This window comes from Flavobacterium sp. C3NV (genome assembly GCF_046825355.2).
Lineage (GTDB): Bacteria > Bacteroidota > Bacteroidia > Flavobacteriales > Flavobacteriaceae > Flavobacterium.
The window spans coordinates 1-115,343 of sequence record NZ_JBKQBJ020000012.1 but is presented as its reverse complement, the minus strand read 5'-3'; the positions used below and the strand labels follow the sequence as shown (position 1 = coordinate 115,343).

The window sequence follows — 115,343 nt, the reverse complement described above, 5'->3', positions numbered from 1 at the left end:
TAAGCGCTGGTTATACAGCAAATGATAAAGAAGTGTACACTTATACTGGAGATGTTATCACTAAAATTGAAGATTTTGCAGAAGAAGGGAATATTAGTTCTATAAATGAACTTACGTATGAAAGTGGAAAATTAAAAACAGATGTATTAACTGAAATCGCGAGCGATAGAACCTATATTTCTAAAAGAGTATACACTTATAATACAAATGGAACAATATCTTTTGTGAATTATGCTGTTGACCCGACGACAAAAGTAGAAACAAAAAGCTCCGAAGGTATCTTAACTTATACAAATGGAAACCTAACGAAGAAAACAGAGGTTTTCGATTCATATTCGTATACTAAAACATATGAATATGATGCTAAAAATAATCCTTTTAAAAATATATTAGGATTTAATTTACTTATTGATCATGAAACTAGCGCTAGTTTAAATAATGTAACAAAACTAACAACTGTTTACACACGGGGAGAGGAAATTACAACTAATATTTTTAATAGTGTTTACGAATACGATGCAAAAGGATATCCTACAAAGCAAACTCAAACAGATGATTCTGATAGTGATGAAATAACAGAATATACATACTAGCCTTTGAATATTTAAAGATTGAATAAAAACCAAATACTTCTGTATTTGGTTTTTTTATTCGTGAAAATTGGTGAAATTCGTGTTTAAATAAAAAGCCATGCAATTCAGAACCCAAATACCAATTTCTAAAACCAATAATCCAATCGATTATAATTCGAAAGTGATCTCTCTTGGTTCCTGTTTTGCAGAAAATATGGCGGAGAAATTCGATTACTTTAAATTTCAAAACTCAACAAATCCGTTTGGGATTATTTTTAATCCAGTGTCGATCGAAAAAATAATTCAAAGAATAGTTAAGGAAGAATTTTATACAGAGAAAGATGTCTTCTTTTATAACGAGCGCTGGCATAGTTACGAAGTTCATTCTGATTTAAGTAATTCAGACCGACAAGAATTGCTGGAAACGTTGAATAAAGCTATTTCAGAAACCTATAAACACTTAAAAGAAGCCACGCACATTATCATTACGTACGGAACTTCCTGGATTTATAGAAATATAGAAAGTGATGAAATCGTAGCCAATTGCCATAAAGTGCCGCAAAAACAATTCTCAAAAGAATTATTGCCTGTTGAAGTAATTCAAAAAAGTATCCAGAATACAATAGATTTAATTCAGGTTTTAAACCCAAACATAAACTTCATTTTTACCGTTTCGCCTGTACGACATATCAAAGATGGTTTTGCAGAAAATCAATTAAGTAAATCACATTTGTTTGCGGGTCTTCATGAGGTTTTAAAAACTCATAACTCACAACTCATAACTCATAATTATTTCCCTTCTTACGAAATCATGATGGATGAACTTCGCGATTATCGTTTTTATACCGAGGATATGTTGCATCCTAATCAGGTAGCAATCGATTATATCTGGCATAAATTCAGTGAAAACTATATTTCAGAAGAGAGTATTTCGACCATGCAGGAAGTTTCAGAAATACAAAAAAGTCTCCGACACAGAAGCTTCAATCCGGATTCCGAACAACATCAGAAATTCTTAACTAAACTTCAACAGAAGATAAGCAGTATTCAGGAAAAATGGAAGCACATTAAGTTTTAAAGTTAACTTTTCTTTGTGTCTTAGCGCCTTCGTGGGATATTCAAAAGTAAGAAAATAATTATTTGTGAGTAAAATTCTAGAATAATTGAGCGTAATTATGTAAATTGTTAAAGTTTAAAATTCTCAATTTTGTAAACTGTATAAATACAGCTTTATAATAACGCAACTTTAATCTAATCGTGTTTTATTGACGTATGAATAAGAAACCCATTCATTTTCTTAAAAAAACACTACGTATACTTCTTTGGTGCGTGGTTTCTATCATTGCACTTTTATTACTTTTAATTGTTTTAATTCAGGTTCCGTCAATTCAAAATTATGCGAAGGACAAAGCGATTACCTATCTTCATAATAAGATTAAAACCAAAGTTTCATTAGATCATATTTCGATTAAATTCCCGAAAGATATAGTTTTGGAAGGTTTTTATTTTGAAGACCAAAAAAAAGATACTTTACTGGCAGGTAAACGTTTAGAGGTTGATGTCGATTTGTTTAAACTGGTAAGCAGCGAATTAGAAATCAATTCGGTTTCACTTGAAAATGTGAATGCGAATATTTCGAGAAATAAAGACGGTGTTTTCAATTTCGATTACATCATTAAAGCTTTCGAATCAAAAGAACCAAAGGTGGAAGATCCTGATGCTAAACCATTCAAGATATCAGTTGTAAAAGTGAATCTGGATAATGTGAAATTCAGTTTTAAAGATGATTTTTCGAAGAATGATGTCAAAGTTAATCTAACACATTTCGACACCAAATTCAAGGAATTCGATTTGGATAAAATGAATTTTGATATTCCGAACATTAAATTAGACGGATTAAAATTGGTTTTAGACCAGGATGCAGTTGAGAAAATTGCCGAAGTTTCGGTAGAAACCGTTGACACTATTTCGAAAAGAAAAGATTTCAATCTAAAACTAGGCAAAATCAGTTTGTCTAAAATTGACATTGCGTACGATAATAAAGATTCCAAATTAGATTCAGGAATAAAACTCGGTAATCTTGATTTATCGGTAAACAAAATAGATCTGAACGATCAGTTGTTGGATTTCGATACTTTCGAACTAAAAAATCTAAAAGGAAACCTGAGATTAGGTACAAAAGACAAACAGATAAAAACACCTAATTTAGATTCAACTGCGATTAAACAAGCAGGCTGGAAAGTAAAACTGAATGATATCGATATACAGGATGTCGCTTTCAAATTTGATGATATGCAATCGAAACCTGCTTTAAAAGGAATTGATTACAGTCATTTGGATTTGGATAAACTGAATTTTAAAGCAGAAAAATTATATTACGGAAACGATACTATTTCAGGAAATATAAAAGCTTTAACCGCAAACGATAAAAGCGGATTACAAATTCAGTCTTTAAAAACCAATTTCTTTTACGGACCTAAAAATGCGTATCTGAATGATTTGTATTTAAAAACGCCTCAAACTTTATTGCAAAACAAAGTTAAAGTAGCCTATTCTTCGATTGCAACGATTTCTAAAGATTTAGGAAATCTTTCTCTGGATGCGAATTTAAATCAGTCGAAAATTGGGTTCAAAGATATTTTGCTTTTCGTTCCTGATTTACAAAAAACAAATCCGTTTAAAAGTAATCCAAATGCAATTTTATATCTGAATACCCGCCTAAGCGGAAAAATAAAAGACCTTGATATTCCGCAATTCGAAATGAGCGGAATAGGAACGACAAAGGTTTCCCTTTCGGGGAAAATAAAAGGATTGCCGGATGCTCAAAAAGCCTATTATGATCTGGATATTAAGAAAGTATCAAGTACTGCAAAAGATATATATTCGTTTGTGCCAACTGGAACAATTCCTAAGAATATTCAGTTGCCTTCGCAATTAAATTTGCAGGGAAAATTTAAAGGTTCTGTTCAGAGTTTCAAAACAAATCTGGCATTAAACAGTAGTTTCGGAAATGCAAAAGTGGATGGTTTATTTGATCAGCGTGTTAAGAAAAAAGAGAAATACGATGCGACGGTTTATCTGTTAGATTTCGATTTAGGGCGATTAATCAAAAACGATTCGATTGGGAAAATTACGCTTAAAGCAAAAGTAAAAGGAAATGGTTTAGACCCAAAAACGGCTCGTGCCCAATTTGACGGATTGGTTCAGAAAGCTGTTTTTAATAGATATACTTATAAAGATTTAGCATTAAAAGGAAATATCGCAAACGGTTCATTCGACGTAAAATCAGGAATGAAAGATCCAAATTTAAATTTTGATTTGGTTGCGAGCGGAAATACACAAGATAAATATCCGTCAGTAAAATTAAAATTAAACCTTGATATTGCCGATTTAGAAAAGCTGAATCTTCATGCCGGACCAATGAAATTGAGAGGTAATGTAGATGCGGATATTGCCAACAGTAATCCTGATTTTCTTAACGGAAAAGTGTTTCTGTCGAACGTTCAGGTTTTGCAATCTGCAGAACCAATTGTTCTGGATTCTGTTCGCGTAATTGCTTTTGCTGATAATAATCGAAATAATATTAAGATATCTTCTCAGTTTTTAAAGGCTGAAGTTGACGGAAAATACAAACTGACAACACTTACGGCAGCGATAAAAAAATCATTGTCGAAATATATCGATTTGAAAAATCCGAAAGTAAACGGAGAATCAGATGAACAAAGATTGGCCTTTACTTTAAAAATAGATAATGACCCGATACTTTTTAAATTAGTTCCCAAATTAACCGGCTTAGAACCTATCAATATTACAGGAAAATACAATAACGTAACAGATTCATTAGAAGTAAAAGGTACTATCCCAAGAATTGTATATGCTGATAATACCATTTCTGACGGAAAAATAAATATCGAAGCCAAAGAAAATGCTTTAGAATATATGGTTTCTGTAGCAACGATCGAAAGCGGATCTTTAAAAATTCCGTTTACGAGTTTATCAGGAAAAGTCGAGAATAATCTTTTGACTTATGCACTTGAAGTAAAAGATGTAAAAGACAAACAACAGTATTTTATTGCCGGAGAATTTAAAACGGAAGATTCTAAAAATATCTTTAAAATCGATGCTGAAAACTTTATACTGAATTATGATAAATGGAATATCGATCCTGAAAATGTAATTGAGTTTGGAGGCAAAAGATTGTACATCAATAAATTTTATTTGGCCAATTCCGGAAACGAATTAAAAATACAATCTCAGGGAGAGCAGGATAATGCACCGTTAAAAGTTGAATTTGTAAACTTCAAAATTGAGACGATTATGAACATCGTCAAAAAAGATGAAATTTTAATGCAAGGTTTGATTAATGGTAATGCAGTGGTCGAAAATGTAATGACCAAACCCACTTTTACATCAGACTTGAAAATAGATCAATTTGCTTTTAAAGGTGAACCGGTTGGAGATATTACCGTAAAAGTAGACAATAAAACAGATAATTTACTGAATGCAAATGTAGCATTGACCGGAGAAGGAAACGAAGTAAACCTGACCGGAAATTACAAAATAGACGATGGAAATCTTGATTTTAATTTAGATTTGAATAAGTTGTATATCAAAAGTATCCAGGGCTTTACAATGGGTAATGTTACCGATGGAACGGGATATTTATCAGGAAATTTCAAGATTGTAGGCAATGCATCAAGTCCAAAAGTTTCAGGCGAATTAAATTTTAATGATACAGGATTTAGAATCACACAACTGAATTCATTTTTCAAAACAGATAAGGAAAAAATCACCTTTAATAATGATGTAATCACTTTTGATAAGTTCACACTTCAAGACGAAAACGACAACGAATTATCTGTAGACGGAACGATTCAGTCTCCGGATTTCAAAGTATATAACTTTGGTTTAGTGGTTACGGCAGACGATTTTAGAGCTATACATTCTAAAGAGGCCGATAATGATTTGTTTTATGGTGATATGTTTTTAGATACAAAACTAAATATTAAAGGAAATCTTGATAGCCCGGTTATCGATGGAACGATAAAAATTAATAAAGAAACCAATTTTACGGTTGTACTGCCGCAGTCAGATCCTTCAATCGCAGATCGTGAAGGAATTGTAGAGTTTGTCAACGAAGATAGTATGTATTTGAAACAGACCGTTGATTTGCAGAATAAACTCGATCAGTCTGAAGTAAAAGGAATGGATGTAAATGTGGCCATTTCAATTGATAAAGAAGCTGAACTGACTTTGCTTATTGATAAAGGCAACGGAGATTATTTAAAACTAAAAGGTGAAGCCGAATTGGTTGGAGGTATCGATAAATCAGGAAAAACTACTTTGACCGGTAAATATGAGTTCTCAGATGGGGCTTATGAAATGAATTTTAACGGAATACGAAGAAAATTTGATATCCAGAAAGGAAGCTATATTACCTGGAATGGCGAACCAACAATGGCAAATTTAAATATTACGGCAATTTATAAAGTAAATGCAGCGCCAATTGATTTATTAGGAAACCAGCTTGGAAACGATGATCAGGCCATCAGAAACAGATACAAGCAAAAGCTTCCGTTTCAGACTTTGCTGAAAATGAACGGAGAATTAATGAAACCGGATATCTCTTTTGGAATCGTGCTTCCTGATGGTAATTATGATGTTTCTTCGGATGTGGTAACCTTAACGCAGACTAAACTAAAACAACTGGAACAAGATCCTGCAGAACTAAATAAACAAGTTTTTGCCCTTTTATTATTAAACCGATTTGTAGGCGAGAATCCGTTTGCAAGTGAAAGCGGCGGTACGAATGCAGAATCTTTGGCCAGACAAAGTGTGAGTAAAATTCTTTCGCAGCAATTAAACAATCTTGCCGGAGAATTGATTACCGGATTTGAAGTCAATTTTGATTTAGAATCTACAGAAGATTACACATCGGGAACGATGCAAAACAGAACTGATTTGAATGTTGCTGTTTCTAAAAAACTGCTCGATGACAGATTGAAGGTCACCGTAGGAAGCAGTTTTGGTGTTGAAGGTGCGGAGCGTGCCAATGAAGAAAGCACCAATATTGCCGGAGACGTAGCCTTGGATTATCAGCTTACAAAAGATGGCCGTTATATGGTTCGTGCTTACCGAAAAAATCAATATCAGGTAGCAGTTGAAGGTCAGGTGGTTGAAACGGGTGTTGCTTTTATTATTACAATGAGTTACAATAAATTCAGAGAGCTTTTTCATCGTTCAGAAGAAGAAAAGCAAATGATAAAAGAAGAAAAAATCCGCAAAGAAAAAATAAAGCAAAAAGAGAAAGAAGAAAAAGAATTAAAAGAGAATCAAATTGAAGGCAATGAACAAAAAACATAAACATATAGAAAATTGGTATATAAAGTATTTTGTACTGTTTTGCCTGTTTTTTGTTTTAGGCTGCAGTAATACTAAATACTTGCCGGAAGGCGATTTGCTTTACACGGGAGCTTCTGTAACGGTGAAAGATTCTTTAATAAAGAAAAAAGAAAGAAAAGCACTCGAAACAGAATTAGAAGGTTTATTGCGCCCAAAACCCAACAAACAAATTTTAGGATTACGTCCAAAATTATGGATTTACAATCTGGCAGGTGAACCTAAAAAACAAAAAGGAACCAGATACTGGCTTCGTAATAAAGTAGGAGAGGCGCCTGTACTTTTTAGCAAAGTCGATTTAGATTATAATGCTTCTGTTCTAAGAAATTTTACCGAAAACCGAGGTTACTTTAAAACCCGTGTCAGTGCTGATTCTACTGTTCGAAATAAACGAGTTACGGCAGAATATACCGTTATACCCAAAAAACAATATATCATAAAAAGCGTGACTTTTCCTGATGATTCCCTGGCAATGTCAAGAATCATTGGAAGATCAAGCCGAAGAAGTTTGTTGAAAGTAGGAAAACCGTATGATTTGGATATTATAAAAGCCGAAAGAGAACGAATCGATGCAAGGCTTAAAGAGAAAGGGTATTTTTACTTTAACCCGGATTATCTTTTGGCTCAGGTCGACAGCAGCAAAGGCGATCATGAAGTAAAAATCAGGCTGGTAATAAAACCGGATACACCGCCAAAAGCACTTACAGCTTATAAGATTAATAAAATTTTTGTTTACCCTAATTATTCTCTTTCGAATGATAGTGCCGTTTACAGGAAAAAAAATATAACGCAATACAAAGATTTCACGATTATAGATACAACAGAGACTTTTAAACCAAGAGTTTACGATCGAACGATATATTTTAAAAAGGGAGATTTGTATAACAGAAAAGACCATAATTTAACCTTAAATCGTTTCGTAAACCTGGGAACTTTTAGTTTTGTAAAAAATGAATTTAAACCGTCGGATAGTATTCCAAAAACTTTAGATTCATATTACTATCTAACACTTTTGCCTAAAAAGTTTATTAGGGTTGAGGTTCTGGGAAAAACAAATTCAGCCAGTTATACCGGAACAGAACTGAATGTGAATTGGAATAACCGAAATTTACTTAAAGGCGCAGAACTATTTACTGTGTCTGTTTTTGGCGGTGCCGATTTCCAGCTTGGCGGTGTAAACAAAGGAAAGAACATCTATAAACTAGGAGCAGAAACAAGTTTAACCTGGCCTAGATTTGTAACGCCGTTTAATATCGAAGGAAACAGCGAGTTTGTACCAAGAACCAAAGTAGCTTTGCGATACGAGTATCAAAAAAGAACACAGTTGTATGCGCTTAATTCCTTTAATACCTCTTTTGGATATTTGTGGAAAGAAAACATCAGGAAAGAACATCAGCTAAATGTAATTGATGTAACCTACGTGAGTCCAAATCATGTTACGCCGGAATATTTAGCAGACATTAAAGATGATCCTGCGCTGGGAAAAGTAATTGAAAAACAGCTTATTTTTGGGCCAACTTATAGTTATACCTATACCAATACGATGCAAAAACGCCGAAAAAATACTTTCTATTTTAATGGTGAATTAGATTTGGCAGGAAACATTACAGGATTGGTTACAGGTGCAAATGTAAGAAAGAATGATACGATAAAAATTTTCGACGTTCCGTTTAGCCAATATGTAAAAATCAGATCAGATTTGAGGCATTATTTAAAACTGGGAAAAGAAAGCGAATTAGCCAGCAGATTAATTGTAGGCGCAGGAATTGCTTACGGAAACTCAAGGACGCTACCAACATCGAAACAATTTGTAGTAGGAGGAACCAATAGTATTAGAGCTTTTAGAGCCCGAACTTTAGGGCCGGGAAGTTATGTGATTCCGCCAACAGTAAACAACAATTATACACCAGACCAATCAGCAGATTTGAAACTGGAATTTAATACCGAATACAGAGCAAAGCTGTTTAGTATTGTAAGAGGAGCAGTTTTTATAGATGCTGGAAATATCTGGCTTTTACACGCCGATCCTGATAAACCAGGAGCCGAAATCTCAAAAGATTTTATGAAAGAAATTGCAATAGGTGCCGGAGCAGGTTTACGTTTCGATCTATCATTTTTAGTTCTAAGAACCGATTTTGCTTTTCCTCTTAGAAATCCAGCCCTTCCAGACGGTCAAAGATGGGTAATCGACGATATCAATTTCGGAAGCGGACCGTGGAGAAAAGACAACCTGATTTTAAATATCGCAATTGGATATCCGTTCTAGAGAAAGTTTGCCACGAATTGCACGAATTTACGGTAATACTTTGTGTATAATTTATTAATGGCGTGAATTTAAAATTCGTAAAATTGATTATTATGCGCAAACTATGAATTTGTGAAAATTTGTGAAATTCGTGGCGAAAAAACTTAGTAACGAAAAAAAACTTTTATCCTCTTAGAAAAAGAAGTAAATTGGTCTAATAAAATAATAGAATGCAAAATTTAATAAAGAGAATAATAGTTTTAGCTGCGCTCGTACTTGTAATAGTGTTGGGTTTCAAATATTGCGAGTTCAAAAAAGACGACGATTCTACTATCGATTATAATACTAATCTTATTCAGCAACAAATCCTAAATGTTGGGAAATTAGTAGTTACCGAAGGACATTTCTCAGAAGTCATCACCTACAAAAACCAACAAAAATACTTGATGGACATGGTTTCTTTTGAAAAGAAAGCGCTTGTGGTTGTAAATGCAAATGTTACCGTTGCCTACGATTTGCATAAAATGAAATACGATATCGACGAAAAAAACAAAACTATTACCATTCTAAATATCCCAAAAGAAGAAATAACCATCAATCCCGATATTCAGTTTTATGATGTAGAACAAAGTAAACTGAATCCTTTTACGGGAGAAGACTACAATAAAATCAACAAATCAGTAAAAGCAAATCTGGCCAAGAAAATCGAAAAATCGACCCTAAAAACCAACGCTCAAAACAGATTAATCAGCGAATTATCTAAGATTTTAATTCTAACCAATTCAATGGGTTGGGAATTACAATACGAAGGAAAAACAATCGAATCAGATAAAGATTTTAATGAAGATTTGAAATTGTGATTTGCCACGAAGGCGCTAAGACACAAAGTTTTTTTATAGATTATAAAGTGGCTAAATAAAGAATCTAGCAAAGACGCAAAGTCGCAAAGAAAAAAACTTAAAGTTAAAAACTTTGCGACTTTGCGTCTTTGCGAGATTAAAAAAAATCTGCGTTTATCAGTTTCAATCTTTAAAATCTGCGTGCAATAAATTAAACTGCTTTTTTATCGAAAATTAAATCCAATCCACCAGCAATTAAATGTGCGACTTCAGGACGTCTTTCCTTCAATTGAGATAAATAAACTATTACTTCATGTAAAAGAGGTGTTAAAGAATCCATTAAAAGTTCTGCAATCTCAACAGCTAATAGCCAATCATTTGGGTGATTATTTTTTAATTTATTAAATATTAATTGAAGTTCTGTTTTATTGCTATCATTATTTCGAATATTTCGAACTGTAGCATATAAAATTTCTAAATCATCACGTTCGTCCGTATGTTTGGCTTTAATAGTGGTTGTTTTTGGAACAGAATTAATCAAATCAAAACTATTCACATCGGCTGGACCGGAAAAAGCAGAAACCACTTTTTTACCAATTGCCATATCGTAATTTCCCCATTCAGGCTGAAACAAAATTGTTTCGCCATGCGTTACCGTACAATTTCTAAAACTAATCAGGATAATTTCTCCATGCAGGTTTCGTGATCCGGTTATAATTTCACCTTCAACAATAATATTACCTTCAAATTCCAGTTTTACAGTTTCATTTTCAACAATAGAATAAGCTTGTAAATCCTTCGGACTCATATCTTCAATCGCAAGATTAAAGCCTTTCAGTTTCCCAATCGGACTTCCAAAACCTTCCGGATGCGTCAAAGTTCCGTGACCCACCAATTCTTTTTCACGGTACGATAAAGCTGTTTTTCCTGTGGTTTGTATGTAAACCGGTTTTCCTTCCTCTTCCAGAACATTAGTAAAAACGCCCGAAATTTGCAAACCTGTACTCAACTCAATAGTTCCTAAAGCATTCGAATGAATCAGTTTCTGAATCCCCGAAAGACCTCCCGTACGTAAAGCCATTTTATTAGCAAACTCTTCCAAAATCAAACTTAAATAAGAAAAATTTGGCGTTACATAAAGTTGAGGTTGTAACTGCGTAATATCAAAATTTTGATTCGCAGCCGAGATATCATAAGGAATTTTCTTTACGTTATCTGTCATGCACCAGGCACTTTCACCAATCGACGAAAGTAATCCGGCGCCATATATTTTCGGGTTTTCAATCGTTCCAATCAAGCCATATTCAACTGTCCACCAATGCAGATTTCGAATCTGGGCCATTTCAGACAATTCTCCCATATTATTCTGTAAATCGGCAACTGCTTTTTCGGCTTCGTCTATTTTTTCTTGCGGTGTATCTTCAGCCTCTTTCAAAATAGAAAGCAAACGAATCGCTTCGTACATCTGATAATCTTTGTGTGATGAAATTGCCTTACAGCCAATCTCACCAAAACGTCTCAAATACTCAGCATATTCAGGATTCGCAATAATAGGAGCGTGGCCTGCACCTTCGTGAATAATATCCGGCGCAGGCGTATATTCAATATGTTCAAGCTGACGAATATCCGAGGCAATAACCAAAACGTTATAAGCCTGAAATTCCATAAAAGCATTGGGCGGAATAAACCCATCAACGGCAACAGCAGCCCAGCCAATTTCGGTCAGGATTCTGTTCATTCCGTACATACTCGGGATCGAATCAATTTCGATTCCCGTTTTGCGCAATCCGTCTAAATACGAACTATGCGCAACTTTCGATAAATAATCTACGTTTTTACGCATTACATAGCGCCAAACCGCTTGATTTATAGGAGTGTAATCGCTATAATCCTGAGGTTTAATAAATTGCTTTAAATGTTTAGGCAATCGCTCTAATAACGGGTTTGTTTCAATACTTGCATTCATTTCGAAAACGTTGTAGATTAGAATGTAAAATTACGAATTAAGACCGCTATTTTTTGCTATTCGTTACAATTTTTTTATTCGAAATGATTTATTATTGCGTTTTTCGTGAAGTTTATCTAAAGAGCCTGTGTAGTTTTTAGGAGCTGTTTCCTGCTATCCGCTATATCTTTTGTGCCTCCCGATAGCTATCGGGACCGCCACAAAAGGATGCCGCTTCTATCAGGGCTAGGGCTTTAGTTTTCAAAAGATATTATTTTTTGCGATAGTTTTTTTGTTATTACTTCGATTATTTGTTCGAAATAATCTATAATATTTTATGCGATTATTTTCGTAGTTGTTAATTGTGCTCTTAATTCATTTACATCTTTCAACGAAATTTTGTTTGTAGATATTCTCAATGTTTTAAGATGATGCATAGTTGAAATACTTTTAGGTAAATTTTCTAAAAGATTATTATCAACATCTAATTTTTTTAGTTTTTTTAGGCTAGAAATAGTTTCTGGAATTTCTGTTATGCTCTGGCAACTCCATAATTCTAATATCTCCAGGTTTTCAAGTTGATGGAGCTCATTAAATAAATTTTTAGCATCAAGTTGATTTTTCCAATTAGAGTTCAATTTAAGAGTTTTTAAAGATTTTAAATTCCCAATCCCTTTTTCTACTTTCTTTAGTTTGTTTATTCCCAGATCAATTTCTGTCAGTTTTGTTAAGTTATACAGTGAACTGGGGTATGATTTAAGTTTATTGTTGCTTGCAGAAAATTTTTGTAATTGTTTTAATAATGATATATTTTCCGGAATTTCTTTAATATCATTTTGGTCAATATTCAATTCTTTTAAATTACTACATTTAGAAAGGTTTTGAAAAATTTCCTCTAGTTTTAATTCAGTTGATTTGTTATCTAAAAATAATGCTTGCCAAAAGGAAATTTTCTTAAGATTGTTTAATTTTTCTATTTTTTCTGAAACAGTCGAAATTTTAGTATCAAACAATTCTAGCTCCTCCAGATTAGTAAGATCATAAATTAAATTTGGAATCTCTTTTATGTTTCCATTTATTGTGATTGATTTTAAAGAAGTTAAGCTTTTTATTTCCTCACTGATAACTTGTTTTTTCGAAATATAAATTGATATTTTTTTTAGGCTTTGGTTTGAGAAAAAAGATCTCGGTTGATTTTTTAATTTTTCACAACCTAAATAATTTAATTCTTTTAGTTTTGGAAGCTGAAAAACAAAATCAGGGATTTCAGTAATTTCAGTATAAGATACATCAAGTACTTCAAGCTGAAGACAATCTTTAATACTTTCAGGAATTTTAGTCAAAGAATATTGCTCCGATAAATTAATTCTTTTGATTGTTTCTTTTTCATTAAGAATCTTTTCCAATATTTTTTTCATAATAGATCTAGTCAATTTTTTAAATAAATTTTAATGATTCTCCGGATTCCTAAAATATTCAATTTTGTGACTGAACATATAGGCCATATTTGTGGCACGCATTTTAGCCTCTTCGGTTATTTGACCGGCAAATTGTGCATCGATTGTCGTATTAAAAATTGCAATCCAGCGGTCAAAATGCGTTTTATCAACAGGTAATTGTTTATGTGGCGGAAAAGGAGTTCCCGAATAAGCTCTTACATCAAATAAAATAGTCTGCCAGAATCCGTACATTTTTTGCAGATGAGGTTCCCAGCGATCTAGCAATTTGTCATTAAAGATAGGACCAATCAGCTCGTCTTTTCTAACATTTGCATAAAAGCTGTTCACCATTTGTTTAATGTCTTCTAAGTTCGAAATATCTTTAAGTGTCTCCATATTTTTAGTAATTATATAAACCGCAAAAATAAGCTATAACTCTAAGTTTATTCTATGAGATTTATCATTTGTGAAAATTTTATAACAGGATAGGATATTTACAAGATGATCTAAAAGGTTGATTTTGAGAAATTTATTTATGTAGTAAAAAGTAAAAGTAATGTTTTGTGGTTTTTTGTAGTGTAAATGATTGATTTTGAAATATTTGATAAAATAAAAGATAAGTTTTTGTTAAGGTAATTTTTACAAATGATGTGTATTTGTAAAGTCTCAGTTATATCGATTTCGTGAAAGATTGATGTAATTTAGATGCGTTTTAATAAAAATAATCATAATAAAATGACAGAAAATTAACTATCTAAAACCACAAAACTTTAAAAAAATGCACAAAACTACTCACAAACCTACAAATCGGGTAAAAGCAATTTTGACTCAGGTCATTATTATAATGCTTTTCGTTATTATCAAAACAAATGCTCAAACAGTAACACCTTTTATCACGTCAGGTGATCAGACGAGATTATTACAGCAGCAATCTACAGTAAGTTTCGGTACAAATTCTGGAACTAATCCTTCTACAATTACGATAAATGCCGGAACAACCTACCAAACCATGGACGGATTTGGTTATACCCTTACCGAAGGAAGCTGCGAAGTAATAAGCGCAATGGCAGCGACTCAGCAAAATCAATTATTAAATGATTTGTATAATCCTGTTACAGGCTTAAACGCCAGTGTAGTTCGTATTAGTATAGCGGCTTCTGATTTAAGCAGTTCTTCTTATAGTTATAACGAAACTTCAGGAGACGTTAATATGAATAATTTCAGTCTCAACGGACCAGATTTGACGTATTTAATACCCATTATAAAAAAGATTAAGCTGATCAATCCAAACATAAAAATATTAGCTACTCCGTGGTCAGCGCCACGCTGGATGAAAACTAATAATTCCTGGATTGGCGGAAGTTTACAAACACAATATTACGCCGCCTACGCGAGATATTTTGTAAAGTATTTTGCAGCAATGCAAGCACAGGGAATTTCTATTTGGGGAATCACACCTCAAAACGAACCAGAGAATCCGCATAACGAGCCAAGTATGTTAATGAATTCTACAGAACAAAAGAATTTTATTAACCAGCAACTTGGGCCTCAAATGGCTGCGGCAGGTTACGGAAACATAAAAATCATCGCTTTTGATCACAATTGCGACAATACAGCATATCCTATCGATGTTTTAAACAACAGCAGTTATGTTGATGGTGCAGCGTTTCATTTGTACTTAGGAAACATTTCGGCCATGTCAACGGTAAGAAATGCCACAAACAAAAACGTTTATTTTACAGAACAATATACAGGTTCAGGCGGAAGCTTTAGCGGAGATTTTGGCTGGCACATGCAAAACGTCGTGATTGGAAGTACCAATAACTGGTCAAAAACAGTTTTGGAATGGAATGCGGCCAATAATCCAAGTTTAGGCCCGCGTACCCCTGGAGGATGCAACAGTTGTTTAGGAGCTGTTACAGTCAATAATAGTACAAGTTATACTAAAAATGTGGCCTATTATATTATTGGTCAAATCTCAAAATTTGTAAAACCGGGCGCTGTAAGGATTTCATCTTCAAGTACAAGCGGTACAATTCAAACTGTCGGATTTAGAAATCCTGACGGGTCGATTGCACTTGTGGCCTATAATTCAGGATCAGCCAATACAATAAAAGTGGTTTCAGGATCATCAGCTTTTAATTATACAGTTCCCGCTTCATCAGCAGTAACTTTCAATTGGTCTGCAGGATCGCCACCATCTTCTTCTTTGCTGGGATATTACAATATAATCTCAAGAAACAGCAATAAAGGATTAGATGTTGCAGATAATTCGAGTACAAGCGGAGGACGCATTCAACAATATGATATTACCGGTGGAGGAGGAAGTAACCAACGCTGGAAATTTGTTCCTGACGGAAGCGGCAATTATTACATTATTGTAAAATCGACAGGATTGTATTTAGCACCTGAAAATAACAGTACTGCTGATGGAATAAAAGTACAGCAAAGAGCATTTTCGTCTTCAAATGAATTTAAATGGACAGTAAATAATCTTGGCGGAGGTTACTATAGTATTATTAACGTAAATAGCGGAAAATCATTGGATGTCGAAAGTGTTTCTACTGCAAACGGAGCCAATATTCAGGTTTGGGCATATACGGGAGGATTAAATCAGCAATGGCAATTGGTACAGGTTGAAGCTTCTGCAGCGAGAAAAGTTTCCGTAGAAGAAGAAGCCAATACCGTATCTGATTTTTCTCTTTATATCAATGTAACAAACAACTATTTAAAAATTAATACGCCAAATTCAGGTTCAGGACAAGTCGAAGTTTACAATGCTTCTGGTCAAAATGTTTTAAAAAGAAGCGTTGATTTTACCACTGGTTCTGAAGCCGAAATAGAAATTTCGCAATTACCAAAAGGTATTTATGTAGTTAAAGTTAACGATAGTAAAAGCACGTATTCTAAAAAAGTGATAAAGAAATAATTACCAATTTTGAATTTTAATTAGTGATTTTATTTTGGTTTGAAAAAGGCTGTCTGAATTTAAAATCAGACAGCCTTTTGTTTTATCCTATGAGTTGTGTAAACAAATCCTGATTGTCATTCAGGTATTGAAATTCGAAACCATTTTTGGTCATATTTAATTTAATAGCCATGATATCTTTTTTATTTTTTAATTCTAATCCAACAACGACAGAACCAACTTCACGACTGTTTTTCTTCGCAAACTGAAAATAAGTGATATCATCATCCGGGCCTAAAATGTTATTCACAAATTCTTTTAAAGCTCCCGGACGCTGCGGAAACTGAATCATAAAATAATGCATCAAACCTTCATAAAGTAAAGAACGCTCTTTTATTTCAGCGGTTCTTTCGATATCATTATTACTTCCGCTTACAACACAAACCACTGTTTTGCCTTTTATTTTATCTTTATAAAAATCTAAAGCAGCGATTGTTAATGCGCCTGCCGGTTCAACAACCATTGCCTCTTCATTATACAAACGTAAAATTGTCGTACATACTTTTCCTTCGGGAACCAGAATTATGTCTTCGAGATTGTATCGGCAAATTTCAAAAGTTTTGTCTCCAACTTGTTTTACAGCGGCACCGTCTACAAATTTATCAATCGTTTTTAAGGCTGTATTTTTGTTTTCTTCAATCGAGGTTTTCATCGAAGGAGCACCTTTGGGTTCAACCCCAATAATTTTAGTGTTCGGACTCAAATGCTTAAAAACTTCAGATAAACCAGAAGCCAGTCCGCCACCGCCAATTGGAACAAAAATATAATCTATTGGTTCTTTATAACTTTCCAGAATTTCTAAACCTACAGTTCCCTGACCGGCAATTACTTTTTCATCATCAAAAGGATGAATAAATATTTTATGATTTTGAATTGCATCTGCCGTGGCCGAAGCATAAGCATCATCAAAAGTATCTCCGGTTAGTACAATTTCTACAAATGATTTTCCAAACAACTGCACTTGTTTTACCTTTTGTTTCGGAGTTGTTTTTGGCATATAAATTTTGCCTTGTATTTGCAAAAGATTACAAGAATAGGCAACACCTTGCGCGTGATTTCCGGCACTGGCGCAAACAATTCCAGTTGCTTTTTCTTTTTCATTCAACGAAGAAATCTTGTTGTAAGCGCCTCTAATTTTGTACGACCGCACAATTTGTAAATCTTCCCGTTTCAGTAAAATAGTCGATTGAAACTCGTCTGAAAGATTCAAATTTTGAGTGAGTGGAGTAGCGGCAACTACATTTTCGAGTTGCTTTTTGGCAGCAAGTACTTCGTTAAATAAATTCATTTTGTTTTGTTTTTTGTTTTTGCCACAGATTAAATGATTTAAAAATATTTTAATCTATGATAATCTGGATCAACGCTAAATATTGTGGAGAAATATTAAAAAGGTAATACTACCTAATTATTTTTTACCGCAGAGAACACAATCCCGATAGCTATCGGGATTCGCAGAGTTCACTAAGATTAAGTTGTGTTTACACAATCTAAGTACACAAAGCTTTGTGAACTTTGTGTTTTTATTAAACTTAGCATATTTAAAAAACTTTGCGTTCTCCGTGGTAATTTTTTTCCCTATCCAAAGGTCTTAGAATTGATCTGATAATCTTTTAATCTGTGGCAAAAAAATCATTAAATAAAAAAACCTCCCGATTTGGGAGGTTTAATAAATTGTATTTTGTTTACTTATTTATATAATACCTCGCCATTAATGCTGAATTGCAATAATGTTAATAGAGATAATAATGATATTTAAGTTTTTCATTTCAGATAATTGAATGGCAAATGTATTAATTATTTTGCGAAATATTCAGCACTTTATTAGTTTTTGTAAAAAACTGAAAACCGTCACTGAAAACTGCGACTAAAAATTACTTTTTAACCGGAGGATATTGCGCTAAAACCTTAGATACAATTTCTTTTACTCTAGCATCTTTTTTGTCGATGTTTTTGGTTAAAGTTCCAATTCCTTCACCTTGCCAGATCATTTCTTTCTTTTTAGCATCGATTAAGTCAATGAATAAAGTTCCTTCTGTAGAAGTTGATACCGTAGTTTGGTTTCCTCCGTACATCATATAAGGATTCCATCCCCAACCCCAACCATAACCCCATCCGGCACTAAATTGGTTTACATTTACTTGTTCTCTTGATTTTGTAAAAATATTTACTAATAAATCAGGATTTTCGCTTTTTGTAAAACCTTTTGCCTGCATTTGTTCGTCTATGGCATGTAGGATACGTCTTTTATCCAAATCAGAAATTTCGACCTTATCAATTCCGGGCTTAAAAAAAGCGTAGGTCTTATACGGCGCGAAATCTACGTTTTTATCGTAATCAGAATATACACTTACCGTGCTGCATGAGGCTAGTATCAAAAGCAAAAAAACGGGTACTAATTTGAATGTTTTCATATGTTTAAAAATTTTAATGTTCTTTTTCTTTTTGTCAGGCTGAGCGCCCTTCGACTTCGCTCAGGGTGACAATTTATTAAAATAGATTTTCATCTACAATATTGGGTAAAGTTACCTTTAATAATGGCTGAACTTCCATCGCTCTTTTTATAGCAAAAATAGCTTCGTCATTTCGTGCCCAGCTTCGTCTTGAAATTCCGTTGTTAACATCCCAGAAAAGCATTGATGCTAAACGTTTTGAAGCCTCTTTAGAACCATCAAGAACCATACCAAAGCCACCATTTATAACCTCTCCCCAGCCAACTCCTCCGCCATTATGAATCGAAACCCAGGTTGCTCCCCTAAAGCTGTCACCAATCACGTTTTGAATCGCCATATCGGCCGTAAAACGAGAGCCGTCATAGATGTTAGAAGTCTCTCTGTAAGGAGAATCAGTTCCCGAAACATCGTGATGATCGCGTCCTAAAACAACAGTTCCAATTTCGCCTTTTGCAATAGCCTGATTAAAAGCTTCGGCAATTTTAATTCTACCTTCAGCGTCAGCGTATAAAATGCGCGCCTGAGAACCTACAACCAGTTTATTTTCCTGCGCTCCCTTGATCCATTTGATATTATCCTGCATTTGCTGCTGAATTTCATCTGGAGAAGTCTTTGCCAATTCTTCTAAAACCTGACTGGCGATATTATCTGTTTTTTGTAAATCTTCTGGTTTCCCGGAAGTACAAACCCATCTAAAAGGCCCAAATCCGTAATCAAAACACATTGGTCCCATAATATCCTGAACGTAACTTGGATACCTGAAATCGATATTATTTTCCGCCATTACATCTGCACCAGCACGGGAAGCTTCTAATAAAAAGGCATTTCCGTAATCGAAAAAGTAAGTTCCTTTTGCGGTATGTTTGTTAATTGCTTTCGCTTGACGACGTAAAGATTCCTGAACTTTTTCTTTGAATAAGTCCGGATTATTGGCCATCATTTCGTTGGCTTCTTCAAAAGAAATGCCAACCGGATAATAACCTCCAGCCCACGGATTATGAAGCGAAGTTTGATCTGAACCTAAATCAATTTTGATATTTTCTTTATCGAAACATTCCCAAACATCTACCACATTTCCTAAATAGGCAATCGAAACGACTTCTTTATTGGCTTTCGCCAAAGTGACTCTCTTTACCAATTCTTCAGTTGAAGTTACGATTTCATTAATCCAACCTTGTTCGTGGCGAATTTTGGTAATCTTCGGATTTACTTCGGCGCAGACCGTAATACAACCGGCAATGTTTCCGGCTTTAGGTTGTGCGCCAGACATTCCGCCAAGTCCTGAAGTTACAAATAAATTTCCTTCAGGATTAAGTTTTATTTTTCTAAAACCATTCAAAACCGTGATCGTAGTTCCGTGTACAATTCCTTGAGGACCAATATACATATAGCTTCCGGCGGTCATTTGTCCGTATTGCGAAACGCCTAAAGCATTCATTTTTTCCCAATCGTCGGGTTTAGAATAATTCGGGATCACCATTCCGTTGGTGACCACAACTCTTGGCGCTTCAGTATGAGAAGGAAATAATCCCATAGGATGTCCTGAATACATTGTCAACGTTTGCTCATCTGTCATTTCAGACAAATATTGCATTGTTAATAAATATTGCGCCCAGTTCTGGAAAACAGCTCCGTTTCCTCCATACGTAATTAATTCGTGTGGATGTTGCGCCACAGCATAATCCAGATTGTTCTGAATCATGTGCATAATGGCTTTTGCCTGCAATGATTTTCCAGGATATTCGTCAATTGGTCGCGCGTACATTCTATAATCCGGACGCAGGCGATACATATAGATACGACCGTATTTTTCTAATTCTTCTGAGAACTCTTTGATTAATTCGGCGTGATGTTTGGCTTCAAAATAACGCAATGCATTTTTTAAAGCCAGTTTTTTTTCTTCTGCCGAAAGAATATCTTTTCGTTTTGGCGCGTGGTTAATCGCTAAATCGTAATCTTTTTTTGGAGGAAGTATGGATGGAATTCCCTGTTTTATTTGTTCTTGAAAAGTCATTTTTTTTAGAGATACTAAGTTGCTAAGATTCTAAGACGCTAAGGTATTTTAGTTAGATTAACAACAGATTAATTTTTTATATTTTTTATATTTTTTACTATGTTGCTCCACTGGAGTTCAAATTTTAGATTTTAGATTGTTGATTTTAGATTTTTGTAAACGTAAAATTCAATATCTGAAATTATTATGCTTAATTATATCGCTCCGCTGGAGCTCAAAGCCATGATAATGTTTTATTCTATAAATATGCCACTCCTAACGGAGTTTTTTTAGCCTTGGAAAGGCGTAATATTTATAGAAAACAATATGCGTCATTTCATAAAAGCTCCAGAGGAGCGAAATATTAATTGATGCAATTGGAATTTGGAATTTAAAATTTGGAATTTATTTAAATTATCTACTTCCCAATATTGCCACATTTTCTAATTAAACTAAGGATAACGAATATCCGACCTGTGATACGATTTGTGGATCGTAATCTTAAATTTTCTTGAGCGAATATCCATATAAATATTTTAGATTTTAAATTGGAATTTGGAATTTAAAAATTTGGAATTTTAATTTATAAATAAACTTCCTCATTAACACAAAACGGCATTTTTTTATTTTCAAAAAGCGCTATTATATTTTGTGCGGCGCAAACTGCCATTGCATTTCTGGCTTCGTATGTTGCTGAACCAATATGAGGTAAAATACAACAATTGGACAATGATAATAACGGATTGTCTTTTTTCATAGGTTCCGGATTGGTCACGTCAAGTCCGGCACCCCAGATTATATTATTAGTCAGGGCATAAAACAAATCATCTTCATTATGAAATTTTCCTCTTGCCGTATTGATGAAAATAGCATTGGATTTCATTTTTGCAAAAGCATTTTTATTGAATAGTTCATTGTTTTCTTCGCTATAATTCGAATGAACACTTAAAACATCACTTTTAGAAAGTAAAGTTTCAAAATCTACATATTTGGCATCAAGTTCTTTTTCGGCATTTTCGTTTTGAGAACGATTATGGTAAATGATGTTCATTCCAAATGCGGCTTTACATTTTTGGGCCATTTCAAAACCAATTCTTCCCAGGCCAAATATCCCTAATGTTTTGCCGCACAGTTCCTGTCCTAAATTTTCTAAAGCATTAAAGCTTTCCCATTTTCCGTTTATAATTTTTTTATAATTATAAAATGATTTTCTGGCAACACTTTGCATCAATAGAAAAGCAATATCTGATGTGGCTCTGCTTAAAACATCCGGCGTATTGCCAACGGGAATTTTTCTTTTATTGGCCGACGGAATATTAACAGCATCAAACCCAACAGAAAATAAAGCGATTCCTTTTAAATTCGGGCATTGCTGAAAAAAATCTTCGTCCAGATTATTGGCTCCAACGTTTAGCAAAACATCATTTTCCTGACAGATTTTTATAAACTCATTTCTTGACAATACATTTTCTGTTGGATTTACGGTAATGTTGATGCCTTTTTCCTGAAGTAATAAAATGCCTGCTTCTGGTATATTTTTATTTATAAAAACCTTCATTTTGTATTGTTTTTTGATCTGTTGGGTAATTTGTAAAAAAAATTAAACACATAGAAACATATATTTTTATGCTTTAAAAGATTGCAAAAAAGAACTAGTTTCTTTCACATAGCTATGTGTATTTTGATAAAGTGAAACGCCTTTTTACATTTCTATTGGCTATGTTTCTATGTGTTAAAATAATTGCGTAATGTTATAACGGTTTATTTATTCGTCCTGTTTTTTTATCAAATCCATAAGGACAATGACGGCAACCACTTTTGCAGCAATAACCACGTTTTAAATGGTGTTTTTCGGTAAAACATTTATAACCTTCGGGCGTATAGTAAAAATCTTCGCCTTCGATTAGTTTATTTTCATTACTTTGCTCTTTCATAAATCTGCATAGGGTTGATGTTCTTTTCTTTTAAAATCAAATAAACGAATTTGATTATGATTTTAATGAAATCGAACATTTTTTATCTACAAATTTATAAATTTTACAGCGAATGTTTCTAATTGTTGCTAAATATTTAATTCCGAAAGGATATCGCGGAATGGCTGTATTTCCGTTTGTAATTGTAAAATATGATTTGGATAAAAATAATCCTGTTTTTGTCAATCATGAAAAAATTCATTTGCGACAACAATTAGAATTATTGATTTTACCTTTTTATATCTTTTATGTTTTAGAATATATAATCAGGCTCGTACAATACAAAAACAAAGATTTGGCTTATAGAAATATAAGTTTTGAAAGAGAAGCATATGCAAATGAAACGGATTTAGATTATTTAAAAAACCGATCTTTTTTTGGTTTTTTGAATTACATAACTTTAAAATAAAATAGATTTTGAATCAGGAAATTCATATCAGTTTTCCTAATCATATTTCGCTGAACATAAAAAGAGATGATCTCAACCATCCTTTTATTTCAGGGAATAAATTACGAAAATTAAAATACAATTTACTTCAGGCGAAAGCCGAAAATAAAACAACATTGGTAACTTTTGGCGGAGCTTTTTCGAATCATATTGCGGCGGTCGCGTATGCAGGAAAAGAGCAGGGTTTTAAAACAATTGGCGTTATTCGCGGAGACGAGCTTTTTGATAAAATTGAAGAAAACCCAACCTTGAAATTCGCTCAGGAAAACGGAATGCAATTTGAGTTTGTAACCCGCGAAGAGTATCGAAATAAAAGTGAAATTTCGTTTATCGAAAAACTAAAAGAGAAGTTTGGCGATTTTTATTTAGTGCCCGAAGGCGGAACAAATGAATTGGCGGTAAAAGGCTGCGAAGAGATTTTGACGGAAGAAGATTCCGTTTTTAATTACGTTTGTTGTGCAGTTGGAACGGGCGGAACAATCTCCGGATTGATCAATAGTGCCTTGCCAAATCAGAAAGTTTTAGGGTTTCCGGCGTTAAAAGGTGACTTTTTAACCAATGAAATTCGTATTTTTGCAAAACAAGATAACTGGAATTTGATTTCTGACTATCATTTTGGAGGTTATGGGAAGATAAATTTAGAATTAATTGAATTTATCAATACTTTTTTTGAAGAAACAAAAGTGCCTTTAGATCCAATTTATACAGGAAAGATGGTTTTTGGCGTTATAGATTTAATCCATAAAAACTATTTTCCTGAAGATTCAAAAATATTACTCCTTCATACCGGCGGATTGCAGGGAATAGAGGGGATGAATATAAAATTGAAACAGAAAAAATTACCAATACTTAAAAGCAATGGTTAAAAAAATAATAACATTCTTGATTCTTGCTACTTTAGTAAGTTGTTCGTCCAGTAAACCTGCTATTGCAACGACCAAAAAAGCAGCAGCAATACAGAGGCCAAGAGTGGCAGCTACCAAAAAGCAAACTCCTGTTAAGCCAATTGGTAAAAATTATCCTTCTACAAACAATACAACTGAGGTTATTCAATCTACTTCGAAAACAGTTGTAACAGGCGATTTAATCAATAATTATATTTTGCAGTTTAAAGATATTGCAATGGGCAATATGCAGAAATACGGTATTCCTGCCAGTATTATTTTGGCTCAGGGAATTTTAGAATCCGGTGCAGGAAGAGGTGATTTAGCATTAGAAGCAAACAATCATTTTGGAATAAAATGTCATAAAGACTGGTTGGGAGAAAGTGTTCGCCATGACGATGATTCAGCTCAGGAATGTTTTAGAAAATATCCCGAAGCAGCAGAATCTTACAGAGATCACGCTTTGTTTCTGGTAGGTAAAAAACGATATGAAACTTTATTTACTTACGAAAAAGACGATTACAAAGCCTGGGCAAAAGGTTTGAGAGCAGCTGGTTATGCTACAGATCCTAATTATCCGGACAAATTAATAAGTTATATCGAAAGATACAATCTGCATCAATATGACTGCCAGGTTACCGGAAGAAACTATAAGCCTTTTGAGAAATCAACTACGGTTAAAAATTCTTCAACTCCATCTAGAAGTTCATCAAATTCAAACTCGAACGATCCTAATTTATACGAAGTTCAAAAAGGAGATACCTTATACTCAATTTCAAAAAAATTCAATGTATTGGTTGATGACTTAAAACAAAAAAACAATCTTTCAGACAATGCCATTTCTATTGGGCAGCGATTGAAAGTGAAATAAGCTTTTAGTTTTCAGTGGCGGTTTTCAGTCTCAGTTTGAAAGTATTCAAAAATCTAAAATTCAAATTTTAAAATAGAGTTCGCAGTTTATAATCTAAAGTCAGAACTCTAAAATCTAAAATCTAAAAATGTTATATAAAAGAAGTAGTCAGCTTTTTGCTGAAGCAGAAAAAGTAATTCCGGGAGGAGTAAATTCACCAGTTAGAGCCTTTAAAGCCGTTGGGGGAACTCCTATTTTCGTAAAAAGTGCCAAAGGTGCGTATTTGTATGATGAGGACGGAAATAAATTAATAGATTATATCAACTCATGGGGACCAATGGTTTTAGGTCATGCATATCAACCCGTTGTGGATGCTGTGATCGAAAAAGCAAAGTTGGGAACTTCATTTGGAATGCCAACTGAATTGGAAACTCAAATCGCTGCTTTGGCGGTTGCTATGGTTCCGAATATAGATAAAATAAGATTTGTAAATTCAGGTACAGAAGCTTGTATGAGTGCAATTCGTCTGGCTCGCGGATTTACAAAAAGAGATAAAATCATCAAATTTGCAGGTTGCTACCATGGACATTCTGATTCATTTTTGATTCAGGCCGGAAGTGGAGCCGTAACTTTTGGATCACCAAATAGCCCTGGCGTTACAGAAGGAACTGCAAAAGATACTTTGTTAGCGAAATACAATGATTTAGAGAATGTAAAAACTTTAATCGAAGCTAATAAAGGCGAAATTGCAGCGATTATTATCGAAGCAGTTGCCGGAAATATGGGTTGTATTCCGCCACAAAAAGGTTTCTTAGAAGGATTAAGAGAATTGTGTACCGCAAACGGAATTTTATTAATTTTTGATGAGGTAATGACTGGTTTCCGTTTGGCTCGTGGTGGAGTTCAGGAGTTGTATAATATCAATGCTGATATTGTAACTTTTGGGAAAGTTATTGGTGGAGGTTTACCTGTTGGTGCTTTTGCTGCACGCGAAGAAATCATGAATTATCTTGCGCCACTTGGTCCGGTTTATCAGGCAGGAACATTATCAGGAAATCCTTTGGCAATGGCTGCAGGATTAGCAATGTTACAGGCACTTGATAATGATCGTGAAATTTTTACCCGTTTAGAAGAAAAAACAGCTTATCTGGAAGCAGGAATTGATAAAGTTCTAAAAGCGAATAACGTTGCTTTTACGATCAATAGAGTAGGTTCGATGATTTCTGTTCATTTTGATGCTAATCCGGTGGTTGATTTTCAAACCGCTGCAAAAGGAGATAACGAAACGTTTAAGAAATTCTTTCACGGTTTATTAAACGAAGGCGTCTACATTGCACCATCTGCATATGAAACCTGGTTTATTACAGATGCGCTGACTTACGAAGATTTAGACTTTACAATTAATGCGATCGATAAAGTTTCGAAAACATTTTAATACAAAAAAAAAGAGGCTCATTTTGAGCCTCTTTTTCGTTGATCAGGATTATTTTTTTCCTTTTCTGTGTTCTTTCATTTTGTCTTTACGCTCTTTCTGAATCGCTGTCCATTTTGTATATTGATCAGCATTCAAAATAGATTTCATTTTGGCATCAGTCGCTTTGTGATCTTCTTCCATTTGTTTTTTCATGGCTTTTTTCTCTGCTTCAGTTGGTGCTGCAGCGTTTTCTCCACGGCTCTTTTTCAGCATTTCCATTTTAGTACTTCTGTCAGATAAAAGTTGACCAACTTGTTTTTGCTGATCTGCATTTAGGTTTAAATCTGTAGTCAGTTTTTGCAAATGTGCCTGATCACGTTCTTGCGGAGATTTCATATCTCTGTGACCTTTATGATCTCCTTTACCTTTATGATCTTTTTTCAAAGCAGTCCATTTTGTGTATTGATCCGCATTTAAAATAGCTTTCATTTTAGTATCATTTGCCGCTCTTTCAGTTTCCATTTGTTTTTTAAAAGCTTCTCTCTCTGCAGCAGTTGGTTTTGTTTTGCGATCTTTATTGGCATCTTTAAACTTTTCTCCTTTAGCAGATCTTTCGGCTAATAATTGTTTTACTTGCGCTTGTTGTTTTGTATCTAAATTCAATTCAGAAGTTAACTTTTGCAAATGTTTCTCATTACGTTGTTCCGGAGTTAATTTTTCTCTTTGATCACGTGTAGCTTTCTGATTGATGTCTTGTGCAAAACTTACCATTCCAACGAACAATAAAGCTGCGATAAATAATTTTTTCATAATTCGTTTTTTTAAAGGTTTATATCGATTAGACTTCAAGAAGTTTGCTAGGTTTAATTAGATTGTAAGATTTGTCTTTTAATTAACACAAACTATTAATGAAAGCATAAAATAGTATCTAAAATAAAAAAGAGGCCATTAGGACCTCTTTTTGTAACTGTTATTAGTTGTTTTCTTTTTTGTATTCTCTCATTTTTTCTTTCGCCTGCTCTCTTTTTTCTTCCTGAATAGAAGTCCATTTTTTGTATTGGTCTGCATTTAAGATAGCTTTCATTTTTGCATCATTGGCGTCTTTTTCAGCTTTTAATTCAGTTTTAAAAGCTTCTCTTTCTGCAGCAGTAGGTTTCTCTTTTCGGTCTTTTCGTTCTGCTCTCAATTTTTCAGCTTTAGCACTTCGGTCCGCTAAAAGTTGTTTTACCTGAGCTTGCTGATTCGCGTCTAAATTTAATTCGGTAGTTATTTTTTTTAACTGTTTCTCATTACGTTGTTCCGGAGTTAGTCTTTCTCTTGGTTCACGATTAGGAGCCTGATCTGCTTCTTGTGCAAAACTTACTACTCCAACGAATAGCAAAGCTGCGATAAATAATTTTTTCATGATGTACGTTTTTTAATTGTTATAGTAATTAGACTTTATCAAATTGAATAGGTTTAATCTGATAATCAGAATTGTAGTTTATTTAACAAAACGAAAAAACGAATAATGATATTGTGTCTTGATGTGCAATGGCTTTTTAACTGTTTAATTATCGTGGATCATGCTATTTTACAAGAATAGGTTTTAAATTTGTTAGTGTATTAAAAATTTCAAAATAGAATTACCAGAATACAATATGGAAGAATTATTTAATAAGAAAAATAAAAACCGAGTTCTTAAAGCCGTAAACGGAGAAATGTCGTATCAAAAATTAAATGCTGCCGAATTGCATCAATTTGTACAGCATTGGAATTATGATGACGGAATCGAACCTTTTCTATGGATGATCAAACAAAAACATCTGGACAAAGGAACAGCGCTTTGTTTGTATTGGATGTTACAGCCGGATTATTTCTGTAAATTCAAAAATGAAGAAGACATAAAAGAAGATATTAATTATGAGAGTTATTCATTAATAAAAGAAATTGAAGAAAGATACATTTCCGTTTTTTATGAAGACGAGAATTTTTCTTTTGATCCTAAAGAGGAGTTCTTAAATGAAAATTCTAACACAAAATGTATTCCGGCAGAAATGCTGGAAAAATCACCAGGAACTGTTTTCGAACGAAAAGATATTGAGTTTGCTTTTTTAAGAAATCCCAACGAGAAAGAATTGAAAACAATCAATTTAAAGATTGCAGATGCTGTAAAAATCATTCAGATTTCAAATCCCGATTTTGTCTATGATAAAAGTGATGATGCCATTAATGCTATAATTGAAAGCGTTGAACATTGGAAAACAAAAGAATTAGGGAAGGTGAAAATTAAGAATCTCTCTTATTTATGGATGGATTGCATTCACAAAAAACACAACTGGAATTGGGTTATTTGGGATTGGGAAACCGGAAATAATATAGGAGTTACAAACGCTACAAAAGAATTAACGTGTTTGGCAGATACTATTATAAACCATACAATAGATGGATTTCAGAAATCTTCGATAATTTCAGATTTATATCAGGATTTGGCCGGAGTAAATAATTTTTATGATTTGAAAAAAGATCCGTACAGCGGAATTGGTTTGCTTTTTAGTACAGATCATTTAAAATTTAGAGAATAATAACTCACTCATGGCATTAAGAAAAATTACTGTTGAAGACAATGTCTACTTATATAAAACTGTCACAGGATTTGGAGGTAGCACAGAAATAGCAACATTTGCGATAACAATATTCTTAGAGAATTATAAGCAAACTCCATTGCAAATTAATTTTATTACATGGGAAGATGCTTATGCCGGAAATCCTTTAAGTACGGGAACGAAATTAACGAAATTATCTACTAAAGATGAAGAAGTTGTTAATTTAAACAGACCTAAATATATTAGAGAATTTATTTTATATGGTTTAAAAATGGGTTGGAATGGGCAAAATAAAGTAGAACCTATTGATGGTTTAAAAATATTGGTGAGTTTAGATTATGATGTTTCTCGTTTACACCCAAAAGACGGAATTATTATAGCGCATGGCAAAGAATATCCAAAATAAGTTGATTTTTTAGTATCAGAAATTTACTTCAGAATTAATTGCTTACTTTAGTAATACCAGAAGTTAAAACCCAAAACAAATGATTATGAGTTTAAATGCCACATCAAACAATAATAAAATTGCCTTTTTTTCGACACAGCCTTACGACAAATCTTTCTTTAATAAATACAATGAAGATTTTGGTTTTGAGTTGGATTTTTTCGAAACACAACTAAATCCTCAAACGGTAATTTTGATCGAAAATGCTACAATTGTTTGCGTTTTTGTAAACGATATTGTCAATGAAGCCGTGATTAAACAATTGGCAGAAAAGGGCGTGAAAATTATTGCGTTACGTTGTGCCGGCTTCAATAACGTCGATCTTGAAGCAGCAAAAAAATATAACATAAAAGTATGTCGCGTTCCGGCATATTCGCCTCAGGCAGTTGCAGAACATGCGATTGCGATGATTCTGACTTTAAACAGAAAAACTCATAAAGCCTACAATAGAGTTCGTGAACAAAACTTTTCCCTAAACGGATTATTAGGTTTTGACTTATTCGGAAAAACAATCGGAATCATTGGAACGGGAAATATCGGGAAAGCTTTTGCAAAAATCGCTTTAGGTTTTGGATGCAAAGTGCTCGCGTATGATATTGTTACAAATGATGAAATGATAAAAGACGGAGTGAAATTCGTTTCTCTTGAAGAAATCTTTAAATCGAGTGATATTATTTCGCTGCATTGCCCATTAAACGAACAAACCAAACATATCATTAATAAAAAGTCTATCGACGAAATGAAAGACAGCGTTATGATTATCAATACAAGTCGCGGCGCATTAATAGAAACTTCTTCTGTAATTGAAGGTTTAAAAGAAGGTAAAATTGGATATCTCGGAATCGATGTTTACGAACAGGAAGAAAAACTATTCTTCAGAGATCTTTCTGCTGATATTATTCAGGACGATGCGATTCAGCGTTTAATGAGTTTTCCGAATGTTTTGGTTACAGCGCATCAGGCCTTTTTTACCAACGAAGCTTTAACTCAGATTGCTTTGGTAACTTTTAATAATATAAAAGATTTATTGACTAATAATAATATTGAAAACAAAGCAGCTTTGCTGGTTTAGAAACGTAATCACAAGAATTAAAAAATAGTAAGTATGAAAAATAAAATTTTAGTGGCAGTTATGATTCTGGGAATGATTTCATGTCAAAACAAAGATAAAACCGACTCAAAAAGTATCATCAAAACAATTGCCGAAGATACCTTATCCAAAACCGTTGCCGGAACGGCCGATGTAAGCGATGCTCCTGCAAAAGATGATAAAGCGGTGGAATTGATTCGTAAGCAATTGAATATTCTATTAAAGACAGATCTTCCTGCAATGACAAAAGACGACAGATTCTTTTACTACGAAGCTTTCGATTTGAATAATGATAAAAAAGACGAATATTTCGTTGGTTTCTCTAATCCTTATTTCTGCGGAAGCGGAGGTTGTTCCGGTTACATCCTAAATAATGACGGAAGTTTAATCAATAAGTTTACCGTAACTGATTTCCCGATTCTGATAACCACTTCAGCATCTGAAAAGTTTTACGATCTTATATTCGAAACCGGTGGAAAATTTCATCTCATAAAAATGAAAAACGGCAAATACCCGTCAAACCCATCCGTTCAGGAAATTTGGAAAGGTGAAACTCCTAAAGAAAATACCAAAGTTTTAGATGTTCAGGGAAAGAAATTAGAGAAGTATTCGTTTTAATCAGATTATTATAAAAAAATCATTCCTTAGGAATGTATGCTCGGTAGAATTAAAATTGAAATATGGTTATACGTTCCGTAGGAACGTTTGATTAACGAAGCAGATGTTTTATTTCTGTAAAAAAACAGGTGTCCCTACAGGACACACCATACAAAAACAACATTTTTTTCTACCGATGAGATATTCCTAACGGAATATTTCTATTCGTTCTGAATCAATTCGACTTTTTTAAAGCAAGGTATATAAAATAAAACCTGTCGGGTTTATGATAGATTTTATTAATTTGTCTTAGAAAGATTTTTTATTAATTTATACACTGCCATAAGTAAACCAGCGCCAAAAAATAATATACCAGTGTAGCCAATAATTATTTTGATTAATTTATTTCCTCTTTTAAATTCTTCAGGGTATAGAATCAGAAACAAACAATTCAAAACAAATATTAAGCAGCCAAAAAACATAGCAATATTCGTTTTAAACGTGTTTGTATTCGTGTCAATTTTCTTCTCTTTAATAAGGTAATAAATGTAGCCTAAACCTCCGAAGAAAAGAATACAATTCAAATACTCAATTCTTTTTTTAACTACAACAGTCTCAGAAAAGTATTCTTTATTTATAAATGAATCAACCAATAAATACACACCCAATATTGTGAATAAAATAAATACTGTATAAAGAAAATAATTTTTGATTTTCGACATAATTGTTTCTAAGTCATTAAATTTAAATAAAAAACCCGACAAATTTTTAAAAATCTGTCGGGTTTGAATATTAATACAATTTTGGAATTTTAAAATTTACTCCACCAATTCCACAAATTTAAACTCACCTTCAACAGCCACTTTCGCCAAACCGTGTTTAGATAAGTTTTTCATAGAAGCATCCCATTTTTTACCGCTTAAATTAGCAGTAATTTTTAGTTGCTGAAGATCCATTTTGTTTTCATTTCCTTTCAATAAATCTACGATGAATTTCTCTTCATCAGATAATTCAATCTGAGCTTGTTTTTTCTCAGGACGCATTTGTGGGAACAATAAAACTTCCTGAATCGATGCGTTATTTGTTAAGTACATAATCAAACGGTCCATACCAATTCCCATTCCGGAAGTTGGAGGCATACCGTATTCTAATGCTCTTAAGAAATCCTCATCAATAACACCGTTTGCTTCATCATCACCTTTTTCAGCCAAACGCATTTGGTCTTCAAAACGCTCACGCTGATCAATTGGGTCATTTAGTTCAGAATATGCGTTTGCGATTTCTTTACCACAAACCATCAATTCAAAACGCTCAGTAAGTTCAGGATTGTCACGGTGCTCTTTACAAAGAGGCGACATTTCTTTAGGATAATCTGTGATGAAAGTTGGCTGAATATAATTTCCTTCGCATTTAGCGCCAAAAATCTCATCAATCAATTTTCCTTTACCCATTGTTTTATCCACGTCAATTCCCATTCCTCTGGCAGCGTCAAACAATTCCTCTTCCGTTTTACCAGAGATATCAAAACCGGTAAAATGTTTGATAGAATCTGTCATCGTAACGCGAGCATACGGCGCTTTAAAGTTAATTTGGTGTTCACCAAAAGTAACCTCGCTGGTTCCGTTTACTGCAATGGCACAATGCTCAAGCAAACCTTCAGCAAATTCCATCATCCAGTTGTAGTCTTTGTAGGCTACATATATTTCCATAGCGGTAAATTCAGGATTATGCGTTCTGTCCATACCTTCATTTCTAAAGTTTTTCGAGAATTCATAAACACCTTCAAAACCACCAACAATTAATCTTTTCAAATACAATTCGTTTGCAATACGCATGTAAAGCGGAATATCAAGCGAATTATGGTGCGTGATAAAAGGTCTCGCTGCAGCACCACCAGGAATCGATTGTAAAACCGGAGTTTCAACTTCAAGATATCCTGCATCGTTAAAATAACCACGCATTGCCGTATACAACTTCGTACGTTTGATAAAGTTTTCTTTTACTTGCGGATTCACAGTTAAATCCACATAACGCATTCTGTAACGTAACTCAGGATCATTAAAAGCATCGTGTACGTTTCCTTCTTCATCTACTTTTGGTAAAGGCAACGGACGTAATGTTTTACTCAAGAAAGTAAATCCGTCAACACGAATACATTGCGCGCCCACTTTTGTAGTAAACAATTCACCTTCAATACCAATAAAGTCACCTAAATCAGTTAATTTTTTAAATAGCGTATTGTATAAAGTTTTATCATCACCTTCACACAAAACATCGCGATTCACATACAATTGTATACGTCCTTCGCTATCCTGCAATTCAGCAAAACAAGCTTTACCCTGATCTCTAACACTCATTAAACGTCCGGCAACGATCACCTTCTTACCCTCTTCAAAAGATTCCTTCACCTGCTTCGAAGTATGATTTACAGGAAAAAGATTAGCCGGATAAGGATTGATTCCTAAGTTGCGTAAGTTTTGAAGTTTTTCTCTTCGGATGATTTCTTGTTCTGATAATGCCATTTTGTGCTCTTTTTTAAGTGTGCAAAGATAAAGAAAAGAATGTAGATTTCAGAATGCAGGTTTTAGATTTTTTGAAGCAGTAATTTATTGCATTTCAAAGACCTTTTGTCCCGCTATTCACTTGTATCTTTTTTGCCGAAAAAGCAAAAAAGGATACCGCTGCTATCGGGGCTATTTTAGAAGTTTTAGTTTTTAAAAGGCGTTTTAGGTAGTGCGTTTACACAATCTTTGTCATCCTCAGGAACGAAGGATCACACCAGGAACTCTACAAAGATTGGCGATTTAGTTTGCGGCACTTCTCGTGCGATCTTTCGTTCGGGATGACAAACTAAACGAATGAATAAACATTTCTGTAAAAATTAAACAAAAAAACCTCAGTATCTTAGCAACTCAGAATCTCAGAAACTTGCAAGAAAATGAAAATCATAAAAGCCTTTCTACTCTTAATTTTAGTCTCAAGCTGTCAAATCACAGAAACTATAAAAATAAACCCAGACGGAAGCGGAACTATTGAAGTTTTTCAATTACGCGACGAAAATAGTTATTTGCAATTAGGACGTCCTTATTCTGATTCTGAAAAATTTACAGATACAATATTCGTTTTTCAGGATTATATAACAAAGTATGCAGCAACGTTTGTAAAATTTAGTAAATCAGACCAGGCATTGTTTCAGGAACACGCCAATGTAAAAATGCATATTAAAGTTGATCCGGTTCAAATGGAAAATTTTAATGTAATTTCTTCTGACTTTAAAAAAATAGAAGAAATACCTAATCTTTATGAGAGCCTTAGTTTGGCAAGTTCTTTAAAAGAAAATTATCCGGTTTCAAAAGAATCTTTCAAAATAAAATATACTTTCGATGGTTCTACTTTCAAAAGAAATCTGGTAATTGTTGATCAGCAAAAGTTTGATAAGGACAAAAAAATGCTGGAAGAAAGAAAAAAAATGTATGCCAAGTATAAATTAGCGCAATCCTATACTTTAAAATATCATTTTCCAAGAGAAATAAAATCGGTCTCAAACGAAAAAGCAGTTATCAGTTCAGATAAAAAAACAATGACATTAGAATTTCAACTTTCAGATTGTTTACAAAATCCGGAAATAACGAATCTTGAAGTGGTTTTAGAGCAAAAAGACCTTCAATAGTTTTGTCTTAGTATCTTAGAACCTTAGTTTCTTAGAATCTTAAAAAATAAAATAGTCTTCGTATCTTTGATAAAAAATTAGCCATTATGAAATTATACAAGTTACTTAGTTTTTGTTTTGTATTAGCAACATTAACAAGCTGCACCTTAACCGAAAATATATATGTAAACGATAACGGAACCGGAAAATTTTCTGTAGATATGGATGGTTCATCTTTGATGGCGATGGCTGGTGACCAGCTTGGACCTGATGCCAAAAAGAATATAGATTCTACTTTTACTTTCAAGCAATTATTTGAAGAGAAAAAAGACAGTATTGCAAAACTGTCTCCGGAAGCCCAAAAAGAACTTAAAAAACTCGAAAATTTTGTAGTAAACACCAAAATGAATGGCGAGAAAAAAGAGTTTTTAATGACCATTTCAACTGATTTTAAAAATGTAAATGAGCTACAAGATGCTTTGCAATCTTTGAGCGCACTTCAAAAATTAGAAGGCGGAGCAAATGCTGCGTCACCATTGGGGAAAGGCTTAGGAGATAATAACAGTAAATTAAGCTATACATACGATGGCAAGAAATTTACACGTACAGCAGTAATCGATAAACAAAAATTAGCTGCAAAAGCGAAAGATTCTACCGCAGATATGTCTAAGATGATTTTTGCTTCTTCGACCTATATTATAAAGTATCATTTTCCTAAGAAAATAAAAAAAGTATCGAATCCAAATGCTTTGTTTAGCGAGGATCGAAAATCAATTACAATTCAATACCCTTTTACGGATTATATGGAGAATCCTGACAAACTTAACTTTGACGTAGAGTTTGAAAAATAATTAAAATGAATAAAAAAATTCAACTTCAGGATTTAGGAAGTAAAGATTATAAATCGACCTGGGAATATCAGGAAGAAATTTTTAAGGATATAGTCGACTTAAAAATCAAAAACCGAAGAGAAGAACTCGATTTGCCAACACCCAATTATTTACTTTTTGTAGAACATCCGCATGTGTATACTTTGGGTAAAAGCGGAGATCTTGAAAATCTTTTATTAAACGAAAAACAGCTCGAAGCAAAAGGAGCTACTTTTTATAAAATCAATCGTGGCGGCGATATTACCTATCACGGGCCGGGACAAATTGTAGGTTATCCGATATTAGATTTAGAAAATTTCTTTACAGATATTCATAAATATTTACGTTTTCTGGAAGAAGCTATAATCCTGACTTTAGAAGAATACGGCTTAAAATGCGGAAGAAGCGAAGGTGAAACTGGGGTTTGGCTTGATGCAGGAACTCCCTTTGCACGCAAGATTTGTGCGCTAGGCGTACGCGCTTCACGCTGGGTAACCATGCACGGATTTGCCTTAAATGTAAATGTTGATTTAGGATATTTTGACAATATTATTCCGTGTGGAATTCGCGGAAAAGGCGTTACTTCCTTACAAGTCGAACTTGGCGTAGAAAAAGTTGATGAAGCCGAAGTAAAAAGTAAAATCGTAAAACATTTGACCCAATTATTCGAAGCAGAATTTGTTTCGTAAATCTTAATTAACCGCAAAGTTCGCAAAGGGTTTTAGTGAAGTTTTTATTAAAAAAAAAACAAGTTCGCAAAGCTTTGTGCTCTCTGTGTTAATTACAACTACGAAACTTTCTAAAAATATAAATAGTATGAAAAATGCTGAAGAAAATAACAATTATAGAATTGCCGTTCCTTCAGCATTTGAAACTGTTTTTTCTCATTTTTATTTTGCCGAAAATAGAACGGCATTTCCCATAACAAAAACCTTATTGCCAAGTTTTCAAACCATTTTGGTTTTTAACTTTGGCACAAAATCATCTTTAAAATCGCAACAAAATACTTTTTTAGAAGTTGAAAAATGTATGGTTCTTGGCCCTATAAAACAAGCTTTCGATTATACTTTAGAGCCTAATTCAGAGATTTTGGTAGCCAATTTTAAAGAAGATGCTTTTTACAGATTCTTTGGCAATGCAATGTTTGATTCTTTGCCCATTCATCCTGACGCTTTAATTGATGAAAATTGCTTTACTCTTTTGTGGGAAGAACTTCAAAAACTTTCTGATACAAAAGAGCGTGTCGATTATATTTTAGATTTCTGCAAACCTTATTTAAAAGAACAAAACGAGATAACAACGCTTTTAACAGATTTTCAAAATCAAAATCTGAATCCCATAAAAGCAATTGCTTCGCAGATCAATCAAACCGAAAGAAATATTCAGCTCAATCAAAAGAAACTTTTTGGTTATACTATTAAAGAAGCGAATCGGTACGAGAGGTTTTTAAAAGCGGTAAATCAAATTCAGGAAAATATAATAAACAATTCTAAAACAGATTGGTTAACGATTGTTGACGAATGCGGTTATTACGATCAGAGTCAGCTCATTCATGACTTTAAATATTATATGAATATTTCGCCCACAAAATTCCTGAAATTTCAAAACGATATCTGCAGCTCAAAGTCAGGATAAATCAGATTTCGTTTTCTTACAATTGTACTTAAACCTTGCGTTCTACATTTGTCATGTTAATCTTTAAAAACAGACAACATGAAAAATTTAATTGTTTATGCACATCCCAATTCAGGTAGTTTAAATCATTTCTTCAAACAAACTGTACTCGAAAGCCTTCAGGAATCCGGAGAAGAAATTGCACTTCGTGATTTGAATGAGCTCAATTTTAATCCCGTACTTTCTTTAGAAGATATGAACGGACAAAGAATGGGAAAGGTTGCCGATGATGTTCAAACAGAACAAGACTTTATCACCTGGGCAGATCGTATTATTTTTATTTACCCCATTTGGTGGACAGGAATGCCGGCCATTATGAAAGGTTATATTGATCGCGTATTTAGTTACGGATTTGCCTACAGATACGATCAGGGCGTTCAAAAAGGTTTATTGACGGGAAAGAAAACAATCATTATTAATTCGCACGGAAAATCAAATGCAGAATATGAAGCAATGGGAATGGATAAAGCTTTGGCATTAACTTCGGATACGGGAGTTTTTACGTACTCCGGATTAGAAATCCAACAGCATTTTTATTTCGATAAAGCAGACAGAGCTTCGGCAGAAAGTATTTTGGACTGGGAAAATCAGATCAAAACTACTTTTAAGTTCATCGATAAAGAGTCTATTTTGGGATAAAAATTGATTTAAAAGTAATAATAATTGTAAAAAAGATAAAAGTAGTTTACTAAGAGCTAAGTTTTTGAATGTACCGTAAATTATAGGAAGTGTGGTTATTTATGAGTTTTTTATACTAAATTTGGTTTTATACTTTTAATAAAAGCTTTAGCTAACCTAATTTAATGACTTATGAGAAAAATCTACTTTATCTGTTTTATTTTTATGATTAATGGTCTTTTTGCTCAAAAGAAAGATAAATTAAATCCAATCGATGTTTATGAAAAAGCCTGGTCAGAACGCAAGAGCGATGTAAGGCTAAAAATAATTAAAACAATCTGGCTGGAGGAAAGTACTTTTGAGGATCCTTCTGCATCCATAAAAGGAACTGCTGCCTTAAACAATGTTATAAATGAATTTTATAAAAAATACCCGGATGCAGTATTTACCTCGGGACCAAAAGTGGTAAAAGACAATTATGTAAGCTGGGATTGGAAAATATTAGATGCAAAAAATAAGCTTATAATGGCCGGACGTGATTTTGCCCGACTCAACGGAAAAGGTCAGGTGAGTAAAATTATTGGTTTTTGGAATCCCGAAGCCACTTTGTCTGAGGCTGAAATTTTGAGTAATCTTGAAACAGAAAATTTTAAGATTGTAGCGCAATATTACGAAAGCCTTTTTAAAACCAGGGACTTTACGGCAATGGCACATTTAATAGAAGAAGGTGCAATTTATAATCAGGCCGAAGGGTTGCCTTATGGAGGAAAATTTACAGGTTTTAATGAATGGGTAAAAATGTATGCAAAATCTGCTGAATTTTTTGATTTAGAAATAGAAAAAGAGCCTGTTTATTTTAGCGATGCTACAAAAAATGAGGTAATTATTTATTTTACCATAAAGGCGAAAGCAAAAAAATCAGGTAAAACACTTTCGGTGCCAATCTCGGAACATTTCGATTTAAAAAACGGAAAAATTACAGCAATCAGACCTTTTTATTTTGATACCAAACAATTTGCAGAATTCCTGAAAAGTAAAAAATAATAGAAATCTAAATCTCTTAATAACAAAAAAGACTTATCAATTGCGATAAGTCTTTTTTGTTATTCAAAATTCAATTCGAGTTGATCCGGCAAAAGCCTAAAACTCATTCGGTGATATTTTGTCGTTCCATATTTTTTTATGGCTTCGCGATGTTCTTTGGTAGGATAACCTTTGTTTTGTTTCCAGTTGTACATCGGGAATTCTTCATGAATCTGATCCATGTATTCATCGCGATACGTTTTGGCCAAGACAGAAGCGGCGGCAATACTTAAAAATTTACCGTCACCTTTTATAATGCTTTGGTTCGGAATCGATTTTAGTAACTCAATTTCGGTCATAGAAAATTGTTTGCCAAAAGTGTTCTTTAGACCCAGTTTCGCATTCAAAGAACGATTACCGTCTACAATAATAAATTCAGGAATATGATGTAGTTTCAGGATACATTCCTGCATACCTTTCATTGAAGCGTTTAGAATATTAATTTCATCAATTTCATTGGGATGCAAATGCGTAACAGCAAAACAAAGTGCATGTTGTTCGATGATTGGTTTAAGAAAAACTCTCATCTTTTCAGACAATTGTTTACTGTCGTTTAAAAATTCATGCTCAAAATGGTTTGGTAAAATTACTGCAGCAGCCGTTACAGGACCGGCCAGACAACCTCGCCCAGCTTCGTCAGTTCCAGTTTCTAAATTAAATCCTGAGAAATTTTTTTCGAGCATTTCCTTTTTGTGTTTTAATTGGCAAATATTATAAAATTTTCTTTAAAAACATTCGTTCTCTTACTATTTGCCAAAGCAGTAGTATAAATTCAAGTGTTTTTTTATTTATACGTTTTTATCTTTTACCTTTGCCAGACAAATTTTGCCAAAATAATTCCATATAAAGCGATCAAATGAGAATATTCTTTTTTCTATACCTATTAGTTGTACCCACTTTATTGTTTTCTCAGGAAAAAAATACTTCTAAAAATAGTTTAGATATGAATACTAAATATTCAAGTATAACTGATACTATAAAAAAGAAAAAAGCAAAAATTGCAACAATAGATCAATACCAGATTATTACGCTGGAGCATGATACTACTTATGTTGATACTTCGTTAACCTTAAAAAGCGCCTATAAACAAAATAATCTTCGTAAAGATGATTTCGGACTTTTGTCTTTCGCAAATATAGGTCAGACTTATAATACTTTGCAATACAGCCTGACTAGTTTTTCGCCTTATCCGGAAATTGGTTTTAACGGAAAACACTTTAATTATCTTCAGGCAGATCAAATCAATTATTATTCTGCAGCAACACCTTTGACGGAGTTGTTTTTTAATACAACAATAAATAAAGGTCAGAACGTAGATTCATTTATTACATTAAATACATCAAAAAACCTTAATTTTTCTATCGCATACAGAGGTTTACGTTCAGAGGGAGATTATATAAACCAATTGGTAAGTGCAGGAAATTTTAGATTTACAACAAGTTACGCTACAACCGACAGAAGATATGCGATAAATGCACATTATACGTATCAGGATGTTTTAAACGAAGAAAATGGCGGAATTACAACGCCTGCAGATTTTGAAAGTGATAATCCGGATTATAAAAACCGTCAAAGATTGCAAGTGTATCTTACGGATGCGGAATCGTTTTTAAAAGGCCGACGTTTGTTTTTTGATCATGCTTTTAGAATAAATCCAACTGAGGGGAATAATAATTTATATGTAACGCATCAGTTTAATTACGAAAACAAGGCTTTCGAATACAAGCAGGCGACTGTTCTTTCAGCTGTTGGTACCAGATCAGTGCAACGATTTGGAGAATCGTATGTAACAAGTGGTATAAACGATCAAACCCATTACGAAAGATTGTACAATAAGGTAGGATTAGCTTATGAAAATTCTCTTTTAGGGAAATTTAATTTTTTTGTAGACGATTACAGGTCTAACTATAAATACGGAAGAGTCTTAGTAGATAAAGATGGAACAGTTATTCCGGATAATTTATTTTTGCAGATTAATAATGTAGGCGGACAATTCGAATATCAAAAAAACAAATGGAACGGACGTTTTTTATATTCAAGATCGATTACAGACCAGTCATTGTCTGATTTAGATGCAAAATTGAAATATGATTTTAATGATAAAATCCAGTTTGATTTTAGATACCGTAACATCAACAAATTGCCAAATAATAACTACAATTTGTACCAAAGTAGTTATGTGCAGTATAACTGGTCGAATAATTTTAAAAACGAGAAAATTAATTCGCTTAGTGCCGCTGTTAGCACGCCTTGGCTGAATGCAGAAGTTCAGTATACGGTTTTAAATGATCATTTGTATTTTGCAGATGTTTCTTCGCCAGCTCAAAAAGCTGTTAATACACAAATTATAAATCCGGCCCAGTACGGAAATGCGATTAATTATCTGGAGATAAAAGCAAGTCGTGAATTTAAATTTGGTCCTTTCGCTCTTGATAATACACTTTTATATCAAAAAGTAGATCAGTCAGATTTAGTTTTAAATGTACCGGATTTTGTAACAAGAAATACATTTTATTATTCAGGTTACTTTTTTAAGAAAGCACTGTATATGCAAACCGGAATCGTTTTTAATTATTTTACAAAGTATTACGGAAATGGTTACAACCCTGTTGTAGGTGAATTTTATGTTCAGAAAGACAAAGAAATTGGAGGTTATCCATTATTCGATCTTTTCCTAAATGCCAGAATTCGCCAAACCCGATTTTATGTAAAAGCAGAGCACATCAATGCTCTTTTTTCTAAAAGCGATTATTATTCAGCACCTAATAATCCTTATCGTGATTTTGTGATACGATTTGGTTTAGTTTGGAATTTCTTCCAATAGCATTAGGTATTTATTATATTAAAAATCAAATATTAAATTAAATAGAAATGGACTTTTCAAATAACATTTTAGAAACAATTGGTAATACACCATTGGTAAAACTCAACAAAATTGTTGCTGAAATTGATGCGTTAGTATTGGCAAAAGTCGAAACTTTTAATCCCGGAAATTCTGTAAAAGACAGAATGGCCGTAAAAATGGTTGAAGATGCAGAGGCAGATGGCCGATTAAAACCAGGAGGAACTATTATTGAAGGAACTTCTGGAAATACCGGAATGGGATTGGCGCTTGTAGCGATCATTAAAGGATATAAACTGATTTGTGTAATATCTGACAAACAGTCTAAAGAAAAAATGGATATTTTGCGTGCTGTGGGAGCCAAAGTAGTAGTTTGCCCTACAGATGTTGAGCCAACGGATCCAAGATCTTATTATTCTGTTTCAAAACGTCTGGCCGAAGAAACGCCAAATTCATGGTATGTAAATCAGTACGATAATATGTCAAACTCTTTGGCACATTACGAACAAACGGGACCGGAAATCTGGAAACAAACTGATGGGAAAATCACTCATTTTGTGGTTGGAGTAGGAACAGGAGGAACTATCTCAGGTGTTGGAAAATACTTAAAAGAGCAAAATCCAAATATTAAAATTTGGGGAATCGATACTTATGGTTCTGTTTTTAAAAAATACCATGAAACCGGAATTTTCGACGAAAACGAAATTTACTCTTATATTACCGAAGGAATTGGAGAAGACATTTTGCCTAAAAATGTTGACTTCTCTTTAATAGACGGATTTACAAAAGTAACCGATAAAGATGCAGCGGTTTATACCAGAAAAATTGCTCTTGAAGAAGCTATTTTTGTTGGGAATTCTGCAGGAGCTTGTATAAAAGGATTGTTACAGCTTAAAGAACACTTTAAGCCAGAAGATGTGGTTGTGGTATTGTTTCACGATTCAGGAAGCCGTTACGTAGGTAAAATGTTTAATGACGACTGGATGCGCGAACGTGGTTTCTTAGAAGAAAACATTACAAAGGCCGAAGACGTAATTAAAGATCATATTGATAAAGAATTAATCGTAGTTCGTACAGAGGAATTGGTTTCTCACGCGATCGAACGTATGCGTAAATACAAAATCTCGCAGATTCCTGTTGTAGATATTACTGGTTTTGTGGGTTCTGTTGATGAAACAGATTTGTTTAGAAGTTATGTTGCAGATAAAAACGTAGCCGAAAAACCAATCAAGGAAGTAATGGGAAAACCTTTCCCAATTGTAAAATTAGGAACACCAATCGAAGAAGTTTCTAAATTATTTACCAAAGAAAATGATGCTGTTTTGGTGGATTTAGGAAATGGTAATCATCATATTATTACGAAATATGATATCATTGGATCTATAAAATAATACGATTTTAATAATTCATAAATCCATAAATCTAGTTTTGAAATTAGGTTTATGGATTTTTTAGCTTAATACATTCGAAAATGACTTTTACCGCGATAGATTTTGAAACTGCTACAGGACATCATCCGTGCTCTGTTGGAATCGTTACTGTAGAGAACGGAATAATTACAGATGAGTTCGTTACCCTTATTAAACCTCCTAAAAATGAGTACAATCCGTTTACGATTCGTGTACATGGAATTTATCCAAGAGATACTGTAAATGCCAAAACTTTTGTGCAGGTTTATCCTGAGATCGAAAAAAGATTAAAGAATAGAGTAGTGGTCGCGCACAACGAAAGTTTTGACCGTAATGTTTTAATGAAATCGATGGCGCTTTATGGTTTGTTTTACGAAGATTTGAACATAGCAGAGAAGTGGGAATGCACCGTAAAGATTTATAAAGCAAAAGGTTTCAAGCCTACTAAACTAAGTGATTGCTGTCGCCAAATGAAAATTCAGCTTAATCATCACGAAGCATTATCTGATGCAAGAGCTTGTGCTAAGTTGTATATGTTGAGATAAAAATAAATATTTTGTAAGATTAATATTATTTTAATTAATTTTAGACTTTTTATAAACCAAAGTAAAAGTCTAAAAAATGAAAGAAGATTTTCTTCATTATCTCTGGAAATTCAAGAAGTTCGATACTTTGAATTTACAAACTACCCAGAATGAACCAATCACGATTATAAAAACCGGAGATTACTTAGAACTTGCCGGTCCGGATTTTTTTAATGCCCAAATTACCATAGGAAATCAAAAATGGGCAGGAAATGTAGAGATTCATTTAAAATCTTCAGATTGGTATGTTCATGGTCATGAAAAAGATGCAGCTTACGAAAATGTAATCTTACATGTAGTTTGGGAACATGACACAGAAATATTTGGTAAAGGCAATAGAGAAATTCCTGTTTTGATTCTGCAAGATTATGTTTCATCGGAAATTTTATCCAATTATAATTCTTTAGTAGCGCCTAAAACCTGGATATTTTGCGAAAAAGATATTACGAAAATTGACGATTTTATATTAAAAAACTGGCAGGAAAGATTGTTCTTTGATCGTTTAGAGCGCAAATCAAAATTTATTTACGATTTATTAGAAGAAACAAATCAGGATTGGGAAGGGGTTTTATTTTCCTTGCTAGCAAAGAATTTTGGTTTAAATACAAACGGCAATACTTTTTTGCAAATTGCGAAATCCATTCCTTTTTCCATTATCCGTAAAGAAAGCTTTGAAGTGGAAAACCTCGAAGCATTACTTTTAGGTACTTCCGGTTTATTAGATGATAATAAAGAAGATATTTATTTTACAGATCTAAAATTAAGGTATTATTATTTGCTTAATAAATACCAATTAGAAAAGCGTCATATCGATTCGGTCCAGTTTTTCAAACATCGTCCGGATAATTTTCCAACAATCAGGCTTTCGCAATTGGCTAATTTGTATCACAAACACCAAAACTTATTTTCGAAAATAATAGTTCTAAATTCCGTACAAAGCGTTTATGATTTATTGAATGTTTCGGCAAGTGTATATTGGAGTAACCATTATCAGTTTGATAAAGAAAGTGTAAAGAAGCCTAAATCTTTATCGAAATCTTTTCTGGATTTGATTATTATAAACACCATAATTCCTATTCAGTTTGCGTATTCCAATATAAGAGGTGAATCTATTGCAGAAGAATTAATAGCATTTATGAATGAAGTTACCCCTGAAAAAAATGCTATAATTGATAAATTTAAATCTTTTAGGGTTTCTGCTAAAAACGCTTTTGAAACACAAACCTTGTTAGAACTTAAAAATGAATATTGCAATCAGAAATCATGTCTAAGATGTGCATTAGGAATTGAGCTGCTAAAGAATAATTAGAGAATTAGAAAATGTGTCAATGAGATAATTTTGTACTTTTGTTACTTGCATATATAATTTCATCCTGAGCGAATGCGAAGGATAAAATCTAAAATCTAAAATCTAAAATCTAAAATCTAAAATCTAAAATCTAAAATCTAAAATCTAAAATCTAAAATCTAAATATGTCAGCAATTTTAAAACTCAAATTCTTTTTCGAAAAATATGGTTTTCATGTTTCTTCAAGATTGGCCGATAAATTGGGTATGCGCGTAACGAGTGTGAGATTGTTTTTTATCTATATTTCGTTTGTTACTGCAGGTTTAGGATTTGGAGTTTATCTTACTTTGGCATTCTGGATTCGCCTAAAAGATTTAATTCGTGCTAAAAGAACATCAGTCTTCGATTTATAAGACTATTTAAAACATAAAAAAAGGATCATAAAGTTATTTACTCTATGATCCTTTTTTATATCTCTTTAGGGAATTATTTTCCCGGATTGTTCAGTTTACTGTTTTTCTTACCATAAACAAAGTAAATTACTACTCCTAATGCCATCCAGACTACAAGTCTCACCCAGCTTTCGTTAGGTAATGAATACATCAAAGCCAGGCAAATTACGATACCTGCGATAGGCACAAATGGTACTAAAGGTGTTCTGAAAGATCTTGGAGCATCTGGCATTCTTTTACGCATCACCATTACACCAATACAAACAAGTACAAAGGCTAATAATGTTCCAATACTTACCATGTGTCCTAAATCGCTTACCGGAACCAGTCCAGCAAATAAACTTACAAATACTAGGAAGAAAAGGTTAGTTTTCCACGGAGTACGAAATTTAGAGTGAATAGAACTGAAGAATGGAGGTAATAAACCATCTTTACTCATAGTATAAAATACACGGCTTTGGCCCAAAAGCATTACTAATATTACAGAAGTATACCCCGCTAAAATAGCTACAATTAAACCTGTTTGTAAAAAGTCATAACCTGTTTTAGCAAAAGCAGTTGCAGCAGGTTTAGCATCACCGGCAAATTCTTTATAATTAACAAGACCTGTCATTACGTGAGCAAAAAATACATATAATAAGGTACATATAACAAGCGATCCTAAAATACCAATTGGCATTCCTTTTTGCGGATTTTTAGCTTCCTGAGCAGCTGTAGAAACAGCATCAAAACCAATGAAAGCAAAAAATACAGTTCCTGCACCAGCAGCAATTCCTGACCATCCAAATTCACCAAAAACACCAGTGTTAGCCGGGATATAAGGTGTGTAGTTTGCAGTGTCAATAAAACTCCATCCTAAAATGATGAAAACAAGAACTACAGCAACTTTTACAACCACTAAAAAGTTGTTTAAAGACGCAGATTCTTTTGTTCCTCTTATTAATAATAACGATAACATAGATACAATAAAAATCGCCGGTAAATTTACAATACCGCCTTCGATCACTGTACCGTCGCTAAGTTTAAGAGTTTCCCATGGCGAACATATAAATTGATGAGGGAGGTGAATTCCGTATTTGTTTAGTAATTCTAATAAGTAACGCGACCAACTTACCCCGACGGTTGCGGCTCCCAAAGCGTATTCTAAAACTAAATCCCAACCAATAATCCAAGCCATAAATTCTCCCATTGTAGCATAAGAGTATGTATATGCGCTACCAGCAACCGGAATCATAGAAGCAAATTCTGCATAACAAAGTCCGGCAAAAGCACATCCAACGGCTGCTAAAACAAAAGAAAGAGTAACTGCTGGTCCTGCGTGTTCTGCTGCAGCAATTCCTGTTAACGAGAATAATCCGGCTCCAATAATGGCTCCAACTCCAAGTGCAACGAGAGACCGTGAAGATAGAGTTCTTTTTAAGCCTTTTTCAGATTCGGAAGCTTCGTCAAGCAATACCGAAAGTGGTTTAGTTTTCCAAATAGACATATTATAATATTGGTTTATTGTTATTAAGTTCCAAATGTATTGTTTTTTGTAAAAAATAAAAACAATTATCTCTTTTTAAGTTATAAAATATTAAATTTTTTGATAAAACCTCCGTTGATTATTCTTTAACTACTGGGATTCATTAAATTAATTGGGCTTTATTAGTGAAAAATGTAATTTTAAAAATAATGATATTTTTAATATAATTCTTGTTAAATTAATCGTTTTTCACTTAATTTACAGGATTTATTAGAAATGAGTAATTTTAGTCGCCATGAATTTTAGTCCATTTGCAAACTATTTTAGGTTTACAAAACAGCAGCGTACAGGAATTTTTTTACTTTTCATTATTATAATGATTTTACAGACAATTTATTTTTTTGTCGATTTTAGTTTACCCGAAAAATCTTTTCCGGAAAAAGAACAATGGCTGTCTTTGCAAACCGGGATTGATTCTATGAAGCTCGCCAAATTCAGTGAAAAGCCAAAAGTATATTCTTTCAATCCTAATTTTATTACAGACTATAAAGGATATAAACTAGGAATGTCGGTTGAGGAGATAGATCGTTTGCTGGCTTTTCGCAGAGAAAATAAATACGTCAGTTCGGCAAAAGAGTTTCAGGAAGTAACCAAAGTTTCCGATTCTTTATTAAACGCAATGGCTCCGCTTTTTAAATTTCCGGATTGGACTCAAAACAAAACGAATTTTAGAACAGAAAGAAAAGAATTTGTTCAAAAGGAGGGTTTTAAAAAAGAAAATTTCAAAAAAGAAAAAATTATAGTTTTAGATATCAATCAGGCGACCCAAGAAGATTTGATCAAAATTTATGGTATTGGCGAAGCTTTATCAGCAAGAATATTAAAACAAAAAGAAATTTTAGGCTGTTTTGTTTCTATGGAACAAATGAATGATGTTTGGGGACTTTCGCCAGAAGTTATCAGTGAACTCAACAATCATTTTAAAGTAGTAATACCTTCTTCTTTTAAAAAGATCGCCATAAACGATGCGTCTTTAAAAGAATTATCGCAGTTCTCCTATTTTAAATATGCCTTGGCAAAACAAATTGTAACTTATAGAAGTATGAACGGAAATATTAATAATATTGAGGATTTATCAAAAATTAAAGGTTTTCCTGTTGAAAAAGCAAAAATAATTAGTTTATATTTGGAGTTCTAAAACAAAAGCAGCTTACAATGAATTTTGAATATAACGAAACGCAGTCGATGATTGCTCAGTCTATAAAAGATTTTGCCGAAAAAAATATCAGACCTAATATTATGGAATGGGATGAGGCTCAAATTTTTCCGGTTGACCTATTTAAAAAATTAGGCGAAATGGGATTTATGGGGGTTTTAGTGCCCGAAGAGTACGGAGGATCTGGATTGGGATATCATGAATATATTACAGTTGTAGAGGAAATTTCAAAAGTAGATCCTTCAATTGGTTTATCGGTTGCCGCGCATAATTCATTATGTACCAATCATATTTTGACTTTTGGAAACGAAGAACAAAAGAAAAAATGGTTGCCAAAATTAGCAACAGCAGAACATATAGGAGCCTGGGGATTAACAGAACACAATACGGGTTCTGATGCAGGTGGAATGAATACAACAGCTGTTAAGGACGGAGATGAATGGATTGTAAACGGAGCTAAAAACTTTATAACGCACGCAATCTCTGGAGATATCGCAGTTGTAATTGTACGTACCGGAGAAAAAGGAGATTCTAAAGGAATGACCGCTTTTGTTTTCGAAAAAGGAATGAAAGGATTCACTTCGGGAAAAAAAGAAAATAAATTAGGAATGCGTGCCAGCGAAACTGCAGAATTGGTTTTTGATGGTTGTCGTGTTCCGGATGCTAATAGATTAGGAGAAATAGGGCAGGGATTTGTTCAGGCCATGAAAATATTAGATGGAGGTCGTATTTCAATCGGAGCTTTGTCTTTAGGAATTGCCAAAGGTGCTTACGAAGCAGCATTGAAATACTCTAAAGAAAGACATCAGTTTGGTCAGCCTATTAGCAGTTTTCAGGGAATTTCATTTAAACTGGCCGATATGGCAACAGAGATTGAAGCTTCAGAATTATTATTGCATAAAGCTGCATTCTTAAAACAACAGCACAAACCCGTTACGACACTTGGTGCAATGGCAAAAATGTATGCGTCAGAAGCCTGTGTGAAAATTGCAAACGAAGCTGTTCAAATTCATGGAGGCTACGGTTACACAAAAGATTATCCTGTAGAGAAATTCTATCGTGATTCAAAACTATGTACTATAGGAGAAGGAACTACCGAAATTCAAAAGTTAGTTATTTCGAGAAATTTGCTAAAAGAATAAAGAATAAAGAATAAAGAATAAAGAATAAAGAATAAAGAATAAAGAATAAAGAATAAAGAATAAAGAATAAAGAGTATTATTATTGGCTCTTTTTAGGGATCGATTTTTGGAGAAATCTATTCTCTTTTTTCTATGTTCTATTTTCTTTTAAAATAATTTAGAATTCATAACCCATAATTCATAATTAATACATACTTTTGCACCCTTAACGAGAGGAGGTGTCAATATTATGTTAATTATACCAATTAAAGACGGAGAAAATATCGATAGAGCATTAAAGCGCTATAAAAGAAAATTTGATAAAACAGGAACTGTTCGTCAACTAAGAGCACGTACTGCTTTTATTAAGCCTTCTGTTATCAAAAGAGCACAAATTCAAAAAGCTGCTTACATCCAAAACATGAGAGATGGTTTAGAGAGTTAGTATTAGCTTTTCAAAAATAATTACCGTTAGTTATCAAAATTTTGATACTAACGGTTTTTTTATGCTTAATTTTGAGATAAATAATATTCTTTATATAAGTAGAATATGGGTTTGTGTAAATGAAAAGTGTGTATTCCTATGAAATCAAATAAAGAAGCATTTCGCGATTATCTTCAATTAGAGAAAAAATATTCCCCACATACAGTCAATGCTTATTTGAATGATATTTTATTTTTTGAAACATTCAATAAAGAGCATTTTGAGCAGGAAAATATCGAACAGGTTAATTACGGTCAAATCAGGAGTTGGATAGTTTCGCTTGTAGATGATGGTATTTCTAATGTATCTGTCAATCGAAAAATGTCTTCTTTAAAAGCATTTTATAAATTCCTTTTAAAAACAAAACAAATAGAGGTGAGTCCAATGCTGAAACATAAAGCATTAAAAACGCCAAAAATTGTTCAGATTCCATTTTCTGAAAAAGAACTGACAGATTTAATGCAGCAGGTTGGAAATCCTTCCGGATTTGAAGAAGTAAGAGATAAGTTGATCGTAGATCTTTTTTATACTACCGGAATGCGTAGGGCAGAGCTAATACATTTAATGAAGTACAATGTCGATTTGTCTTCAAATGTAATTAAGGTTCTTGGAAAGCGAAATAAAGAACGTATTATTCCGGTTTTGCCAATAATTACGGAGCAGTTTAATTTGTATTTGCAGGAAAGAGCTTCGGTGGAGAACATCATTGATGAAGATTATTTTTTTATTTCGTTAAAAGGGTTAAAATTGAGTGAATCTTTTGTGTATCGATTAATAAATTCATACTTTAGTAAAGTCTCTGAAAAGGTAAAAAAGAGTCCGCATGTGCTTAGGCATACATTTGCAACTCACTTGCTAAATAACGGAGCAGATTTAAATTCAGTTAAAGAGTTATTAGGACATTCAAGTTTGGCATCTACACAAGTTTATACTCATAATAGTTTAGCAGAGCTTAAAAAGGTGTATGGTGATGCGCATCCAAGAAATAAATAATGATTCTTAAAATGTTTAACCCTAAAATTTGTATTATGAAGGTAGATGTTCATGCAGTTAACTTTACTGTTGACAGAAAATTAGTGGATTTTATTCAGGAAAGAATGGATAAATTAGAAAAATATTACGATCGAGTAGTTTCGGCTGACATTTTTTTAAAGGTTGAAAGAACGAGTGATAAGGAGAATAAGGTAGTAGAGATTAAGATTAATGTCCCGGGAGATGATTTTTTGGTTAAAAAACAATGTAAAACGTTTGAAGAAGCGGTAGAGCTTTCGGCAGAATCTCTAGAACGTGTATTGGTGAAAAGGAAAGAAAAAATAAGAGCACACATATAATTGAAAATTTTTTTTAAAAAATGTTTTGATTAAAAGATAAAATAGCTACATTTGCAGTCCGTTAGAAATAGCGGACTTTTTTATTGATATTGCCAGCGTAGCTCAGTTGGCTAGAGCAGCTGATTTGTAATCAGCAGGTCGTGGGTTCGAGTCCCTCCGCCGGCTCTAAAATATTTCAAATGCGATTTGAAATTTGTTCTTTAAAATTATGGAATAAAACAAATTTAGGTTTCTTAATTTGGTTTTAGAGTAATCTAAAATCTTAAGTCAAAAATCTAAGATTGTCTGGGGAGATACTCAAGCGGCCAACGAGGGCAGACTGTAAATCTGCTGTGTGAACTTCGCAGGTTCGAATCCTGCTCTCCCCACAAAAAGAAGTTAAGATTTCAGAGCGTAGATTTGAGATTGTAGATTGAAAAATCTAAGATCTAAAATCAAAAATCTAAAATTAGAACTCTCTGCCGACTTAGCTCAGAGGTAGAGTGCTTCCTTGGTAAGGAAGAGGTCACGGGTTCAATTCCCGTAGTTGGCTCAAGTAAGTAGGAAATTGAAAATTAATATATAACTAAGATTAAAAATTAAGTAAAATGGCAAAGGAGAATTTTAATCGTTCCAAACCGCACTTAAACATAGGTACAATTGGACACGTGGATCATGGAAAAACTACATTAACTGCAGCAATTACAAAAGTATTGTCTGATGCTGGTTACTGTCAAGCAAAATCGTTTGATCAAATCGATAACGCTCCAGAGGAGAAAGAAAGAGGTATTACTATTAATACATCACACGTAGAGTATGAAACAGCTAACCGTCACTACGCTCACGTTGACTGTCCAGGTCACGCGGATTACGTAAAGAACATGGTTACTGGTGCTGCTCAAATGGACGGAGCTATCTTAGTAGTTGCTGCTACAGATGGTCCAATGCCGCAAACTCGTGAGCACATCCTTTTAGGTCGTCAGGTAGGTATTCCAAGAATCGTTGTTTTCATGAACAAAGTGGATATGGTTGATGATGCTGAATTGTTAGAGCTTGTTGAGATGGAAATCAGAGATTTATTATCTTTCTACGAATATGATGGAGATAATGGTCCTGTAGTTCAAGGTTCTGCTTTAGGAGGATTGAATAATGATCCTGCTTGGGTACCAAAAATCATTGAATTAATGGAAGCTGTTGATGCTTGGATCGAAGAGCCAGTGCGTGACGTAGCTAAACCATTCTTGATGCCGGTTGAAGATGTATTTACAATTACTGGTCGTGGAACTGTTGCTACAGGTCGTATCGAAACAGGTATTGCTAATACAGGAGATCCAGTTGAAATCATTGGTATGGGAGCTGATAAATTAACTTCTACTATTACAGGAGTTGAGATGTTCCGTAAAATCCTTGATAGAGGTGAAGCTGGAGATAACGTAGGTTTATTGTTAAGAGGTATTGATAAAGAATCTATCAAAAGAGGAATGGTTATCATTAAGCCAGGATCAGTAAAACCACACGCTACTTTCAAAGCTGAGGTTTATATCTTGAAAAAAGAAGAAGGTGGACGTCATACTCCATTCCATAATAACTACCGTCCACAGTTCTACGTACGTACAACTGACGTAACAGGAGTTATTACTTTACCAGAAGGAGTAGAGATGGTAATGCCAGGAGATAACTTGACTATCAATGTTGCTTTATTAAGCCCAATCGCAATGAGCGTAGGTTTACGTTTCGCTATCCGTGAAGGTGGTAGAACAGTAGGTGCAGGTCAGGTAACTGAAATCGTAGGATAATCCTATAAAATTTATAAAAAGCCAGTTGATTTTCATAACTGAAATCACTGGCTTTTAATTACGGGCGTAGTTCAAGGGTAGAATAGCGGTCTCCAAAACCGTTGATGGGGGTTCGAATCCCTCCGCCCGTGCAATAAAAAATATATCAAATGACAAAAGTTACGAATTATTTATCAGAGGCTTTCGAAGAGTTAAAGTCAAATGTTACTTGGCCTGCTTGGGCTGAGGTTCAAAAATTGACAATTGTTGTGGCTGTATTTTCGGTTTTATTCGCCTTGGCAACATGGGGAGTAGACGAATTTTTTGCAAAAGCTTTGGCTGGATTTTTTAACTGGTTAAAAGGATAATTTTTTTGTGATGGCAGATAATAATGTGAAAAAATGGTACGTAGTTAGAGCTGTAAGCGGACAGGAAAACAAAGTCAAAGCTTATATCGAAACTGAGATTGCCAGACTAGGTATGGGTGATTATGTTTCCCAAGTTTTAGTACCTACAGAAAAAGTAGTTACTGTAAAAGAAGGAAAGAAAATGTCTAAGGATAAAGTTTATTTCCCTGGATATGTTATGATCGAAGCCAATTTGGTTGGTGAGATACCTCATATTATTAAGTCTATTACTAGTGTAATTGGATTTTTAGGTGAGATCAAAGGTGGAGAACCTGTTCCTTTGAGACTTTCTGAAGTAAATAGAATGTTAGGTAAAGTAGATGAGTTAGCTGTGAATACAGATACTCGTGCTATTCCTTTCAACTTAGGCGAAACTGTTAAGGTGATCGATGGTCCATTTAATGGCTTCAACGGAACAGTTGAAAAAATCAATGAAGAAAAGCGTAAACTTGAAGTAATGGTGAAAATTTTCGGAAGAAAAACTCCATTAGAATTAAGTTTTATGCAAGTTGAAAAAGTATAATTTTTGTTACATCTATAATAACCACCATAATCGCTTCCAATGATTAGGGTGTTAAATTTTTTAAAAAATGGCTAAAGAAATTAGTAAGGTAGTTAAACTACAAGTTAAGGGAGGTGCTGCGAATCCGTCGCCACCGGTTGGACCTGCTTTAGGAGCTGCTGGGGTTAATATCATGGAGTTCTGTAAGCAGTTCAATGCTAGAACACAAGATAAACCTGGCAAAATATGCCCAGTACAAATTACTGTGTATAAAGACAAATCATTTGATTTTGTTGTTAAGACTCCTCCAGCTGCTGTCCAATTATTGGAAGCTGCAAAGCTAAAGTCTGGATCAGGTGAACCAAATCGTAAAAAAGTAGCTAGTGTTACTTGGGACGTTATCAAAGCTATTGCTGAAGATAAAATGGTAGATTTAAATGCATTCACAATCGAATCTGCAATGAGCATGATCGCTGGAACTGCTAGATCTATGGGTATAACTGTATCAGGAGATGCTCCTTTTTAATTAAGAGAAAGAAATGGCAAAATTAACAAAAAAGCAAAAAGAGGCTGCTTCAAAAATTGAAAAGAACAAACTATACTCTTTAAAAGATGCAGCTGCATTAATTAAAGTTATAGCTTCTGCAAAATTTGATGAGTCTGTTGATATCGCAGTTCGTTTGGGTGTAGATCCAAGAAAAGCGAATCAAATGGTTAGAGGTGTAGTTACATTACCTCACGGAACAGGTAAAGACGTTAAAGTATTAGCATTGGTTACTCCAGATAAAGAAGCGGAAGCTAAAGAAGCTGGGGCTGATTATGTAGGTCTTGACGATTATTTACAAAAAATTAAAGATGGTTGGACAGATGTTGATGTGATCATCACTATGCCAGCTGTTATGGGTAAATTAGGTCCATTAGGTCGTATTTTAGGACCTAGAGGTTTAATGCCAAACCCTAAAACAGGTACTGTAACTATGGATGTTGCAAAAGCTGTTGCAGAGGTTAAAGCTGGTAAAATTGACTTTAAAGTTGATAAAACTGGTATCGTACATGCAGGAATTGGTAAAGTTTCTTTTGGAGCTGAGCAAATTTATGACAATGCACACGAAATTATTCAAACATTAATCAAACTTAAACCAACTGCTGCTAAAGGTACCTACATTAAAGGTATTCACCTTACAAGCACTATGAGTCCTGCAATTGCATTGGACCCTAAAGCAGTATAATTGGTAGTTAATAATTTTTAGTATGACTAGAGAAGAAAAATCAATCGCGATTGAAGATTTAACTGCACAGTTAGCTGGTACAAATATTATTTATGTATCTGATATTTCTGGATTAAACGCAGAAACTACTTCAAGCTTGAGAAGAGCTTGCTTTAAAGCAGGTATAAAATTAGAGGTTGTAAAAAACACTTTGCTTGCAAAAGCAATGGAAGCTTCTGCTAATGACTATGGTGATTTACCTTCAGTATTGACTGGTAATAGTGCTATCTTCATTTCAGATGTTGCAAATGCACCTGGAAAAATAATTAAAGATTTCAGAAAAAAATCAGCTAAACCTGTATTAAAAGGAGCTTATATTAACTCTGAAATTTACATTGGAGATGATCAATTAGATGCATTAGCAACTATCAAATCTAAAGAAGAACTTCTTGGAGAACTTATTGGATTATTGCAATCACCAGCACAAAGAATTATTTCTGCTTTACAAAACAAATTCGCTGGTAGCGAAGAAGAAGCTGAAGCATAATAATTCGTACGAGGAATTTAATTTCCTGGTAGCTTAATTAGCGCACAATAAATAAATTATATTTTACAAATCATTTTAAACGATAGAAAAAATGGCAGATTTGAAACAATTCGCAGAACAATTAGTTAACTTAACAGTTAAAGAAGTTAACGAATTAGCAACAATATTAAAAGACGAGTATGGTATCGAGCCTGCTGCTGCAGCTGTAGTAGTTGCTGCTGGTGGTGGAGAAGGTGCTGCTGAAGAAGCACAAACTGAATTTACAGTTGTATTAAAAGAAGCTGGTGCTTCTAAATTAGCAGTTGTAAAATTAGTTAAAGAACTTACAGGTTTAGGTTTGAAAGAAGCTAAAGATGTAGTTGACGGTGCTCCAAGTAACGTTAAAGAAGGTGTTTCTAAAGAAGAGGCTGAAGGTCTTAAAAAATCATTAGAAGAAGCTGGAGCTGTAGTTGAGCTTAAATAATTCAACTCAGTTTTAAGAACTAGGTTTAGGTCTTGAGTGAACGCTCAATGGCCTAAACCATTTTTCGTATAATAAAATAGATCAAGTTTTATTATCAAATAGTTTAAAATACGAAAAAGTTTTTGATCAATACGAAGAAAAAAAATTGAGCCAAATTTTACTGGTTTATTTTTAAAGATGTATTGATTACAATAAGAAAGTATAGATTAAACAGTGTGTGTTTACACAAAAAATTACTTTTTTTTAATCAAAATTTTGTCCATTGATGATAACAAATCAGACTGAAAGATTGAATTTTGCCTCTACAAAAAATATTCCTGACTATCCGGATTTTCTGGACGTTCAGGTTAAATCTTTTAAAGATTTTTTTCAATTAGAAACTAAATCTGATGAAAGAGGCAACGAAGGGTTATACAACACCTTCATGGAAAACTTCCCAATTACAGATACAAGAAACAACTTTGTATTGGAATTCCTAGATTACTTTGTAGATCCGCCACGTTATACAATTCAAGAATGTATAGAGAGAGGTCTTACTTATAGTGTGCCTTTAAAAGCCAGGTTAAAACTATACTGTACAGATCCGGAACACGAAGATTTTGAAACTATTGTACAAGATGTTTACCTTGGAACAATACCTTATATGACTCCAAGCGGTACTTTTGTTATCAACGGTGCTGAGCGTGTAGTAGTATCTCAACTACACCGTTCTCCAGGGGTTTTCTTTGGTCAATCATTCCACGCAAATGGAACAAAACTTTATTCTGCCAGAGTAATTCCTTTTAAAGGTTCTTGGATAGAATTTTCTACAGATATCAACAGCGTAATGTATGCTTATATCGACAGAAAGAAAAAATTACCGGTTACAACTTTATTCCGTGCAATTGGATTCGAAAGAGATAAGGATATCCTTGAGATCTTCGACCTTGCTGAAGAAATTAAAGTTTCTAAAACAGGTATTAAAAAATATATTGGAAGAAGACTTGCTGCACGTGTATTGAACACTTGGCACGAGGATTTCGTTGATGAAGATACCGGTGAGGTAGTTTCTATCGAGCGTAACGAAATCATCCTTGATAGAGATACTATTATCGACAAAGATAATGTTGAAGAAATCATTGATTCTAACGTAAAATCTATTTTGTTACACAAAGAGGATAATAACCAAGCAGATTATGCTATTATCCACAACACGTTACAAAAAGATCCAACAAACTCTGAAAAAGAAGCTGTTGAGCATATCTACAGACAATTGCGTAATGCAGAACCGCCTGATGAAGAAACTGCTCGTGGTATTATAGATAAATTGTTCTTCTCTGATCAACGTTATAACTTAGGTGAAGTTGGTCGTTACAGAATGAACAAAAAACTTGGTTTGGATATCCCAATGGAAAAGCAAGTGCTTACCAAAGAAGATATCATTACCATTGTAAAATATTTGATCGAATTGATCAACTCTAAAGCAGAGATTGATGATATTGATCACTTATCAAACCGTCGTGTTAGAACAGTTGGAGAACAATTGTCTCAACAATTCGGTGTTGGTTTAGCACGTATGGCAAGAACTATTCGTGAGAGAATGAACGTTAGAGATAACGAGGTGTTTACACCAATCGATTTGATTAATGCTAAAACATTATCATCGGTTATCAACTCTTTCTTTGGTACGAACCAGCTATCTCAATTTATGGACCAAACGAATCCATTAGCTGAGATTACGCACAAAAGAAGACTTTCTGCCCTTGGACCTGGTGGACTTTCGAGAGAGAGAGCTGGTTTTGAGGTTCGTGACGTTCACTATACACACTATGGTCGTTTATGTCCGATTGAAACTCCAGAGGGACCAAACATTGGTTTGATTTCATCTCTTGGTGTTTATGCAAAAGTTAACGGGATGGGATTCATCGAAACTCCTTACCGTAAAGTTACAGATGGTGTAGTTGATTTAGAAAGTACACCTATCTATTTAAGTGCTGAAGAAGAAGAGGGAAAAATGATTGCTCAGGCAAACATTGAAATGGATGCTACTGGTAAAATCACAGCAACAAATGTTATTGCTCGTGAGGAAGGTGACTTCCCGGTTGTTGAGCCTTCTGCAGTGCATTATACAGACGTTGCACCTAACCAGATTGCTTCGATTTCGGCTTCATTGATTCCTTTCCTGGAACATGATGATGCGAATAGAGCCTTGATGGGATCTAACATGATGCGTCAGGCGGTTCCTTTGATCCGTCCGGAAGCACCAATTGTTGGTACTGGTTTAGAGCGTCAGGTAGCTTCAGATTCTAGAGTATTGATTAATGCTGAAGGAGATGGAACTGTAGAGTATGTTGATGCTAACATCATTACTATCAAATACGACCGTACTGAAGAAGAAAGAATGGTAAGTTTTGATGCTGATGAAAAAACATACAACTTAATTAAATTTAGAAAAACCAATCAAGGAACAAGTATCAACTTGAAACCAATCGTAAGAAAAGGTGACAGAGTGATTCTTGGACAAGTGTTATCAGAAGGATATGCTACTCAAAATGGTGAATTAGCTTTAGGTAGAAACTTAAAAGTTGCGTTCATGCCATGGAAAGGGTATAACTTTGAGGATGCGATTGTAATTTCTGAAAAAGTAGTTCGTGATGATATTTTTACTTCTATCCACGTTGATGATTACTCATTAGAGGTTAGAGATACTAAGTTAGGAAATGAAGAGTTAACAAACGATATTCCTAACGTTTCTGAAGAAGCTACTAAAGATTTAGATGAAAACGGTATGATCAGAATTGGAGCAGAGGTTAAACCTGGCGACATTTTGATCGGAAAAATTACACCAAAAGGAGAATCAGATCCTACTCCGGAAGAGAAATTGCTTCGTGCAATCTTCGGGGATAAAGCAGGAGATGTAAAAGATGCTTCATTAAAAGCTTCTCCATCTTTACACGGTGTAGTTCTTGACAAAAAATTATTTGCAAGAGCCGTAAAAGATAAACGTAAACGTACTCAGGATAAAGATGCTTTAGGCGCTTTAGAAATGGAGTTTGAAACTAAATTTGTTGAATTAAAAGACAGATTGGTTGAAAAATTATTCCTGATCGTGAACGGAAAAACATCTCAGGGTGTAATGAATGATTTGGGTGAAGAAGTTTTACCAAAAGGTAAAAAATATACTCAAAAAATGCTTTACGCAGTAGAGGATTTTGCTCACTTAAGCAAAGGTCAATGGGTTGCTGATGATGCTACTAATAAAATGGTTAATGATTTAATTCATAACTATAAAATTAAGCTGAACGACTTACAAGGATCTTTAAGAAGAGAAAAATTCACTATTACAGTTGGGGATGAATTACCATCTGGAATCTTGAAATTAGCGAAAATTTATATCGCTAAAAAACGTAAACTGAAAGTAGGGGATAAAATGGCAGGACGTCACGGTAACAAAGGTATTGTTGCAAGAATCGTTCGTCATGAAGATATGCCTTTCCTTGAAGACGGAACACCGGTAGATATCGTATTGAATCCACTTGGGGTACCTTCACGTATGAACATTGGTCAGATTTATGAAACTGTTCTTGGATGGGCTGGGATGAACTTGGGTAGAAAATTTGCTACTCCAATTTTTGACGGTGCTTCTTTAGATCAAATTAATGAATTAACTGATGAAGCTGGAGTACCACGTTTCGGACATACACATCTTTATGATGGTGGTACTGGAGAGCGTTTCCATCAAGCTGCAACTGTGGGTGTAATTTACATGCTTAAATTAGGACACATGGTTGATGATAAGATGCACGCACGTTCTATCGGACCATACTCGTTGATCACTCAACAACCACTTGGAGGTAAAGCTCAATTTGGAGGTCAGCGTTTTGGAGAGATGGAGGTTTGGGCACTTGAGGCTTATGGAGCATCAAGTACACTTCGTGAAATCTTAACAGTTAAATCGGATGACGTTATTGGTAGAGCTAAAACTTACGAAGCTATCGTTAAGGGTGAGTCTATGCCAGAACCAGGATTGCCAGAATCATTCAATGTATTAATGCATGAATTGAAAGGTCTTGGACTTGACATTCGTTTAGAAGAATAAATAAAATTTTCAGTTGCAGTCTCAGTATTCAGTTCAACACTGAAAGCTGAGACTGAAACTGTTTATGAAAATAAAAGTTTTTAGGATTTATACCCGTAACCCGTTCCGATTTTTTATTTAAACCTGAAAAGTTTTATAATTAGCACTTCAAAATTGACGTTTGAAGTTTAGAGAAGTAATCCGTGGTAGCGACTTAATAATTTACGATGAGTAGAATTAAGTTAAAATCAATTTTTTAATTGCAGATAAATCAATAGTAAAAACTATGATGAATAATAGAAATAATAATAAAGATAAAAATCCAGTTAAAAGATTCAACAAAATCTCAATTGGATTGGCTTCACCTGAATCTATCTTGAAAGAATCAAGAGGAGAGGTTTTGAAACCAGAAACTATCAACTATAGAACGCACAAACCAGAACGTGACGGACTTTTCTGTGAAAGAATCTTCGGACCTGTTAAGGATTTTGAGTGTGCTTGTGGTAAATATAAAAGAATTCGTTACAAAGGTATCATTTGCGACCGTTGTGGTGTTGAAGTTACTGAGAAAAAAGTACGTCGTGACAGAGTAGGACACATCAACCTTGTTGTGCCAATTGCTCATATCTGGTACTTCCGTTCTCTTCCAAACAAAATTGGTTATATCCTTGGTCTTCCATCTAAGAAATTAGATATGATCATTTACTACGAAAGATATGTAGTAATTCAGGCTGGTATTGCTAAAAATGCAGATGGAGAATCATTACAAAGATTAGATTTCTTAACTGAAGAAGAATATTTGAATATCTTAGATACTCTTCCGCAAGAAAACCAATATTTAGATGACATGGATCCTAATAAATTTGTTGCCAAAATGGGAGCAGAATGTATTATGGATTTATTAGCTCGTATCGACTTAGATGAGTTGTCTTACCAATTGAGACACAGCGCTAATAACGAAACATCTAAACAACGTAAAACTGAAGCTTTAAAAAGATTACAAGTTGTTGAGTCTTTCCGTGAGTCTAACTTAAATCGCGAGAACCGTCCTGAGTGGATGATTATGAAAGTGGTTCCAGTTATTCCACCAGAATTACGTCCGCTTGTGCCACTTGATGGAGGTCGTTTTGCAACTTCAGATTTGAATGATTTATACCGTCGTGTAATCATCCGTAACAACCGTTTGAAAAGATTAATGGAGATTAAAGCTCCTGAAGTTATCTTAAGAAACGAAAAACGTATGTTACAAGAATCTGTAGATTCATTATTTGATAACACTCGTAAAGCTTCTGCTGTTAAAACAGAATCTAACAGACCATTAAAGTCATTATCTGATTCCTTAAAAGGTAAGCAAGGACGTTTCCGTCAAAACTTACTTGGAAAACGTGTGGATTATTCTGCTCGTTCGGTAATTGTTGTTGGTCCTGAATTAAAATTATTTGAATGTGGATTGCCAAAAGATATGGCATCTGAGTTATACAAACCTTTCGTTATCCGTAAATTGATTGAAAGAGGTATTGTTAAAACAGTAAAATCTGCTAAGAAAATTATAGACAAAAAAGAGCCTGTAGTTTGGGATATCCTTGAAAATGTAATTAAAGGTCACCCAGTATTACTTAACCGTGCTCCTACGTTACACAGACTTGGTATTCAGGCTTTCCAACCAAAATTAATTGAAGGAAAAGCGATCCAGTTACACCCATTAGTATGTACGGCTTTCAACGCCGATTTTGATGGGGATCAGATGGCGGTTCACTTACCATTAGGACCAGAGGCTATTTTAGAGGCACAATTATTAATGTTGGCTTCTCACAATATCCTTAACCCTGCAAATGGTGCGCCAATTACTGTACCTTCTCAGGATATGGTCTTGGGTCTATATTATATGACCAAAGAACGTATCTCTACACCAGAACATGTAATTTTAGGTCAAGACTTAACTTTCTATTCTGCTGAAGAAGTAAATATTGCACTAAACGAAGGAAGATTAGAATTGAATGCTCGTGTAAGAATTAGAGCAAAAGATTTTAACGAAGCTGGAGAATTAGTATACAAAATTATCCAAACAACTGCAGGACGTGTATTATTTAATGAAGTAGTACCTGAAGCAGCTGGATATATCAATGATGTATTGACTAAGAAAAACCTTAGAGATATTATTGGACACATTTTAAGTGTGACTAATGTACCTACTACTGCTGCTTTCTTGGACAATATGAAAGATATGGGGTATAAATTCGCATTTAGAGGAGGTTTATCATTCTCTTTAGGTGATATTAGAATTCCGGAACAAAAAACAAAATTAATTGCAGATGCCAGAGAACAAGTTGAAGGTATTTCTGTGAATTATAACATGGGGCTTATCACCAATAACGAGCGTTACAACCAAGTTATTGACGTATGGACTTCTGCAAATGCTCAGTTAACAGAATTAGCAATGAAAAATATTAGAGAAGACCAACAAGGTTTCAACTCTGTATATATGATGCTTGACTCTGGGGCGAGGGGGTCTAAGGAACAGATTCGTCAGTTAACTGGTATGCGTGGTTTGATGGCTAAGCCTAAAAAATCTACTGCCGGTGGTGGTGAGATTATTGAAAACCCGATTCTTTCTAACTTTAAGGAAGGTCTTTCGATCCTTGAGTACTTTATCTCTACTCACGGTGCTCGTAAAGGACTTGCGGATACGGCTCTTAAAACTGCCGATGCCGGATACTTGACAAGAAGGCTTCATGACGTATCACAAGATGTTATTGTAAACATCGAAGATTGTGGTACTCTTAGAGGTGTTGAAGTTTCTGCTTTGAAGAAAAATGAGGAAATTGTTGAATCTTTAGGAGAAAGAATTTTAGGACGTGTTGCATTGCAAGATGTTATTAATCCTCTTACTAATGAAGTTCTGGTTGAATCTGGACAACAAATTACTGAAGCAATCATGAGAGTTATTGAAGCTTCTCCGATTGAAAGAGTAGAAGTGAGATCTCCATTAACTTGTGAGGCTTTAAAAGGTATTTGTGCGAAATGTTACGGTAGAAACTTAGCTACTGGTAAGATGACACAAAGAGGTGAAGCTGTCGGAGTTATTGCAGCTCAGTCTATTGGAGAGCCAGGTACACAGTTAACACTTCGTACGTTCCACGTTGGAGGGGTTGCCGGAGGTATTTCTGAAGAGTCTAGTATTGTTACAAGATTCAACGGTAGACTTGAGATTGAAGATTTAAAAACTGTAAAAGGTGAGGATAGTGAAGGTAATGCGGTAGATATCGTAGTATCACGTTCAACTGAATTAAAATTAGTTGATGAGAAAACTGGAATCGTTTTAAATACACACAATATTCCTTACGGATCTAGTATTTTCGTGAAGGACGGTGAAGTAGTTACTAAAGGATCTGTGATCTGTAAGTGGGATCCATATAATGGTGTAATTGTTTCTGAATTTACTGGTAAGATCGCTTACGAGGATTTAGAGCAAGGACAATCGTTCATGGTGGAGATCGATGAGCAAACAGGATTCCAGGAAAAAGTAATTTCTGAGGCCAGAAATAAAAAATTAATTCCAACTTTATTAGTTTACGGTAAAGAAGGTGAATTGATTCGTTCGTATAACTTACCAGTAGGAGCCCACCTTATGGTTGAGAATGGAGAGAAAATTAAAGCAGGTAAAGTATTAGTAAAAATTCCACGTCGTTCTTCTAAAGCAGGAGATATTACAGGAGGTTTACCAAGAATTACTGAGTTGCTTGAGGCTCGTAACCCTTCAAACCCAGCGGTTGTTTCTGAAATTGACGGTGTTGTATCTTTTGGAAAAATCAAAAGAGGTAACCGTGAAATTGTTATCGAATCTAAATTTGGTGAGATTAAAAAGTATTTAGTTAAACTTTCTAGCCAAATCTTAGTACAGGAAAATGACTTCGTAAGAGCGGGAGTACCATTGTCTGACGGTGCAATTACACCAGATGATATTTTAAGAATTCAAGGTCCGGCTGCTGTTCAACAGTACTTGGTAAATGAAATTCAGGAGGTATACCGTTTACAAGGGGTAAAAATTAATGACAAGCACTTTGAGGTAGTTATTCGTCAAATGATGCGTAAAGTAAGAGTTCAGGATCCGGGAGATACATTATTCTTAGAAGATCAATTAATTCACACTAAAGATTTCATCGTTCAAAACGATAAATTATACGGTATGAAAGTAGTTGAAGATTCTGGAGACTCTGCGGTATTGAAACCAGGTCAGATTATTTCTCCTCGTGATTTACGTGATGAAAATTCATTGTTAAAACGAAATGATAAAAATCTAGTTGTAGCTAGAGACGTAATTACTGCAACTGCAACGCCAGTTTTACAAGGTATTACAAGAGCTTCGCTACAAACTAAATCATTCATCTCTGCTGCTTCTTTCCAGGAAACAACAAAAGTACTTAACGAAGCTGCTGTAGCTGGTAAAGTAGATGATTTAGAAGGATTAAAAGAAAATGTAATTGTTGGACACAGAATTCCTGCAGGAACTGGTATGAGAGAATACGATAATACTATCGTTGGATCTAAAGACGATTACAATGAAATGATGGCTAATAAAGAAGAGTATATCTATTAAATTAGGAAACTATGAGTAATTCGAACCAACAAGAACAAATTAACATTGAGTTAGACGAAACTGTCGCAGAAGGAATTTATTCTAATCTGGCAATTATCAACCACTCATCATCAGAATTTGTTTTAGATTTTGTGAGCATTATGCCTGGTATTCCTAAAGCCAAAGTAAAGTCAAGAATTGTCTTGACACCACAACATGCTAAAAGATTATTAAAAGCAATTGGAGAAAACATTCATCGATTTGAAAGCGCTCATGGCGAAATCAAAGAGACTGAACAAGCACCAATACCGCTTAATTTTGGTCCGGCAGGACAAGCATAAAGTACTAAAGCCCCATTTTTTAAATGGGGCTTTTTTATTTCAATTAAAATAAATGCATTTCAACCGATTTAGTTTTACTTTCGTCGACTAAATTTCTTATTTATGATTTCTTATCATAAATTGGTTTCTCCTAATAAAATGGGATTAATTTGTTGGATATAATAAACTATTAAGGTTGCATTAATTCAAATTAAAAAAAAGCGCTAATGATACATTAGCGCTTTTTTTATGCTTTTTTGTGTCTTTTTTATTGAGGAATAATTCAGGATTGAAAATTATTTTGCTTTCGTCCCAACCTTTTTACGAAAAATGTACTCTATATAAGTAAATAAGCATCTTCGAAAAGATCTTAACTTAATAAAGTACATTATGAAAAAGAAATTCACCTTAGAGATAGCAAGCCCTTGTTCTGAAAATTTTAATAAAATGATTCCCAATGCAACCGGATCATTTTGTAATTCATGTGCGAAAAATGTAATCGATTTAAGTAAAAAATCGAATGCTGAAGTGGCTAAATTTATTGCAGAAACTAAAGATCAAAATATCTGTGCCCGTTTGAAAGTAACACAATTAGATCACGAGTTTGAATACAATGAGACTTCTAAAATTAATAATCTGAAATATGCAGCAATTGCGGCCTCACTTTTATTAGCTTCAAATGTGTCCGGACAGGAAAAAACACCTGTTAAAACTGAAGTAAATTGCCCAAAACCAAGCAAACATTTAATGGGTAAAGTTGCCTATAATCATACTTCCAGGCATGAACTGGTAATCGCTGTTAAAGGAAAATTATTGAATGCTACAACAAATAAACCATTTTCCCGTAAAATGTATCCAAATTTAGAACTTAGAATTAATGATTCTGAAAATGCATTTAGAATAAATTCTAAAACAGGAGAATTTTGTATTCCTGTAAAAGTTTTAAAAAGCAACAAAAGTCTTATAGTTACAATTACTGGCGATGATTATTATCTTTCAAAAGAAATACCTTTTGCAATAGAGTCCGTTAAGAATAATGTTTTGGTACAAGATATAATTGTAGGAGAAGGAGAACTTGCTAAAATTATGATTGCCGGAGGATTAGGGATCAATTATAAGTAACAGTTTAGAATTATATCTTAATATAAAAGGCTGTCTAAAGTAATTTAGACAGCCTTTATATGTTTTTCTTTAAAAAAATTAATCAAATTCTGAAGTGAAGAATAACTTCACAGTTGGATATTTATTTTGAGTCATTTGAATTGTAAAGTCAGAATCGGCTAAGAAAACTAACTGACCGTATTTATCATGAGCTAAGAATTTCTGTTTAATACGTTTGAATTCTTTAAATTCATCATTTTTAGCATCATCAGGTTTTACCCAACACGCTTTATGAACAGGGAAGTTTTCGTAAGTACATTTTGCACCGTATTCATGCTCCAAACGATACTGGATAACCTCGTATTGAAGTGCTCCAACAGTTCCAATTACTTTACGGTTGTTCATTTCTAAAGTAAATAACTGTGCGACACCTTCATCCATCAACTGATCGATACCTTTGTCCAGTTGTTTGGCTTTCATAGGATCAGCATTATTGATGTATCTAAAGTGTTCCGGAGAGAAACTCGGAATTCCTTTGAAACTCATGATTTCACCTTCAGTCAAAGTATCACCAATTTTAAAGTTTCCTGTATCGTGTAAACCTACGATGTCTCCTGGATACGAAATATCGACGATTTCTTTTTTCTCAGCAAAAAAGGCATTCGGGCTGGAGAATTTTAAATTTTTCTTTTGGCGAACGTGGTAATAAGGTTTATTTCTTTCGAAAGTTCCTGAAACAATTTTTATAAAAGCCAAACGGTCTCTGTGTTTAGGATCCATATTCGCATGGATTTTAAAAACAAAACCGGTCATTTTTTCTTCAGTAGGATCTACCAAACGAGTTTCAGAATCTTTTGGTCTTGGAGACGGAGCGATGGTTACGAAACAATCTAACAATTCGCGAACTCCAAAATTATTTAAAGCTGAACCAAAAAATACAGGCTGTAATTTTCCGTCTAAATAATCCTGACGATCAAATTTTGGATATACTTCGTCAATTAACTCTAATTCTTCACGTAATCTGTCAGCTGGTTTAGCACCAATAATTTTTTCTAATTCAGGGCTTTGAACATCAGAGAAGGCGATAGTTTCTTCGATATTTTTACGGCTGTCTCCACTAAAAAGGTTAATGTTTTGCTCCCATAAATTATAAATTCCCTGAAAGTCATAACCCATACCAATAGGAAAACTCAAAGGAGTAACCGTAAGTCCAAGTTTTTGTTCTACTTCATCCATTAAGTCAAAAGCATCTTTTCCTTCACGGTCTAATTTATTGATGAAAACAATCATCGGGATATTCCTCATTCTACAAACTGCGACTAATTTTTCAGTTTGTTCCTCAACCCCTTTTGCAACGTCGATTACAACGATAACACTGTCAACAGCAGTTAAAGTTCTAAAAGTATCTTCAGCAAAATCCTTGTGTCCCGGAGTATCAAGAATGTTGATTTTTTTTTCTTTATAATTAAAAGCAAGTACAGATGTCGAAACCGAAATACCTCTTTGGCGTTCGATTTCCATGAAATCACTCGTTGCTCCTTTTTTAATTTTATTGTTTTTTACAGCTCCTGCTTCCTGAATGGCCCCTCCAAATAACAATAACTTCTCTGTTAAAGTTGTTTTACCGGCATCGGGATGCGATATAATTCCAAATGTTCTTCTGCGTTGTATTTCTTTTAAAAAGCTCATATTTCGTATAAATAGGTTGCAAAAGTACTATTAATTACGGCTTAATAAAAATATTCACTTCTTAAATTAGGAACTCTTTTATTTTATTAAAGCGAAGTTGTAAGCAAAAAATAAGGCTGTCTTTTTAGAACAGCCTTAGAATTATTAATTTTAAAATTATTGGTTAAGCGACCAAACAGAATATCCTTTTGGCGGACATTGAATTTTTACCCATTTATCAGCCTGTGTTGTTGGATACCAGGTCGATGCTCCTGTGAAATCTTTAATCTGTGCATTTGCCCAATTGGTCTGAATCCATCGTTCTTGCCAGGAGTTAGAGTTATTGATGTAAACGACTAATCCAGGGTTTCCGTTGTACCCATTTCTTCTGGCAACATATTCATCATCATCAGCATATAAAATCGAAGTTGTACCTGTAGCTTTGTTGTTGTGAATCCAGATCAGATTGTTTAATTTGTTTTTATCCAGCCATTCTTCATAATCTCTGTAGAATATTGTTGGATATCCTTCATGTGTTAGAATATAAGAATACGCTAGTAATTTGTTCGAAATTTCATCTGTATCGTGATTGGTAACAAACGTAACAGCTTTGTATGGATTTCTTTTCCACATCATGTCGTCGTTTAATAACGCAAGATTATTTCCGTCGAATGCATCATTCATTTTATAGTAACACGCAAAATCAAAAACAGAACTATTGGCATTATTGGCCCAGTCATTTAATACGTTTACATTCGAATCCCATAATTCCCCAACAGAAAAGCCGCCTACATTAGCATTCCAGGAGTTAACAACCCAGGCACCAAATCCTTTGACGTAGTCAAATCTCCAGCCGTCAAATTTCATTGTATTTTTATAGTATTTACCAACACCGTCTGCTCTTAACCACAACCAATTTTGAACATTTGGAGCCGCATGGCATAAATCGGGAAAACCTCCAAAAGAACCTTCGTCGTTATTACCGTAGCTATTTTTGTAAAAATCATTGTAAGTACGTGGGAATTTTCCAGAAGCTACTCCGGTAAAATTAGTCCAGGTATTCGTTCCTGTAAACGGATTCGCTTCAGATTGTCCGCCACTATTATGATTAATCACAATATCAGCATATACCTTTATATTTTCGGCATGTGCATTGGTAATTAAACTTACGAGTTCGTTTTTTGAACCAAAACGGGTTTCTACAGAACCATTTTGGTTATAATCTCCAAAATCAAAATAATCTGTTGGATCGTATCCCATAGAAAAAGCCCCATTTTGAGCCTTAGAAGCTGGGGGAAGCCAAATAGATCCAATTCCTGCATTACCCCAGGCAGCTACTTTACCGCTTACGGTATTCCACCAGTTTCCTCCCGCAGGTACATCCCAATAAAAAGCCTGCATCATAACGCCACCTCCGGGATTGTCAACATACTTTCCTGTTGATGAATTAGAAGTTCCTGTACTAAAAGGCTTTCCGTCGTGATGCGTAACATTAATGATTTCAAATTGTTGACTTTCCGCTCTTGAGTCTGTTTCGTTGGTTTCATTTTGCGAACAGGAATAAAAGAATGCGGTTGCTACTGCAAGCAAATAAATCTTTAGAATAGGTTTTTTCATAATAAGATTTGGTTTTAGGTTAGATAATAAAGTTTTGTAATTTGATATTTATTAGAGGTTTTGCGATGTGTATTCGTAATTTTTGCACTCAATAATTATCAATTATTCATCTAAAGTATATGTTTTTTGATTCGGTTTGTTTTTATAAGAAAATAGTTATACTACGAAAACGTTGTAGTATTAATAACTTTTTTTATTTCATCAAAAGTTACTTCTTTTAAATTGGTGTAAAATAGTTCTTAAATCGGTCTTTGTGAGTGTTGTGGTAAGGATTACCACCTTTTTTTAAAGAGATTAATCTCATGGAAACAGTTGTTCTATATGAAATTCAGCTATCATCCATATAATTTTTTGTTAATAGTATAGCCGATAGTTGTATTATGTAATTGAATTGTTATTTTTGTTCGTTATAAGTTAAAAAGAACTAGATCTTAATTATTTAGTATTTTCAGTACAATAATATCCGGGAAATACATTTAAAGTGATTGTGGTTTAAAACGAAATTCTAAAGCAAGATCTTTACATTCAAATTAAATTTAAAATAATGTTATTAAAAAAATTACAGTTAAAAACAATTGATTACAAATTAGTGTTGACAATGTGTTTTTTATTTTTTTTCAACTCAATCATTTCGGCTCAGGAAATTATTAAAGATACTGTGATCCAGAAACCAGTTCAACTAACTGGACAAAAGCAAAAAATTGACGGTATTATAGCCAATGTGGGAGATTACATTGTTTTAGATTCAGATATTGATAAAGCATATTTAGAAATTAGTGCTCAGGGAGGTTCTATAAAAGATATTACAAGATGCCAGATGCTTGGTAAACTTTTAGAAGATAAATTGTACGCACACCAGGCGATTCAGGATAGTATCGTAGTAAGTGATGCAGAAATAAGAGGCATGATGGATGATCGATTGAATTATATGATTCAACAGGTAGGAGATATCAATAAAGTAGTTGCTTATTACAAAAAAAATTCGGTAGAGGAGTTCAAAACTTATTTTTCGGATATCTTAAAGGAGCAAAAATTAGCTTCTGAAATGACGAAGAAAATTGTCGACGCAGTAGAAATTACACCTGAAGAAGTTCGTAATTTCTTTAAGAAAATACCAAAAGAGGAATTGCCAACTTTTGGAGCTGAGATGGAAGTAGCTCAAATCGTTGTAGAACCAAAAGTTTCTGCAGAGGATGAGCAAAAGGTAAAAGACAGATTAAATGCCATAAGAAAAGATGTTCTTGAAGGATCTAGTTTTGCAACAAAAGCAGTTTTGTATTCGCAAGATCCCGGATCTTCACCAAATGGAGGGTTTTATAAAATGACCAGAAAAACTCCATTCGTAAAAGAATTTAAAGATGTTGCTTTTAGTTTAGGAGAAGGGGAAGTTTCAGAACCTTTTAAAACTACTTTTGGGTATCATATTATTATGGTAGACAAAATAAAAGGACAAGAAGTTGAATTACGTCATATTTTAATTGCACCTACAGTTTCTGAGACAGCTTTGAAAGATGCTAAGGAAAGAATTGCGAATATCAGAGCTAAAATAGAAAACAAAGAAATTACTTTTGCTGAAGCTGCCAGAACAGAATCTGACGAAAAAGAAACAAGAGCAAACGGTGGAACATTGATTAATCCTAATACTCAGGATACACGTTTTGAGTTGACTAAAATGGATCCAACTTTATACAGCCAGGTTTCTAACCTGAAGGATAATGAAATTTCTCAGCCAATTTTAAATACAGACGATAAAGGTAAGAAGACATACAAGTTAATTACTATCACTAATAGAATTGATGCACACACTGCTGATTATGCGAAAGATTATACTAAGATTAAAGAATTAGCATTGAAAGAAAAACAAATCACAACAATCTCAAAGTGGTTTGATACTAAAATAAAAGATACTTATATCAAAATTATTGGAGAGTACAGAGATTGTAACTTTGTATACAACTGGTTGAAAAAATAAGTTTTATTAAATAAATAAAAAGAGTTAGTTTTATGAATTCATAAAGCTAACTCTTTTCAATTTTAAAAATATATCTAAATGTCTGACGTAGCAGCAATTCATAATTTAGTTCAGAAACGAAATGAATTAAAAACCGAAATAGCAAAAATCATTGTAGGCCAGGATGAAGTTGTAGACCAAATTTTACTTTGTATTTTCTCAGGAGGACACGCACTTTTGATAGGTGTTCCGGGATTGGCAAAAACGTTAATGATCAATACTTTGGCGCAAGCCTTAGGATTAGATTTTAAAAGAATTCAGTTTACGCCTGATTTAATGCCGTCTGATATTTTAGGAAGTGAAATTCTGGATGAAAACAGACAGTTTAAATTTATAAAAGGACCCATCTTCTCGAATATTATTTTGGCAGATGAGATTAATAGAACGCCACCAAAAACGCAGGCTGCTTTACTTGAAGCCATGCAGGAACGTTCGGTTACCATTGCCGGACAAAACTATAAATTAGATTTGCCTTATTTTGTATTGGCAACGCAAAACCCAATTGAGCAGGAGGGAACTTATCCTTTGCCGGAAGCACAATTAGACCGTTTTATGTTTGCTATTAAATTAGAATACCCAACTTTTGAAGAAGAAGTTCAGGTAGTAAAACGTACAACTTCTGATGCTAAAACAACCATTAATCCTTTGTTTACGGCTCAGGAAATTATCGATTTCCAACATTTGATTCGTCGAATTCCTGTAGCAGATAATGTGATTGAATATGCTGTAACTTTGGTAAGCAAAACACGTCCGGATAATGCTTTGTCGAATGATTTTGTAAAGAATTACCTGGATTGGGGAGCAGGACCAAGAGCGTCTCAAAACTTGATTTTGGCTGCAAAAGCCCACGCGGCTTTTAATGGGAAATTCTCACCGGATATTGAAGATGTAAAAGCAGTTGCAACCGGAATTTTGCGACACAGAATTATTAAAAACTACAAAGCAGATGCGGAAGGAATAACCGAAGAAGTTATCATCCAGAAGTTGATGTAAAATATATAAAAGCCTGATATTAAAAAAATATCAGGCTTTTTTTTGTCTATTTTGGAATTCTGGTTTCGTTGATTAATCGAACAGATTTATTTTGAAAAAGTTTTATTAGAAGTACTTCTGCAAGTGAAGTATATTTTTTATTGTCACACTCGTACCACCAATAAGAGTGATATTGAATGTTACTTTTCTCCATTCGAACAAAACATATTTCTTCGTTGTTTTTTTTGATCACTTTCGATTCGATAATTTTATACCCAGTTCCTGTCCAGCAAACCAAAGGATTGTGCGACGGAGTTTTAATATAGATAAGTTTTTCAGGAGTTACAATTTTAAAAACTTCAGGGCTTATCCAGATTCCTTTTTTAAGATTATAAGTTGTATTTAAATTTTCGAGCAAATTATGTTTCAATTCTTTTTTGATTTCTAAGCTGGTTACGAGTACAATTGAAAATGCTATTGTAATAAGAAAGAAGGTAAATTTATTAGAATTTGAATGGAGTGTTTCTTCCTGATTAGGTTTAAAAAAACGAATGAAGAATAACATTGGTATAATTTGATAAAATGCAAAACAAAGTAAACCAATAGTGTAATGTAAAGCATTCTCTTCGGTACAATTAAATAAAATTAAAGTCACGATTCTGAAATAATTCGAAATGATATTGAATAAAATCACCATAAAACAAAACAGGAAGATTTGTTTGACATTGAAATATTTCTGTTGTTTTCGTTCTTCCAGAGTCAATAAAAAAGCTCCAACAAGCAAACCGGTTTTAAACATCGACAATCCCATACATGCCGTATCTATAGTGATTTTCGCATTGTTGATATAAAAATTAACACCTTCGATCTTTGTTATGGGGATGAAATCTTTTAAAGTGAGATATACGCCGTAACAAAGAGTTTGTTTGATTTCTACTGTCAAATAATCAAAAAAAGTGCTGAAAACAGATGAGAATAATAAAATACAGATAAAGGCGATGAATGAAAATTTTCTGGTAAGACTGTAATATAAAAAGCAGGCTAGCAGTGCTAAAGCTAAAAAATGCAAAGATTTGGTATGCAAACGAAAGCTTATAAATTCTAATACAAAAATTAAAACTAAAAGAGGGTAGTTCATATTAAATGAAGTTTTTCTACCCCCAATTAGAAACAATACGATTGAAAATACAATTCCGAAGAGATTACTATCAAGCCCGGACATCACTATATTCGAGTTCATAGCTAGTAAACAAGCCAAAATCAATAGGGCAATTGCGTTTTTGTATTGAAATATAAAATTCATTAGATAGTTTGCTTTTTGTTTTTTCTGTAATAGAAGAAAAGTATTGTAGATCCCAGAATAATTAATAACCATTCGTGTGGTTCAGGAACAGCGCCATCGTTGTTTATAGAGGCATTTCCTAGTGTATCAACGTTTTTCTCAATTCCGTTATTTTTGTAATCTTCATCAGTTTCAAGAACAATTAGAGAAGATATTGGTGTTACAATATTGGCATCTTTAGCTAGATCTACATATTTATTATAAAAAAGGGAATCATTTTTAATTTTGATTTCTTCTTCGCGCAATTCGTCAACCGAAACCACTGTAACGCTAGCAGTATCTTGAGAAATAAGCTCATTTTTATAATGTGACAAATAACTATTTTGAATTTTGACTTGTTCGTTTAATACTTTTCCAAAAGCATACATTCTGTAAATATGATTTGGTCCATTGGTTTTAGTAACGCTGGTTTGTGGAATTTCGTGAATTGCAATATTTGCAGGTTCTATATTGACCGTGTTAGTCGCTGTTTTAAATAGAATAAATTGATTTTTATTAATGAGTTCTAAGCTGTTTTTTAAACTAGTTTGAAAGTAATCTACATATTTTTGCTCCTTGACAGTCTGCCAGAACGGATTAATATCAGATGAAATATTAATTACTTTTAAATTTCTCTCTTTTGTTCCGGTTCTTATTTTCTTTAAATAACGGGAATCTTCAAGTTCTTCAAAATTAGTAGAAAACGTACCGCATTTTGTAATGATTAAGCTGTTTGGAGTCATTTTATAAAGAGGCAATAAAGAATAGTGCAGATCTTCAAATTCTAATTCGATAGCTTTAAAATTGTCTTTATCGATTGATTTCTTTTCTCCGTTTATAATAACAAACAAATTCTTTTTATTTAAGTCCACAAAAGATTCGATCTGTTTAGTCGTCCAGCTGCTGTTTAGGTCTAATATAATTTCTGAAGGTGTAAACGGAATAGCTGTTTTCTGAATTTCCGTGACTTCATAAACTTTATTTTTCCATGCAAATGAATTTGATTGCAAAGGTTGAGTCAAAGGCATAGTAGCTTCCCAATTGTCTAATCCTTTTGATTGATTGATGTAGTAGTTCTTATTTAGTTCAAAATCTTTACTGGTTTCTATTTTTGTATTTCCAACGGTCTGGATTCTTGATATCGTTTCGGCATTCGAAATATTTGGGCCTTTTATAGAAAGACTCTGGTATTTCATTTGATTGTCTTCAACTTTTAAAGGAGTTGTAAAACCACATTTAAAGGTGCGTGGCGTTTTATAATTAATCGGGAAAACCCTAACAACCACTTTATTTCCTTCTTTCCATTGCATTAAAGAAGGATCGCGGTATTCTACACCAACAATTTGTTTATAAGCTGCTTTCGCTTTTTCTTTCGTAGTCAAAACTCCTTTTCTTTCGATTCCGTTTACCCATAATGATAACGATGTTGCAACAGAACCTTCCGGTAATTGAAAAGAATAAATAGCCTCCTTGTTGTTTCTCCCGGATTCTTGCTCGCAGGCAATTTTCATTGTGATTTCAGTATAAGCCAAACGCGTTTCCGGATAAATTTTTACATCTTCTTTAATGCTTTTGGTAAATAAATCGTCGCCACTCCATAATTGTTCTTCGGTTTCTAATCGTTTGTCAAAGTTTGATTTTAGAATGTTTATTTTATCGTCGTTGTCCAGAGTTAGGTCTTCACAAAACAAATAGGCAATAGATATGAACGGATTATTAATTTTACGCTCATTAAATTGTTTGCTGCCAAAGGAATTAAAAGAGCTAAAAGAAAATATATCGTGAAGCGGAATATAGACAATGTCTTTTTTTAATAGAATTTCATTAAAAAAATTAGGTTTTAAATTCTGTGAAACTGAGATGTAATAAGGCAGTTCATTGTTTTGATCAAATGAATTGATTCTGGCCGATTGAGTTATTTTTCTGCTTTCAATATTTAATCCTACAGTAAAGACAATCATGCTAATTAATACCACTAAAAAACCTCCGCTAAAAGAAACAGCATAAATTTTATTGTTACTGAGATATCGAATAATTGTGATTGTATGGATAATGATAACAAGTGCCGGTACCAAGCCATAGAAACCTACTCCTAAAGCTATAAGTCCCATAAAAGAGAATGGCATAATTGGAATCAGGTAAAGCGCAAAATATAAGATGATTGAAAACGATACGCCATTTATGAAAAAAGCGATAGATGTATTTCCCTTTTCATCTGAATTTCTGTAAATAAAAAAATTAGAGAGACAAAAAGCCAGAGTGGTTAAATAAACCCATACAGGGAGATCCTGAAAAACAGGAATAAATGTATTTAAGCTAAAGCAGCCAATAAACCAGTTTAGGATCAGGAAAGGAGCTAAGTGAATGTACGTTTGCCTTTTTCTAAGAATTAAGAAGGAAACTCCAACTCCATATACAAATTCGAATATGAGACTTAGTAAATCAATTGATTCATAATTACGCCAATAATGTTCTTTAGAGAGAAGAGCGATAATAAGGAAAATGCTGCTAAACAGCGTTACAATTAAACTAATTACTACTCCGGTTTTTTGAGTGTAAGATTCTAAAATATCTAATTTGTGTTTCATAGTTATATTTATTTAAAAGTACTTTGAATTGCAAAGCTATTAAATAATTTGAATTACAAGTTTTTTTATTTGGATTTTTTTTTGAAAGTGGAGGAAAGTTTAATCTTAGAATTGATTTTTTAAAATGCAGAAGAAAAAGCGGTATAAAAGAGCAACTATAACGTTATAATTTCTTATTTAGAACCGTTCTTCGCTAAAACAGAGGTAAAATCTGACTTCATTTATAACAGCAAATTCCGACTTTGTTAAAGAAAAGATTTTAAAATATCAATAATTTATTTTTTCCATTCAAAATTGATATTTTGACAAAAACAAGCAGTCAAAATCGTTTTTTAGCAATAATAATTTTTGAAAAGGCGACTTCTATTATATTTTTTTTAATTGTCGGCTTTAATACCTAAATTTGCGTACAAAAAAAATAAAATACCTAGAAAAGACTTTTATTATGAATATTTATCAGGATTACATCCAAGAAATTGAAGAACGAAAAGGTCAAGGGCTTAACCCGAAACCAATTGATGGCGCTGAATTATTAGGCGAAATCATTGAACAAATTAAAGATTTGAATAACGAGTACAGACAAGATTCTCTGAACTTTTTTATTTATAATGTTGTACCAGGTACTACTAGTGCAGCCGGTACGAAAGCTAAGTTTTTGAAGGAAATTATTTTGGGTCAATCCGAAGTAAAAGAAATAACACCTGATTTTGCTTTTGAGTTATTATCACACATGAAAGGCGGACCTTCGATTGAAGTGTTGTTGGATTTAGCACTTGGTGATCATACTTCCATTGCAAAACAAGCAGGAGATGTTCTTAAGACTCAAGTTTATCTTTATGAGGCAGACACAGACCGTCTTAAAGAAGCATTTAAAAATGGTAATCCAATTGCTCTTGAAATTCTTAAAAGTTACGCACAGGCAGAGTTTTTTACTTCACTGCCAGAAGTAGTAGAAGAAATTAAAGTAGTTACTTATATCGCTGGTGAAGGAGATATTTCGACAGATTTACTTTCTCCGGGTAATCAGGCGCACTCACGTTCTGACCGTGAACTTCACGGTAAATGTATGATTACGCCTCAGGCACAAGAAGAAATCAAAGCATTACAGGCAAAACACCCTGACGCAAGCGTTATGTTGATTGCTGAAAAAGGTACAATGGGTGTAGGTTCGTCAAGAATGTCAGGTGTAAACAACGTGGCACTTTGGACAGGTAAACAAGCAAGCCTGTATGTTCCATTTATTAATATTGCTCCAATCGTTGCAGGAACAAATGGTATTTCTCCAATTTTCCTAACAACTGTAGATGTTACTGGTGGTATTGGTTTAGATCTTAAAAACTGGGTAAAAAAGCTGGATGCAGAAGGTAATATTATTCGTAATGAGAATAATGAGCCAATTCTTGAAGAAGCATACTCTGTTGCTACAGGAACTGTACTTACAATAAATACAAAAACAAAAAAACTATACAACGGTGATCAGGAATTGATAGACATTTCTAAGGCATTTACGCCTCAGAAAATGGAATTTATCAAAGCTGGAGGATCTTACGCTATTGTATTTGGTAAAAAACTTCAAACATTAGCAGCGAAAGTTTTAGATATCGAAGCTCCTCTTGTATTTGCTCCATCAAAAGAAATTTCAGTTGAAGGGCAAGGACTTACAGCAGTTGAGAAAATCTTCAACAGAAATGCTGTTGGTATCACTGCGGGTAAAGTTTTACACGCCGGATCAGATGTTCGTGTAGAAGTTAATATCGTAGGTTCTCAGGATACGACTGGTCTTATGACTGCTCAGGAATTAGAATCTATGGCTGCTACAGTAATTTCGCCAATCGTTGATGGTGCATACCAATCAGGTTGTCATACAGCTTCAGTTTGGGATAAAAAAGCGCAGGCAAACATTCCAAAATTGATGAAATTCATGAACGATTTCGGTTTAATCACAGCTCGTGATCCAAAAGGTGTTTATCATGCAATGACAGATGTAATTCATAAAGTACTTAACGATATTACAATTGATGAGTGGGCTATCATTATTGGTGGTGACTCTCATACAAGAATGTCAAAAGGTGTTGCTTTTGGTGCTGACTCAGGAACAGTTGCTCTTGCATTGGCTACTGGAGAAGCTTCAATGCCAATTCCGGAATCTGTAAAAGTGACGTTCAAAGGAGAGATGAAAGACTACATGGACTTCCGTGACGTAGTGCATTCAACACAAGCTCAAATGCTTAAAAAGTTTGGAGGAGAAAATGTTTTCCAGGGAAGAATTATCGAGGTTCATCTAGGAACTCTTACTGCTGACCAGGCCTTTACATTTACAGACTGGACTGCAGAGATGAAAGCAAAAGCTTCTATCTGTATTTCTGAAGATGATACCTTAATCGAATCATTGGAGATTGCAAAAAGCAGAATCCAGATCATGATCGACAAAGGTATGGACAATCAGAAACAAGTTCTTCAGGGATTGATCAATAAAGCAGATAAGAGAATTTCAGAGATCAAATCAGCTGAAAAGCCAGCGTTGACTCCAGATGCAAATGCAAAATATTATGCTGAAGTTGTTGTAGATCTTGATCAGATTATCGAACCAATGATTGCAGATCCAGACGTGAATAACGTTGATGTTTCTAAAAGATATACGCACGATACTATCAGACCTTTATCTTTCTATGGTGGAGTGAAAAAAGTAGATCTTGGATTTATAGGATCTTGTATGGTTCACAAAGGAGATATGAAGATTTTGGCTCAAATGCTTAAAAATATAGAAGATCTACACGGTAAAGTGGAGTTCAAAGCGCCTCTTGTGGTAGCGCCTCCTACTTACAACATTGTAGATGAACTTAAAGCCGAAGGTGACTGGGAAGTTTTACAAAAATATTCTGGTTTCGAATTCAACGATAATGCACCTAAAGGAGCAGCACGTACTGAATATGAGAACATGTTATACTTAGAACGTCCGGGATGTAACCTTTGTATGGGTAACCAGGAAAAAGCGGCAAAAGGGGATACTGTAATGGCAACTTCAACACGTCTTTTCCAGGGAAGAGTAGTAGAAGATACTGAAGGTAAAAAAGGAGAGTCTTTACTTTCTTCTACACCGGTAGTAGTTTTATCTACAATTTTAGGAAGAACTCCTACACTTGCTGAATATACAGCAGCAGTAGATGGTATTAGCCTGACAAGATTTGCACCTTCTCATAAATTGCTGGTAATGTAATTTACGATTAGTTATAATCATTATATATAAAAAGCCCGAGTTGATAAACTCGGGCTTTTTCTTTTCTGGCTCCTCTATTTTTTGTAACTTGTCATGTTCAAAATAAAAAAACAAAAACAATTATACTTATGGCTTTTGATATTGAAATGATAAAAAAAGTGTATGAGAACATGCCGGATCGTGTTGATAAAGCACGCGAGATTGTTGGTCGTCCACTTACATTAACAGAGAAAATTTTATACAATCACCTTTGGGACGGAAATCCAACGAAGGCTTTTGGCAGAGGAGTAGATTATGTTGATTTTGCACCGGATCGTGTAGCATGTCAGGATGCAACTGCTCAAATGGCATTATTGCAATTTATGCACGCTGGTAAGCCTAAAGTAGCAGTGCCTACAACAGTGCATTGCGATCACTTGATTCAGGCAAAAGTAGATGCAGCAACCGATTTGGCCAGAGCAAAAACACAAAGCAACGAAGTTTTCGATTTCTTGTCGTCAGTTTCTAACAAATACGGAATTGGTTTCTGGAAACCGGGAGCAGGAATTATTCATCAGGTAGTACTAGAAAATTATGCTTTCCCGGGCGGAATGATGATTGGTACCGATTCGCACACTGTAAATGCAGGTGGTTTAGGAATGGTAGCCATTGGTGTTGGTGGAGCAGATGCTGTAGACGTTATGTCCGGTATGGCTTGGGAACTTAAATTCCCTAAATTAATTGGAGTAAAACTAACCGGTAAATTATCAGGTTGGACAGCTCCTAAAGATGTTATCCTTAAAGTTGCCGGTATTCTTACTGTAAAAGGTGGTACTGGTGCAATCGTTGAATATTTTGGAGAAGGAGCAACTTCTATGTCATGTACCGGTAAAGGTACTATTTGTAACATGGGAGCAGAGATTGGAGCTACAACTTCAACTTTTGGATATGATGATTCTATGAGTCGTTACCTTCGTTCTACAAACAGAGCAGATGTTGCAGATGCTGCAGATAAAATAGCTCCTTACTTAACAGGAGATGCAGAAGTATATGCTAACCCGGAAGAATATTTTGATCAGGTTATCGAAATCAACTTAACAGAATTAGAGCCACACTTAAACGGTCCTTTTACACCGGATTTAGCGACTCCAATTTCTAAAATGAAAGAAACAGCGATCAAAAACAACTGGCCATTACAAATTCAGGTAGGTTTAATTGGTTCTTGTACCAACTCTTCTTACGAAGATATCTCACGTGCAGCTTCTCTGGCAAGACAAGTAAGTGCTAAAAACTTAAAAACTAAATCTCAATTCACAATTACTCCAGGATCTGAAGTAGTTCGTTATACCATCGAAAGAGACGGATTTATCGATACTTTCGAAAAAATTGGAGCAACTGTTTTTGCTAATGCCTGCGGACCGTGTATTGGTATGTGGGATAGAGACGGAGCAGAGAAAGAAGAAAGAAATACTATTGTGCACTCTTTCAACCGTAACTTCTCAAAACGTGCAGATGGTAACCCAAATACGTTAGCCTTCGTAGGTTCTCCAGAGTTGGTAACCGCTATGGCTATCGCAGGAGATCTTGGTTTCAATCCATTAACAGATACTTTGATCAACGAAGACGGAGAAGAAGTAATGCTTGAAGCGCCAACAGGAGACGAATTGCCTCCAAAAGGATTTGATGTTAAAGATCCGGGATTCCAGGTTCCGGCAGAAGACGGTTCAGGAGTTCAGGTTGTGGTAAGTCCAACATCTGAGCGTTTACAATTATTAGCTCCGTTTGATGCCTGGGATGGTAAAAATATTACTGGAGCAAAATTATTGATCAAAGCATTCGGAAAATGTACTACAGATCATATCTCTATGGCTGGACCATGGTTACGTTTCCGCGGACACTTGGATAATATTTCAAATAATATGCTGATTGGTGCCGTAAATGCATTCAACCAAAAAACAAACTCTGTTAAAAATCAATTAACAGGTACTTACGATGCAGTTCCTGCTGTAGCTCGTGCATACAAAGCCGCTGGCGTTCCGTCTATCGTTGTAGGAGATCACAATTATGGCGAAGGTTCATCTCGTGAGCATGCTGCTATGGAGCCACGTTTCTTAGGAGTTAAAGCGGTATTGGTAAAATCTTTTGCCCGTATCCATGAAACAAACCTTAAAAAACAAGGTCTTTTAGGATTAACATTCGCAAACGAAGCCGATTACGATAAAATTCAGGAAGACGATACTATCAATTTTACTGATTTAACTGAGTTCGCTCCGGGAAAACCATTAACATTAGAGTTCGTTCATGCCAATGGTACAAAAGATATCATCCTGGCAAACCATACTTATAACGCAGGTCAGATTGGCTGGTTCGTTGCGGGTTCAGCATTAAACTTAATCGCTGCCGGAAAAGCTTAATCGTTAAGATTCAATTATACTAAAAACGCTCTGTGAAAACAGGGCGTTTTTTATTAGGAGCTATTTCCAGCTATCCGCTATATTCCCGATAAACAAAAACTACGGCTAAAAAGCCTTGTTTTTCTAAATCGGGAGATGCCGCTTCTATCTGGGCTAGGGCACTCGTTTTTATCAGAAGATTTTCTTTCTTAGTGTGACTTTAGATCTTTCGATATAATTTCATATTCAAAATAAAAAATAATCTATCCGTTATTTTTAGTGACGCGTACTTCTTGTTATAAAGTCTTAGTTCTGGTAGGTTTGGTAATTTCAAATTCATTTACATCAATACTAAATACTTTCGAAGAAGGTAATTTCGAGTAGCTATTGTCAACACGTCCACCTAAAATGTATAATTTATCATTGTAATAATGCATGGCTGAATATTTCAGAGGTAATCCAATTTCATATTCTTTTAATTGTTTTGTTTTTAGATCAAAAACATACATTTTTTGATCCTCAAAAAAATAAATAATATTTTCATGATAAGTTACAGCAGGCCTTTCTAATGGTGAGAATAATTCTCCTTCATTTTGCCATTTTTCCGTTGCTAAATCAAAAGATTCTATTTGTGAGATTGGCTTTCCGTTGTTGCCGCCGATAAGATAAATTTTATCATCGACCAGAGCGCCTGTAGTTTCTTTTGCTATTGGCATATGAGCAAGTTCGTACCAATAACCTGACGAAATGTTGTATAAATGTACTTTATCGGTAAAATCCTTGACACCACTTTCGGTCGATTTTACAGAACCGCCCATTACAATAATATTATCTTTATAAGTAAATGAAGCAAAATCAGCAGCCCGATGCGGATTTGTATGATCAGTTTTAATGGTCTGTTTTTCCAAATCTAAAACTTCAATTTGATCTTGCAGGTATTCCCAGCTGCTTATTTTGTTTACAAACATTTTTTTTCCGCCTACGATATAAACCAAATTGTTGTAAAAATGAATGTTGTGATATGCCCTGTTTTGAAGTTTTAATTTCGAAAATTCCCATGTATCAGTTTTGATGTCATATATACAAAGGTCTTGTTTGTAATGTCGTTTAGCCGAAATATATTGCTCTTCGCTTAAAAATTTCACCATATCCATATCAGCTTTTTCTGCTCGTGCTTTTTCGAGTTGGTTGATTTCAGGATAAGCATCTCCGCCACTAACATAAATTTTGTCATCTTGCAGAAGAGAGCCAAATGAGAATATAAGATGTTTTAAAGAAGTCAATTGGGTAAATGAAAGTTTAGATTGTAGTTTTTGATCCGCAGGAATAATTACGTCTGACAAATTTTCAATATTTTCTTCAAGCGAAACTATGAAGCTTTGCTTAGCCAGATAACTTAAAGAAATTCTTGTAGTAACGTAACCAATATGAGAGAATTCTAATACCTCGTCGTCGTTAAATTTTGATAAAAGTTTTAAAGAAAATTTTCCGTTTTCATCTTTGTTCCCACTTTGCTTGATAATGCCAGGATATTGGTGTTTTCAAGTGGAAGATTAGTGCTTTTCGAAACTATTGTTCCGTTTATATTTTGGGCAATAGATAATAAAGGAAAAAGGATGAAAATTAAAAGTAGTTTTTTCACACTGTTTTCAAATTAAGGTTAGTTTTTGGTAAAGAAAGTCAATTGCTATTCTAAAAATATTCGCACAATTTTTATGCCGAGAGTTCAATTTGAAAGAAAAATTAGTTTATAATTTTTATGAACTATCGACAAAAGAATATTTTGAAATAAGAAGTTTGTTCCATTATAATTGGCTTTTATTAAAAATAAATACACATTTTATAAAAGACCTGATTTCAAAGAGTTGGAGCAATTTTTATCTTGACAAGATTAATTCTGGGTAAATTTGTTGTTAAAAAACGTGTATCTTTTACATTAAAAGGGTAAATTCGCTTTTTACATAATATATTTACATTTTTCTAGTTTATATTATTCAGGCGAAAAGTTATATTATTTAAACTTAAAGAAGTATTCATTAAACTTTAATAGGTATGGTTGTTAGATTAATTATAGTGTTGTTTTTTTTCAGTGTTGGTGTTTTTTCTCAGGAAAAGTTTATCAAGCACAAAATATCCAAAGGAGAAAACTTATCTGTAATTGCTAAAAAATATGGTGTAAAAACTAAAGATATTGAAGAAGCCAATCCTGACGCTCCTAAAGTTTTAAAATTGAATTCGGTGCTCTTAATTCCGAATACGAATAAAAAGGTTACTACAAAAAAAACTGAAATAGTTGCCAATACAACTCCCGCGACAACTTCAAATTCAGTTCAGCACGAAGTACAGGAAAAAGAAAATCTTTGGGTAATTTCAAAAAAATACAATGTTTCTGTTGATGATTTAAAAAAAGCAAATCCGTCGCTTGAAAGCGAAGATTTAAAAATAGGACAGAAACTTACTATTCCGTCTAATGCTGTTGTAGCGACTGAAAAGAATACAAAGAAAAATCAGAACATAGAAAAGCCGGAAATAATTCCTTCAACAGACGTAGAAGTTGTTGTTGAGGTAAAACCAAAAGAAACAAAATATCTGATTGCCAAAAAATACGGAATAACAGTTGCAGAATTAGAGAAGCAAAATCCATTTATCAAAGGAAAACTGCCGGTAGGTTATCTTCTTAAAATTAGAACTTCAAAAGAAAAAGCAAATCAGGAAGTAAAAGATGCTGTTATTGCATCTCAAACTCAAATCGCTGAAAAAACTGCCACAACTTTAGAAAATAAAGGTAAAACGAGTGAAGTAAAGCCGGAAATTGTATCCGACAAAAATGCCGAAATTGTAGTTGAGGTAAAGCCAAACGAAACAAAATATACCATTGCCAAGAAATACGGGATAACCGTTGCAGAACTGGAAAGACAAAATCCATTTATCAAAGGAAAGCTGCCAGTAGGTTATCTTCTGAAAATTAAAACTTCAAAAGAAAAAGCCAATCAGGAAATAAAAGATACTGCTATTGCATCTCAAACTCAGATTGCTGAAAACCCTGTTCTTACTTCAGATAATAAGATTAAAACTGATGAAGCAAAGCCGGAAATTACACCTGCGCAAAATGTTGAAGTAGTGGTTGAGGTTCAGCCAAAAGAAACAAAATATGCCATTGCAAAGAAATACGGAATAACTGTTGCCGAATTAGAAAGGCAGAATCCATTTATCAAAGGAAAATTGCCTGTAGGTTATATGCTGAAGATTAATACGTCAAAAGAAAAGGCCGATGCGGCATCTTCAATAACAACCCCACAAAGTAATGATGGTTTATCAGGCACTTCACAAGTCGCAGATAATTCAGCAGTTGAAAAAGATACGACTACAGTATTCAGGGTTAGTAATCATTCTGATTTAGTAAATCAATTGGTGGTGAATGCAACCGAAAACATAGGAACTCGTTACCGGTCGGGCGGAACCACAAAAGCTGGTTTTGATTGTTCAGGATTAATGATTTGTACGTTTAATAATTTTGATATAAAATTACCAAGAAGTTCTATTGAACAATCTCGTGTTGGTTTTAAAGTGGGTACAGAGGAAGCTCAAAAAGGAGATTTAATTTTCTTTAGAACCAACGGAAGACGACAAATCAATCATGTCGGAATGGTGGTTGAAGTAGCCGATGGAGAAATTAAATTTGTACATTCCTCAACTCATGGCGGTGTAATAATTTCTTCGACAAAAGAACCTTATTATCAAAGAACCTTTACTCAGGTAAATCGTATTTTGCAATAAAGTAAAATTTTCAGGTAAATTTTCTTTTAAATTCCTCAATCGGAAAAGGTTTATTCAAAAATCCTGTTACATTATCATTTTTACTAATGTGTTCAAGTTCATCAGGATCTAAGGTAGATGAAAGGACGTAAATTTGAATTTCTTTCCTGATCTCTTTATTTAGTTTCTCAAAAGCATCCAGGAATTCAAACCCATTCATTATTGGCATTTGTATGTCTAATAAAATAATGAGTGATTGATTCTTTTTTTGGGTTGTAAGCCACTCAATCCCCTCTTTACCATTATTCGCAATTACAATTTGGTCAATCTCCAGTACTTTTTTTAATAATTGCGTAATAACAAGCTGATCGATCAAATTGTCCTCAATGATCAGAAATATAGGTTTAGGCTGCATATTAGTTGGGTATTGTTACAACGAATTTGCTTCCAACAGTACTTTCAGAAAAAACCGAAATATTCCCTTGTATGTTTTCTACAGCCTCTTTTACAATGTAAAGTCCTAATCCCGAACCTTTGTTCTTATTAGTGCCAAAGTACATTTCAAAAATATTATCCTTAAATTCTTCTTTAATCCCAATTCCGTTGTCTGTTACTTCTATTTTATTGTAGCCATCATCGAAATACGTTTTTACACTAATAAACATTTCCTGTTTGTTGACATCGGCATATTTTATTGCGTTTGAAAGTAAATTCGAAATAATGATTTTTAAGCGTAATCCATCACTCTGGATCTGATCTACTAATAATTCCTGGGTAAAAGTGATTCGATTAGCATTTTCGATATGCATTAATTGTGAGATCGCTTCATTCAATAATTCCTGTAAACTTACAGGCTCCATCACGACTTGTTTTCGCTTATTTTTAGAGTAATCGATAATATCAATTATAAATTGATCCTGTTTCATCAGGCTTTTATGCATAAGTCCTAAATAGGTCTTAATTTGGTCAATATCATCTTCTAGTTGGGTAATTTCAATCAAACCTTTTAATGATGTAATAGGCGATCTCAAATCATGTGATGCACTATAAACAAATCGGTCTAATTCACGATTTACGATAATTAGATTTTCGTTTTTAATCTCAATCTCTTTTTTAGAAACCAGCAATCGTTTTACCATTATAGAATAATAAGAGCATACGCTTAGCACAATAATTAAGATAAATACAATATTGGTAATGATCAAAAGGCTTTTTATTTTACGTGTTCCTTCGCCTAAAGTATTCGAGAAGTTGCGTTCGTTAATTGTAAGTTTATCACTGATCGAACTAATTCGGTTTAAGAAATTTTTCTGGCTGGCGGGAGTTAAAAGATTATATTTTATCTGAGCATTTATTTCGTGACCCACGATAAATAATTTGAAAATGAGTTCATCACCCTTTCCCCATTCGTCAATAGCTTTGGCTAAAAAAGATACTTGCTGAAAATTGACAAATAACCAAACAAGATCGTCTAGATCGTCTTTATGATTTCGCCCAATTAAAAATCCTTTTCGGGCGACTTTATTATCGCCCACTTTTAAAAGTGTTTTTCGGGCAATGCCATCACCTTGAGGAACTTCTAACTCTTCTAAATATAATTTCCATTGGTTTTCGTCTTTGGTATAAAGATAGGTGATGAGGTGTCTGGAAGCATCTTTTTGACCTTTAGAGTAATGCGACTCTCCATTGACATACGCTCTGTTGGCAGACAAAATTTTGATGGTAAAAAAATTGATACAAATAAGTAAGGCACAGGAAACAAATACAATTATGAGAAGAATAAAAACATTAGGAAAACGTATGTTTTTAAAAAACGGATTCTTAGACATAATTTTCAAATTAGTAGGTTAGTGGCCTTATAAAAGTCTTTTGTTTTTGTTTTATTCTTCAACATTCATAATCGTTTGGGATCGACTATCTTTGTTTTTTGAAAAATGAACAATTGTTAATGAAATGTTTACGTTTATCAATCAATTATCATTTTTATAAATTTAATAAAAAAAGAATATAGTTTTACAAATAAGCTTTTTTTTCTTGTTAAATTTATTTTTAAAATTGTTTTTTAATGTAATTTATTGATTTTGTGTAGCTTGTTGTCCTTTTTAATAATTTTGGCGGAGTATTGCAGATTGTAATAAGGAAAGATTGATTTAGAAATGAAAAAATTGCAGAAGTAAATAAATTCTTAGAATAAGTACTTGTTTTGTTTAACTATTTATTCCTTTTTATTCTATTTCATGCCAAAAATGTCCGCAGCCATTTTTACATTCTGTACTTCTTCTTTCAGTGTCGGTTACTTTAAAAATCCAAAGTAATGAAGTTATAATTTTTATATTTTCGTTTTCAGGAAGTGCTGCTAATTTATAAAAAGCAATTCGTGTTGGGAACCTTTTTAAAAGTACAATAGGGGTATAGGTTGGTTTTAAAGGAATTGTATTCAGGGCATTTTGATACGTTTCTGTATTGTAATGCGTTTTTTCAGGAATAGCGTTGAATATACAATTTGTTAAAGTTGTAAAAAGTCCTTTGAAATCATATTCCGGGTCTTCTAATAAAAGCTGTATGCCAAGATTAAAATCTATTTTATCTTGGGCAACCTTATTGATTATTTCTTCTGCTGTAGACATTTGGTACATAAAGACATTTTTGTTCAATTATTAGAGATCTTTTGTAGAATTGAATTTTAATTATGGTTTGTAACTAAGAGTAAAAATAAGAATTAAAAGAAGAATAATTAATTTCATTTTTTTTGATTTAGTTAATTAGAGTAATGTTTTGGTTTATCTTCTTCTTGGGGCACTTCGCGTATGTGGAGCGACATAAGTTCCATTTTTTCGTGTATAGCCTTTTACGTTAACAGTTCCTCCTGATGAAGCTTTTGTTGAGGATTTAGTATAACTACTGTTTGAAGAATTGCTTCTATTTGAATTATTATTATCTGAATTGCTGGAAAATATCGGATTGCTATATCTAGGATTTATTGCCCATCCTTTAAAATTTCGCCATTTTAATTTTCTTGCTTTTTTATCACTTCTATTGATGTATGCACCAGATCCTTTTGGAATTATGGTAACTGATTCTTTCTCGTTTTTTGAAGTGAAAATTGTAGTGTCTTCATCAATGTTTACAAAATAATAATTGGTAGCACAGGAATTAAGAATAAGTAATAACAGGATCAGTGATAATTTTTTCATTGTTATGTAATTTAATATAGAATTGCAAGTATTAGATACTCTTATTGTATGCCAAATGTAACCAGATGAGAAAGTATTATTTTATGGAAATCCGTAAACGAGAATGTTGAGCTAAAATTTCTTATGAAAACAGAATTTGCGTGAGGGATAGAGGCGGTATCTCCCGATTTAGAAAAACAAGGCTTTTTAGCCGTAGTTTTTGTTAAGCGGGAATTTAGCCGAAAGCCCGACCCGAAGGGACACGCCCAAATTATTTTAGATTTTAGATTGTTGGATTTTGGAATTTAGATTTTAGAATTTGACAATTTTAGGTTTAAAAAGCTATTCTCATTTAGTAATATGATCTTTCATAATAAGGCTTTTAATAAGAATCTAAAATCAACAATCTAAAATCTAAAATTTCAGAAAAAAGTATATCTTTAACCAACCCAAAAAACCAAAAACGATGCAAGAAAACGACCAGGAAAATTTTAAAAGAGAACTCGGATTATTAGACGGAACCATGCTTGTGGTAGGGTCTATGATAGGATCTGGAATATTTATCGTGAGTGCCGATATTGCCAGACAAGTAGGTTCTGCGGGATGGCTAACACTGATTTGGCTCATCTCAGGATTGATTACTATTATTGCCGCTGTGAGTTATGGCGAGTTGAGTGCGATGTTTCCAAAAGCGGGCGGACAATACGTTTACCTGAAAGAAGCGTATAACAAGCTAATTGCCTTTTTGTATGGCTGGAGTTTTTTTGCAGTAATTCAGACTGGGACTATAGCTGCTGTAGGTGTGGCTTTCTCTAAGTTTGCATCGTATCTGTATGAACCTTTTAGTGACGAAAATATCTTGTATGAATTAGGTTCTTTTAAACTTAATGCTGCTCAGATTGTTTCGATCCTGACGATTGTTTTACTAACTTTTATTAATAGCCGTGGTGTTAAAAACGGAAAAATTCTGCAAACGGTTCTAACGATTATCAAAATTTTATCTTTGTTGGGTTTGATCGTTTTCGGACTAACATTGGCCGCGAAAGCTTCGGTTTGGGATGCCAACTGGGCAGATGCATGGACAACACGTTCGTTTAATAAAGATACCGGTTCGTGGCTGCCAATTAGCGGAACGGCTCTGATTAGCGGAATTTCGGCTGCGATGGTTGGGTCTTTATTTTCTAGTGATGCCTGGAATGGTGTAACGTTTATTGCGGGAGAAATTAAAAACCCGAAACGTAACGTTGGTTTCAGTTTATTTTTAGGAACTTTTATTGTGACCATTATTTATGTTTTGACCAATTTGATGTATTTGGCAGTGATTCCGTTAGACGAAATTGCAACAGCAAAATCTGATAGGGTAGCGGTTGTGGCTTCACAATATATCTTTGGTAATATAGGAACATTGATTATTGCGATCATGATTATGATTTCGACTTTTGCGTGTAACAACGGATTAATCATGGCGGGTGCGAGAGTATATTATACAATGGCAACAGATGGTTTGTTCTTTAAAAAAGCAGCTGTTCTAAATAAATTCAGTGTACCATCATGGGCTTTATGGGCGCAATGTATTTGGGCTTCGGCTTTGTGTCTTACAGGGAAATACGGAGATTTGTTAGATTTTGTCATCATCATTGTTTTGATTTTTTACATCTTAACTATATACGGAATCTTTATTTTACGTAAAAAAATGCCAGATGTAGAAAGACCTTATAAAGCTTTTGGATATCCGTTTCTGCCTTTATTGTACATCGTGATTGCAGCGGCAATTTGTATTTCGTTATTAATCACAAAATTCTCGACTTGTGGTTGGGGAGTTTTGATAATGCTAACAGGTATTCCTGTATATTACTTGACGAAACCAAAAGGAGAGTAAGAAGGGACAAAGGTTCAGAGGAACAAAGGTTCAAAGTTTAATTTTGCCCACGGGTTTTACGGATTAAACGGGTTTACGCAGGTTTTTTTTTACTTTAATTAATTTGCTTCAAATATAAAATGCCTTGTTTTAGCAAGGTATTTTTTGTGCTCTATTTTGAACAATAAAAAATCCGTGTAAACCCGTTTAATCCGTAAAATCCGTGGGCTAAAAAAAAAAGACACTACCAATTTGCCAAAGCAAAAATGTAGTGTCTTAAATGTAAATAATCTAATGAATGTTAGTGGCGATTATGCCATTTCAGTCTCAAGAGAAGATTTTATAGATGAATTAATAATAGACAAAGTAAGCGGATCTGATTCTCCGGAGAAGAAAGCTTCCAGTACTTCCTGGAATACAGGATTTGTATTTTCTACCAAAGAAAAAAGCGTCATAGAAGAACGTAATTTACGCGCATCCAGATCTCCTAAAATTCCGTCAGCTGATTTTCTTCTAAAAGTCAAAAATAGCTCAGAGATTTCTATAAGATGTTTTCCAAGAATGGGATGTTCAAGGAATTCAGTTGCTTCTTTTAGATCGTTAATGGCGTAATAATTCGCAGTATCACTCTTGCCCAATCCTTTAATCTGAGGAAAAATAAACCACATCCAGTGTGTTTCTTTTTTACCTTTTTTGATTTCAGAAAGAGCAGTAAGATAAAGTTTGTTTTGCGCATCTAAAAAACGCAATAAATCATTGTTTGAATAAGCCATTGTGGTAATGTATATATAAAAAAAGGTTGCAAAAATAGTAAAAAAGATAGGTTCTGCCTAATAAAAGGTTCATGTACTGAGTATTTTAACTTTTAGAGGAGGAATTTTCCTCGTCGTTTTGGAATGAAAAAAAACTCATTTTGAGCGATTTATAATCATTCACTTCGATTGGTTCTTCTAAAGGTTAAATTTATTCTGGGCAATACATTTTTGGCTGTTTTAGGAACATGATGCTGCCAAAAACTATTGGTTGTTCCTGCCATTAATAAAAAGGATCCGTGATGCAAAGGAATCTCTATTTGCGGAATCTCTTTTCTAAATTTATGACGCAGTTTGAACATTCTGGTTTCGCCAAAAGTGACAGAAGCAATAACCGGGTTTGGCCCTGTATTGTGCTCTTTGTCGCTGTGCCAGCCAACGCCATCATTTCCGTCTCGGTATAAATTGAGGAGAAGACTATTAAAATCAAGTTGGGTTTCTTTTTCGACCCTTCCTCTGATAGTCAATAATTCATAAGTCCAGTCAGGTCCGTTTTGGTCTGCACCGGGATTATCCTTGTCTTCATACCAGGAAATCATTCGGGGAACAGTATAGGTTTTATCATAAATTTCCATTTCATATTCTCTCCATTTGGTCTTGTGGAGTATTCTTTCGTAAAAGCGATCAGATTCTTCTTTAGTGAAAAAATTATCGATCAAAATAAGTTCTGCATCCGGCAGGTCAAATACTTTTTTTCCTGCCAGACCAGTGGCAAATAATTCGGTATCGCTAAATAGTGTCATTGTTTGGTTATTTTGTGTCAATTTCAATCCATACCGGAGCATGGTCGCTTGTTTTTTCCCATCCCCGCACATGGCGGTCAACTCCTCCGGAAATTAGTTTTTTTGCTAATTGCGGACTTAGTAAAAAATGATCAATTCTAAGACCTGCGTCCCGCTCGTAAGCTTTTCTGAAATAATCCCAAAAGGTGTAAATTTTCTCATTAGGATATAAGGTTCGAATCGCATCTGTCCATCCCTGAGAAACAATATCCTTGAAAGCTTTTCTGACTTCGGGTAAAAAGAGTGCATCATTTACCCATTTTTCAGGTTTATAAACATCCACTTCTGTTGGCATCACATTGTAATCTCCAACCAATATTACCGGAACTTTTAAGCTCAAAAGCGTTGCTGCACGATCAGCCAGACGATCAAACCATTTTAGTTTATATTCTAATTTTGGCCCCGGGGCAGGATTTCCGTTTGGCAGATAAAGACAGGCAATTACAATTCCGTTTATCAAAGCTTCGATATACCGACTCTGAACATCTTCGTCGTCTCCCGGAAGAACGCGCGTTACTTCGTCAATCTCCATATTACGCGCCAGAATCGCCACGCCATTCCATTGTTTTTGTCCGTGCCAAATTGCATTGTAACCGGCATCATTAATTGCTTTAACAGGGAAATTATCCTGTTGCGCTTTTAATTCCTGAAGGCATACAATATCCGGAGTAGTTTCTTCAAGCCATTTCAATAAAACATTCAATCGTCCGTTGACTCCGTTTACGTTATAAGTTGCTATTTTCATAGTAGATTTAATTTAGTTGTATCATTAAATTTACAGCTTTTTGCGCCTTTATATTTACACAACTTCCTATTCTTATTTCAGAAACTGTTTGTTAAAGAATACTTTACGCGGATTTTTTTCTGCGTAAGCAAAAATCAATTGCACAATATATTGATTGCTTTTATAAGGCGTAGCATAATTTTTTACTTCTGATGGATCAGTAATCGCAACATCTAGCGGAATATATCCCATACCATAAAAATGACCATTTTCGATCCAGATACAACTGCGTTCTTGTGATGTTCTTCCTTTTTCTATAATTGCAAAAGTGGGTCTGTTACCCAATAAAAACTCAATAGCATTGTCGACTTGCTCATTGTGAATTGAAACTTCCGGCAAATCTGTTATATCACTGTTTTTAAATATTTCTCCGTCTTCAGGTCTTAAATATTTGCAAAACCTATAATCAATCTCAAATTGTTCTGCCAGGCTTCGCAATGTATTTGTTCCTTCGTGTATACTGCTGAAATGCTCAATGCATGACTGAAATTTATTAAGTTTCCCAATTGCCAGATATTTGTATCCGTTGCGGGCTTCATATTGATAAAGTCCGTATTTAGGTTCAAAACGTTTTAAAGCCCTGTTGTAAGTTGGCCAAAGATGTTTGATTTCAGTACATTCTAAAAGCAGCGCCATTAATTCGTTGCCACAGACTTCAAAGGAAATAGAATGTATGTCCCTTAAGAAATGCTGTCTTTGCGGGTTAATCTTATGACCACTAAAATGTGAAGCTACGCGTTTTTTTAGGTTGATGGCTTTTCCAACATAAATTACCTTTTTGACTTCATTATAAAAATAATAGACACCGGGTTTTTCGGGTAAATTATTAAAATCGTCAGGCGGAAGATTAGGTGGTAAACGCTGATCTTGTGATGTCGCTTTGATCATTTTTTCGATATGACCTTCATCGTCCCATTCGAGCAATCGCGAAAATAATATAGCCGTAGCATCTGCATCACCGCCGGCACGATGTCGGTTTTCTAAAGATATATCCAGTGAATTGCAGAGATTCCCTAAACTATAAGATCCTAAACCGGGTCTGATTTTTCTAGCTGCGCGAACGGTACATAACTTTCTGGCTGTCCATTTAAAACCTGCTTGTTCGAGTTGATGGCGAACGAACGAATAATCAAAGTTGACATTATGGGCAACGAAAACACGATCAGTAAGCATTTCCAGCACTTTATCTGAAATATCATCGAAGATTGGCGCATTAGCTACCATTTCATTATTGATTCCAGTTAAGGCAAAAATCGAAATCGGGATTTCTTTTTCAGGATTCACAAGCGTTTCATAACGATCAATCACGTTTTCTCCGTCATGAATGATGATCGCAATTTCTGTAATGCGGCTGCCACTGGCGTTTCCACCGGTGGTTTCGATATCTACTATGGCGTATTCTTGCTTTTTCATCTCTTTAATATAACGTAATTTCTTCTTGTGTCGTTTAAATGTTTAACACATAGAAACATAGGTTTAATTTTTAAATATAAGATCCTTTTATAAAATCATGATTTTCTCACATAGCTATGTGTATTTAGACAAGTGAAACGCCTTTTTTATTATTTTAAAACTATGTTTCTATGTGTTTAAAAAATTATGTTCAACGATTTTTAGTTTTGAAATTTCATTCGGTGTCGGGGTAAATTAATTTCATGTCCTTGCGGATAAGGTTCCCGATGCGTAGGACTCACATCTTCCTTGATTAAACGCTGTGTTTTATATTGATCTTTAGCATCCATATAACGCGGATCAGGAATAAAAGGCATTTTTGCCATTTTGGTAATCGTGATCGTCGGGAAATGATAATCGACCTCGACAGTTCCTAAAAGCAGGTAACAACCTCCGCCCTGAAAAGGAAATTGTGCCAGACAATCCGGAAAATGAGCCGTATCAAAATAAGTACCTTCATGATCGATCCAGGTTCCGAAATACATATTGCCTTTTTTAGTGGGAACTTGTTTTCTGGAAATCAGATACGCCAGCATACGGACTTGTTTTTTATGATGAATCACTAAATCTTTGGCCATAATATCGCCGCGATGTTTGGTTTGAAGCAAATCAAAAACGGTACAGGATACGGGGAAACTCAGTAATTCGATTTCATCAAAAGCATCTTCATATAAAGAACGTTCTAAAGTTGGGAGCTTATACTCTTTTACAGGTTCCTGCAGCAGCATCAAACTTCGGTTTTCGGGTTTGAAATTGTTTAAAAGTAAACTGGCAACAACCAAAAGCTGGTTTTTGGTTTTTCCCGTAAAACGAAAAGCATCTATAAAAATCAGGATTTTCATGCTCTCAATCCCAATTGGAATGCGATTGATGAAATCTTCTAAAGAAAGAAAATCTCCATTTTTCTCCCGATCCGATTCTATTAAATGAGCCGTTTTAGATTCTAAACTCTGTAAATGCATAAAGCCGAGATAAATATCAGTTCCGTACACCGTAGTCTGGTATTCGCTTTTATTGACACACGGGTTATGAATTGTTCCGCCAGACATTCGGGCTTCGTGTATATAGACTTCGGTTCTGTAAAAACCACCCTGATTGTTGATTACCGCTGTCATAAATTCTACAGGATAATTGATCTTGAGATACAAACTCTGATAACTCTCAACAGCATAAGAAGCCGAGTGCGCTTTGCAAAACGAAAATCCTGCAAAGGATTCAATCTGGCGGTAAATTTCCTGACTAAGCGCTTCAGGATGTCCTTTCTCAGCACAACAGGCAAAAAAGTTATCTTTTACTTTTTGTAAAGCCTCCATAGAACGGCCTTTTCCGGACATGGCGCGACGCAGGATATCACCATCAGGAGCGGGCAGTCCTCCGTAATGTTGTGCAATTTTAATCACATCTTCCTGATACACCATAATCCCGTAGGTTTCACCAAGATGTTCCTTAAAAACCTCATGAAAATATTGAAACTGATCCGGATTATTATGACGAAAAATATATTCTTTCATCATTCCGGATTGTGCTACTCCTGGACGAATAATAGAAGAAGCTGCTACCAGAATTTTATAATTATCACAATTCAATCGGCGTAATAAACCGCGCATCGCCGGGCTTTCGATATAAAAACAGCCAATAGTTTTGCCTTGTGCCAAATGAACATTACAAACTACTTCATCTTTAGAGATCGAAGTGTCACGAATGTTGACTTTGATTCCTCGGTTTTTCTCAATTAGTTTTACGCTGTCATCAATATGACCAATCCCACGCTGACTCAGAATATCGAATTTATCAAAACCAATTTCTTCAGCAATATGCATATCGAAAAGTACAATAGGAAATCCTTTCGGAGGCATTTCAAGCGGCGTATAATCCGTAATTGGTTCTTCAGAAATTATAATTCCGCAAGCGTGCATACTACGCTGATTTGGATATTTATTCATCATCAGGCTGTATTCCTGAACCAGTTTTACGATAGAATTGGTTTCGTGTAAGGCCATAGGATTTTTGGCGAGCATGTCTAATTCTTCTTTTGGAAGACCAAACACTTTGCCGACTTCCCTAAAAATAGAACGGTGTTTGAATTCGACATTGGTTCCGCAAAAAGCAACATGGTCTTTTCCATATTTTTCGAAGATATATTCTAAAATGGTATTACGCTCTTTCCAGCTCCAATCAATATCAAAATCAGGCGGACTTTTTCGATTTAAGTTTAAAAAACGTTCAAAATACAGATCGAGTTCGATTGGACAGATATCGGTAATTCCGAGACAATAAGCTATAATACTGTTGGCTCCACTGCCTCGGCCAATGTGCATAAATCCCTGACTGTTGCTGTATCTGACAATGTCCCACGTGATTAAAAAATAACCGCTGAATTGTAATTCATCAATAACTTTTAGTTCTTTTTCTACACGTTTTCGAGCAATTGTGTTTTCTTTTTCATAACGCCATTCAAAACCTTTTTCGGCCAATTCTGTTAGTTTTTTGAGATCACTCTCGCGACTTCCAGTAAAGAATTTTTTATTTCTTTTAATTGAAAAATCATATTGAAAATCACAAGAATCGATTATTCTTTGCGTGTTGGCAATGATTTCAGGATAACTTTCATAAAATGGTAAAAGCGATTCTGGCGGGAGCATTTTCTCAGAAGTTTTACAATAATCAGTTTCTGTAAGTCTCGATAAAATGATATTAGTGTCAATGGCACGCAGAATTTTATGCAGATTAAATTCTCTTTTATTGCTAAAAGTCACTGATTGTAACACCACCATTTTGGCTATTTTGTTTTTATGTTCCGAAGTAAGAAGTCTTAAAACTTCATCCGGACGAATTCCGATAAACTCATTTTCACGAAGAAATTCAGGAGTATTTTCTAAAGTATAAATCACAAAAACCGAATCAAATTCCGGAGCAATCAATGGCAAAGATTCTCCGCTGAAATTATGATCCGTCAAAAAACGATTCATTTCGCCAAGTCCGCTGGCATTTTTGGCTAAGCCGATATATCGAAATTCATGATTAGATCGAAATTCCATTCCCACAAGAGGTTTAATTCCAACTTTATCACAGGCTCTCATAAAATCGTAAATTCCGGTAACGGTATTAATATCAGTAAGTGCCATAGCTTTTATACCATACAAAACGGCTTGCTCAACGAGTTGATCGAGAGGAATTGTGCCGTAACGCAGAGAATGAAAAGAATGACAATTGAGATACATGATTTATTTGATACGTTTTAAAATTTCATCTTTATTATTAGGCTTAAAAGAAGCTCCGGCGCAACGCATAACAGCATCAAAACCATAACGGCTTTTCATTTTATCCATCGCGGCATATAGTGATAACATTTCCTCGGTATCTTCAAAAAGATTAATTTGATATGTTCCCCGAACCAATCCGCTAAAGCGAATACCAATCAGGCGCAATCGCATTCGGCGCTGATATACTTTTTCAAATAATTCCATCACATTTTTGGTCAGGATATGATCTGCTGAAGTATAAGCTATTTTACATTGTTTGGTTTCGGTATCAAAATTGGCGTAACGAATTTTAATCGTAATGGTCGAGGTTAACCATTGCTCAGATCGCAATTGAAAAGCCAGTTTTTCGACCATGCCAATCAATATCGATTTTAGCATGATAATATCGATTGTGTCCTGCGAAAAAGTATGTTCGGTAGAAATTGATTTTCTTTCGGTGTAAGGTTCTACAGGCGTATGATCTATTCCGTTGGCTTTTTTCCAGATGTCCAGACCGTTTTTACCAATCATTTGTTGTAAAACTTCGGGAGGCATTTCAGATAAAGTCTGAATTTTACGAACGCCAATTCTTGATAAGAGCTGAAAAGTAACATTACCCACCATCGGTATTTTCTGTATCGACAACGGATTCAAAAAAGACTGTACATTGCCTTCCGGAATTTCTAAATTTCCTTTTGGTTTTCCTTCTCCGGTTGCAATTTTAGAAACAGTTTTGTTAACAGATAACGAAAAACTAATAGGCAATCCAGTTTCTTTAATTACAGATTGTGCCAATTCATCTGTCCATTTATAACTGCCGTGAAATTTATCCATTCCGGTAATATCAAGATAAAATTCATCGATGCTGGCTTTTTCCATTATCGGTGCTTTTTCCTGAATTACTTGCGTAACATCATGTGACAATCGAGAATATAATTCCATATCACCTTTGATAATTTTGGCTTGCGGACAAAGTTTCATCGCCATGTGAATAGGCATCGCAGAGCGTACTCCAAATTTTCGGGCTTCATACGAACATGAGGCTACAACACCACGATCGCCACCGCCAATAATAAGCGGAATACCACTTAATTCTGAGTTGGTTAGTCTCTCGCAGGATACAAAAAAGGTATCCAAATCCATGTGTACAATTGCCCTTGCCATTTCCTTGTTTTTGTATGAAACAAAATTAGTACAGATGATAACATTTTTTTGTATATTTGTTGTTCCAAATTATAACAAATTAATTATGTCCTTATTTTCAGATAACATCAGAGCATTGAGGGTTAAGCATAAAATATCTCAGGAGAAATTAGCTGAAAACCTTAGAATTACCCGAGGAAGATACGTTAAATACGAAGATGGAACCTCCGAAGCGCCATATGATATTTTAAAGCAGATTGCTTTATATTTTCATATGAGTATTGACTTATTATTGTCTGTCGACATACGAAAGATACACATTGAAAACCTGATAAAATTAGAAGGCAATCGACTTATCTTACCTATACAAGTAGATAGTTTTGGGGAGAATTATATCGAAATTGTATCTCAAAAAGCAAAAGCAGGATATCTAAACGGATATGCTGATCCGGAATATATTGAAAGTCTGCAACAAGTTTCCCTTCCGTTTTTAGGACCGGGAAAACACCGCGGATTTCCTGTAGAAGGCGATTCGATGCCGCCACATGAAGACGGATCTATTATTATTGGCCGTTATGTCGAAAGGCTGGGAGAGGTGATGGATGGTAGAACCTATATCCTGATTACCAAAAATGAAGGAATGGTGTACAAACGTCTCAACAAAAACAAAAAGAATGCGTTGGTTCTGGAATCAGACAATCGTTTCTATCCAAATTATGAAGTGAAAGCCTCAGATATTTTAGAAATCTGGGAGTACGAATGCAGCATCGGACGCAGTGATAAACGCCACGAACAAACAGAATCTCAAAGTATGAAAGATTTGCTTCTCGAAGTTAAAAGAGAAGTGATGGAGATTAAGAATAATACTTCGAATACTTAGAAACTCTGGAAATGAAAATTTGTATTTTGAAGTCTGAATGTCAGTCTGAGCGGAGTCGAAGACCTTCTGTGGTATAAAGCCCTTCGACTCCGCTCAGGGTGACAATAGCAATGAAAAAAAAACTAAAAAACCTTTACAAAACCCAACCCATATTGTTGGCCATTATAAAAAGGCATTACCATAGAAGTTGAATTACTTTCAGAAGATGATTTGAAAAGTTTTTTAGTGATATAAGGATTCATCCAATAGGCCAGTTTAGTGCTCAAAATCCCGATTCCGGCTCCGGCAGCAACATCTGTTAACCAATGGCGATTGTTGTAAATTCTAAATAATCCCGTTCCGGTTGCAACGGCATAACCTGCAATTCCGTACCAAATCGATTTGTCTTTGTATTCCTGCCATAAAAATTCAGCTCCGGCAAAAGCAGTTGCCGTATGTCCGGAAGGGAAAGAATTGTTCGAACTGCCGTCTGGTCGTTCTTCGTGTACAATTGATTTTAAACCCAAAACGGTTGTCGCCATAATAGCGTATGAAGTCACAAATATTACAGACCGATCCCGCATATTATTCTTGCCTTTTACACCAAAAGCATTCAAAGCATAAACTGAAGCTGCAGGTGCATATTGAGAGAAATCATCAATGGTAATCTTCTCATCAATATCTTCAGTAACTTCTGATTTAATTTGATGATTAAAACTTAAGAGCTGATCATTTCCAATTCCAATAACGCCGTATCCAATTAATACTCCCGGAATAATTAATTGTTTGTAATTGAATTTCAGGTTATGTGAAGTAGTGTCAATTTTTGTTATCGAATCATTTTGCTGTGCATTTGCAGAAAACAATCCGAATAGAAATACCAGAGAAATCGTTTTGTAAAACATCTTTCATTATTGTTATAAGTTACAATAATAACGTATGTTCGATTCAGGTATTTTGGGCTTAATTGAACCTTAAGCGAATATTAATCAGTTGTCTTTGAATAAAGTAATTGGATTAAGATTGGCTAAATATTAGAGGATAAAATATTCAATATCAATGAGAATTTAATTGAAAATAAAAATATCATTTTCAATTAAATGTGTAGTCCCTACGGACAAACATATCGCGTGTAAATTTTTTCTACCACTATATAATCTCTCCGATATATTACTCCGTTAGTAGTTAAATATTGGTAGAAAAAAAGAAATATTTATGTCATATAATCTCTTTGAGATATACTTCGTTAGGAGTTAAATGTTGGTAGAAAAAGATAATCACAACAAGTAAAAATGTCCCGTAGGGACTACATAAAATTCCGTAGGAATGATTTATATTGTAGCAACGGATTTTAATCCGTTGAAAATTAGATTTATAAATTTTTAAAATTCCGTAGGAACGACCTGTTTTATGCGGAACTGGATTAAAATCCAGCCCTACAATATTGGCCGAGCCTCCGGCTCTTTTTTATACCTTCAACGTAAACTAAAAAAAAATCCTTTTAATCTGTGAAATCTGTGGCGAAAAAACTGGATTAAAATCCAGCCCTACAACATTGGTCGAGCCTCCGGCTCTTTTTTATACCTTCAACGTAAACTAAAAAAAAAATCCTTTTAATCTGTGAAATCTGTGGCGAAAAAACTGGATTAAAATCCAGCCCTACAATATTGGTCGAGCCTCCGGCTCTTTTTTACACTTTCAACGTAAACTAAAAAAAAATCCTTTTAATCTGTGAAATCTGTGGCGAAAAAACTGGATTAAAATCCAGCCCTACAATATTGGCCGAGCCTCCGGCTCTTTTTTACACTTTCAACGAAAACCAAAACGTACTTCCCAAACCTAAATTACTTTCTACACCAATAACTCCATTTTGCGCTTCTATAAATTCTTTGCTAATGGCTAGACCTAATCCGGTTCCTGATTTTTGACTTCCCGGAATCTGAAAATATTTATCAAAAACTTTGTCTTTGTATCGCGCGTCAATTCCTTTTCCGGTATCGATCACCTGAAAAACAATCTGATCATTTTCTTCTTTTAATTTAATAACAATCGTACTTCTTTCAGAAGAATACGTAATCGCATTTGAAAGATAATTAATCAAAACCCAGCCTGTTTTTTCACTGTCGGCTTTTACATTTTGAAGATTTTCATCGGCATCAATAACCAATTTAATTTGTTTCTGATCGGCCTGAACTTTTACCGCTTCAACAGCATAATTTACAATAGCATACGGATTACTTTTTTCGATATTCAGCTGAATATTTCCAGTTTCCAATTGTGATAAATTCAGTAATTCTCCGGTAATTTTCAATAAACGCTGACTATCATCTTTAATACTTTCGACCAATTGTTTTTGATCGTCGTTCATATCGCCTGTTTTATTGTTTTGAAGCAATTGAAGACTCAATTTTATAGAAGCAATAGGGGTTTTTAATTCATGCGAAACGGTGGCAATAAAATTGGTTTTAGCAAAATCAAGTTCTTTAAACAAAGTAATATTTCGCAGAATAATCACATCACCAATATTGATTTCTTTTTCTTCGCCCGTTGGTGTTATCGTGATGTTGATAGTTTCTTTATCAAAATAACTTTCTTTTCCGTGAGCGAAAATTTTCATAGGTTGTCTTTTCTGAGAATCAGTTGCTAATTCTTTCAAAATCAAAGAACGAATCAAATCATTTGACAAGGCTAGAGTAGAAGCCGATTTCCCGATAACATCCTCAGATTTCATTCCGATAATGTTCAAAGCTTCATCATTCACAAACAAAATAATACCCTCATTATCCAGCCCAATAATAGGATCGTGCATATTATTGATCAGCGTTTCCAATCGTTTCTTTTCAAAGAATAATTTGTACAAATTGCTATTATTGTATTCCTGAAGTTTTTGTGCCATTGTATTAAACGATTTGGCAAGATCTCCATATTCGTTATGATTAGTAAAATGCACCCGCTCCGAATAATTTTTATTGGCAATTTCCTTAATACTTTGTGTCAGTTCTTTAATTGGGTTGGCAATATTATTGGGTAAATTCACCAGTAAATTAAAGGCAATCAAAAAACATAAAGTACCCACAATAGCAATCCATAAATTAGCAGTTTCGGCGGTATGTTTGGCAATATCGCTTTTCTTTTTTATGGCATCGAGATTGAGTTTCATGATTGCAAAAATATCCTGTCTGATTTGCGTTTTTATAGTTTCATTCGAACCTTTTTTTTCTAAAAGTGCAAAGCTTTTTTCAAGACTGGCTGTGGCTTCTTTTTCTCCCGGTTCGGTAACATTTTGCGTTTGTTTTTGAAGATATTCTTTAAAAGTCTGAAGCTTATTATCCGTATTCATTTTAGTTTCATCCAAAGACAAAATCATATTTCTGGAATATTCAAGCGTATTATAATTCGCTTTCAGAATATTCTCCGTGTCTGCTTTTATCAAAAAAACAGAATATCCACTCACTAACGAAAGTATGATTATCATTAAAAATAACAATCCAACTCCCAGATTCAATTTAGTTTTAATTCTCATGATGTTTGTTTAAAACAATTTCTTTTTTTTTGAACCATATAAGTTATATAAGATAATATAAGGGGATGCATAATTAAGGAAAGGTTAAAAAACTTTAGCGAACTTAGCGTAAACCTTTGCGTTCTTTGCGGTTAAATTTTTCAGATTTCCAATTTAAATGAACTTATATAACTTATATGGTTTAAAACGACTATTATGGTTAGAAAAATTCAAGACAAAATAACAAGGTCTACATTCGATAAAGACAAGCTATTTAATAAGCGTCTGAAAATCGTTGTAGACAAAATTACTTTAAATAAATTCAAATGCGGTTTTCCGATGCAAACAGTTGTAATATGTTTTTCTTCAACCGCCATCAAAATAGCATCCGCAATATTTTTATTCTCTAATTTAATGACTTCTGCGCCCAATTGCACGGCCAGCTTAAAATTATTAATCAAATGCCGTTGTTTATCCAATGCTATTTTGGTACTGCTTTCTTTAGGCGTTTCGACATACAAAACATACCACGAACCGTTGTAATAACTCGCCAGACGTGCTGCTTTTCTAATTACAATTTTAGCCGTTTTGTCATTACTGCTTATGCACGCCAAAAGTTTTTCGTGACGTAAAGCATTAAGCTGAGGCACTTCATTTTCTACTTTTCGAACTACCTGACTAGCGACTTCTTTCAAAGCCAATTCCCGCAATTGTAAAATCTGATCAGATTTAAAGAAGTTCGTCAAAGCTGTCTGAATTTTATCAGCCGTATAAATTTTCCCTTCTTTCAAACGCGCAATCAAATCTTCAGCTGTCAAATCGATATTCACCACTTCATCTGCCAATCGCAAAACATTATCCGGAATACGTTCCTGAACGTCAACGTTAGTAATCCGTTTTACATCTTCATTCAGACTCTCAATATGCTGAATATTCACCGCCGAAATCACATTGATTCCCGCCTCAAGAATTTCCAGAACATCCTGCCAGCGTTTTTCGTTTTTGCTGCCTTCAACATTCGTGTGAGCTAATTCATCTACAATGACCACTTCAGGTCTAAGGTTGATAATCGCCTGCACATCAAGTTCTTCGAGCTCTTTTCCTTTATAGAAAATGGTTCGCCGCGGAATAACGGGCAAACCAGATAAAAGTTCATGCGTTTCCTTTCGCATATGTGTTTCGATGTAACCAATTTTCACATCAATTCCGTTTTTCAACAGCGAATGTGCTTCCTGCAGCATACGGTACGTTTTCCCCACACCGGCACTCATCCCAATGTAGACCTTAAACTTTCCTTTTCGTGATTTCTGAATTAAATCGAGAAAGTGCTGTGCGTTATTTTCTTTTTCTTCTTTCATGTTTTTTGCCACGAAGGCGCTAGAGCACTAAGTTCTTTTTGTTTTTTTAGCCACGGATTTCACGGATTATGAAGATTTTTAAAATCATTTTAATCTGTGAAATCTGTGGCAAAATAATTTCTAGAAAGAAATCGCCAGCGAAGTCGTTACAAACGTATTTGTGTCCGTTGGAAGATTGTCTTTTGTAAATATTTCATCTTTACTAGAAAGATTTCTGGCTTCGATTCTAAACATTACATTATCAGTAACTAAGTAATCAAAGTTAGCTGAAAATCCGTAAGTTTTAAAACCGTTTGGCGTTTCAGTTGCGATAATAACACCTTTTTCGTCACTATAATATTCGCCACGCGCTGCAAGCTGAATTTTATCCGTTGGTTTGTATTGCAGAATCAAAACTGGCGAAAACCAAGTATCATATTTGTTACTGTTTTTAGCCGCTTGTTGTGATCCAACATCAAAACCAGCCGTAACATTTGTTTTATCTGTTACTTTAAATTGCCCGTAAAAGTTATTAAAATAGCGCCATTTTTTGTCTATATCTGGTTGCTCATTTCCAACATAAGTACTCCAGTTCAAAACCACTTTGTCCGATGGTTTGTAGGTAACCTGAGTTCCAAGAGCAGGCGTTTGATTACCTTTTACTTTTTCAATACGCTGCCAACCATTTAGATACATTCCCGCCAAATACCATTTTCCAGATTCAGAGGTGTAACCAATTTTAACTCCCGTTTCGTAATAAGGAGAGTTTTCCGCCAGAATACTTCGGGTAAGAGTCTGACAATCTTTTCCAATCGCACTTTCAAAACCAATATGCGCCGGCATAATTCCTGCATCAATCCATAAATTATGGCTTTGCGAAATCTTCACGCCTACATTCGCCTCGTAAACATTTTTTAGCAAACCTTGTTCAGCCGCCATATTGTATTCGGCATAAGTTCCCGCCATTAAGGCAAAATTTCCACGAATATTATCTTTTTGATAATTCACTTTTGCCATACCTAAATTAATGTTAACTTCATTACTTTTATTATAATTGTAAAAAAAGCCCGGGCGTGTATGATCATCCGGTTTTCCAAAATCATAACTATAATAAGTTTCTACGTATCCCGAGAACGTAAATGGACTTTTTGTTTCTTCCTGTGCGTGTAAATTGCTAAAACCAAATGCGATTAAAGCTGTAAGTATTATTTTTTTCATTTTTGTGGTATTCAATTATTTATTAGTAGATTTTTTAGGAGCTAATCCCGCACCCGAGCCTGAAAGTGCGAATTGGCGAAGCAATCCGTTTCAATCTTTTGTGTCCGCCGCGGCGGACACAAAAGGATTTCCACTACTATCGGGGCTAGGAGTTTGGGATAAAAAAGGGCGTTCATTATCCTAACAGGTTTTCAAAACCTGTTAGGTACTATTTTTATCGGTGACCAAACCCGACAGGTTTTAAAAACCTGTCGGGTTTAAAACGTATTACTTCAATCTATCAAGTGCAATATTCAATTCCAAAACATTAACTGTTTCAGGTCCCATAACAGCTGTGTTAATTTTAGCTTCAACCAAAGCTTTCACTTTATCTTCAGCTAATTTTCTTTCTTTAGCAACACGTTTTACCTGAATCAAAGCACCTTCTGGAGAAATATTCGGATCTAATCCACTTCCTGAAGCCGTAACCATATCAGCAGGAATTTCAGATTTTTTCAGGTAAGGATGAACGATTAAAAATGTATCGATTCTTTTTTGAACCAAAGCCAAATATTCAGTATTGCTTGGTCCTTTGTTACTTCCTGCACTTCCGGCCGCATTATAATCTACAGCCGAAGGTCTTCCCCAGAAATAATTCGACTTATCGAATTTCTGACCAATTTTTTGGTAACCAACCACTTTTCCGTTAACCGAAATAGTTTCTCCTTTCCCATGATTAGGAGCAAATTGTGCAATTCCGTAAATTGCAAGGGGGTAAATAACTGCAAACAGAATTACGGTAAGCAGTGTTAATTTTAATAGTGAGAATATTTTCATTGTTTTAAAGTTTCTAAGAGACTAAGTCTCTAAGTTTCTAAGATTTTTTTGATGATGTAAACGGTTAAGAATCTAAGGCACTAAGCAAAAAAACTTAGAACCTTAGCAACTTAGCGCCTTAGTAGCTACATAAACAGTGCTACCAATAAATCAATTAATTTAATTCCGATAAAAGGGACAATCAATCCGCCTAAACCATAAATCAACAGATTTCTTTTTAGGATTGCACTTGCTCCGATTGGTTTATAATCAACACCTCTCAATGCCAACGGAATCAATATCGGAATGATAATGGCGTTGAAAATTACCGCTGATAAAATCGCACTTTCAGGACTATGCAAACGCATGATATTCAATCCTTCAAGCGCAGGAATCGCAGTAATAAAAAGAGCAGGAACAATAGCAAAATATTTCGCAACGTCATTTGCAATAGAAAAAGTAGTTAAAGTACCGCGAGTCATTAAAAGCTGTTTCCCAATTTCGATAATCTCGATAAGTTTAGTTGGATCATTGTCAAGATCGACCATGTTTCCGGCTTCTTTTGCAGCCTGAGTTCCACTGTTCATAGCAACACCCACATTGGCTTGCGCAAGGGCAGGGGCATCGTTGGTTCCGTCACCCATCATCGCTACAAGTTTACCTAAGTTTTGCTCGTTTTTGATGTAGTTCATTTTATCCTCAGGTTTCGCTTCGGCAATAAAATCATCAACACCTGCAGCTTCGGCGATAAATTTGGCGGTTAATGGATTATCTCCGGTAACCATCACTGTTTTTACACCCATTTTTCTCAAACGATCAAAACGTTCCTTCATTCCCGTTTTAATGATATCCTGCAATTCGATAACACCCTGCACCTGATCGTTTTTGATTACGACTAGTGGTGTTCCTCCGTTTGTAGAAATATCAATTACTTTTTGAGCGGTATCTTCAGGAAAAGAATTTCCGGCTTGTTTTGCAATGTTTTTTGCAGCATCCTGAGCCCCTTTTCTAATATTGGTTCCGTCTTTTAAAATAACTCCGGAAGTTCTGGTTTCTGCGGTAAATTTGATTAAAGTAGCACCTTCAATTGATAATTTATTGGCAGTTTCGGCTCCAGCCAATTCCACGATACTTTTCCCTTCCGGAGTGTCATCTGCTAATGAACTTAACACTGCAGATTTTATAAAATCTTCTTCAGATACGCCTTTTGCAGGATAAAAATTAGTTGCTTTTCTGTTTCCAATCGTAATTGTTCCTGTTTTATCCAAAAGCAAAACATCAATATCTCCGGCAGTTTCAACTGCTTTTCCTGATTTTGTAATCACATTAGCTCTTAATGCTCTGTCCATTCCTGCTATACCAATTGCTGAAAGTAAACCACCAATTGTGGTTGGAATCAAACAAACAAATAGTGCAATAAAAGCCGCAATCGTGATGGGTGCATTTGCATAGTCGGCAAACGGTTTTAGCGTAACGCACACAATCACGAAGATTAAAGTAAATGCGGCTAATAAAATGGTTAAGGCAATTTCGTTTGGCGTTTTCTGACGGCTTGCGCCTTCAACCAAAGCAATCATTTTATCCAAAAAGCTTTCGCCAGGTTCAGAGGTTACGATTACTTTGATTTTATCAGAAAGTACTTTTGTTCCTCCGGTTACGGAAGATTTATCTCCACCGGCTTCCCGAATTACAGGAGCACTTTCTCCTGTAATCGCACTTTCGTCTATAGTAGCTAAACCTTCGATAATTTCACCATCGGTTGCAATTAAATCACCGGCTTCACAAACGAAAACATCTCCTTTTTTCAATTCAGATGAACTGATGTTTTTGATTTCTCCGTTTGGTAAAATTTGTCTGGCCGGAGTTTCTTCCCGTGTTTTTCTTAAACTGTCGGCTTGTGCTTTCCCTCTTGCTTCGGCAATGGCTTCGGCAAAATTGGCAAACAAAAGCGTTGCTAATAAAATTAAAAACACAATTAAATTATAAGTAAAACTACCTTGATCTGTTGCTCCCATTAAAATGGAAATACAAACAGCAAACATAATGGCAGTTCCTATTTCTACGGTAAACATTACCGGATTTTTGATCATCAATTTTGGATTCAGCTTCACAAAAGACTGCGCTAAGGCTTCTTTTACCTGTTTGCTTTCAAACAATGATGTGGATTTATTAGTTGTCATTTTCTTGTAAAAAGTTAAATGTTATTTGTTAAATGTTATGCACTAAAAACACATAGATTATAGAACATAGCCAGCGGTTTCAACCGCTGGGACGCAACGTATGTCAGAATATTTGTTCCCGCAATTCGTTTCCCGTGGTTGAAACCACGGGCTATGTTTGAAATATTTTGCGTTTATGTTTTATGTGTTTAAAAATATTTTGCTGCATTTTTATTTTAGTGTAAAATATTCTGCCAATGGACCAAGCGCCAACGCCGGGAAGAATGATAAGGCAGCAATAATAGCGATTACAGCAAAAACCATTACTCCAAAAATAGAAGTGTCGGTTTTTAGAGTTCCTGCACTTTCCGGAATGTATTTTTTATTAGCCAATAATCCTGCAATTGCCAATGGTCCAACGATAGGAATGAAACGGCTCAAAAGCAATACAATTCCTGTAGTGATATTCCAAAACGGATTATTATCTCCTAATCCTTCAAAACCAGAACCATTATTGGCAGCGCTAGAAGTATATTCATATAACATTTCTGAGAATCCGTGATGTCCGGGATTGTTTAACCAGCCCGTTGCGTTTCCGCTAAACCAGTAACCCATTGCTGTATCATGTGCAGCAAAATAAGAAGCTAGAGCAGTTCCTGATAAGATTAATAAAGGGTGAAGGATTGCGATAAATGCAGCAATTTTAACTTCCCGCGCTTCGATTTTCTTTCCTAAAAATTCAGGTGTTCGCCCCACCATTAATCCGGAAATAAATACAGCCAGAATAATAAAAATATAGAAGTTTAAAATACCAACACCACAACCGCCATAAAACGCATTGACCATCATAGCAAGCAATTCCATAGCACCTGAAACTGGCATCGAACTATCATGCATACTATTTACAGAACCTGTAGAAATTACGGTTGTGGCAATACTCCAGAAACCTGAAATCGCAGGCCCAAACCGAACCTCTTTTCCTTCCATAGCTCCCGTTGTTTGAGCGATTCCCATTTTTTCTATAGCCGGATTTCCATTCATTTCGCTAACGACTGTTGGAATAACCAGCAATAAGAATCCAAGCGTCATGACTCCAAAAATCACATAGGATAATTTCTTTTTCTTTAGATAAAAACCTAAAGCAAAAATCATAGCAAACGGAATAATTAATTGTGACCAAAGTTCAACAGCATTAGTAAAATATGTAGGATTCTCTAATGGATGTGCAGAGTTGGCTCCAAAGAATCCACCACCATTTGTACCTAAGTGTTTGATCGCAATAAAGGCAGCAGCAGGTCCGCGAGAAACATCTACATGATCACCTTGTAAAGTTGTTATTGAATCTTTACTGTCAAAATCCATTGGTGTACCGCTAAAGGCTAAAACGGTAGCTACAATAACTGATAATGGTAATAAAATACGAGTACAGCTTTTGATGAAATAGTTATAAAAATTTCCCAGTTTATCTGTAGTTCTTTCTCTCATTGCAGTGAAAATCATTGCAGCTGCAGCCATACCAACACCGGCAGAAACAAATTGCAGGAACATTAAGAACATTTGTGATAGGTAGGAAACTCCACTTTCGCCTGAGTAATGCTGTAAATTACAGTTTACTACAAATGAAATGGCGGTATTAAAAGCCAAATCCGGACTCATAGACGGGTTGTTGTCGGGATTTAAAAATAAAGATCCCTGAAACAATAAGATAAAAAAGCAAAGAAAGAACCAAATCATGTTGATGCTTAAAAGTGCTTTTAAGTGCTGTTTCCAGTTCATTTCTTCAGCCGAATTGATACCGCTGATTTTAAAAATAAATTTTTCAATTGGATTGAAAATGGGGTCAAACAATGTTTTATCTCCCAAATAAACTTTAGCGATATATTTTCCTATTGGAATGGCTAAAACTATCGAAACGATAAAGATACTGATGACGCCTAGTAATTCTGTGTTCATAATTTTTTAAATTTTAGTAAAATGTCAGATGTGATTTGTAAAAAGGAGATCGACGTATAACATCTAACATCTCACTTATAACTTTTAACATCATTAAAATTTTTCGGGTTTGATTAATACATAAACCAAATAGCCAAAAACGGCGATCGAAACAATAAATAGTGCAGTCATGATTTAGATTTTTTCAAAAAATTCAACTGATTTAAAACAAATCGCAAACAACACAACGGCCAATGCGAGTAAAAGAAAAGTGATCATAATTATTTTAGATTTAAGATTGTAGACTTTAGATTTTTTACCGATTAACCAATTAAACAGTTAACCGATTAAACTTTTTATACGCCCGAAGTATTAACTTGTTTGATATATTCCGCTTTAAGCGTTTGAGGAAAAAGATGAGAAATATTGCAGTGACGTACTTCCATAAAAGAAGAAACCGAGAAAATGTAGACATTTGAAATCGCATTTTTAGTTTCTAAACTTCCGCTAATAAATAAGCGTTCAGCAAGAGCCAGACATTTTTTTGCACGAACGATATTACCAGAAATGATAGATTTTTTGGTGATGTCGGCAAAACGTTCAGCTTGTTTGTAGATTGAATTGACTTGATTTTTCATGAGAATGAATTTTTGTGTTCTTCCTCCTTATGCCAAAATATGTTCCGAAAAAATAAGAATAGTGCTAAAGTGTTGTCAATAAAGGAAATGTAGTCTCATGCCAAAAATCAGACATAAAAAAAGCCTATCAAAATGATAAGCTTTTATTGAAATGATAAGGATTTTAATTTTAAAATTTGAGTTCCGGAGGAACGCCATATTTATAGAAAAACATAGATGCGTTGTTAGAACAGCATCGGGGTGATATATATAGCAACCAAGATATATCGCTCCGCTGGAGCTTTCAAATTGGAATTTGGAATTTAAAAAATATTGGAATTTAATTATTGAATATTATATTCCTCCAATTTTCGATACAAAGTCGCAATCCCAATTTCAAGCAATCGAGCCGTTTCTGCTTTATTCCCTTTCGTATAATTCAAAACTTTCTGAATATGTAGTTTTTCAACGCTTTGCATTGAAAAAGCCGACATTGATTTAGTAGGTTTTTCTGGTTGATGCTGCATTTCATAAGGCAAAACATCCGAAGTTAAAGTGTCTCCGTTATTTAAAATAACAGATCTTTCAATCACATTTTTAAGTTCGCGGATATTTCCCGGCCAGGAATAGTTTTCTAATTTTTGAAGAAAATCATCTGAAATGGTTAATGTTTTTTTGTTCGTTTTTTCAGAAAATTGTTTGACGAAATAATTTGTTATAGGCGCAATATCTTTAACTCTTTCTCGCAAAGGCGGTAATTTTATTTCAAAAATATTCAAACGAAAATATAAATCAGAACGAAAACGGTGTTCGTCACTTTCGGTTTTTAAATCTCGGTTTGTAGCGGCAATTAATCTAAAATTTGATTTTTTTGGAGTTGTATCACCAATTGGTATGTATTCGCTAGTTTCCAGAACGCGTAATAATTTGGCCTGCAGTTCAATTGGCATTTCTCCAATTTCATCCAGAAATAAAGTTCCGCCGTTGGCTTCTTCAATAAAACCTTTTTTATCTTTTAAAGCCCCGGTAAAAGCGCCTTGTTTATGTCCGAATAATTCACTTTCTAAGATTTCCTTACTGAAAGTACTGCAGTTTAAGGCCACAAAAGATTTGCCAACGCGATTACTGTTTTCATGAATCGCTTGCGCAAAAACTTCTTTTCCGGTTCCGGTTTCACCTGTCAATAAAACAGTCGAATCGGTTTTGGCTACTTTTTTGGCTAAATCAATAACCTGTTCAATTCCTTTAGATTTTCCTATAATGGTATTAAAAGAATATTTATCGCCAATGCGTTTTTCAAGTTGTTGTACCTTTTTCTGTAATTGTGTTTTTTCGACAGCTTTATATAAAAGCGGAATAATTTTGTCGTTATCATCGCCTTTTACAATATAATCAAAAGCACCATTTTTCATGGCCTGAACACCATCCGGAATATTTCCGAAAGCTGTCAGTAGAATAACTTCAATCAAAGGAAAACTTCCTTTAATGTTTTGCAGGAAATCAACGCCGTTTCCGTCAGGTAATTTTACATCACATAAAACAACATCAATATCAGTTTGTTCGAGTTTTTTAAAACCTGACTTTAAATCTTTGGCTTCGATAACTTCAAAACCTTCTGATTTTATAATACGTGCCAACAGACTTCTGAGTTTTTCTTCGTCGTCTATAATTAAAATTTTATGTGTCATTTGAGGAAAAGGCTAGGATCGAAATTCATTTTTTGATGTACAAATTTAGGTTTTAAATCATTCAACTTTTTTGATCGATAGGAAATTCTTGCGAAAAAATAATTTTAAGATCACAAAGTTGTTACTTCTGGTATAAAATTAATTTTTAAGCTATTAATGACTATATTTAAATTGTATATAACGTCATTAAAATATTTAACACTGATAAATTTTACAATTCTCTTAACATCAAAAAATTTAAGCTTTGTTGTAAATGAATTAATTTTGCATAAAAGCTACATTATATATGAAAGACCCAATTTCAATCTCAATATTAGAATTAGCTATCATTACACAAGATAGCAATGCAAGCGAAACATTTCAAAAAACAAAAGAAATAGCTCAACTTGCAGACAACTTAGGTTATAAGCGTTTCTGGTTGGCAGAACATCACAATATGGCACACGTTGCCAGTTCTGCTACAGTAGTCTTAATTGGTTATATCGCCAGTCAAACAAAAGACATACGAGTAGGTTCAGGCGGAATCATGTTACCAAATCACTCTCCTTTAATAGTAGCCGAGCAATTTGGAACCTTAGAAACACTTTATCCAAACCGAATCGATTTAGGATTAGGAAGAGCCCCGGGAACAGATCAGCCAACCGCCGAAGCCATCCGAAAAGACTTTTTTGAGCAGGCACAACGCTTTCCTCAAAACGTAACCAAACTTCAGGATTACTTTTCTGCCGAAAATGCCACAGCAAAAGTTCGCGCTTTTCCTGCCGAAGGCACAAATGTTCCCATCTGGATTCTGGGTTCAAGTACAGAAAGTGCCGCACTTGCCGCTGCGTACGGATTACCCTATGCCTTTGCCGGACATTTTGCACCACGACAAATGATACAGGCTTTTGAGTTCTACCGCGAAAACTTCCAGCCTTCAGAGTTTTTAGACAAACCCAAAACAATGGCCTGCGTTAATATCATTGCAGCCGACACAAACGAAGAAGCTGAAAGATTGTCTACAAGTTTGTATCAAATGTTTCTGAACTTAATTCGTGGCGATCGTAAAGGTTTACAACCACCTGTAGATTCACTAGATGACATTATGAGCGAAGAAGAACGCTTCCACGTCAATCAAATGACCGCATGTACATTTACAGGAAACAAAGAACAGCTAATAACAGATCTTAAAAAGTTCATTGACTATGCACGCGTAGACGAGCTAATGGCGACAGGTCCAATTTTCGATCATCAGGCCAAACTCAAAAGCATCCACATTACAAAAGAAGTAATCGATAGTATAAACAATATATAAGGACACTTTTTTCTCTCCTATATATAAGGTAAGATTTCATTCCCACAACCCGACAGTTTTCAAAAGCCGTCGGGTTTATTTTTGTAGATATATATAAAGGAGAAGCAAATTTTCCTCTTGAGTAACCCGAGGCTTAGGTAGAAGCATCATAAGATTGTAATTTGGAATTTTAGAGATTTGGAATTTAATAAAGATTAGGAGCTATTCCCGCTGTCCTTCCAATCTTTTGTGGTGAACCCCACCACAAAAGGATTTTCCCTCCCATCGGGGCTAGGGCAGTAGTTTTGAAAAGAAACATTAGTAAGAAGAAGAAAGAAACCGCCCCAAAAGAATAAGCTTTGCGACTTAGCTCCCGATAACTATCGGGATTGCACGATTAAAAAAAAACAGTAAAACCCCCAACTTTGAGACTTTTTCAAAACAAAGCCAACAAAAAAAGAAACCTTCGCGCCTTAGCGCCTTCGTGGCAAAACTCATTAAAACCACCCAAAACAGGCAAAACCCAAGAAAGCCACCCAAACCATAAAAAAACTTCGCCTTGTAAAAACCATCCAACCAGTCACTTATAAAAAAGATTAAAAATAGTTAAGAAAAGCTATTGTTTAACTGAATAAACTAGCTACTTTTGCACCCGCAACAGCGATAGACGTTCACTGAAATACTGACAAGCAAACAAAATCAAGATGAAAATTTATTTTCAAAAAAAGATTAAAAAAAGCTTGTGAGATTTGAAAACGGATGTTACATTTGCACCCCGCAAAACACGGAAAGTTCATTGATAGATTGGTAGATTTTAGAAGTAAAAAGAAAAGAAATTTTCTTTAAAAAAACTTCAAAAAACATTTGCCAGTTAGAAATAAGTTTTCTACTTTTGCACCCGCTTTGAGAAATAAGCGAAACAAAATTGAAACACGTTCGTAGACATATTGAATTGACAGCCGCTTTAACAGAGATGTTAGGGCAAAAGAATAAAGAGTAAGATAATCGAGAGATTAAAGAATAACCGATAGAGACTGAT

Annotated in this window: 88 protein-coding genes and 4 tRNA genes (1 of these 92 running past the window's edge); 53 read left to right on the top strand and 39 right to left on the bottom strand. The window is 34.3% G+C overall.

Annotated elements, in window-relative coordinates; all coding sequences use genetic code 11:
- From ACIDC4_RS17350 to ACIDC4_RS17330, 5 genes are all read left to right on the top strand, one after another.
- Positions 1-593 carry the 3' portion of a hypothetical protein gene (locus tag ACIDC4_RS17350; protein WP_412043008.1) on the top strand. It extends 172 nt beyond the left edge of the window, so 593 of the gene's 765 nt are visible here — the last part of the coding sequence; its start codon lies off the left edge, out of view; it ends in the stop codon at positions 591-593.
- A gap of 97 nt (positions 594-690) precedes the next feature.
- Positions 691-1,650: a GSCFA domain-containing protein gene (locus tag ACIDC4_RS17345; RefSeq protein WP_230035634.1), complete on the top strand. Its 960-nt coding sequence runs from the start codon at positions 691-693 to the stop codon at positions 1,648-1,650.
- Between the two features lie 194 nt (positions 1,651-1,844).
- Positions 1,845-6,935 (top strand): translocation/assembly module TamB domain-containing protein, encoded by a 5,091-nt coding sequence (locus ACIDC4_RS17340; RefSeq protein WP_412043009.1) that lies wholly within the window; start codon positions 1,845-1,847, stop codon positions 6,933-6,935.
- Complete coding sequence (tamL, locus tag ACIDC4_RS17335; protein WP_412043010.1) at positions 6,919-9,237, top strand: translocation and assembly module lipoprotein TamL; 2,319 nt, start codon at positions 6,919-6,921, stop codon at positions 9,235-9,237. The genes ACIDC4_RS17340 and tamL overlap by 17 nt, the downstream gene beginning before the upstream one ends.
- A gap of 209 nt (positions 9,238-9,446) precedes the next feature.
- Complete coding sequence (locus ACIDC4_RS17330) at positions 9,447-10,076, top strand: DUF4230 domain-containing protein (RefSeq protein WP_412043011.1); 630 nt, start codon at positions 9,447-9,449, stop codon at positions 10,074-10,076.
- 190 nt (positions 10,077-10,266) lie between these two features.
- Here the strand turns inward: ACIDC4_RS17330 and ACIDC4_RS17325 are convergent, their stop codons facing one another.
- From ACIDC4_RS17325 to ACIDC4_RS17315, 3 genes are all read right to left on the bottom strand, one after another.
- The gene (locus tag ACIDC4_RS17325; RefSeq protein WP_412043012.1) at positions 10,267-12,021 is read right to left on the bottom strand and encodes an aromatic amino acid hydroxylase; all 1,755 of its coding nucleotides are present in this window, start codon (positions 12,019-12,021) and stop codon (positions 10,267-10,269) included.
- A gap of 314 nt (positions 12,022-12,335) precedes the next feature.
- Positions 12,336-13,418, bottom strand: a complete 1,083-nt coding sequence (locus tag ACIDC4_RS17320) for a leucine-rich repeat domain-containing protein (protein ID WP_412043013.1) — start codon at positions 13,416-13,418, stop codon at positions 12,336-12,338.
- A 30-nt stretch (positions 13,419-13,448) separates the two neighbouring features.
- Positions 13,449-13,835, bottom strand: a complete 387-nt coding sequence (locus tag ACIDC4_RS17315; protein ID WP_412043014.1) for a group III truncated hemoglobin — start codon at positions 13,833-13,835, stop codon at positions 13,449-13,451.
- Between the two features lie 382 nt (positions 13,836-14,217).
- Here ACIDC4_RS17315 and ACIDC4_RS17310 point away from each other — a divergent pair, with 382 nt between their 5' ends.
- A complete protein-coding gene (locus ACIDC4_RS17310) occupies positions 14,218-16,368 on the top strand; it encodes an RICIN domain-containing protein (RefSeq protein ID WP_412043015.1) in 2,151 nt (716 codons plus the stop codon).
- Positions 16,369-16,450: 82 nt separating this feature from the next.
- Here the strand turns inward: ACIDC4_RS17310 and ilvA are convergent, their stop codons facing one another.
- The 5 genes from ilvA to ACIDC4_RS17285 form a co-directional block, all read right to left on the bottom strand.
- Complete coding sequence (gene ilvA, locus ACIDC4_RS17305) at positions 16,451-17,695, bottom strand: threonine ammonia-lyase IlvA (RefSeq protein WP_412043016.1); 1,245 nt, start codon at positions 17,693-17,695, stop codon at positions 16,451-16,453.
- A gap of 583 nt (positions 17,696-18,278) precedes the next feature.
- On the bottom strand, positions 18,279-18,818 hold the full coding sequence (locus ACIDC4_RS17300) for a DUF4136 domain-containing protein (RefSeq protein WP_412043017.1): 540 nt from the start codon (positions 18,816-18,818) through the stop codon (positions 18,279-18,281).
- 76 nt (positions 18,819-18,894) lie between these two features.
- Positions 18,895-20,871, bottom strand: coding sequence for a urocanate hydratase (hutU, locus tag ACIDC4_RS17295; RefSeq protein WP_412043018.1), 1,977 nt, complete (start codon positions 20,869-20,871; stop codon positions 18,895-18,897).
- A 562-nt stretch (positions 20,872-21,433) separates the two neighbouring features.
- A complete protein-coding gene (locus ACIDC4_RS17290) occupies positions 21,434-22,408 on the bottom strand; it encodes a 2-hydroxyacid dehydrogenase (RefSeq protein WP_412043019.1) in 975 nt (324 codons plus the stop codon).
- A 193-nt stretch (positions 22,409-22,601) separates the two neighbouring features.
- The gene (locus ACIDC4_RS17285) at positions 22,602-22,784 is read right to left on the bottom strand and encodes a C1orf53 family protein (protein ID WP_059115986.1); all 183 of its coding nucleotides are present in this window, start codon (positions 22,782-22,784) and stop codon (positions 22,602-22,604) included.
- Positions 22,785-22,896: 112 nt separating this feature from the next.
- Here ACIDC4_RS17285 and ACIDC4_RS17280 point away from each other — a divergent pair, with 112 nt between their 5' ends.
- From ACIDC4_RS17280 to hemL, 4 genes are all read left to right on the top strand, one after another.
- Positions 22,897-23,232 (top strand): hypothetical protein, encoded by a 336-nt coding sequence (locus ACIDC4_RS17280; protein ID WP_412043020.1) that lies wholly within the window; start codon positions 22,897-22,899, stop codon positions 23,230-23,232.
- Between the two features lie 8 nt (positions 23,233-23,240).
- On the top strand, positions 23,241-24,137 hold the full coding sequence (locus ACIDC4_RS17275) for a 1-aminocyclopropane-1-carboxylate deaminase/D-cysteine desulfhydrase (RefSeq protein WP_412043021.1): 897 nt from the start codon (positions 23,241-23,243) through the stop codon (positions 24,135-24,137).
- Positions 24,130-25,026 (top strand): glucosaminidase domain-containing protein, encoded by an 897-nt coding sequence (locus ACIDC4_RS17270; protein WP_412043022.1) that lies wholly within the window; start codon positions 24,130-24,132, stop codon positions 25,024-25,026. The genes ACIDC4_RS17275 and ACIDC4_RS17270 overlap by 8 nt, the downstream gene beginning before the upstream one ends.
- A 127-nt stretch (positions 25,027-25,153) precedes the next feature.
- The gene (gene hemL / locus ACIDC4_RS17265) at positions 25,154-26,440 is read left to right on the top strand and encodes a glutamate-1-semialdehyde 2,1-aminomutase (RefSeq protein WP_412043023.1); all 1,287 of its coding nucleotides are present in this window, start codon (positions 25,154-25,156) and stop codon (positions 26,438-26,440) included.
- A 48-nt stretch (positions 26,441-26,488) separates the two neighbouring features.
- Here the strand turns inward: hemL and ACIDC4_RS17260 are convergent, their stop codons facing one another.
- Entirely contained in the window at positions 26,489-27,229 is a 741-nt protein-coding gene (locus ACIDC4_RS17260; RefSeq protein WP_412043024.1) for a DUF4890 domain-containing protein, read from the bottom strand.
- A 163-nt stretch (positions 27,230-27,392) separates the two neighbouring features.
- Positions 27,393-27,824 carry a DUF4890 domain-containing protein gene (locus ACIDC4_RS17255; RefSeq protein ID WP_230035665.1) on the bottom strand — a complete coding sequence of 144 codons (432 nt, stop codon included), beginning with the start codon at positions 27,822-27,824 and terminating at the stop codon, positions 27,393-27,395.
- A 235-nt stretch (positions 27,825-28,059) separates the two neighbouring features.
- On the opposite strand from ACIDC4_RS17255, the gene ACIDC4_RS17250 reads away from it, so the two are divergent.
- The 4 genes from ACIDC4_RS17250 (at position 28,060) to ACIDC4_RS17235 (ending at position 31,157) form a co-directional block, all read left to right on the top strand.
- The gene (locus tag ACIDC4_RS17250) at positions 28,060-28,983 is read left to right on the top strand and encodes a DUF4274 domain-containing protein (RefSeq protein ID WP_412043025.1); all 924 of its coding nucleotides are present in this window, start codon (positions 28,060-28,062) and stop codon (positions 28,981-28,983) included.
- A 10-nt stretch (positions 28,984-28,993) separates the two neighbouring features.
- A complete protein-coding gene (locus tag ACIDC4_RS17245) occupies positions 28,994-29,410 on the top strand; it encodes a hypothetical protein (RefSeq protein ID WP_412043026.1) in 417 nt (138 codons plus the stop codon).
- Positions 29,411-29,495: 85 nt separating this feature from the next.
- Positions 29,496-30,521, top strand: a complete 1,026-nt coding sequence (locus tag ACIDC4_RS17240) for a 2-hydroxyacid dehydrogenase (RefSeq protein WP_412043027.1) — start codon at positions 29,496-29,498, stop codon at positions 30,519-30,521.
- 33 nt (positions 30,522-30,554) lie between these two features.
- Positions 30,555-31,157 (top strand): hypothetical protein, encoded by a 603-nt coding sequence (locus tag ACIDC4_RS17235; protein WP_412043028.1) that lies wholly within the window; start codon positions 30,555-30,557, stop codon positions 31,155-31,157.
- A gap of 278 nt (positions 31,158-31,435) precedes the next feature.
- Here ACIDC4_RS17235 and ACIDC4_RS17230 read toward each other — a convergent pair whose 3' ends face one another.
- Both ACIDC4_RS17230 and lysS read right to left on the bottom strand, forming a co-directional pair.
- A complete protein-coding gene (locus tag ACIDC4_RS17230) occupies positions 31,436-31,858 on the bottom strand; it encodes a hypothetical protein (RefSeq protein WP_412043029.1) in 423 nt (140 codons plus the stop codon).
- 96 nt (positions 31,859-31,954) lie between these two features.
- On the bottom strand, positions 31,955-33,658 hold the full coding sequence (gene lysS, locus ACIDC4_RS17225) for a lysine--tRNA ligase (protein WP_412043030.1): 1,704 nt from the start codon (positions 33,656-33,658) through the stop codon (positions 31,955-31,957).
- A 416-nt stretch (positions 33,659-34,074) separates the two neighbouring features.
- On the opposite strand from lysS, the gene ACIDC4_RS17220 reads away from it, so the two are divergent.
- The 6 genes from ACIDC4_RS17220 (at position 34,075) to ACIDC4_RS17195 (ending at position 38,990) form a co-directional block, all read left to right on the top strand.
- Positions 34,075-34,806, top strand: coding sequence for a hypothetical protein (locus ACIDC4_RS17220; protein ID WP_412043031.1), 732 nt, complete (start codon positions 34,075-34,077; stop codon positions 34,804-34,806).
- Positions 34,807-34,892: 86 nt separating this feature from the next.
- Complete coding sequence (locus ACIDC4_RS17215; protein ID WP_230035680.1) at positions 34,893-35,636, top strand: hypothetical protein; 744 nt, start codon at positions 34,893-34,895, stop codon at positions 35,634-35,636.
- Between the two features lie 5 nt (positions 35,637-35,641).
- The gene (lipB, locus tag ACIDC4_RS17210) at positions 35,642-36,343 is read left to right on the top strand and encodes a lipoyl(octanoyl) transferase LipB (protein WP_412043032.1); all 702 of its coding nucleotides are present in this window, start codon (positions 35,642-35,644) and stop codon (positions 36,341-36,343) included.
- A gap of 127 nt (positions 36,344-36,470) precedes the next feature.
- Positions 36,471-37,289: an AraC family transcriptional regulator gene (locus ACIDC4_RS17205; RefSeq protein WP_412043033.1), complete on the top strand. Its 819-nt coding sequence runs from the start codon at positions 36,471-36,473 to the stop codon at positions 37,287-37,289.
- 78 nt (positions 37,290-37,367) lie between these two features.
- Positions 37,368-37,967, top strand: a complete 600-nt coding sequence (locus tag ACIDC4_RS17200; protein ID WP_412043034.1) for an NAD(P)H-dependent oxidoreductase — start codon at positions 37,368-37,370, stop codon at positions 37,965-37,967.
- Positions 37,968-38,138: 171 nt separating this feature from the next.
- Positions 38,139-38,990, top strand: coding sequence for a nuclear transport factor 2 family protein (locus tag ACIDC4_RS17195; RefSeq protein WP_412043035.1), 852 nt, complete (start codon positions 38,139-38,141; stop codon positions 38,988-38,990).
- A 59-nt stretch (positions 38,991-39,049) separates the two neighbouring features.
- Here the strand turns inward: ACIDC4_RS17195 and rnhB are convergent, their stop codons facing one another.
- The gene (gene rnhB, locus ACIDC4_RS17190; RefSeq protein ID WP_230035691.1) at positions 39,050-39,712 is read right to left on the bottom strand and encodes a ribonuclease HII; all 663 of its coding nucleotides are present in this window, start codon (positions 39,710-39,712) and stop codon (positions 39,050-39,052) included.
- A gap of 173 nt (positions 39,713-39,885) precedes the next feature.
- Here rnhB and ACIDC4_RS17185 point away from each other — a divergent pair, with 173 nt between their 5' ends.
- The 5 genes from ACIDC4_RS17185 to ACIDC4_RS17165 all read left to right on the top strand — a co-directional run bounded on the left by ACIDC4_RS17185 (position 39,886) and on the right by ACIDC4_RS17165 (position 45,565).
- Positions 39,886-41,853, top strand: a complete 1,968-nt coding sequence (locus ACIDC4_RS17185) for a putative porin (RefSeq protein WP_412043036.1) — start codon at positions 39,886-39,888, stop codon at positions 41,851-41,853.
- A 47-nt stretch (positions 41,854-41,900) separates the two neighbouring features.
- A complete protein-coding gene (locus ACIDC4_RS17180; protein ID WP_412043037.1) occupies positions 41,901-43,262 on the top strand; it encodes a pyridoxal-phosphate dependent enzyme in 1,362 nt (453 codons plus the stop codon).
- An 80-nt stretch (positions 43,263-43,342) separates the two neighbouring features.
- The gene (locus tag ACIDC4_RS17175; RefSeq protein WP_412043038.1) at positions 43,343-43,825 is read left to right on the top strand and encodes a 3'-5' exonuclease; all 483 of its coding nucleotides are present in this window, start codon (positions 43,343-43,345) and stop codon (positions 43,823-43,825) included.
- Positions 43,826-43,901: 76 nt separating this feature from the next.
- Positions 43,902-45,173 (top strand): DUF2851 family protein, encoded by a 1,272-nt coding sequence (locus tag ACIDC4_RS17170; RefSeq protein WP_412043039.1) that lies wholly within the window; start codon positions 43,902-43,904, stop codon positions 45,171-45,173.
- A gap of 164 nt (positions 45,174-45,337) precedes the next feature.
- Positions 45,338-45,565 (top strand): PspC family transcriptional regulator, encoded by a 228-nt coding sequence (locus tag ACIDC4_RS17165; RefSeq protein WP_007810860.1) that lies wholly within the window; start codon positions 45,338-45,340, stop codon positions 45,563-45,565.
- Between the two features lie 73 nt (positions 45,566-45,638).
- Here ACIDC4_RS17165 and ACIDC4_RS17160 read toward each other — a convergent pair whose 3' ends face one another.
- Positions 45,639-47,090, bottom strand: a complete 1,452-nt coding sequence (locus tag ACIDC4_RS17160; protein WP_412043040.1) for an amino acid permease — start codon at positions 47,088-47,090, stop codon at positions 45,639-45,641.
- A gap of 274 nt (positions 47,091-47,364) precedes the next feature.
- On the opposite strand from ACIDC4_RS17160, the gene ACIDC4_RS17155 reads away from it, so the two are divergent.
- The 20 genes from ACIDC4_RS17155 (at position 47,365) to ACIDC4_RS17060 (ending at position 66,177) form a co-directional block, all read left to right on the top strand.
- The gene (locus tag ACIDC4_RS17155; protein ID WP_412043041.1) at positions 47,365-48,267 is read left to right on the top strand and encodes a ComEA family DNA-binding protein; all 903 of its coding nucleotides are present in this window, start codon (positions 47,365-47,367) and stop codon (positions 48,265-48,267) included.
- Between the two features lie 17 nt (positions 48,268-48,284).
- Entirely contained in the window at positions 48,285-49,427 is a 1,143-nt protein-coding gene (locus ACIDC4_RS17150; protein WP_412043042.1) for an acyl-CoA dehydrogenase family protein, read from the top strand.
- Between the two features lie 229 nt (positions 49,428-49,656).
- The gene (rpsU, locus tag ACIDC4_RS17145; RefSeq protein ID WP_026985791.1) at positions 49,657-49,851 is read left to right on the top strand and encodes a 30S ribosomal protein S21; all 195 of its coding nucleotides are present in this window, start codon (positions 49,657-49,659) and stop codon (positions 49,849-49,851) included.
- A 138-nt stretch (positions 49,852-49,989) separates the two neighbouring features.
- Positions 49,990-50,883: a tyrosine-type recombinase/integrase gene (locus ACIDC4_RS17140; RefSeq protein WP_412043043.1), complete on the top strand. Its 894-nt coding sequence runs from the start codon at positions 49,990-49,992 to the stop codon at positions 50,881-50,883.
- A gap of 35 nt (positions 50,884-50,918) precedes the next feature.
- Complete coding sequence (gene hpf / locus ACIDC4_RS17135) at positions 50,919-51,221, top strand: ribosome hibernation-promoting factor, HPF/YfiA family (RefSeq protein WP_412043044.1); 303 nt, start codon at positions 50,919-50,921, stop codon at positions 51,219-51,221.
- Between the two features lie 91 nt (positions 51,222-51,312).
- Positions 51,313-51,386, top strand: a tRNA-Thr gene (locus ACIDC4_RS17130).
- Between the two features lie 122 nt (positions 51,387-51,508).
- Positions 51,509-51,589, top strand: a tRNA-Tyr gene (locus tag ACIDC4_RS17125).
- A gap of 92 nt (positions 51,590-51,681) precedes the next feature.
- Positions 51,682-51,753, top strand: a tRNA-Thr gene (locus tag ACIDC4_RS17120).
- Between the two features lie 55 nt (positions 51,754-51,808).
- Positions 51,809-52,996, top strand: coding sequence for an elongation factor Tu (gene tuf / locus ACIDC4_RS17115; RefSeq protein WP_031456758.1), 1,188 nt, complete (start codon positions 51,809-51,811; stop codon positions 52,994-52,996).
- Positions 52,997-53,056: 60 nt separating this feature from the next.
- A tRNA-Trp gene (locus tag ACIDC4_RS17110) sits at positions 53,057-53,127 on the top strand.
- A gap of 18 nt (positions 53,128-53,145) precedes the next feature.
- Positions 53,146-53,343: a preprotein translocase subunit SecE gene (gene secE, locus ACIDC4_RS17105; RefSeq protein WP_041517377.1), complete on the top strand. Its 198-nt coding sequence runs from the start codon at positions 53,146-53,148 to the stop codon at positions 53,341-53,343.
- 10 nt (positions 53,344-53,353) lie between these two features.
- Positions 53,354-53,905, top strand: coding sequence for a transcription termination/antitermination protein NusG (gene nusG, locus ACIDC4_RS17100; RefSeq protein WP_029273444.1), 552 nt, complete (start codon positions 53,354-53,356; stop codon positions 53,903-53,905).
- 67 nt (positions 53,906-53,972) lie between these two features.
- Positions 53,973-54,410 carry a 50S ribosomal protein L11 gene (gene rplK, locus ACIDC4_RS17095; protein ID WP_007807442.1) on the top strand — a complete coding sequence of 146 codons (438 nt, stop codon included), beginning with the start codon at positions 53,973-53,975 and terminating at the stop codon, positions 54,408-54,410.
- Positions 54,411-54,423: 13 nt separating this feature from the next.
- A complete protein-coding gene (gene rplA, locus ACIDC4_RS17090; RefSeq protein ID WP_007807440.1) occupies positions 54,424-55,113 on the top strand; it encodes a 50S ribosomal protein L1 in 690 nt (229 codons plus the stop codon).
- Positions 55,114-55,135: 22 nt separating this feature from the next.
- Positions 55,136-55,639 carry a 50S ribosomal protein L10 gene (gene rplJ, locus ACIDC4_RS17085; protein ID WP_056195154.1) on the top strand — a complete coding sequence of 168 codons (504 nt, stop codon included), beginning with the start codon at positions 55,136-55,138 and terminating at the stop codon, positions 55,637-55,639.
- Positions 55,640-55,730: 91 nt separating this feature from the next.
- A complete protein-coding gene (gene rplL / locus ACIDC4_RS17080) occupies positions 55,731-56,102 on the top strand; it encodes a 50S ribosomal protein L7/L12 (RefSeq protein ID WP_007807437.1) in 372 nt (123 codons plus the stop codon).
- Between the two features lie 265 nt (positions 56,103-56,367).
- Positions 56,368-60,180, top strand: a complete 3,813-nt coding sequence (gene rpoB / locus ACIDC4_RS17075) for a DNA-directed RNA polymerase subunit beta (RefSeq protein ID WP_412043045.1) — start codon at positions 56,368-56,370, stop codon at positions 60,178-60,180.
- 265 nt (positions 60,181-60,445) lie between these two features.
- The gene (rpoC, locus tag ACIDC4_RS17070) at positions 60,446-64,756 is read left to right on the top strand and encodes a DNA-directed RNA polymerase subunit beta' (protein WP_412043046.1); all 4,311 of its coding nucleotides are present in this window, start codon (positions 60,446-60,448) and stop codon (positions 64,754-64,756) included.
- 11 nt (positions 64,757-64,767) lie between these two features.
- Complete coding sequence (locus ACIDC4_RS17065) at positions 64,768-65,076, top strand: DUF3467 domain-containing protein (protein WP_173969914.1); 309 nt, start codon at positions 64,768-64,770, stop codon at positions 65,074-65,076.
- A 369-nt stretch (positions 65,077-65,445) separates the two neighbouring features.
- The gene (locus tag ACIDC4_RS17060; RefSeq protein ID WP_412043047.1) at positions 65,446-66,177 is read left to right on the top strand and encodes a hypothetical protein; all 732 of its coding nucleotides are present in this window, start codon (positions 65,446-65,448) and stop codon (positions 66,175-66,177) included.
- A 78-nt stretch (positions 66,178-66,255) separates the two neighbouring features.
- On the opposite strand, the gene ACIDC4_RS17055 is transcribed toward ACIDC4_RS17060, so the two are convergent.
- Positions 66,256-67,845, bottom strand: a complete 1,590-nt coding sequence (locus ACIDC4_RS17055) for a peptide chain release factor 3 (protein ID WP_412043048.1) — start codon at positions 67,843-67,845, stop codon at positions 66,256-66,258.
- A 156-nt stretch (positions 67,846-68,001) separates the two neighbouring features.
- Entirely contained in the window at positions 68,002-69,441 is a 1,440-nt protein-coding gene (locus ACIDC4_RS17050) for an alpha-amylase (protein ID WP_412043049.1), read from the bottom strand.
- Positions 69,442-69,985: 544 nt separating this feature from the next.
- On the opposite strand from ACIDC4_RS17050, the gene ACIDC4_RS17045 reads away from it, so the two are divergent.
- Both ACIDC4_RS17045 and ACIDC4_RS17040 read left to right on the top strand, forming a co-directional pair.
- Positions 69,986-71,413 carry a peptidylprolyl isomerase gene (locus ACIDC4_RS17045; RefSeq protein WP_412043050.1) on the top strand — a complete coding sequence of 476 codons (1,428 nt, stop codon included), beginning with the start codon at positions 69,986-69,988 and terminating at the stop codon, positions 71,411-71,413.
- 78 nt (positions 71,414-71,491) lie between these two features.
- Positions 71,492-72,445 (top strand): AAA family ATPase, encoded by a 954-nt coding sequence (locus ACIDC4_RS17040; RefSeq protein ID WP_194617838.1) that lies wholly within the window; start codon positions 71,492-71,494, stop codon positions 72,443-72,445.
- Positions 72,446-72,491: 46 nt separating this feature from the next.
- Here the strand turns inward: ACIDC4_RS17040 and xrtN are convergent, their stop codons facing one another.
- Together xrtN and ACIDC4_RS17030 are read right to left on the bottom strand one after the other, a co-directional pair.
- Complete coding sequence (gene xrtN, locus ACIDC4_RS17035; RefSeq protein WP_412043051.1) at positions 72,492-73,727, bottom strand: exosortase N; 1,236 nt, start codon at positions 73,725-73,727, stop codon at positions 72,492-72,494.
- A complete protein-coding gene (locus ACIDC4_RS17030) occupies positions 73,727-76,333 on the bottom strand; it encodes an XrtN system VIT domain-containing protein (protein WP_412043052.1) in 2,607 nt (868 codons plus the stop codon). The genes xrtN and ACIDC4_RS17030 overlap by 1 nt, the downstream gene beginning before the upstream one ends.
- 445 nt (positions 76,334-76,778) lie before the next feature.
- On the opposite strand from ACIDC4_RS17030, the gene ACIDC4_RS17025 reads away from it, so the two are divergent.
- Entirely contained in the window at positions 76,779-79,550 is a 2,772-nt protein-coding gene (locus ACIDC4_RS17025) for a bifunctional aconitate hydratase 2/2-methylisocitrate dehydratase (RefSeq protein ID WP_412043053.1), read from the top strand.
- Positions 79,551-79,678: 128 nt separating this feature from the next.
- The gene (locus ACIDC4_RS17020; RefSeq protein WP_412043054.1) at positions 79,679-81,943 is read left to right on the top strand and encodes an aconitate hydratase; all 2,265 of its coding nucleotides are present in this window, start codon (positions 79,679-79,681) and stop codon (positions 81,941-81,943) included.
- A gap of 275 nt (positions 81,944-82,218) precedes the next feature.
- Here the strand turns inward: ACIDC4_RS17020 and ACIDC4_RS17015 are convergent, their stop codons facing one another.
- Positions 82,219-83,265 carry a Kelch repeat-containing protein gene (locus tag ACIDC4_RS17015; protein ID WP_412043055.1) on the bottom strand — a complete coding sequence of 349 codons (1,047 nt, stop codon included), beginning with the start codon at positions 83,263-83,265 and terminating at the stop codon, positions 82,219-82,221.
- 709 nt (positions 83,266-83,974) lie between these two features.
- Between ACIDC4_RS17015 and ACIDC4_RS17010 the strand changes: the two genes are divergently transcribed.
- Positions 83,975-85,699 (top strand): LysM peptidoglycan-binding domain-containing protein, encoded by a 1,725-nt coding sequence (locus ACIDC4_RS17010; RefSeq protein ID WP_412043056.1) that lies wholly within the window; start codon positions 83,975-83,977, stop codon positions 85,697-85,699.
- Between the two features lie 10 nt (positions 85,700-85,709).
- Here ACIDC4_RS17010 and ACIDC4_RS17005 read toward each other — a convergent pair whose 3' ends face one another.
- The 4 genes from ACIDC4_RS17005 to ACIDC4_RS16990 form a co-directional block, all read right to left on the bottom strand.
- A complete protein-coding gene (locus tag ACIDC4_RS17005) occupies positions 85,710-86,093 on the bottom strand; it encodes a response regulator (RefSeq protein ID WP_412043057.1) in 384 nt (127 codons plus the stop codon).
- Position 86,094: 1 nt separating this feature from the next.
- Positions 86,095-87,507 carry a sensor histidine kinase gene (locus tag ACIDC4_RS17000; RefSeq protein ID WP_412043058.1) on the bottom strand — a complete coding sequence of 471 codons (1,413 nt, stop codon included), beginning with the start codon at positions 87,505-87,507 and terminating at the stop codon, positions 86,095-86,097.
- Between the two features lie 396 nt (positions 87,508-87,903).
- Positions 87,904-88,314 carry a DUF5958 family protein gene (locus ACIDC4_RS16995; RefSeq protein ID WP_412043059.1) on the bottom strand — a complete coding sequence of 137 codons (411 nt, stop codon included), beginning with the start codon at positions 88,312-88,314 and terminating at the stop codon, positions 87,904-87,906.
- 144 nt (positions 88,315-88,458) lie between these two features.
- The gene (locus tag ACIDC4_RS16990; RefSeq protein WP_412043060.1) at positions 88,459-88,872 is read right to left on the bottom strand and encodes a hypothetical protein; all 414 of its coding nucleotides are present in this window, start codon (positions 88,870-88,872) and stop codon (positions 88,459-88,461) included.
- Between the two features lie 445 nt (positions 88,873-89,317).
- Between ACIDC4_RS16990 and ACIDC4_RS16985 the strand changes: the two genes are divergently transcribed.
- Positions 89,318-90,730, top strand: coding sequence for an APC family permease (locus tag ACIDC4_RS16985; RefSeq protein ID WP_412043061.1), 1,413 nt, complete (start codon positions 89,318-89,320; stop codon positions 90,728-90,730).
- Between the two features lie 290 nt (positions 90,731-91,020).
- Here ACIDC4_RS16985 and ACIDC4_RS16980 read toward each other — a convergent pair whose 3' ends face one another.
- From ACIDC4_RS16980 to dinB, 6 genes are all read right to left on the bottom strand, one after another.
- Positions 91,021-91,482 carry a DUF1810 domain-containing protein gene (locus ACIDC4_RS16980; RefSeq protein WP_173969278.1) on the bottom strand — a complete coding sequence of 154 codons (462 nt, stop codon included), beginning with the start codon at positions 91,480-91,482 and terminating at the stop codon, positions 91,021-91,023.
- A 155-nt stretch (positions 91,483-91,637) separates the two neighbouring features.
- A complete protein-coding gene (locus tag ACIDC4_RS16975) occupies positions 91,638-92,264 on the bottom strand; it encodes an alpha-ketoglutarate-dependent dioxygenase AlkB family protein (RefSeq protein WP_065448366.1) in 627 nt (208 codons plus the stop codon).
- Between the two features lie 7 nt (positions 92,265-92,271).
- On the bottom strand, positions 92,272-93,048 hold the full coding sequence (xth, locus tag ACIDC4_RS16970; protein ID WP_412043062.1) for an exodeoxyribonuclease III: 777 nt from the start codon (positions 93,046-93,048) through the stop codon (positions 92,272-92,274).
- Between the two features lie 72 nt (positions 93,049-93,120).
- A complete protein-coding gene (locus ACIDC4_RS16965; protein ID WP_412043063.1) occupies positions 93,121-94,500 on the bottom strand; it encodes an exonuclease domain-containing protein in 1,380 nt (459 codons plus the stop codon).
- A 200-nt stretch (positions 94,501-94,700) separates the two neighbouring features.
- Positions 94,701-97,760 (bottom strand): DNA polymerase III subunit alpha, encoded by a 3,060-nt coding sequence (locus ACIDC4_RS16960; RefSeq protein WP_412043064.1) that lies wholly within the window; start codon positions 97,758-97,760, stop codon positions 94,701-94,703.
- A gap of 3 nt (positions 97,761-97,763) precedes the next feature.
- Positions 97,764-98,945, bottom strand: coding sequence for a DNA polymerase IV (gene dinB / locus ACIDC4_RS16955; RefSeq protein ID WP_412043065.1), 1,182 nt, complete (start codon positions 98,943-98,945; stop codon positions 97,764-97,766).
- A gap of 85 nt (positions 98,946-99,030) precedes the next feature.
- On the opposite strand from dinB, the gene ACIDC4_RS16950 reads away from it, so the two are divergent.
- On the top strand, positions 99,031-99,804 hold the full coding sequence (locus ACIDC4_RS16950) for an XRE family transcriptional regulator (protein WP_230035750.1): 774 nt from the start codon (positions 99,031-99,033) through the stop codon (positions 99,802-99,804).
- A gap of 122 nt (positions 99,805-99,926) precedes the next feature.
- On the opposite strand, the gene ACIDC4_RS16945 is transcribed toward ACIDC4_RS16950, so the two are convergent.
- From ACIDC4_RS16945 to ACIDC4_RS16900, 10 genes are all read right to left on the bottom strand, one after another.
- Positions 99,927-100,688 carry a phosphatase PAP2 family protein gene (locus ACIDC4_RS16945; protein WP_412043066.1) on the bottom strand — a complete coding sequence of 254 codons (762 nt, stop codon included), beginning with the start codon at positions 100,686-100,688 and terminating at the stop codon, positions 99,927-99,929.
- A gap of 896 nt (positions 100,689-101,584) precedes the next feature.
- Positions 101,585-103,306 carry a sensor histidine kinase gene (locus tag ACIDC4_RS16940; RefSeq protein ID WP_412045660.1) on the bottom strand — a complete coding sequence of 574 codons (1,722 nt, stop codon included), beginning with the start codon at positions 103,304-103,306 and terminating at the stop codon, positions 101,585-101,587.
- 209 nt (positions 103,307-103,515) lie between these two features.
- Positions 103,516-104,643 (bottom strand): sensor protein KdpD, encoded by a 1,128-nt coding sequence (locus ACIDC4_RS16935; RefSeq protein WP_412045661.1) that lies wholly within the window; start codon positions 104,641-104,643, stop codon positions 103,516-103,518.
- 120 nt (positions 104,644-104,763) lie between these two features.
- Positions 104,764-105,840, bottom strand: a complete 1,077-nt coding sequence (locus ACIDC4_RS16930) for a porin (protein ID WP_412045662.1) — start codon at positions 105,838-105,840, stop codon at positions 104,764-104,766.
- Positions 105,841-106,107: 267 nt separating this feature from the next.
- Positions 106,108-106,656, bottom strand: coding sequence for a K(+)-transporting ATPase subunit C (locus ACIDC4_RS16925; protein WP_412045663.1), 549 nt, complete (start codon positions 106,654-106,656; stop codon positions 106,108-106,110).
- 125 nt (positions 106,657-106,781) lie between these two features.
- Positions 106,782-108,815: a potassium-transporting ATPase subunit KdpB gene (kdpB, locus tag ACIDC4_RS16920; RefSeq protein WP_412045664.1), complete on the bottom strand. Its 2,034-nt coding sequence runs from the start codon at positions 108,813-108,815 to the stop codon at positions 106,782-106,784.
- Between the two features lie 210 nt (positions 108,816-109,025).
- Positions 109,026-110,747, bottom strand: a complete 1,722-nt coding sequence (kdpA, locus tag ACIDC4_RS16915; RefSeq protein ID WP_412045665.1) for a potassium-transporting ATPase subunit KdpA — start codon at positions 110,745-110,747, stop codon at positions 109,026-109,028.
- 93 nt (positions 110,748-110,840) lie between these two features.
- Complete coding sequence (gene kdpF, locus ACIDC4_RS16910; protein WP_073075461.1) at positions 110,841-110,918, bottom strand: K(+)-transporting ATPase subunit F; 78 nt, start codon at positions 110,916-110,918, stop codon at positions 110,841-110,843.
- Between the two features lie 164 nt (positions 110,919-111,082).
- Positions 111,083-111,364 carry a DUF7674 family protein gene (locus ACIDC4_RS16905; protein ID WP_412045666.1) on the bottom strand — a complete coding sequence of 94 codons (282 nt, stop codon included), beginning with the start codon at positions 111,362-111,364 and terminating at the stop codon, positions 111,083-111,085.
- 323 nt (positions 111,365-111,687) lie between these two features.
- A complete protein-coding gene (locus ACIDC4_RS16900; protein WP_412045667.1) occupies positions 111,688-113,031 on the bottom strand; it encodes a sigma-54-dependent transcriptional regulator in 1,344 nt (447 codons plus the stop codon).
- A gap of 286 nt (positions 113,032-113,317) precedes the next feature.
- On the opposite strand from ACIDC4_RS16900, the gene ACIDC4_RS16895 reads away from it, so the two are divergent.
- Positions 113,318-114,325, top strand: coding sequence for an LLM class flavin-dependent oxidoreductase (locus tag ACIDC4_RS16895; protein ID WP_412045668.1), 1,008 nt, complete (start codon positions 113,318-113,320; stop codon positions 114,323-114,325).
- Positions 114,326-115,343 lie beyond the last annotated feature (1,018 nt).

What these genes read in the sequence shown, in the direction of transcription:
- ACIDC4_RS17345 (WP_230035634.1), top strand. Translation starts at nt 691, where the DNA reads ATGCAATTCAGAACCCAAATACCAATTTCTAAAACCAATAATCCAATC.
- ACIDC4_RS17340 (WP_412043009.1), top strand. Translation starts at nt 1,845, where the DNA reads ATGAATAAGAAACCCATTCATTTTCTTAAAAAAACACTACGTATACTT.
- tamL (WP_412043010.1), top strand. Translation starts at nt 6,919, where the DNA reads ATGAACAAAAAACATAAACATATAGAAAATTGGTATATAAAGTATTTT.
- ACIDC4_RS17330 (WP_412043011.1), top strand. Translation starts at nt 9,447, where the DNA reads ATGCAAAATTTAATAAAGAGAATAATAGTTTTAGCTGCGCTCGTACTT.
- ACIDC4_RS17325 (WP_412043012.1), bottom strand. Translation starts at nt 12,021, where the DNA reads ATGAATGCAAGTATTGAAACAAACCCGTTATTAGAGCGATTGCCTAAA.
- ACIDC4_RS17320 (WP_412043013.1), bottom strand. Translation starts at nt 13,418, where the DNA reads ATGAAAAAAATATTGGAAAAGATTCTTAATGAAAAAGAAACAATCAAA.
- ACIDC4_RS17315 (WP_412043014.1), bottom strand. Translation starts at nt 13,835, where the DNA reads ATGGAGACACTTAAAGATATTTCGAACTTAGAAGACATTAAACAAATG.
- ACIDC4_RS17310 (WP_412043015.1), top strand. Translation starts at nt 14,218, where the DNA reads ATGCACAAAACTACTCACAAACCTACAAATCGGGTAAAAGCAATTTTG.
- ilvA (WP_412043016.1), bottom strand. Translation starts at nt 17,695, where the DNA reads ATGAATTTATTTAACGAAGTACTTGCTGCCAAAAAGCAACTCGAAAAT.
- ACIDC4_RS17300 (WP_412043017.1), bottom strand. Translation starts at nt 18,818, where the DNA reads ATGAAAACATTCAAATTAGTACCCGTTTTTTTGCTTTTGATACTAGCC.
- hutU (WP_412043018.1), bottom strand. Translation starts at nt 20,871, where the DNA reads ATGACTTTTCAAGAACAAATAAAACAGGGAATTCCATCCATACTTCCT.
- ACIDC4_RS17290 (WP_412043019.1), bottom strand. Translation starts at nt 22,408, where the DNA reads ATGAAGGTTTTTATAAATAAAAATATACCAGAAGCAGGCATTTTATTA.
- ACIDC4_RS17285 (WP_059115986.1), bottom strand. Translation starts at nt 22,784, where the DNA reads ATGAAAGAGCAAAGTAATGAAAATAAACTAATCGAAGGCGAAGATTTT.
- ACIDC4_RS17280 (WP_412043020.1), top strand. Translation starts at nt 22,897, where the DNA reads ATGTTTCTAATTGTTGCTAAATATTTAATTCCGAAAGGATATCGCGGA.
- ACIDC4_RS17270 (WP_412043022.1), top strand. Translation starts at nt 24,130, where the DNA reads ATGGTTAAAAAAATAATAACATTCTTGATTCTTGCTACTTTAGTAAGT.
- hemL (WP_412043023.1), top strand. Translation starts at nt 25,154, where the DNA reads ATGTTATATAAAAGAAGTAGTCAGCTTTTTGCTGAAGCAGAAAAAGTA.
- ACIDC4_RS17260 (WP_412043024.1), bottom strand. Translation starts at nt 27,229, where the DNA reads ATGAAAAAATTATTTATCGCAGCTTTATTGTTCGTTGGAATGGTAAGT.
- ACIDC4_RS17255 (WP_230035665.1), bottom strand. Translation starts at nt 27,824, where the DNA reads ATGAAAAAATTATTTATCGCAGCTTTGCTATTCGTTGGAGTAGTAAGT.
- ACIDC4_RS17250 (WP_412043025.1), top strand. Translation starts at nt 28,060, where the DNA reads ATGGAAGAATTATTTAATAAGAAAAATAAAAACCGAGTTCTTAAAGCC.
- ACIDC4_RS17245 (WP_412043026.1), top strand. Translation starts at nt 28,994, where the DNA reads ATGGCATTAAGAAAAATTACTGTTGAAGACAATGTCTACTTATATAAA.
- ACIDC4_RS17240 (WP_412043027.1), top strand. Translation starts at nt 29,496, where the DNA reads ATGAGTTTAAATGCCACATCAAACAATAATAAAATTGCCTTTTTTTCG.
- ACIDC4_RS17235 (WP_412043028.1), top strand. Translation starts at nt 30,555, where the DNA reads ATGAAAAATAAAATTTTAGTGGCAGTTATGATTCTGGGAATGATTTCA.
- ACIDC4_RS17230 (WP_412043029.1), bottom strand. Translation starts at nt 31,858, where the DNA reads ATGTCGAAAATCAAAAATTATTTTCTTTATACAGTATTTATTTTATTC.
- lysS (WP_412043030.1), bottom strand. Translation starts at nt 33,658, where the DNA reads ATGGCATTATCAGAACAAGAAATCATCCGAAGAGAAAAACTTCAAAAC.
- ACIDC4_RS17220 (WP_412043031.1), top strand. Translation starts at nt 34,075, where the DNA reads ATGAAAATCATAAAAGCCTTTCTACTCTTAATTTTAGTCTCAAGCTGT.
- ACIDC4_RS17215 (WP_230035680.1), top strand. Translation starts at nt 34,893, where the DNA reads ATGAAATTATACAAGTTACTTAGTTTTTGTTTTGTATTAGCAACATTA.
- lipB (WP_412043032.1), top strand. Translation starts at nt 35,642, where the DNA reads ATGAATAAAAAAATTCAACTTCAGGATTTAGGAAGTAAAGATTATAAA.
- ACIDC4_RS17205 (WP_412043033.1), top strand. Translation starts at nt 36,471, where the DNA reads ATGAAAAATGCTGAAGAAAATAACAATTATAGAATTGCCGTTCCTTCA.
- ACIDC4_RS17200 (WP_412043034.1), top strand. Translation starts at nt 37,368, where the DNA reads ATGAAAAATTTAATTGTTTATGCACATCCCAATTCAGGTAGTTTAAAT.
- ACIDC4_RS17195 (WP_412043035.1), top strand. Translation starts at nt 38,139, where the DNA reads ATGAGAAAAATCTACTTTATCTGTTTTATTTTTATGATTAATGGTCTT.
- rnhB (WP_230035691.1), bottom strand. Translation starts at nt 39,712, where the DNA reads ATGCTCGAAAAAAATTTCTCAGGATTTAATTTAGAAACTGGAACTGAC.
- ACIDC4_RS17185 (WP_412043036.1), top strand. Translation starts at nt 39,886, where the DNA reads ATGAGAATATTCTTTTTTCTATACCTATTAGTTGTACCCACTTTATTG.
- ACIDC4_RS17180 (WP_412043037.1), top strand. Translation starts at nt 41,901, where the DNA reads ATGGACTTTTCAAATAACATTTTAGAAACAATTGGTAATACACCATTG.
- ACIDC4_RS17175 (WP_412043038.1), top strand. Translation starts at nt 43,343, where the DNA reads ATGACTTTTACCGCGATAGATTTTGAAACTGCTACAGGACATCATCCG.
- ACIDC4_RS17170 (WP_412043039.1), top strand. Translation starts at nt 43,902, where the DNA reads ATGAAAGAAGATTTTCTTCATTATCTCTGGAAATTCAAGAAGTTCGAT.
- ACIDC4_RS17165 (WP_007810860.1), top strand. Translation starts at nt 45,338, where the DNA reads ATGTCAGCAATTTTAAAACTCAAATTCTTTTTCGAAAAATATGGTTTT.
- ACIDC4_RS17160 (WP_412043040.1), bottom strand. Translation starts at nt 47,090, where the DNA reads ATGTCTATTTGGAAAACTAAACCACTTTCGGTATTGCTTGACGAAGCT.
- ACIDC4_RS17155 (WP_412043041.1), top strand. Translation starts at nt 47,365, where the DNA reads ATGAATTTTAGTCCATTTGCAAACTATTTTAGGTTTACAAAACAGCAG.
- ACIDC4_RS17150 (WP_412043042.1), top strand. Translation starts at nt 48,285, where the DNA reads ATGAATTTTGAATATAACGAAACGCAGTCGATGATTGCTCAGTCTATA.
- rpsU (WP_026985791.1), top strand. Translation starts at nt 49,657, where the DNA reads ATGTTAATTATACCAATTAAAGACGGAGAAAATATCGATAGAGCATTA.
- ACIDC4_RS17140 (WP_412043043.1), top strand. Translation starts at nt 49,990, where the DNA reads ATGAAATCAAATAAAGAAGCATTTCGCGATTATCTTCAATTAGAGAAA.
- hpf (WP_412043044.1), top strand. Translation starts at nt 50,919, where the DNA reads ATGAAGGTAGATGTTCATGCAGTTAACTTTACTGTTGACAGAAAATTA.
- tuf (WP_031456758.1), top strand. Translation starts at nt 51,809, where the DNA reads ATGGCAAAGGAGAATTTTAATCGTTCCAAACCGCACTTAAACATAGGT.
- secE (WP_041517377.1), top strand. Translation starts at nt 53,146, where the DNA reads ATGACAAAAGTTACGAATTATTTATCAGAGGCTTTCGAAGAGTTAAAG.
- nusG (WP_029273444.1), top strand. Translation starts at nt 53,354, where the DNA reads ATGGCAGATAATAATGTGAAAAAATGGTACGTAGTTAGAGCTGTAAGC.
- rplK (WP_007807442.1), top strand. Translation starts at nt 53,973, where the DNA reads ATGGCTAAAGAAATTAGTAAGGTAGTTAAACTACAAGTTAAGGGAGGT.
- rplA (WP_007807440.1), top strand. Translation starts at nt 54,424, where the DNA reads ATGGCAAAATTAACAAAAAAGCAAAAAGAGGCTGCTTCAAAAATTGAA.
- rplJ (WP_056195154.1), top strand. Translation starts at nt 55,136, where the DNA reads ATGACTAGAGAAGAAAAATCAATCGCGATTGAAGATTTAACTGCACAG.
- rplL (WP_007807437.1), top strand. Translation starts at nt 55,731, where the DNA reads ATGGCAGATTTGAAACAATTCGCAGAACAATTAGTTAACTTAACAGTT.
- rpoB (WP_412043045.1), top strand. Translation starts at nt 56,368, where the DNA reads ATGATAACAAATCAGACTGAAAGATTGAATTTTGCCTCTACAAAAAAT.
- rpoC (WP_412043046.1), top strand. Translation starts at nt 60,446, where the DNA reads ATGATGAATAATAGAAATAATAATAAAGATAAAAATCCAGTTAAAAGA.
- ACIDC4_RS17065 (WP_173969914.1), top strand. Translation starts at nt 64,768, where the DNA reads ATGAGTAATTCGAACCAACAAGAACAAATTAACATTGAGTTAGACGAA.
- ACIDC4_RS17060 (WP_412043047.1), top strand. Translation starts at nt 65,446, where the DNA reads ATGAAAAAGAAATTCACCTTAGAGATAGCAAGCCCTTGTTCTGAAAAT.
- ACIDC4_RS17055 (WP_412043048.1), bottom strand. Translation starts at nt 67,845, where the DNA reads ATGAGCTTTTTAAAAGAAATACAACGCAGAAGAACATTTGGAATTATA.
- ACIDC4_RS17050 (WP_412043049.1), bottom strand. Translation starts at nt 69,441, where the DNA reads ATGAAAAAACCTATTCTAAAGATTTATTTGCTTGCAGTAGCAACCGCA.
- ACIDC4_RS17045 (WP_412043050.1), top strand. Translation starts at nt 69,986, where the DNA reads ATGTTATTAAAAAAATTACAGTTAAAAACAATTGATTACAAATTAGTG.
- ACIDC4_RS17040 (WP_194617838.1), top strand. Translation starts at nt 71,492, where the DNA reads ATGTCTGACGTAGCAGCAATTCATAATTTAGTTCAGAAACGAAATGAA.
- xrtN (WP_412043051.1), bottom strand. Translation starts at nt 73,727, where the DNA reads ATGAATTTTATATTTCAATACAAAAACGCAATTGCCCTATTGATTTTG.
- ACIDC4_RS17030 (WP_412043052.1), bottom strand. Translation starts at nt 76,333, where the DNA reads ATGAAACACAAATTAGATATTTTAGAATCTTACACTCAAAAAACCGGA.
- ACIDC4_RS17025 (WP_412043053.1), top strand. Translation starts at nt 76,779, where the DNA reads ATGAATATTTATCAGGATTACATCCAAGAAATTGAAGAACGAAAAGGT.
- ACIDC4_RS17020 (WP_412043054.1), top strand. Translation starts at nt 79,679, where the DNA reads ATGGCTTTTGATATTGAAATGATAAAAAAAGTGTATGAGAACATGCCG.
- ACIDC4_RS17010 (WP_412043056.1), top strand. Translation starts at nt 83,975, where the DNA reads ATGGTTGTTAGATTAATTATAGTGTTGTTTTTTTTCAGTGTTGGTGTT.
- ACIDC4_RS17005 (WP_412043057.1), bottom strand. Translation starts at nt 86,093, where the DNA reads ATGCAGCCTAAACCTATATTTCTGATCATTGAGGACAATTTGATCGAT.
- ACIDC4_RS17000 (WP_412043058.1), bottom strand. Translation starts at nt 87,507, where the DNA reads ATGTCTAAGAATCCGTTTTTTAAAAACATACGTTTTCCTAATGTTTTT.
- ACIDC4_RS16995 (WP_412043059.1), bottom strand. Translation starts at nt 88,314, where the DNA reads ATGTACCAAATGTCTACAGCAGAAGAAATAATCAATAAGGTTGCCCAA.
- ACIDC4_RS16990 (WP_412043060.1), bottom strand. Translation starts at nt 88,872, where the DNA reads ATGAAAAAATTATCACTGATCCTGTTATTACTTATTCTTAATTCCTGT.
- ACIDC4_RS16985 (WP_412043061.1), top strand. Translation starts at nt 89,318, where the DNA reads ATGCAAGAAAACGACCAGGAAAATTTTAAAAGAGAACTCGGATTATTA.
- ACIDC4_RS16980 (WP_173969278.1), bottom strand. Translation starts at nt 91,482, where the DNA reads ATGGCTTATTCAAACAATGATTTATTGCGTTTTTTAGATGCGCAAAAC.
- ACIDC4_RS16975 (WP_065448366.1), bottom strand. Translation starts at nt 92,264, where the DNA reads ATGACACTATTTAGCGATACCGAATTATTTGCCACTGGTCTGGCAGGA.
- xth (WP_412043062.1), bottom strand. Translation starts at nt 93,048, where the DNA reads ATGAAAATAGCAACTTATAACGTAAACGGAGTCAACGGACGATTGAAT.
- ACIDC4_RS16965 (WP_412043063.1), bottom strand. Translation starts at nt 94,500, where the DNA reads ATGAAAAAGCAAGAATACGCCATAGTAGATATCGAAACCACCGGTGGA.
- ACIDC4_RS16960 (WP_412043064.1), bottom strand. Translation starts at nt 97,760, where the DNA reads ATGTATCTCAATTGTCATTCTTTTCATTCTCTGCGTTACGGCACAATT.
- dinB (WP_412043065.1), bottom strand. Translation starts at nt 98,945, where the DNA reads ATGGCAAGGGCAATTGTACACATGGATTTGGATACCTTTTTTGTATCC.
- ACIDC4_RS16950 (WP_230035750.1), top strand. Translation starts at nt 99,031, where the DNA reads ATGTCCTTATTTTCAGATAACATCAGAGCATTGAGGGTTAAGCATAAA.
- ACIDC4_RS16945 (WP_412043066.1), bottom strand. Translation starts at nt 100,688, where the DNA reads ATGTTTTACAAAACGATTTCTCTGGTATTTCTATTCGGATTGTTTTCT.
- ACIDC4_RS16940 (WP_412045660.1), bottom strand. Translation starts at nt 103,306, where the DNA reads ATGAGAATTAAAACTAAATTGAATCTGGGAGTTGGATTGTTATTTTTA.
- ACIDC4_RS16935 (WP_412045661.1), bottom strand. Translation starts at nt 104,643, where the DNA reads ATGAAAGAAGAAAAAGAAAATAACGCACAGCACTTTCTCGATTTAATT.
- ACIDC4_RS16930 (WP_412045662.1), bottom strand. Translation starts at nt 105,840, where the DNA reads ATGAAAAAAATAATACTTACAGCTTTAATCGCATTTGGTTTTAGCAAT.
- ACIDC4_RS16925 (WP_412045663.1), bottom strand. Translation starts at nt 106,656, where the DNA reads ATGAAAATATTCTCACTATTAAAATTAACACTGCTTACCGTAATTCTG.
- kdpB (WP_412045664.1), bottom strand. Translation starts at nt 108,815, where the DNA reads ATGACAACTAATAAATCCACATCATTGTTTGAAAGCAAACAGGTAAAA.
- kdpA (WP_412045665.1), bottom strand. Translation starts at nt 110,747, where the DNA reads ATGAACACAGAATTACTAGGCGTCATCAGTATCTTTATCGTTTCGATA.
- kdpF (WP_073075461.1), bottom strand. Translation starts at nt 110,918, where the DNA reads ATGACTGCACTATTTATTGTTTCGATCGCCGTTTTTGGCTATTTGGTT.
- ACIDC4_RS16905 (WP_412045666.1), bottom strand. Translation starts at nt 111,364, where the DNA reads ATGAAAAATCAAGTCAATTCAATCTACAAACAAGCTGAACGTTTTGCC.
- ACIDC4_RS16900 (WP_412045667.1), bottom strand. Translation starts at nt 113,031, where the DNA reads ATGACACATAAAATTTTAATTATAGACGACGAAGAAAAACTCAGAAGT.
- ACIDC4_RS16895 (WP_412045668.1), top strand. Translation starts at nt 113,318, where the DNA reads ATGAAAGACCCAATTTCAATCTCAATATTAGAATTAGCTATCATTACA.